The 115,343-nt window shown below is 68.8% G+C and carries 79 protein-coding genes (2 of these 79 cut by a window edge); 56 read left to right on the top strand and 23 right to left on the bottom strand.

Annotation, left to right across the window (positions count from 1 at the left end; all coding sequences use genetic code 11):
• Positions 1–314: the 5' portion of a TetR/AcrR family transcriptional regulator gene (locus O3I_RS21885; protein WP_237748107.1), read on the bottom strand. Its footprint begins 307 nt before the window's first position; 314 of the gene's 621 nt are visible here — the first part of the coding sequence; it begins with the start codon at positions 312–314; the stop codon falls past the left edge of the window.
• A gap of 82 nt (positions 315–396) precedes the next feature.
• Between O3I_RS21885 and O3I_RS21880 the strand changes: the two genes are divergently transcribed.
• The 4 genes from O3I_RS21880 (at position 397) to O3I_RS21865 (ending at position 4,944) form a co-directional block, all read left to right on the top strand.
• Positions 397–1,359 (top strand): zinc-binding dehydrogenase, encoded by a 963-nt coding sequence (locus tag O3I_RS21880; protein WP_041562766.1) that lies wholly within the window; start codon positions 397–399, stop codon positions 1,357–1,359.
• Positions 1,360–1,453: 94 nt separating this feature from the next.
• Complete coding sequence (locus O3I_RS21875; RefSeq protein WP_014985158.1) at positions 1,454–2,239, top strand: alpha/beta fold hydrolase; 786 nt, start codon at positions 1,454–1,456, stop codon at positions 2,237–2,239.
• A 150-nt stretch (positions 2,240–2,389) separates the two neighbouring features.
• Positions 2,390–3,190, top strand: a complete 801-nt coding sequence (locus O3I_RS21870; protein WP_014985157.1) for an AfsR/SARP family transcriptional regulator — start codon at positions 2,390–2,392, stop codon at positions 3,188–3,190.
• A 35-nt stretch (positions 3,191–3,225) separates the two neighbouring features.
• A complete protein-coding gene (locus tag O3I_RS21865; RefSeq protein WP_014985156.1) occupies positions 3,226–4,944 on the top strand; it encodes a hypothetical protein in 1,719 nt (572 codons plus the stop codon).
• On the opposite strand, the gene O3I_RS21860 is transcribed toward O3I_RS21865, so the two are convergent.
• A complete protein-coding gene (locus tag O3I_RS21860; RefSeq protein ID WP_148282697.1) occupies positions 4,873–5,670 on the bottom strand; it encodes an AfsR/SARP family transcriptional regulator in 798 nt (265 codons plus the stop codon). The genes O3I_RS21865 and O3I_RS21860 overlap by 72 nt on opposite strands.
• A 143-nt stretch (positions 5,671–5,813) precedes the next feature.
• Between O3I_RS21860 and O3I_RS21855 the strand changes: the two genes are divergently transcribed.
• The 10 genes from O3I_RS21855 to O3I_RS21810 all read left to right on the top strand — a co-directional run bounded on the left by O3I_RS21855 (position 5,814) and on the right by O3I_RS21810 (position 17,022).
• Positions 5,814–6,017 (top strand): hypothetical protein, encoded by a 204-nt coding sequence (locus O3I_RS21855; protein ID WP_148282696.1) that lies wholly within the window; start codon positions 5,814–5,816, stop codon positions 6,015–6,017.
• A gap of 65 nt (positions 6,018–6,082) precedes the next feature.
• Complete coding sequence (locus tag O3I_RS21850) at positions 6,083–8,500, top strand: hypothetical protein (protein WP_148282695.1); 2,418 nt, start codon at positions 6,083–6,085, stop codon at positions 8,498–8,500.
• Positions 8,500–9,750 carry a hypothetical protein gene (locus tag O3I_RS21845; RefSeq protein WP_014985152.1) on the top strand — a complete coding sequence of 417 codons (1,251 nt, stop codon included), beginning with the start codon at positions 8,500–8,502 and terminating at the stop codon, positions 9,748–9,750. Before O3I_RS21850 ends, O3I_RS21845 begins: the two co-directional genes overlap by 1 nt.
• A 22-nt stretch (positions 9,751–9,772) precedes the next feature.
• The gene (locus O3I_RS21840) at positions 9,773–10,312 is read left to right on the top strand and encodes a hypothetical protein (protein WP_014985151.1); all 540 of its coding nucleotides are present in this window, start codon (positions 9,773–9,775) and stop codon (positions 10,310–10,312) included.
• A 13-nt stretch (positions 10,313–10,325) separates the two neighbouring features.
• On the top strand, positions 10,326–11,660 hold the full coding sequence (locus O3I_RS21835; RefSeq protein ID WP_014985150.1) for a hypothetical protein: 1,335 nt from the start codon (positions 10,326–10,328) through the stop codon (positions 11,658–11,660).
• A 53-nt stretch (positions 11,661–11,713) separates the two neighbouring features.
• Positions 11,714–13,825 carry a pentapeptide repeat-containing protein gene (locus O3I_RS21830; RefSeq protein WP_014985149.1) on the top strand — a complete coding sequence of 704 codons (2,112 nt, stop codon included), beginning with the start codon at positions 11,714–11,716 and terminating at the stop codon, positions 13,823–13,825.
• 18 nt (positions 13,826–13,843) lie between these two features.
• Positions 13,844–15,565 carry a glucosaminidase domain-containing protein gene (locus O3I_RS42820; RefSeq protein WP_014985148.1) on the top strand — a complete coding sequence of 574 codons (1,722 nt, stop codon included), beginning with the start codon at positions 13,844–13,846 and terminating at the stop codon, positions 15,563–15,565.
• 10 nt (positions 15,566–15,575) lie between these two features.
• Positions 15,576–16,046: an OsmC family protein gene (locus tag O3I_RS21820; protein ID WP_014985147.1), complete on the top strand. Its 471-nt coding sequence runs from the start codon at positions 15,576–15,578 to the stop codon at positions 16,044–16,046.
• Between the two features lie 192 nt (positions 16,047–16,238).
• Complete coding sequence (locus O3I_RS21815) at positions 16,239–16,754, top strand: YbaK/EbsC family protein (protein WP_014985146.1); 516 nt, start codon at positions 16,239–16,241, stop codon at positions 16,752–16,754.
• Between the two features lie 40 nt (positions 16,755–16,794).
• Positions 16,795–17,022, top strand: coding sequence for a hypothetical protein (locus O3I_RS21810; protein WP_014985145.1), 228 nt, complete (start codon positions 16,795–16,797; stop codon positions 17,020–17,022).
• 38 nt (positions 17,023–17,060) lie between these two features.
• Here the strand turns inward: O3I_RS21810 and O3I_RS21805 are convergent, their stop codons facing one another.
• On the bottom strand, positions 17,061–17,504 hold the full coding sequence (locus O3I_RS21805) for a universal stress protein (RefSeq protein WP_014985144.1): 444 nt from the start codon (positions 17,502–17,504) through the stop codon (positions 17,061–17,063).
• Positions 17,505–18,086 (bottom strand): response regulator transcription factor, encoded by a 582-nt coding sequence (locus tag O3I_RS21800; RefSeq protein ID WP_167829160.1) that lies wholly within the window; start codon positions 18,084–18,086, stop codon positions 17,505–17,507. It abuts the gene before it with no gap.
• 631 nt (positions 18,087–18,717) lie between these two features.
• On the opposite strand from O3I_RS21800, the gene O3I_RS21795 reads away from it, so the two are divergent.
• Complete coding sequence (locus tag O3I_RS21795) at positions 18,718–19,668, top strand: DMT family transporter (RefSeq protein WP_014985142.1); 951 nt, start codon at positions 18,718–18,720, stop codon at positions 19,666–19,668.
• A 58-nt stretch (positions 19,669–19,726) separates the two neighbouring features.
• Complete coding sequence (locus tag O3I_RS21790; protein WP_014985141.1) at positions 19,727–20,302, top strand: helix-turn-helix domain-containing protein; 576 nt, start codon at positions 19,727–19,729, stop codon at positions 20,300–20,302.
• A gap of 7 nt (positions 20,303–20,309) precedes the next feature.
• Here O3I_RS21790 and O3I_RS21785 read toward each other — a convergent pair whose 3' ends face one another.
• A complete protein-coding gene (locus O3I_RS21785) occupies positions 20,310–22,289 on the bottom strand; it encodes a fluorothreonine transaldolase (protein ID WP_202804860.1) in 1,980 nt (659 codons plus the stop codon).
• A gap of 65 nt (positions 22,290–22,354) precedes the next feature.
• Here O3I_RS21785 and mtnA point away from each other — a divergent pair, with 65 nt between their 5' ends.
• A complete protein-coding gene (mtnA, locus tag O3I_RS21780) occupies positions 22,355–23,359 on the top strand; it encodes an S-methyl-5-thioribose-1-phosphate isomerase (RefSeq protein ID WP_014985139.1) in 1,005 nt (334 codons plus the stop codon).
• Here the strand turns inward: mtnA and O3I_RS21775 are convergent.
• Both O3I_RS21775 and mtnP read right to left on the bottom strand, forming a co-directional pair.
• Positions 23,329–23,904: an adenine phosphoribosyltransferase gene (locus O3I_RS21775; RefSeq protein ID WP_014985138.1), complete on the bottom strand. Its 576-nt coding sequence runs from the start codon at positions 23,902–23,904 to the stop codon at positions 23,329–23,331. The two genes, mtnA and O3I_RS21775, sit on opposite strands and share 31 nt — an antisense overlap.
• A gap of 35 nt (positions 23,905–23,939) precedes the next feature.
• Positions 23,940–24,818, bottom strand: a complete 879-nt coding sequence (gene mtnP, locus O3I_RS21770) for an S-methyl-5'-thioadenosine phosphorylase (protein ID WP_014985137.1) — start codon at positions 24,816–24,818, stop codon at positions 23,940–23,942.
• A gap of 230 nt (positions 24,819–25,048) precedes the next feature.
• On the opposite strand from mtnP, the gene ahcY reads away from it, so the two are divergent.
• The 3 genes from ahcY to O3I_RS21755 all read left to right on the top strand — a co-directional run bounded on the left by ahcY (position 25,049) and on the right by O3I_RS21755 (position 28,995).
• Positions 25,049–26,503 carry an adenosylhomocysteinase gene (gene ahcY, locus O3I_RS21765; RefSeq protein WP_014985136.1) on the top strand — a complete coding sequence of 485 codons (1,455 nt, stop codon included), beginning with the start codon at positions 25,049–25,051 and terminating at the stop codon, positions 26,501–26,503.
• A 127-nt stretch (positions 26,504–26,630) separates the two neighbouring features.
• The gene (locus tag O3I_RS21760) at positions 26,631–27,494 is read left to right on the top strand and encodes an adenosyl-fluoride synthase (protein ID WP_014985135.1); all 864 of its coding nucleotides are present in this window, start codon (positions 26,631–26,633) and stop codon (positions 27,492–27,494) included.
• A 70-nt stretch (positions 27,495–27,564) separates the two neighbouring features.
• Entirely contained in the window at positions 27,565–28,995 is a 1,431-nt protein-coding gene (locus O3I_RS21755) for a cation:proton antiporter (RefSeq protein ID WP_014985134.1), read from the top strand.
• On the opposite strand, the gene O3I_RS21750 is transcribed toward O3I_RS21755, so the two are convergent.
• The 3 genes from O3I_RS21750 to O3I_RS21740 are packed head-to-tail and all read right to left on the bottom strand — an operon-like array spanning position 28,953 to position 31,336.
• Positions 28,953–29,960: a hypothetical protein gene (locus tag O3I_RS21750; RefSeq protein WP_081594067.1), complete on the bottom strand. Its 1,008-nt coding sequence runs from the start codon at positions 29,958–29,960 to the stop codon at positions 28,953–28,955. The two genes, O3I_RS21755 and O3I_RS21750, sit on opposite strands and share 43 nt — an antisense overlap.
• Positions 29,957–31,090, bottom strand: a complete 1,134-nt coding sequence (locus O3I_RS21745; RefSeq protein WP_014985132.1) for a LuxE bioluminescence protein — start codon at positions 31,088–31,090, stop codon at positions 29,957–29,959. The genes O3I_RS21750 and O3I_RS21745 overlap by 4 nt, the downstream gene beginning before the upstream one ends.
• A 24-nt stretch (positions 31,091–31,114) precedes the next feature.
• Complete coding sequence (locus O3I_RS21740; RefSeq protein WP_041562764.1) at positions 31,115–31,336, bottom strand: ferredoxin; 222 nt, start codon at positions 31,334–31,336, stop codon at positions 31,115–31,117.
• A 295-nt stretch (positions 31,337–31,631) separates the two neighbouring features.
• Between O3I_RS21740 and O3I_RS21735 the strand changes: the two genes are divergently transcribed.
• From O3I_RS21735 to O3I_RS43935, 8 genes are all read left to right on the top strand, one after another.
• Positions 31,632–32,930 (top strand): hypothetical protein, encoded by a 1,299-nt coding sequence (locus O3I_RS21735; protein WP_014985130.1) that lies wholly within the window; start codon positions 31,632–31,634, stop codon positions 32,928–32,930.
• Complete coding sequence (locus tag O3I_RS21730; RefSeq protein WP_014985129.1) at positions 32,918–34,363, top strand: acyl-CoA reductase; 1,446 nt, start codon at positions 32,918–32,920, stop codon at positions 34,361–34,363. Before O3I_RS21735 ends, O3I_RS21730 begins: the two co-directional genes overlap by 13 nt.
• Before the next feature lie 2 nt (positions 34,364–34,365).
• On the top strand, positions 34,366–35,481 hold the full coding sequence (locus O3I_RS21725) for an NAD/NADP-dependent octopine/nopaline dehydrogenase family protein (protein ID WP_014985128.1): 1,116 nt from the start codon (positions 34,366–34,368) through the stop codon (positions 35,479–35,481).
• Positions 35,478–36,668 carry a threonine synthase gene (locus tag O3I_RS21720; RefSeq protein ID WP_014985127.1) on the top strand — a complete coding sequence of 397 codons (1,191 nt, stop codon included), beginning with the start codon at positions 35,478–35,480 and terminating at the stop codon, positions 36,666–36,668. The genes O3I_RS21725 and O3I_RS21720 overlap by 4 nt, the downstream gene beginning before the upstream one ends.
• A gap of 15 nt (positions 36,669–36,683) precedes the next feature.
• Positions 36,684–37,769 carry an LLM class flavin-dependent oxidoreductase gene (locus O3I_RS21715; protein WP_014985126.1) on the top strand — a complete coding sequence of 362 codons (1,086 nt, stop codon included), beginning with the start codon at positions 36,684–36,686 and terminating at the stop codon, positions 37,767–37,769.
• Positions 37,766–39,493, top strand: a complete 1,728-nt coding sequence (locus O3I_RS21710; protein WP_014985125.1) for an NAD(P)/FAD-dependent oxidoreductase — start codon at positions 37,766–37,768, stop codon at positions 39,491–39,493. The genes O3I_RS21715 and O3I_RS21710 overlap by 4 nt, the downstream gene beginning before the upstream one ends.
• A gap of 128 nt (positions 39,494–39,621) precedes the next feature.
• Complete coding sequence (locus tag O3I_RS21705) at positions 39,622–40,461, top strand: glucose 1-dehydrogenase (RefSeq protein WP_014985124.1); 840 nt, start codon at positions 39,622–39,624, stop codon at positions 40,459–40,461.
• A gap of 79 nt (positions 40,462–40,540) precedes the next feature.
• The gene (locus tag O3I_RS43935; RefSeq protein ID WP_081594066.1) at positions 40,541–40,783 is read left to right on the top strand and encodes a CsbD family protein; all 243 of its coding nucleotides are present in this window, start codon (positions 40,541–40,543) and stop codon (positions 40,781–40,783) included.
• Positions 40,784–40,861: 78 nt separating this feature from the next.
• Here O3I_RS43935 and O3I_RS21695 read toward each other — a convergent pair whose 3' ends face one another.
• Complete coding sequence (locus tag O3I_RS21695; RefSeq protein WP_014985122.1) at positions 40,862–41,959, bottom strand: carboxylate-amine ligase; 1,098 nt, start codon at positions 41,957–41,959, stop codon at positions 40,862–40,864.
• 363 nt (positions 41,960–42,322) lie between these two features.
• On the opposite strand from O3I_RS21695, the gene O3I_RS21690 reads away from it, so the two are divergent.
• On the top strand, positions 42,323–43,639 hold the full coding sequence (locus O3I_RS21690; protein WP_202804859.1) for a M14 family zinc carboxypeptidase: 1,317 nt from the start codon (positions 42,323–42,325) through the stop codon (positions 43,637–43,639).
• Between the two features lie 111 nt (positions 43,640–43,750).
• Here the strand turns inward: O3I_RS21690 and O3I_RS21685 are convergent, their stop codons facing one another.
• Together O3I_RS21685 and O3I_RS21680 are read right to left on the bottom strand one after the other, a co-directional pair.
• Positions 43,751–44,557, bottom strand: a complete 807-nt coding sequence (locus O3I_RS21685; RefSeq protein ID WP_014985120.1) for an alpha/beta hydrolase family protein — start codon at positions 44,555–44,557, stop codon at positions 43,751–43,753.
• Between the two features lie 125 nt (positions 44,558–44,682).
• On the bottom strand, positions 44,683–45,537 hold the full coding sequence (locus O3I_RS21680) for a phytanoyl-CoA dioxygenase family protein (RefSeq protein WP_014985119.1): 855 nt from the start codon (positions 45,535–45,537) through the stop codon (positions 44,683–44,685).
• A 109-nt stretch (positions 45,538–45,646) separates the two neighbouring features.
• Between O3I_RS21680 and O3I_RS21675 the strand changes: the two genes are divergently transcribed.
• The 8 genes from O3I_RS21675 to O3I_RS21640 all read left to right on the top strand — a co-directional run bounded on the left by O3I_RS21675 (position 45,647) and on the right by O3I_RS21640 (position 51,865).
• Entirely contained in the window at positions 45,647–46,222 is a 576-nt protein-coding gene (locus O3I_RS21675; protein ID WP_041564131.1) for a TetR/AcrR family transcriptional regulator, read from the top strand.
• 33 nt (positions 46,223–46,255) lie between these two features.
• The gene (locus O3I_RS21670; protein WP_237748106.1) at positions 46,256–46,879 is read left to right on the top strand and encodes a nucleotidyltransferase domain-containing protein; all 624 of its coding nucleotides are present in this window, start codon (positions 46,256–46,258) and stop codon (positions 46,877–46,879) included.
• Positions 46,880–47,015: 136 nt separating this feature from the next.
• Positions 47,016–47,519 carry a hypothetical protein gene (locus O3I_RS21665; protein WP_014985116.1) on the top strand — a complete coding sequence of 168 codons (504 nt, stop codon included), beginning with the start codon at positions 47,016–47,018 and terminating at the stop codon, positions 47,517–47,519.
• A 24-nt stretch (positions 47,520–47,543) separates the two neighbouring features.
• Positions 47,544–48,374 carry a helix-turn-helix domain-containing protein gene (locus O3I_RS21660; RefSeq protein ID WP_014985115.1) on the top strand — a complete coding sequence of 277 codons (831 nt, stop codon included), beginning with the start codon at positions 47,544–47,546 and terminating at the stop codon, positions 48,372–48,374.
• A gap of 101 nt (positions 48,375–48,475) precedes the next feature.
• Entirely contained in the window at positions 48,476–49,057 is a 582-nt protein-coding gene (locus O3I_RS21655; RefSeq protein WP_014985114.1) for a putative immunity protein, read from the top strand.
• 139 nt (positions 49,058–49,196) lie between these two features.
• Positions 49,197–50,207 carry a GlxA family transcriptional regulator gene (locus O3I_RS21650; RefSeq protein ID WP_014985113.1) on the top strand — a complete coding sequence of 337 codons (1,011 nt, stop codon included), beginning with the start codon at positions 49,197–49,199 and terminating at the stop codon, positions 50,205–50,207.
• A 183-nt stretch (positions 50,208–50,390) separates the two neighbouring features.
• Positions 50,391–51,110, top strand: coding sequence for a DJ-1/PfpI family protein (locus tag O3I_RS21645; RefSeq protein ID WP_041564130.1), 720 nt, complete (start codon positions 50,391–50,393; stop codon positions 51,108–51,110).
• Between the two features lie 245 nt (positions 51,111–51,355).
• Positions 51,356–51,865: a hypothetical protein gene (locus O3I_RS21640; protein ID WP_148282693.1), complete on the top strand. Its 510-nt coding sequence runs from the start codon at positions 51,356–51,358 to the stop codon at positions 51,863–51,865.
• Positions 51,866–51,949: 84 nt separating this feature from the next.
• Here O3I_RS21640 and O3I_RS21635 read toward each other — a convergent pair whose 3' ends face one another.
• Positions 51,950–52,396, bottom strand: a complete 447-nt coding sequence (locus tag O3I_RS21635) for an ester cyclase (RefSeq protein WP_014985110.1) — start codon at positions 52,394–52,396, stop codon at positions 51,950–51,952.
• 165 nt (positions 52,397–52,561) lie between these two features.
• Between O3I_RS21635 and O3I_RS21630 the strand changes: the two genes are divergently transcribed.
• The 3 genes from O3I_RS21630 to O3I_RS21620 all read left to right on the top strand — a co-directional run bounded on the left by O3I_RS21630 (position 52,562) and on the right by O3I_RS21620 (position 56,397).
• Complete coding sequence (locus O3I_RS21630; RefSeq protein ID WP_014985109.1) at positions 52,562–55,174, top strand: AAA family ATPase; 2,613 nt, start codon at positions 52,562–52,564, stop codon at positions 55,172–55,174.
• A 97-nt stretch (positions 55,175–55,271) separates the two neighbouring features.
• Complete coding sequence (locus tag O3I_RS21625) at positions 55,272–56,009, top strand: GNAT family N-acetyltransferase (protein ID WP_014985108.1); 738 nt, start codon at positions 55,272–55,274, stop codon at positions 56,007–56,009.
• Between the two features lie 61 nt (positions 56,010–56,070).
• A complete protein-coding gene (locus O3I_RS21620; RefSeq protein ID WP_014985107.1) occupies positions 56,071–56,397 on the top strand; it encodes a hypothetical protein in 327 nt (108 codons plus the stop codon).
• On the opposite strand, the gene O3I_RS21615 is transcribed toward O3I_RS21620, so the two are convergent.
• Entirely contained in the window at positions 56,388–56,957 is a 570-nt protein-coding gene (locus O3I_RS21615; protein WP_014985106.1) for a hypothetical protein, read from the bottom strand. The genes O3I_RS21620 and O3I_RS21615 overlap by 10 nt on opposite strands.
• 165 nt (positions 56,958–57,122) lie before the next feature.
• Here O3I_RS21615 and O3I_RS21610 point away from each other — a divergent pair, with 165 nt between their 5' ends.
• The 9 genes from O3I_RS21610 to O3I_RS45580 all read left to right on the top strand — a co-directional run bounded on the left by O3I_RS21610 (position 57,123) and on the right by O3I_RS45580 (position 65,984).
• Complete coding sequence (locus O3I_RS21610) at positions 57,123–58,364, top strand: sensor histidine kinase (protein WP_014985105.1); 1,242 nt, start codon at positions 57,123–57,125, stop codon at positions 58,362–58,364.
• Entirely contained in the window at positions 58,354–59,034 is a 681-nt protein-coding gene (locus tag O3I_RS21605) for a response regulator (RefSeq protein ID WP_014985104.1), read from the top strand. The genes O3I_RS21610 and O3I_RS21605 overlap by 11 nt, the downstream gene beginning before the upstream one ends.
• Before the next feature lie 162 nt (positions 59,035–59,196).
• A complete protein-coding gene (panC, locus tag O3I_RS21600; RefSeq protein ID WP_202804858.1) occupies positions 59,197–60,063 on the top strand; it encodes a pantoate--beta-alanine ligase in 867 nt (288 codons plus the stop codon).
• Between the two features lie 59 nt (positions 60,064–60,122).
• The gene (locus O3I_RS21595) at positions 60,123–61,271 is read left to right on the top strand and encodes a serine hydrolase domain-containing protein (RefSeq protein ID WP_014985102.1); all 1,149 of its coding nucleotides are present in this window, start codon (positions 60,123–60,125) and stop codon (positions 61,269–61,271) included.
• A complete protein-coding gene (locus O3I_RS21590) occupies positions 61,262–62,215 on the top strand; it encodes an ABC transporter ATP-binding protein (protein WP_014985101.1) in 954 nt (317 codons plus the stop codon). Before O3I_RS21595 ends, O3I_RS21590 begins: the two co-directional genes overlap by 10 nt.
• Positions 62,212–62,964, top strand: coding sequence for an ABC transporter permease (locus O3I_RS21585; RefSeq protein ID WP_014985100.1), 753 nt, complete (start codon positions 62,212–62,214; stop codon positions 62,962–62,964). The genes O3I_RS21590 and O3I_RS21585 overlap by 4 nt, the downstream gene beginning before the upstream one ends.
• 34 nt (positions 62,965–62,998) lie before the next feature.
• Positions 62,999–64,324: an aminotransferase class III-fold pyridoxal phosphate-dependent enzyme gene (locus O3I_RS21580; RefSeq protein WP_014985099.1), complete on the top strand. Its 1,326-nt coding sequence runs from the start codon at positions 62,999–63,001 to the stop codon at positions 64,322–64,324.
• A gap of 2 nt (positions 64,325–64,326) precedes the next feature.
• The gene (locus tag O3I_RS21575) at positions 64,327–65,769 is read left to right on the top strand and encodes a class I adenylate-forming enzyme family protein (protein ID WP_014985098.1); all 1,443 of its coding nucleotides are present in this window, start codon (positions 64,327–64,329) and stop codon (positions 65,767–65,769) included.
• Positions 65,769–65,984 (top strand): acyl carrier protein, encoded by a 216-nt coding sequence (locus tag O3I_RS45580; protein ID WP_014985097.1) that lies wholly within the window; start codon positions 65,769–65,771, stop codon positions 65,982–65,984. The genes O3I_RS21575 and O3I_RS45580 overlap by 1 nt, the downstream gene beginning before the upstream one ends.
• 1 nt (position 65,985) lies before the next feature.
• Here O3I_RS45580 and O3I_RS21565 read toward each other — a convergent pair whose 3' ends face one another.
• Genes O3I_RS21565 through O3I_RS21535 form a run of 7 tightly spaced genes read right to left on the bottom strand, consistent with a single transcriptional unit; the run spans position 65,986 to position 73,882 of the window.
• Complete coding sequence (locus O3I_RS21565) at positions 65,986–66,789, bottom strand: SDR family NAD(P)-dependent oxidoreductase (RefSeq protein WP_014985096.1); 804 nt, start codon at positions 66,787–66,789, stop codon at positions 65,986–65,988.
• A 33-nt stretch (positions 66,790–66,822) separates the two neighbouring features.
• The gene (locus O3I_RS21560; RefSeq protein ID WP_014985095.1) at positions 66,823–68,214 is read right to left on the bottom strand and encodes an aldehyde dehydrogenase family protein; all 1,392 of its coding nucleotides are present in this window, start codon (positions 68,212–68,214) and stop codon (positions 66,823–66,825) included.
• The gene (gene aepY, locus O3I_RS21555) at positions 68,204–69,367 is read right to left on the bottom strand and encodes a phosphonopyruvate decarboxylase (protein WP_202804857.1); all 1,164 of its coding nucleotides are present in this window, start codon (positions 69,365–69,367) and stop codon (positions 68,204–68,206) included. The genes O3I_RS21560 and aepY overlap by 11 nt, the downstream gene beginning before the upstream one ends.
• Entirely contained in the window at positions 69,352–70,278 is a 927-nt protein-coding gene (locus O3I_RS21550; protein WP_014985093.1) for an isocitrate lyase/phosphoenolpyruvate mutase family protein, read from the bottom strand. The genes aepY and O3I_RS21550 overlap by 16 nt, the downstream gene beginning before the upstream one ends.
• Before the next feature lie 53 nt (positions 70,279–70,331).
• Positions 70,332–71,342, bottom strand: a complete 1,011-nt coding sequence (locus tag O3I_RS21545; protein WP_014985092.1) for an NAD(P)-dependent oxidoreductase — start codon at positions 71,340–71,342, stop codon at positions 70,332–70,334.
• Positions 71,343–71,373: 31 nt separating this feature from the next.
• Positions 71,374–72,696 (bottom strand): hypothetical protein, encoded by a 1,323-nt coding sequence (locus O3I_RS21540; protein WP_014985091.1) that lies wholly within the window; start codon positions 72,694–72,696, stop codon positions 71,374–71,376.
• A complete protein-coding gene (locus tag O3I_RS21535) occupies positions 72,686–73,882 on the bottom strand; it encodes a phosphonoacetaldehyde reductase (RefSeq protein WP_014985090.1) in 1,197 nt (398 codons plus the stop codon). Before O3I_RS21535 ends, O3I_RS21540 begins: the two co-directional genes overlap by 11 nt.
• 254 nt (positions 73,883–74,136) lie before the next feature.
• On the opposite strand from O3I_RS21535, the gene O3I_RS42815 reads away from it, so the two are divergent.
• The 5 genes from O3I_RS42815 to O3I_RS21510 are packed head-to-tail and all read left to right on the top strand — an operon-like array spanning position 74,137 to position 79,213.
• The gene (locus tag O3I_RS42815; RefSeq protein ID WP_167829159.1) at positions 74,137–74,895 is read left to right on the top strand and encodes a class I SAM-dependent methyltransferase; all 759 of its coding nucleotides are present in this window, start codon (positions 74,137–74,139) and stop codon (positions 74,893–74,895) included.
• A gap of 56 nt (positions 74,896–74,951) precedes the next feature.
• Positions 74,952–76,157 (top strand): M20 family metallopeptidase, encoded by a 1,206-nt coding sequence (locus O3I_RS21525; RefSeq protein ID WP_014985088.1) that lies wholly within the window; start codon positions 74,952–74,954, stop codon positions 76,155–76,157.
• On the top strand, positions 76,154–77,548 hold the full coding sequence (locus O3I_RS21520; RefSeq protein ID WP_014985087.1) for a condensation domain-containing protein: 1,395 nt from the start codon (positions 76,154–76,156) through the stop codon (positions 77,546–77,548). The genes O3I_RS21525 and O3I_RS21520 overlap by 4 nt, the downstream gene beginning before the upstream one ends.
• The gene (locus tag O3I_RS21515; protein WP_041562761.1) at positions 77,548–78,627 is read left to right on the top strand and encodes an SDR family oxidoreductase; all 1,080 of its coding nucleotides are present in this window, start codon (positions 77,548–77,550) and stop codon (positions 78,625–78,627) included. The genes O3I_RS21520 and O3I_RS21515 overlap by 1 nt, the downstream gene beginning before the upstream one ends.
• A 25-nt stretch (positions 78,628–78,652) precedes the next feature.
• The gene (locus O3I_RS21510) at positions 78,653–79,213 is read left to right on the top strand and encodes a VanZ family protein (protein WP_014985085.1); all 561 of its coding nucleotides are present in this window, start codon (positions 78,653–78,655) and stop codon (positions 79,211–79,213) included.
• On the opposite strand, the gene O3I_RS42810 is transcribed toward O3I_RS21510, so the two are convergent.
• Positions 79,155–82,532, bottom strand: coding sequence for an AfsR/SARP family transcriptional regulator (locus tag O3I_RS42810; RefSeq protein WP_081594062.1), 3,378 nt, complete (start codon positions 82,530–82,532; stop codon positions 79,155–79,157). The genes O3I_RS21510 and O3I_RS42810 overlap by 59 nt on opposite strands.
• A 372-nt stretch (positions 82,533–82,904) precedes the next feature.
• Between O3I_RS42810 and O3I_RS21500 the strand changes: the two genes are divergently transcribed.
• Together O3I_RS21500 and O3I_RS21495 are read left to right on the top strand one after the other, a co-directional pair.
• On the top strand, positions 82,905–98,147 hold the full coding sequence (locus tag O3I_RS21500) for a non-ribosomal peptide synthetase (protein WP_014985083.1): 15,243 nt from the start codon (positions 82,905–82,907) through the stop codon (positions 98,145–98,147).
• On the top strand, positions 98,147–115,343 hold the 5' portion of the coding sequence (locus tag O3I_RS21495) for a non-ribosomal peptide synthase/polyketide synthase (RefSeq protein ID WP_014985082.1). Its footprint extends 3,548 nt past the window's final position; only the first 17,197 of its 20,745 coding nucleotides appear in the window; its start codon is at positions 98,147–98,149; its stop codon lies beyond the right edge, outside the window. The genes O3I_RS21500 and O3I_RS21495 overlap by 1 nt, the downstream gene beginning before the upstream one ends.

Raw genomic sequence — 115,343 nt, 5'->3', positions numbered from 1 at the left:
TGGTCGCGCGCCAGCAATTCACACAACTTCTCGACGGCGACACGGAAACCGTGCCACGCGTCCGGGTCGGCCAGGCCCTCGTCCACGATGGCCCGGCACGCGTGCATGTGATCGGTGAACGCCTCGGTGACCAGTGACTCCTTGGTCGGGAAGTGCCGGTAGAGGGTGGCCGGGCCGACCTGCGCGCGCCGGGCGATCGCGCGCATCGGCACGTCCAGCCCATCGGCGACGAACACCGCGCGTGCCGCGTCGAGAATGCGCTCGCGGTTGTCCCGCGCGTCGGAACGGAGGGGCTGAGACAAACGAGTGGTCACCGCTCTCACTTTAGCTAAACGGACGGGGGCGTCCGTTACGTTCCGTAGGTTGGTCCAGTTTGAAAAGCGCATGGAGGCAGCAGTGAAAGCAGTGACGTTCCCGGCGTTCGGGGCGCCGGAGATCCTCGCAGTGGTCGATCTTCCCGATCCGGGTCCGGCCGCGGGCGAGGTGCTGATCGTGACCGAGGCGATCGGGGTCGGCGGTCTCGATGCGCTGATCCGCAGCGGTGCGTTGACCGCCTACGGAGCCACGCCCGGGCACGTGCTCGGCAGTGAGGTGGCGGGGACCGTCGCGGCGGTAGGGGACGGTGTCGACACCGCGTGGATCGGCCGGCGGGTCTGGGCGCACACCGGGTTGAGCGGGGGCTACGCCGAGCGTGCTGTGGCCCCGGCCGCGACAGTGGTGCCCATCCCGGCGGCGGTGTCGGCCGCCGCGGCGGTGACCCTCGGGAGTTCGGCCATGGTGGCCCATTTCGCTTTGCGCCATGCCCATTTCGCGCCGGGCGAGTCGGTGCTGGTGCGCGGCGCGGCCGGGGGCATCGGGGTGATGGTGGTCCAGCTCGCAGCCCGGCGTGGTGCGGGATCGGTCGCGGTGACGACCTCCTCGGCCGAGCGCGGCGACCGCCTGCGCAAGCTCGGCGCCACGCACGTGCTGGACCGGCACGGCCGCGGCGGGCCCGGCGCGCCGGCGGACTACGACGTGATCATCGATATCGTCGGCGGAGCGGAGGTGTCCGCGTTCCTCGGGCGGCTCGCCCCGAACGGTCGCATGGTGGTGGTCGGCGCGATGGGCGGCATGCCGCCGGCGGACTTCGCCGAGCCGATGATCGCGGCATTCCAGAAATCGCTGTCGTTCGCCACCTTCAGCGCGGATACGGTGCCTGCCACCGAGATCAGCTCGGCGATCGCCGAGCTGTTCGCCGCCGCGGCGCGCGGCGAACTGGAAGCGGTGGTGCACGAAGAACTTTCGCTGGCCGACGCGGTCCCGGCGCATCGGATGATCGACGCGGGCAAGGTGTTCGGCCGGCTCGTGCTCGTGCCCTGAGGTACCGCCGAAGCGGAGCGGCGATGCGCACCGATGAGTTCTGCCGCCCCGCCCCGTCGATACGGTGACAGACTTCGACGCGAAGGGCACACGGATGAGCACGGCGATATCGGCGGACGGCACGCAACTGGCCTACGACGTGGTGGGCGAGGGACCCGCACTGGTGTATGTCACCGGGGCGACCTGCTTCCGGAAATTCCGGCCCATCGTGGACGACGTCAAAGCGTTCGCGAAGGAATTCACCGTCTATACCTATGACCGTCGCGGCCGTGGCGGCAGTACCGACACCGCGCCCTACGATGTGCAGCGCGAAGTCGACGATATCGAGGCGATGATCGACGCGGCCGGCGGCAATGCCTTCCTCTACGGGCATTCGTCGGGCGCGGTGCTCACGCTCGAAGCCGCGCTGCGGTTACCGCACAAGGTCGATCGGGCGGTCATCTATGACGCGTCGTACGTGCACGACGCGGCGGAACGCGATTCCTACGCCGAGTTGGCCCGTAAGGTCGAGTCGCTGCTGCAAAGGGGCGAGAACTCGGGCGCGGTGAAGGAATTCCTGCGCGAGATCGGCATGCCGCGTCCGTTCGTCGCGCTGCTGCCGCTGTTTCCCGGCTGGTCCACCATGAAGGCCCTGGCACCCACCCTCAGGTACGACATCGCGCTGACCGCGGACGTGCCACCGCTGGACCGGCTCGGCGGCATCAAAGTACCGCTGCATATCGTCGCCGGTGCGAAAAGCCCGGCCGGATTGCACGATGTCGCACGGCAACTCGCCGACACCATTCCCACGTCCACGCTTCGCATTCTCGAGGGGCAGAACCATATGGTCAGCACGAAGGCGTTGCTGCCGATTCTGCGTGGATTCCTGCGCGCGCAGTGAACGCGGGTTCGGTCAGCGGACCCATTTCGCTGGATTCGCCCCGATTCGGGTAGCGATCTACTCAGGTGCGGCGCCCTGACCTGCGGTGTCATGGTGTCGAAAGATTGACGTTCGTCGAAAGACGTGACCATGTGGGTAGCGAATTCAGCGATGGCGGGAAGGGCGGCAGGCCCCCTCCCGGCGTACCCGCGGACCAGTATCACCGCGGCCACTTCCGCGGATTTGCCCGGGGCGGCCGCGCAGCTGTCGTTGTTCGGCGGATTCGAATTGCGGGTGGGCGGGGCGAAGGTGGTGTTGCCGGTGCACGCGCAGCGGGTGCTCGCTTATCTCGCCCTGCACCGGATGACCGCGGCCGAATGCGGGCGACGGGTGCTGGCCGAGCGATTGTGGGAGAACTCGTCGCCGGATCGGTCCTCGGCCAGCTTGCGCACGGCGCTGTGGCGCATCCGCCGGGCCGGACCCGCTTTGCTCGGCGGCGACGCGGAGCGCGTGCGGTTGACCGAGCAGGTCGAGGTCGACGTGGACCGGTTCCGGCGGCGCGCCGAGGTCCTGCTGGCCGGGTGCGCAGGCCCGGCGGCGAACGCGCACGCGCTGTGCACGGCAGCCGAACTCCTACCGGGCTGGGACGAGGACTGGCTGGTGCTGTTCCGCGAACAGCTGCGGTTACTGCGGTTGCACACGTTGGAGGCGGTGGCCCGCAAGGATTGCGCTCAGGGCCGCTATCCGCAGGCGATCGACCTGATCCTGCGGGTCGTCGCCGAGGAGCCGCTGCGCGAATCGGCGCAGGCCATCCTGATCGATGCCCACCTCGGCGAGGGCAACGCGGCCGAGGCGCGCAGGCAGTTCGACCTCTTCGCGGCGACGCTGTGGCGCGAACTCGCGCTGCGCCCGTCGGCCGAGCTCGGGCGGCGGGCCGGCGTCCGGGTGTGCACGGCGACTACGCGTCGTTGACGCCGGCGCGTACGGCACCGGGGCATGCTGCGCGGATGCCGGCCGATTTCCGCAACGCACCACCGCCGACACCGATCGGCCGGCTGCGCGCGGTGCCGATGCATATCGAGGAACTGCGCGCGGTCGTCACGCTCGACGCCGCGACCGGTGCCGGATCCGTCGAGGCGACCGTGGACTACGTCGTCGGCCCGCACGCGGGAGCACCGATCTTCGACCTCCGGCAGACGGTGCGCACCGCCCGGCTCGACGGAACTCGGCTCGATCCCGTCGAGTTGGCTGCCCACGATGTCGGACCCGGTGCGCACAGCTCGATCCGGGTCGTCGGCCGTACTCAGGCCGCCGGATCGTCACATCGGCTGAGCGTGACCTACCGGCTCGATACGCCGGACGCCGATCTCGGCGGGGCCTATCCGCCGGTGCTGCACTGGTCGAACGGGCGGGTGCGCTGGTCGTTCGGCATGTCCGATCTGTACGCGGGCCGGTACCTGGAGGCCTGGTTCCCGTCGAACCTGCCGTTCGATCAATTCCCGTGGACACTCGAATTACGGGTCACCGGAACGACGATCGCCCATTCGCTCATCACCAACGGCGCCGCGACCGTGGTCGGCGCCAACGCCTGGACGGTTCGTTTCCCGTCCTGGTTCACCACGATGTCGTCGCTGGTCGAGCTGCGACCGGCCGACTCGGTCGTGCTGCGCTCGACGATCGTGTCGCTGCCGGTGTCCGGGCGGACGGTGGTCGTGGAAACCTGGAAACTCGTTGGCGGTCAAGAGAATCTGCCCGCGCTGCACGCTCGGGTCGGCGCACTCCTGGCGGAGTACGAGACCGCCTTCGGTGCGTTCCTCGGCGATCGATTCGTGTGCCTGTTCCACGGCGCGGGCGGCGGCATGGAATACGCGGGCGGGGCGACCACCGCGGCCGGTGCGCTCGGCCACGAGGTCTTCCACTCGTGGTTCGCGCGCGGACTGAGCCCGGCGGCGCAGACCGACGGGTGGTGGGACGAGGCGTACACCAGCTTCCGGGACGACGGCGACACGCGCACCGAGGGTTTCGACTTCACCCGCGCGCCGGTGCGGCTGTGCGCGCGGCAGCCGTTCCAGCGCACCACGCCGACGGCGGCGTACGACGACGGCAGCCGATTCTTTCGCGGTGTGGCGCAATGGATCGGCGCGGCCCCGTTGCGCACGCTGATGGGGGAGCTGTACCGCGCGCGCCGCGGGACTCCGGTCAGCACAGCGGAATTGGTCGCACATCTGGTATCCGGTTCCGGTGCCACGGATCTCATCGACGCCTGCCACCGATTCGTCTACGGCTTCGCGGAGTCGACGCCGGACGCACGCCTGGTCTTCGGGCCGGCGCCGAGCTTGTGGAACCGGCACGAGGACGACCGGATGGCAGTCCACCTGAATCCGAAAGCCGGACGGGACAACTGGATTCACGCCCGGATAACCAACACGGCGGCAGCCGGGCCGTGCCGCTGCTTCGTCGTCACCTTCGCGTTGCGAGCCACCACCGGCACACCGCCCACCTTTCCCGTCGACTTCTTTCCCGCGCAGACGGCGACGGTGGATTTCGAACTCGCGCCGGGCCGTTGGCGCACCGTTTCGGCCAGGCTGCCCGCGGCGCTGCTGCCCGCGCGCGGCACCAGGGTGTCGGTGCTGGCTTCGGTGCACGCGCGCCGCTCACATCCGGCGTCGGGCACCCATGTGTGGGAGCACGCGGCGCTCGCCCAGCGCGACCTGACGATCGACTGAGCGGGACGCGGGCGCAGGTGGCGGCGGGGCTGCCATGCCGACCCGCCCGAACAACTCCGGTGACGGCCGGATGCTCAGTTCGGTCCACAGCAGATCCGCGAACAGGGCCAGCTGCCTGCGCGCCTCGACCACATTGCCCTCGCACAGATGTGCCTCGATGAGCGCGGTCTGCGCCGATTCGCGCAGCGGTTCCTCGGCGACCACGGCCAGCATCGCCTCGATCGCCTCGTGGTAGCGACCCCGCGCCGCGAGCTCGCGCGCGTCCGTTTCGAGGGCGTGCAACCGCATCTGCCGCAACTGTTCTCGCGCGAGCAGCAGCCAGGTCTCGTCCCAGCCCGGCAGCAGTTCGCTGGTACGGGCGAGCAGGGCGGCGCGGTCGCGTGGGCAGTCGGACTGCGCGCTCAGCATGCGCTCGGCGTTGCCCCGGAACTCGTGCACGTCGACCGTCACGTCGGCGCCGAGCCGCACCCGGCCGCCGGTGCCGTACACCAGCGCGGGATCGACCTGCCGGATCCGCCACAGGGCGGTGCGCAAACTCGCCCGGGACCGGTCCGCGGTGGCGTCGGGCCATAGGCGTTCCGCGAGCACGCCGCGCTCGCAGTCGGGTTGGGCGATCTGGTCCAGCGCCAGATAGGCCAGCACGCGTCGTGAATGCTGCGGCAGGGCAACGTGGTTCGCGTCTACACGCAGCGCGAAGCCGCCGAGCAGGCAAATGGCGACCGCCATCGGATCATCCCTCCGTCACCGGCCGGAACGCGGCCGCGTGCGCTCAGCGTGGCGACCTGGTGCTGCGCGCGCGTCAACGCCGCGTCAACGCCGCCCCCTCGGCATTGACGGGAGTTGGTATGGCCGCGCGCGACCGTGGTCCGGTGAGTGGACCCGAGAGCAGAACGATCGTGGTGCGGGCCTGGCGGGACCGGGGACGGCTGGTCATCCGCGTACTGGCCGGCTCCGCCGAGCCGGACTCCGCCCAGGAGTGGGTGTTCGCCGACATCGACGCGTCGCTGGCGCGGGTCGCGACCTTGCTCGCCGAACTGAGCGAAGATCGCGCGCCGGGGGAGACGAAGCGTTGACGTTCGCGCACACCGTGGCCGCGCACAGTGACGCGAAACGCCCGTCGTTTGCGGAGGTGACCACAATGCGCAGTGACTCATACACCGAGTCTCGCGGTGCTACCGAGGATTATGTCTCGCCCTTTTCCGGGCTCTCGCCCTTCGGTGAGGCGGTGGACGAGGCGGCCGAGCAGCCGACGGCCGCCCCGGACGAGTCGCCGTTCGAAAGTTACTCGTTCACCGAATCACCCTTCGGGGAGCACAGTTACTCGGCGGCGGACGAGCAGTCGCAACTCGCCACCGAGTTCCTGGAGGCACTGCACGACGAAGAATTCACCGAGGCGCTCGAGCAACTGCTCGACGAAGGAGCCGCGCGCGCTCTCTCCGATGCCCAGCAGTGGTCGCTGCCGCCGTCGGAGTCCGAGTGCCGGGAGTCGTTGCAGGAGTGGCTCGCACCGCTGATCGGCGAATGGGAACGCACCATCGACAGCTTCGCGAGCGGACTGGAGAACGCCGATCTGCACGGGCTGGCCGAACAGGAACTCGACGAACTGCTCGACTCGCTGGAAACGCCGGCCGCGCTCGGCTCGGAGGTGTTCGAGAACTTCCTCAGCAAGATCACCCGCAAGGTCAAGTCGGTCATCAAGCAGAAGATCCGGCAGGCGGTCGGGTTCGTCCGCAACCCGGTCAAGGGCGTGCTCAACGTCGCGAAGAGCGGGCTGAAGACGATCAAGAGCGGACTGCAGGCCGTCGGCAAGCACGTGCTCGGGCCGATCCTGCAGCGGCTGAAGAAGATCGGGCTCTCGCTGCTCAAGGGCGTCGTCGCGAAACTGCTCAACCCGCTGACCCGGATCCTGCCCGCCGAGATCCGGCCGCTGGTACCGATCGTGGCCAAGCGGCTCGGGATCGGCGAGGCCGCCGACGAGACCGCGGACGAAACCGACGAGGCCGCCGACGAACTCGGCACTGCGGCGCTGATGGCCGAGGATTTCGACCACCAGCTCTTCGCGATGTTCACGGCCGAGGAGCACGACGAGGCCGACGCGCAGGAGTACGACGAGGCCGATGCCGAAGAGCCTGAGGCGAATACGGTCGCCGAACTCGACGACGCCCGCGCCCGGCTCGCCGCCCAGCTGAGCGCCTACACGGGCGAGGACCCGCCGATCGCCGAGATCGAGCAGTTCGTCCCGGCGGTCCTCGCGATCCGGCCGCTGCTCAAACTGGGGCTGAAAGTGACCGGGGCGCGGGCGAAGCTGATCAATCTGATCGCCCAGCCGCTGGCGAAGCTGATCAAGGGAATGGTCGGTCCCGACGCCGCCCGCACCATCGGCAAGATCGCGGGACAGGACCCGTCGGTCCTGATCGCGCGGGCGGTGGTCGGGGTCGGTTTCACCGCGCTCGGCCTGGAAGCGACCGGCCAGGAGGAAGATACGATCCCCGGCGAGGCGCTCGCCTCGGCGGTCGAGGCGACGGTGACACGTGTGCTCGAGGAGTTACCCGAAGCAGCGTTCACCGATCCGCTCCAAGTCAGTGCGGCGGTGCAGCGCGCCTTCGCCGAGTCGGCCGCCGCGTACCTGCCCGATCGGCTGCTGCGCGCCGACCTGCCCGAGCGGGAAACCGCGGAGGAGGGCGGCTTCTGGGTGATGCTGCCGCGCTCGACCGGACCGCGCTACCGATTCCGCAAGTACACCAGGGTTTTCGCGGTGCCGATCCCGCGGCAGGTGGCGCGGGCGGTGCGCTGGAACGACGGCGGCACGCTGGAGTCCTATCTGCTCGACCGTGGTGTCGATCGGTGGCCGGTGCAGGCCGAGATCGACCTGTACGAGACCATGCCCGGCACCATGCTGGGGCATCTCACCCGAGACGAAACCCTGCCCGCGGCAGAGCAACCGGCCGCGGAGGAGTATCAGCCGCTCACCGCGGAGGCCGCGGGACTGCTGCTGCGCGAACCCGCGCTCGGTCGCCGTCGCCGGGTCGGGACCGCGCCCGGCGCCTATCGACCCGTGCCCGGCCAGCGGTACTTCCGGGTGCGCGTCGCGAAACTGCCTGCGCGCAAGGGTCGTCGGCCACGCAGGCTCACCACGGTGCGCTGGGATCCGGCCACGAAGCGGATGCGGATCGTGATCAAACTGTCCGAGCGGCGAGCCCGGGCGATGCAGGCCCGCCTGCAACGCGCCGCGCCTGCGGGACAGCGCGATCTGCCCGCCGTGCTGTCGGCGTTGCGCGAGATCTTCTTGCCGCGCTTGCAGTATCGGATCGCGCGGCGCCTGGTGCAAGCCAAGCTGCTGACCGAACCGGTCGCGGCGGCGAAACTGGCCGGCGATCTGACCGCCGCGACCAGTACCGGCATCGCCACTTACCTCGCGCAGCGGGGTGCGCAGTTCGCCGCCGCCGTCGCCGATCCGGCGGACGGCGTGACGCTCACGGTGACTTTCCCGGGTGTAACGGCGGATTCGGGGCAACTGCCCGTCGCCGAGGTTGTCGCCACGCCGGGAACGAAGTGATGGACGCCCGATTCGCCACCGAGACCGCCGCGCTCGCCGCCGAGGCGCGGCACTGGCGGCGCGCGTGCGCGGCACTGGGCGACCTCGAGGTCAGCGCGTCACCGGTGGCGTGGCGCGAACTGGAGTCCTACCTCGGGCTCAGCGTTCGCGCTAGCCTCACCGGCCAGGCGCGCAGGCTCACCGCGCAGGCGGACCGCACCCTGTTCACGATCAAAGGTGTGACGGCACCGGCCGACCTGAAAACCGCACGCGCGGAACTGCTCAGGTTGCGCCGCCGGTACAGCCGCGCGGAGGCGGTCGTCGACTTCTACTGCGACGCGGTGAACACCAGGACGAACCCGCGCACCGCGGCCGTGCTGCGCGGGCTGGATGCCTTGGCCGTGCACAGCATGGATCAGGTGCTGCGGCCGCTCGGCATCGACACACCGCCGGTGCTCACCTATCTCGACAAGGGCATGGGCGCGTCGATCCTGCGCTCGGGCGCCCGGCTCTGGGACGCCTCCCTGTCACCGGCGGCCGCGATCAAGATCACCCGGCACAATCTGTGGCAGCCGACCTCCCTGGTGCACGAGACCGGCCACCAGGTGGCGCATTTGACCAGTTGGACAAAGGAATTGGCGGCGGCCCTGCACGCGGCCCTGGCGCCGCACAGCGCGCTCGCGGCAACCGCTTGGCGCAGTTGGGCTTCCGAGGTGGCGGCCGACGTCTACGCCTTCAGCTTGCTCGGATACGCGCCGGTGCCGGCCTTGGCGACCGTCGTGGACGGTCCGTCCAGCCAGGTGTACCGGATGCCGTTCGGCGACCCGCATCCGGTCTCGGCGCTGCGGGTGCAGTTCAACGCGGCGTTGTGCCGGAGCTGGTTCGGCGCGGGGCCATGGGACGCGCTGGCCGCTCGCTGGCAGGCCAGACACCCACTCGCGCACGCCTCTTCGGAGGTCGGCGCGATCGTCGCGGCCAGCATGCCGCTGCTGCCCACGATCGCCGAGGTGTGCACGCGCAGGCCGATGCGAGCGTTCCACGGCGTGCCGCTCTCGGCGCTGGCCGACCCGCGACGGGTGTCGCCGGCCGAACTGAACCGACTGGCCGACCGCGCGGGTGCCTCGTTGTACACCTCGACCTACCTGCAGCGGGTCGAGCCGATGCGAATTCTGGCGCTGACCGTGCTGCGCGGTCTCGAATCGTCCACCGCGCCATCGGAAATGGAGACATGGCTGCGCCGGATGGGTGGCGGCGACCGCGTCGCCGCCTGAACGTAGGAGATAGGAGACCGACATGGACAACGAGCCAGGCAAGGCGGCGGTGGACATGGATCAGCTGATCCAGTTGTTCACCGGCGTGCTTCAGCAGTACCGGCAGCAGGAGAGCGCGGCGCCGAGCACGCTCGCGGAAGGCAACGACTTCACGCTGTCGATCTTCTCGGAGCTGCAGTACGGGTTGCAATCACGCAACCTCTCGGCGAAGGGACCGATCGACCAGCGATTGCCCGCCTTGGTCGACGTCGAGCACAAACTGCTCGAATTCCAGAAGGGCCTGCCGAGCTACGCGGACCGGATCGCCGTGATCCACCGCGGTGCCCGCGGCCCGGAAATCCTCTACGTCTACGACGAGATCCGCAGGGACGGCGGGAACGGCGACGGCTGCGGGTCGAATCCGACCTTCGCGATCACCTATCCCGCCGAGGCGGTCGCGGCGCAGATCCAGGACTGCAAGGGGAAGGTCCGGGCCGTCACCTTCGTGACGTACGGGCCGGTCAGCTCCGGGTCCGGGGGCGGCGTCTCGCTCACGCACTCCGATTCGCCGCAGGCACTTTAAGGAAGGCAGCGCCATGTTCCGACAGTTGGCTACCAAGCTCCCCAAGCTCACCGACCCGCTGACACCCGCCGACGCGGTCTTCACCTTCCACCCGGAGCAGTTGAGCCGGTGGCTGGACGAGATCTGGGCGCAGGGCGGAATCACCGTCTGGCCCAAGGTCTTCACCGAGACCAAGGTGCCGCTCGGTGACCCGGCCGCCGTCAAGTTGACGCAGCTGCCGGACAACTTGATCAAGGAGTCGTTCAAGTCCGGCGTGCACGGGCCCACCACGGGGACACCGCCGTTCCCGCCCCCGCTCGGCTACAACCCGACCAACGATCCGCAGGTGGTGCCGCTGTGGGACCACATGTTCTACGCGTACCTGGTCGAAAGCACCGGCGCCGTGGAGATTTTCGCGGAGGTGGTGCGGCGCTACGTGGTCGGCGAGACGCTGCCCGCACCCTCGGTCGAAACCATGGCCTGGGTACGCGCCACCGAAGAACTGTTCTTCCGCGACCCGCCGCTGTTCCGGGTGGGCGGGTTGACCAGCCAGCTGCGGCCGGATGCCCGGGTGAACCGGCGCAACGCGTACTGGCGCATGTTCGGACTCGATCTCCCGCATCCGGCGCCCGGTGCGGACAGCCAGGCATGGAAGCGAGACGCGGGCGCCGCGAGCAACATCCGCTTCATCGAGATGTGGAACGAACTGCTGCGGCAGGTCTGGCTCGGCATCGAGAACGAGCGCAACACCTCCGGCTCGAACCCGACCGACGCCAGTTACATCGGATACCTGTGCCAGACGCTGGCCGAGATGCTGCGGTTGCGCAGGCTCGGCGGGATGCTCTCGCGCGAAGAGTTCAGCTACGTCTGCCTGCTGAACTGGTTCCATCTCACGGTCGACTACGAGAGCGCCGTGGTCCGGGATCTCAGCGCCAACGCGGGCATCAGCGGCGGCAACCCGGCCGATCGGCTCGCGACGATCGGCAGGCGAGTCGGCGTGGCGCCCTCGCGTCAGGCGCGGGAACTGTTCGAACTCGCCACGCTGGTCTCCCCGCTGCTGTGGGCGATCGAGCTCGGGGTGTTCGACGAACAGTCGCAGGCCGAACTGCTGTATCGCTCCACCGGCGTGCCGGGGCCCGGCCCCGCCCAGACGATGAACCGCATCATCGATCTGTGGCAGTCGGCGACTGGTGAGCGGGTCAAGGATCTGGCGGTCACCATGCGCCGCAGCACGAATCAGGTCCGATCGGCACAGCCGACGAAACTGCTGCCCGCCGGCGTGCTGTCCGGCACCACCGCACCCTCGGCACCGGCGGCGCCGGCGGCGGCCGCGACGAACGGACATCGACGAGTTGCCCCACGGCTCTGAGCCGCTGGGACGTCGAGCCTTTCGCCATCGCGCGATACCGATTGGAGCCTGATATGAGTACCGTTGCCGAATCATCGATCTTCGCTTCGCCCGAGGCGACGCCCGATACCGGCGTGTGGCCCACGCGCGAAGACGTCTTCGCCGAAGACGTGGGTGCGCTGGAGCACGACGGCGAAACCGGCTGGCAGAACGAGGATTCCGACACCGAGTTCGACGAAGCCGGGGATACCGAGGCGGACTACGCCTACGGGACCGAGTGCGACCGCGAGGACGCCGGCCAGGAGGACGCTGTCTTCGAAGTAGACAGCGAGGCAGCGACTTTCGAGGCCGCAGACGATACGGAAGCGGACTACGGGAACGCCGGCTACGAAGGCGGGGTCTACGAAGAGGTCGACTACGAGAACGCCGACTTCGAGGATGCCGACTTCGAGAACATCCACTATGAGGAGGCCGACCACGAGGAAGCCGACTACGGGGAAGCCGATTACGAGGATGCGGATTACGAAGACGCGGATTACGAAGACGCCCAGCCAGTCGCGGTGACACCCGGCCGGTTGCTCGTGCACCGGCATCCCCAATTGCGTGCGCACGCGGGCACGCCACCGGATCTGCTGATCGAGTGGAACGGCATGGTCGAGCCCTCGGTGGTCGATGTGGTCGTCCACTTGCACGGCTACTCCGGTCACGGCGCGGCCATGCAGATCGTCAAGCACAAGAAGCCGATCAGCGGACTGGATTTCACCGATCCGGCCAAGCCGGGAGTCGCCGGACGGACCGTCCCGACGTTGCTGATCCTGCCCCGCGGTCACCATCAGCCGAAGGGCAATCCGGCACGCTACACGTTCCCGGCGCTCACGAAACCCGGTGCACTGCAAGCGCTGATCGATGACGCGCTGGCCCGTTTCGGCGCGGCGACCGGAACGAGCGTACGGCGCAATCGGCTGATTTTGACCGCACACTCCGGCGGTGGAGCGGCGCTGATGTCGGTCCTGGGGCACACCGATCCGGACGAGGTGCACACCTTCGACGCGCTGTACAACGATCCGAAAGCGTTGATCGACTGGGCGCGCAAGCGCATGGCGGCGGGTACCGGCGCGCTGCGGGTGCTGTACCGCCCCGGTGAGGGCACCGCGCGGGCCAGTGAGCGGGTCGGGGCGGCGGTCCGGGCGGCCGGTTCGCCGAACTTCCGGGTGGAGCGAACACGGGTGCCGCACAACGATATTCCGCGTCGATTCGGCTGGCAGCTGCTCGCCGACGCGTCCGCGAACCTGAGCGGCGGGGTCCTCAGCCGGGAGGCGGCCGACGAGAGCACCGAGGAGCTGTGGACGCCGCAGGAGGGCGACGGCGAATACTGGGGCGAGACCGGTTGGGAATCCGAGGATTTCGCGGGGGAGTCGATCGCGCAGGAGTGCGGGTGCCGGTGCAAGGACAGCGAATCGTTAGAGGAAGAAGCTCCGCCCGCCCGCGCTCGCCGGATGCTCGGCAAATGCAAGCCGGTACAGGACGATCTGAGGCCGGAGGCGCCCTGGAGCGAGATGCAGCAGCGATTCCGCAAGCGCTGCAGCCTGACCAGTCATCGCCTCGACGCCAAAGCGGCCATCGATTGTGCGTGCGCGTTCGGCGATCCGCGCGATGTGGCGCTGTTCTCGATGGCGCGTGTGATCGCCGCGGGGCCGCTCGCGGCCCGGCTGTTCGCGCACTTCCTCGGTGCCAGCGGTGCCGAGGTCACCATCGACGTGGCCGACATGATCAAGCGGTCGGCCGGCGTGCGGGAGAAGATCCGCAAGTCGATCGCGCGCGGTGGCGACATCGGCTTCACCCGGCTCGAGCAGAGCGAATATCGCGACAGCGACCTGCAATTCGCTTATGGCGCGATCGACTGCGTGCAGTGGCGGGTGCTGCCGTCCGCGCCCAAGGATTGGCGGAAGAAGCCCGCCACCCGGATCGAGATCTCGATGCTGGACTACTACGAATTCCATCCCGCCCGCCCCGGCGTCAGCCAGTGCGCGCACGCCGCGTGCGTCGAGCTCGTCGCGCGGGGGCAGGCGAAGAATTTCTGGACCAGCGGCAGCACCGTGGTCACCCTCGCGGACCTCGGGGTGCGTCCCGCGCCGCCCGCGCGGCCGCCGCGGGAGCGCCGCCCCCTCCACCAGAGCACCTACTGAGACGTAGGGAGGCAAGTGATGAGTGTCGTTGCCGAGTGGCCCGCCCACAGCGCAGCCGAAGAATCCGGTGCCGTCGAGCAGCACGAGTTCGACGAGAGCAGCGCTGGTGCCGAGGCGGCCTTCGAGGCCGAAAGTTTCCCGTCAGGGCTGGTGCTCACCGCCCGGCCCGGCCCATCGGCCGCCGGGCAAGAGCATTGGGATCCGAACAACACCGGCCTGCCGCTCTACGACACCGGGCCGCAGGTCCGCACGAAGAAGCTGGCGCCGAACTTCACCGTCGGTGAACTCGTCAGCAGCGGTGGACGTCCCGCAGACCGCGCCCGCATCTCGCCGGCACTGGTCCGCTGTCTGCAAGCGATCCGCGATCGAGTGGGAAAGCCGGTGAAGATCACCTCGGGCTACCGGTCCTGGGCGAGCAATGTCGCCGTCTACCGGGCGCGCGGGCAAAAGCCCACGCTCAGTAGGCATTGCAGCGGGCAGGCCGCCGACATCACCATCGCCGGTCTCACCGGACTACAGATCGCGGAACTGGCGATCGACGCCTGCGGCAACGATATCGCGCTCGGCGTCGGCGGTACGTTCGCGCATATCGACGTGCGCGGTCGACCCGACACCTGGACGTATCTGACCGGTTCGGCCAACGCGGCCGCACTCGCCCATGTGCGGCAGTATCGCCTGAACCGGTCGACGCCGAAGCCGGGACCAACGCCTACGCCCACGCCCACTCCGACCCGGACGCCCGATCGTGCGGCGGGCATCGTACGGCGCGGTTCGTTCACCAAGTGTGCGACGGGGGAGCAGCCCGGCGCCCGCGCCATGGCGAATCAGTGGAAGCGCTTGACCGGCCGCCAGGCGGGCACATTCAACTGCCGGGCAACCACTTTCGGCACCCCGTCGCTGCACGGGGAGGGGCGGTCGATCGACCTCTACGCGAACGCGGCGGACCCGGCGCACCGGGCGCAGGTCGACGCCTATCTCGCCTGGCTGCAGGCCAACGCGGTGGAATTGCAAGTGGCGTACATCATTTGGAATCGACGGCAGTGGGGCTGGCAGTACCGGGCGCAGGGTTGGCGGGCGTACGGCGGCAGCAACCCGCACACCGACCACATTCACGTCGACCTCAGCTGGGAGGGTGCGCGATCGCCGAGTCCGCTGTTCGCCGGACCTGTTCCCGGCTTGGGCGGCGGTAGCGCACCTGCGCCGACGCCGAAACCCGGGCCGCGACCGAGCGGCCGGGTGCCCGCGCACGTCGTCGATTTCGTGCGCAAGTACCGTCCGCACGCGCAGGCGAACGAAACCCGCAGCCGCATACCGTGGCTGGTCACCCTCGGTCAGGCGGCGCTCGAAACCGGTTGGGGCGCGAAGGCCTGCGGCAACAACTTCTTCGGCATCAAAGCGGGTGCGAAAGTGCCGGAGGCGCAACGTAAGTTGTGCACGACCACGGAAGTCCACAGCACACCGAACGTCCGTAGCTACCCCGAGATCATTTCGGTGACGCCGAGGCCCGACGGCCGGTACAACTACGTCGTGCGCGCGTGGTTCCGGGCCTATGCTTCCCCGGCCGAGTCGTTCGACGGCCACGCGCGGGTGCTGTTGCAGCCCCGGTACGCGAAAGCGTTCGCGCACACCGCCGATCCCTATGCGTTCGCCCGCGAAGTGGCGGCCGCAGGCTACGCCACCGAACCGAGCTATGCTGCGACACTGACAGGTGTGATGAAGTTGATCGAGACGGTGCCATAGGGGGTGGCGGATGACCAAGGCGCACGAGTACACACTGGACGTGGCCTGGACCGGTAACACCGGCACGGGCACCAGCGGGTACCGGGATTTCGAGCGATCGCATATCGTCAGCGCCGAGGGCAAACCGCCGATCCTCGGCACAGCGGATCCGGCGTTCCGCGGCGCGCCCGAACACTGGAATCCGGAAGAGCTGCTGGTGGCCTCGCTGTCGCAGTGCCACATGCTCTGGTACCTCGTGCTGTGCGCTCGCGCGGGGATCGTGGTCACCGAATACACCGATCACCCGTCGGGCACCATGGTCGAAGATCCCGAGGGCGGCGGCCGTTTCTCCGAAGTAGTACTGCGCCCCCGGATACAGATCGCCGATTCGCAGCACCGGGAGCGCGCGCTCGCGCTGCACGAGCGCGCCCATGATCTCTGCTTCATCGCCAACTCCGTCAACTTCGACGTGCGCTGCGAACCGCGGGTCACCGGCGCCTGAGCCTGCGGTAAAACCGAAGCGGCAGTAGATATTCGACGGTATGTACGGACTATCGCCGTGCCTGTGTCGTAAAGTATAGTAGTCGGTATCGTTCGTTTTACTAAACGCTCGTCTATCGCACCACACCTGCCGGGATGTGCTGTGCCTGGAGGTTGTGCTCGCGTCGGTCTTTGTCGACTCAGAAAGGTTCGCATGACCCAGAGTGATCCCTACCAGCGCCTCATCGAGTTCCTCGACGCAGGTTCCGCCGAATATCGATTGATCGATCATGAACCGGAGGGCCGTACCGATCTGGTCAGTCCGATGCGCGGCAACGACTTGCACGATGCGGCGAAATGCATGGTGGTGATGGTGAAGATCGGTAAGAAGACCAAGCGGTACGTCTTGGCGGTGGTGCCGGGTGACGCAAAGGTCGATCTCACCGCGGTGCGCGCGCTCTTCGACGGCACCTATGTTTCCTTTGCCACCCCCGAGATCGCCGAGAATCTTTCCGGTTCCGTGGCGGGCACGATCCTGCCCTTCTCGTTTCATCCCGATCTCGAACTCATCGTCGACCCCGGTGTACTCGACATCCCCGAGCTGTATTTCAACGCGGCCCGGCTCGATCGGTCGATGGCGTTGCGCACCGGCGACTACGTGCGCTTGGCCCAACCGCGCACCGAGAAGATCGCGCAGTACGAGGCGGCCATGGGCGAGGCGATGACGTAATCCGATTGCCGACAGAACATACATTCTCGGAGGTCTGCTGATGACTACCAAAGAATCCGATAGAAGCCACCTGGCGGGCTCGACGAATTTCGTCGACCGTGACGTCGAGCGTGTCAGCGCTGAATTGCACGCGATGCGCGCGGTCGGGGACGACACCGGCGCGCTACCGGCAGGCCACGGCTTCGCGGATGTCCGCCGTGTCGCGCTGGTCGGTACGAACCGGCTCCGAGATGTGTTGTTCCACAAGACCGGGCACGGCCGGGCGTAGCCCGGCCGTGCCCGGCACTGGGGTCGGAGAGCGCGCACTCAGGTCGAACTACGCTCGGAGACAAGGAGGATCGGGTATTCGTGCTGGCGCAGCAGCGCACGCGACACGGAACCACTGTAGTGATAACCGAGAAACGAATGCGGATGCGAGCCGATGACGATCATCCTGGCGTCTACCGAGTGCGCGACGGCGAGCAGGACTCGCTCCGGGGCTCCTCGTCGGGCATGGTAGGTCCACTCGATCGAACGATAGTCGTGGAGCACGGCCGCTGCGCGCGCCCGCACGGTCGCCTGTTTCGCGTCTGCCCGTCTTTCCCAATCATCGATATCGGGATCCACCGGATAGTCGCCTAGATCGACGGCGTGCACCACATGTAATTCGTCCGCGAGATCTCTGGCCAGACCGGCGGCCGCATCGAGAGCAGCGAAGGCGCTGGGTCTTTCGGCCAAGCCGACGACGATCGCGGTGGCTCGGTGCGACATTCATCGCTGCCTGGAGGCATCGGGCTCGAGTATCGCCTCGACCGAAAGCAGGTCCAGGGCGATTGCCTGTTTTATCGCTTCGACGCGTGAGGAGGCCGAGAGTTTGGCGTAGATATTCGTCAGATGCCGTTTGACGGTACCTTCGGCCAGATACAGCCGGTCGGCGATCTGCGAGTTCTTCAGGCCCGCGGCGACGAGAGTCAGCACCTCTCGTTCCCGGGTGGAGAGTATGGCTCCGTCCCCGCTGCCCAGGCCTTGCAGCATGCCTCGGGTGACCGACAAAACCACCTGCTCGGGGTTCTCGAAGATCTTGCGTACCGCGCTGATCAACTCCTCCCGGGTCGAGTTCTTCCACACGTATCCCCCCGCGCCCGCCGCGATCAGATCGCCGATGCCGCGCGGAGTGTCCCGGTCGCCCAGGATGATCACCGCGACCGCGCTGGGCGTGCTCAGCAGAACGCTGCGTATCCAACGTTCCGGTCGCCGCTCGTATTGGCTGATGCTGATGATCGCGATATCCGGCCGGTGCCGCTCGAGCGTCGCCTCGACATCGCGCTCACCGCATTGCCCGACGACTTCCATATCGTGTTCGTGGGAAAGGATCTCCACTATTCCGTGCCGATACAACACATGTTCATCGACGACTACCAGTCGTATTCCTGCCGGTGCAACCATCAAATCTGCCCCCGCTTTCGTGCTGTGTATCAAAACTAGGGAGGCTGGTGCGCACCCCTAGGCCGAACGTGCGCGCCTGTGCTGTGAACGCCGGCCCGGCACTCGGACATCCAGGGTTCGAGTGTGGACTGCGGGTCGGCGTGCGAATGGGATCGCTCGAGGGTTGCATGGGGGCCGACGTGCTGCCAGGCGGCCTCGGCTGACCGCCGAGCATTCATCTGGCAAACCACCGTGACTCCCATGATGATCTGGTCCGCCGACGAGCGATGATCGCAGCGGCCCGAGTGACCTGAACATTCCGCGCTGCATGTCCGATAGTCAGTGTGACCTATGCGACTGGACAGTCGCAAGGGTGCACGAGGTCGCAGCAGGCAGTACAACTTACCGCTGACACCGGAATTGGGGGCAGAGCGCCGGGCGTAACAAACTGTACGATTCAGCCTAATATGCTGTACGGCAGTCGAGGGTGGCAAACCTTTGGCGATCGAGGGAACGGTGTACCACGATGCGGGGTGGGGACGCGTCACAACCAGGGTCGATGGTGGCCCTGACGGATCTGTCCATCTTGCTGGTGGCGATCACCTGGGGTTCCAGCTACGTCGTTATGCAGACGGTAGGCAGCGCGGTGCCCGCGGCCGGCTTTCTCGCGCTGCGTTTCGCGGCGGCGATACCGGTCATCGCGCTGCTCGCATTACGCACGCTGCCTCAGCTCACCTCGTCCGAGGTGCGCAACGGCATCGCGTTCGGGTTCATGCTGTACGGCATTCTGATCTTGGAAACAATTGGCGTACTGCATACCTCGGCCGCCAACTCCGGCTTTCTGATCACCGTTTCCGTGGTGCTCGTGCCGGTCCTCGAGCGTGTGCTCAGTCGCCGGGCACAACCGCTTCCGGTCTATCTCGCGACGGTCACCGCGCTTGCCGGCTGCGGTCTGTTGCTGTTGTCGAAGGGTGGATTCCATCCGCAGAGCGGAGATTTGATCATTCTGGCCGCGGCGATGATCAGGGCCACGCAGATCACCCTGTTCGGCCGCAGTTCCGAAGGTCAGAATCAGTCGCTGGTGAATATCACCCTGATCGAGTTCGTCGTGGTGCTGCTGCTGGCGACGGCGACCTCGGTACTGACGGGTGCGCCGATGTGGCGCCTGGCCGGCGCGGTGAGCGGATCGAATTGGTTGCTGATCGTCTATCTCGGCGTGATCGGCACGTCGTTCGCGTTCTTCGCCCAGCTCCGTGGCGCCCGCCGGACGAGCTCCACCCGGGTCGGCTTGATTCTCTGTACAGAGCCGGTCTTTTCGACCCTTTTCGCGGTGCTGGTGGCCGGTGAGCAGCTCACCGTGGTGCAGTGGATAGGCGGCGCGCTGGTGGTCGGTTCCGCGATCGTCGGCCGCAGTCTCGAAGGGGCACGGAAAGTTCCCGCCCGCGTCGTCGCCGAACCGAGCCGTCATCCGTTGCGGACCGGGCCCGACACCACCGGATCCGGACCGTAATCACCCAGCCCGGTACGTTAGATTGAGCCCAGCGGCACATTCTAGCGAACGGTGGTCGATGTCCGATCTAGCAGACAGCACGAAGCTGGACAGTGCCGCCGCGGCCATCGGCGCACAGATCCGCAGGATGCGGGAGGCTCGGGGCATGTCGGCGGCGGAACTCGCCCGCCAATCCGGGATCAGTAAGGCAACGTTGTCCACTTTGGAATCGGGTGCGGGCAATCCGCGTATCGACACGTTGTCCGCCATCGCGGTCGCATTGCGGCTGCCGCTCGGCGATCTCATCGTCGCGACGGCACCGTCGAGGGCCACGCTCCGGCCCGGCACGTCCGAGCCGGACTACAGCAAACAGGAACTTTTGCAGCGCGTCGGCGCCGGCGTGTACGTCGAGGTGTGGCGGATTCGAATCCGTAAGGCGGGCAACCGGATCGACAGTCCGGCGCACACGGTCGGCACGGTGGAGCATCTGCACGTGGCCAAGGGCGGCCTGCGGGTCGGCGCCGTCGACACGCCCTGCGACGCTGCCGCAGGCGATTTCGTGGTGTTCGGCGCCGACGTGCCGCATTTCTACGAGGCGACGACCGACAATGTCGAGGCCGTGCTGGTCATGACCTATCCGGTGTCGGGCTGGTAAGGGCGGCTCAGATCCGCCGGCTCGCAACCTGGGCCATCAGGGCGGTGCATTCCTCGAGCGTATCGCTCCAGAACACCAGTCCGTGGCGCCGGATGTAGATGATGTGGCTGCGTGGCGCCGCTTTCGCGACGGCCTCCGCGAGCTGCACGCTCCCGTACTCCTTGGGCGGGATGACGAGCACATCCAGGTCCGCGATCTCGTCACCCGGGATGTAGTGGTTGTGCACGATGTAGCGGGCGTCCACCGATGTTCGCACCAGATAGTGCATGTAGCTCTCCGCCGACGGCGGTCCGGCGCCTTCGCAGCGGAGCGTCCAGTCCGCGAAGTCGACCAGTTCGACGAAATCGTGCGACGCCAGATCTTTGAGGTAAGAGCCGCTCGCCGAAACGAAGGTGTGACCGTTCGTCCGGACGCTGATGTTGCCTGCCGAATCGGTTTGGTGCTCGAATACCGCGGCGGCGGCACCGAGCGTGCGGACGGCTTCGACCGTCTCTGGGGCACAACGATTGTCGGCTTTCGTCAGGCTGATGTTGACCCAGCGCGGCCGAGCCGGGGTCGCAGGTGACGGCTTGCCGCGAGGTGCGCGGCGCGGACCTGCGCTCTTACCGCAGTATCGGATATTCTGCCTGCCGACAACGAATGTCGCGACATCACGCGCGACCGATTCCGGGTTCGCGTCCCGGAGCAGCAGGTGTTCGATCCAGCCGGCGATCCGTTCGAGATCGGCGCCGCTGTATCCCCGCCGCGTGATCTCCTGCACGCCGAGCCGCAATGTATCGATGTGCTCGAACGCGATCGAGCGGTTCACCGAGATGTTCGCGTCGAGCAGCTTCTTGGCCAGCATGGGGCCGGCGCCGAGCGGCCGGGTGTCGATGAAAAACATGTGGTTCTGGGTGAATCCGCGATCCGCGGCGAGCACGGGGATCCCGCGCTCGTTGAGCAAACCCGCCAGATGCCTGGCATTTTCGATCACCCGCGCCGCGTATTCGCGCCCGTCTTCATACATTTCGTGCAGGGCGATGAACAGCGCGAGGGTCGAAGCGGTGTGCTGGCTGCTCACCATGCCGTTCGAGAGTGTGTAGGTGATCCGCTCCATGAGGCTGCGGCTCTTTCCGAGGATGAGTCCCTTCTGCGGGCCGAAGAAGGTCTTGTGTGTGTTGGCCTGCAGGATGTCGGCGCCCTCGGCCAGCGGATCCTGGAACTGCCCGCCCGCGATCAACCCGAGGGTGTGCGAGGCGTCGAAGATCAGCGGGACGTCGCCGCATATCTGTTTGAGTTCCCGCAGCGGGAACGGGAAGAGGTAGTTCATGGCGTCGATGTACAGCAGCGACGGACGTTCACGCTCGAATATCTCCCGCGTCCGCTCGATGTCGATGGTGCACAGGTCGCGGAACGCGTAGGTGGTGCTCCGCCTGCCGAACGACCGGCACATGAGCTCGGTCAGGAAGTGGCCGCCGTCCTTCGTGGAAATACGCATGATCTTGTCGCCGGGCTGGGACAGTGCGGCGAAGGTCGTCTGCATCGCGTGCAAGCCGGAAAGGCAACGGAATTCGGTGTATTCGGCGCCGAAGAGCTCGCGGCACACCTGGGTCGCGGATTGCTCGATGGCGTTCACCCGGTTGAGCCCGCGATAGAGGAAGTTGTTGAGGCGCGACGGAGAGTCCAGCCGCATATCGAGATGTTCGAGCAGATAACGGTTCGCCAATTTGGTGGACAGCACGTTCTGTGCGAACGGGGACAGCACCGTTTCATTGGCGGTCAGATGCAACACCTGCTCGTTGTCCACCTCCTCGCGGGTCACCAGATCCCGAATTGCGGTAAGCGACAGAGGCGTATCGATGCTGAGCTCGGTCATTTCACTCCGATCGGCGGGAGACACTGCCCCTGCGTTTCGGCAGTTTCTCACGATAGACATTAATAATCCGCACTGCGGCAGCGCAATACGACGAACGTGTCTACTCTGTGCGTCGAAAGTATTCTGGGACATGGCCGTTCGGCTATGGCCGAGGTCGCGTTGTTGACGGAAAACGACCCCGGCCGGAAAGTGATCCTATGCGGACAATCGACTGGGTCGACGGAAAAGTAGTCATTCTCGATCAAACGTTGCTACCACATCGAGAAGTGGTCGTCACGGTGACCACGGCCGCGCAGCTCGCCGGCGAGATCGCCCGGCTCGCGGTGCGCGGCGCGATGGCGCTCGGTGTGGCGGGCGCGCTCGGTGTGGCGCTCGCGGCGCTGCGGGCCGTGGAACGGGGCGAATCGCTCGAGCGAGCACTCGACGCGGCTGCCGTGATCATGACCGAGGCGCGACCCACCGCGGTCAATCTCGCGTGGGGTGTGGAACAGGTGCTCGCGGTTCGGGACGGCGGTCCGAACGCGATCCTGGCCGCGGCGCTGGCCGTCCGAGACGCCGACATCACCGCCAATCGAACGATCGGCGCGCGCGGCACCGACCTGCTCGCCGGCGCCCGGCGGATTCTGACGCATTGCAACGCCGGTGCGCTGGCCGGCGTCGAATGCGGTACCGCGCTGTCGGTCATCGGCGCGCTGGATGTGGCGAACAAGCTGGAGTTGGTGTACGCCTGTGAAACCCGGCCGCTGTTGCAGGGCAGCCGGCTCACCGCGTGGGAACTCGGCCGGGCCGGGATCGCGCACACCGTCATCGTGGACGGTGCGGCTGCGGGGATGATCGTGCACGGCCGGGTCGACGCGGTGGTCGTCGGTGCGGATCGGATCGCGGCCAACGGTGACGTGGTCAACAAGGTCGGCACGCTGAGCCACGCGTTGGCCGCAGCGCGCGTGGGGATCCCGTTCGTCGTGGCCGCGCCGGAGGCGACGATCGATCTGACCTGTCCGAGCGGTGCCGAGGTGCCGATAGAAGAGCGTGCCGCGACGGAGGTGCTCGAATTGGGCGGTGCGCGAATCGCTCCCGCGGCGAGCACCGCCTGCAATCCGGCGTTCGATGTGACACCCGCTGATCTCGTCACCGCGATCGTCACCGAGGATCGGGTGATCACGCCGTCGGGTCAGTCGATCGGCAAGGTCAGCGTGCAGTAGCCCTGGTATCGCCCGAGCCGGGCGGGCCCGCCGAGCTCGGTGAGCGTGGCGACCACCGCGTAGCCCGTCACGGTAGCGTGCGCGAGTTCCACCAATTCCGCTGCGGCGGAAAGTGTTCCACCGGTTGCCAGGACGTCGTCGACGAGCAGGACGCGCGCGGACGGGGGCAGGACATCGCATTGCAACTCGAGCGCTGCCCGGCCGTACTCGAGGTCGTAGCTGACGTTGTACACCCGCCCCGGCAGCTTTCCCGATTTGCGGGCGAGCACCAGCGGGCTGCCCGATTCCTGCGCCACCGCGGTGCCGAACACGAAGCCGCGTGCTTCCACCGCCAAGACGATGTCGAAAGCGCCGGCGAAATGCCGGATCGCCGCTTTGGCGATCCGGGTGGTCATGGTGGGAGTCGCGATGACTGGGCAGAGGTCTTGGAAAAGCACACCGGGGGAGGGGAAATCGGGATAGGCCCGGATGAGGTCGGCGACATCGGCGGCGAGCCGGTCGTCGGTGCGGTCTGGGGCGGTCGAGTAGTCGACGGTGTCGGACATGACGAATCCTGCGGTCTCGAGAGTCGGGGAGGGTGTCAGCGCAGCAGTTTTCCGGCGATGAGCGCGAGCCGGTCCGCGGTGTCACCGGGTATGCCCGCGGGGTCCGACATGACGGCGTGCCGCATCGCATCGGCGCACTCGCAGTCGCGCGCCGTGCCGTCCGAGGACGCGGCGAACTTGCGGATGATGTCCTTGGCCGTTGCGATATTGGCCCGCATCACCGACGCGACCATATCCGCGGTGACGGACGGCCCGTCAGTGCGCCAGCAGTCGTAGTCGGTGACCAATGCCATTGTGGCGAAACAGATTCCGGCCTCTCTTGCGAGTTTGGCCTCGGTGGCCGCGGTCATGCCGATGATGTCTGTGCTCCAGGCCCGGTAGAGTTCGGATTCAGCCCTGGTGGAGAACTGCGGCCCCTCGATGCAGACGTAAGTGCCCGCCCGATGCACGGTCGCACCGGTCGACGCGGCGACGTCGGTCAACCCGGCGCGCAGCACCGGGCAGAAGGGGTCGCCCAGCGGTACGTGTGCGACGGCACCGGCTCCGAAGTAGGTGGACCGGCGGTGCCGAGTCAGGTCGATGATCTGGTCGGGCACCACCAGATGGCTCGGCTCGATCTCGTCGCGGAGACTGCCGACGGCGCTGATGCTGAGGATGCGCTGGACCCCGAGTTGCTTGAGCGCGTGGATATTCGCCGCGGCGGGCACCTCGGTCGGCAGGTAGCGGTGGCCGCGGCCGTGCCGGGCGAGGAAGGCGATGGGTCGCCCGTCGAGCAGGCCGACCCCGATCTTGTCGCTCGGGTCGCCGTAGGGTGTGGTGAGCGCGACTTCGCGGCGACCGGCGAGCGTTTCCAGGTCGTACAACCCGCTGCCGCCGATGATGCCGAGTTCGATTTCTGCCGCAGGTGCAACCATGGTATCCGTCCCGGAGTTCGCCGCATTTCGGCGCGACTTTACTGTCTGACAACGATCTTCAGGATATCGGCGGTCCGATCCGGCCCGCGATGTACCGATCGGCGCAAATTGCTACACATTACGGTGTGTCACCAATTGCTTGCCGTCGTATTTTCTGCTTACCCCGCTGATCTGCGTTGTATTGGGCGGTACGTCGCCCTATCGTCAGTACGGACAGTGGTCGAGCATTTATGGAGTTGGCCGTGACAACTGAATTCTCTTATCGGGTCGCCGATCTATCACTTGCCCATTTCGGGCGCCAGGAAATCGAACTCGCCGAGCACGAGATGCCGGGCCTCATGGCTCTGCGCGAACAGTATGCGAACAACAAACCGCTGACCGGTGCCCGTATTTCCGGTTCGTTGCACATGACCGTGCAGACCGCCGTGCTGATCGAAACCCTGACGGCGCTCGGCGCCCGGGTGCGCTGGGCGAGCTGCAATATTCTCTCGACGCAGGATCATGCCGCCGCCGCCACCGTCGTCGGGCCGTCCGGCACCGTCGAGGCCCCACAGGGGGTCCCGGTCTTCGCCTGGAAAGGCGAAACGCTCGACGAGTACTGGTGGGCCACCGGGCAGATGCTCGATTGGCCCGACGGCGCGGGTCCGAACATGCTGCTCGACGACGGTGGTGACGCCACGATGCTGGTGCATCGGGCGGTAGAGGCCGAAAAGTTGGGCGCCGTACCGGATCCCGGCGCCGAGCGGTCGGCCGACGACGAGGTGATCGACGCGTTGCTCCGGGCCTCGCTGGCTGCCCACCCGCGCAAGTGGACCGACTTGGCCGCGGGCATTCGCGGTGTCACCGAGGAGACCACGACAGGTGTCCACCGGCTTTATCAGATGGCCAACAGCGGTGCGCTGCTGTTCCCCGCGGTCAACGTCAACGATTCCGTCACCAAGTCGAAGTTCGACAACCGGTACGGCATCAGGCACTCGCTGATAGACGGCATCAATCGGGGGACGGACGTGCTGATCGGCGGAAAGGTCGCTGTCGTCTGCGGTTACGGGGACGTGGGCAAGGGTTGCGCAGAGGCGCTGCACGGGCAGGGCGCCCGCGTCGTGGTGGTGGAGATCGACCCGATCTGCGCCCTGCAGGCCGTGATGGACGGCTTCCAGGTGGCCACGCTCGACGATGTGGTCGGGTTCGCCGACATCTTCGTCACCGCCACCGGGAATGTGGACGTGATCACGGCCGGCCATCTCTCGGCCATGAAGCATCAGGCGATCGTCGGCAATATCGGCCACTTCGACAATGAGATAGATATGGCGGGCCTGGCTCGGATCGCGGGTGTCCGTAAGGAGAACATCAAGCCACAGGTCGACAAGTGGGTCTTCCCGGACGGTCATGCCGTGCTCGTCCTGTCGGAGGGCAGGCTGCTCAATCTCGGTAACGCCACCGGCCACCCGTCGTTCGTCATGAGCAACAGTTTCGCGAATCAGGTGCTCGCGCAGATCGAACTGTTCACCAAGTCGGCGCAATACCCGGTGGGCGTGTACACGCTGCCGAAGCGACTGGACGAAATGGTCGCGCGTTTGCATCTGCCCGCTCTAGGCGCCCGGCTCTCGACATTGACACCGCGGCAGTCGGACTATCTCGATATTCCGATCGAAGGCCCGTACAAATCGGAGCAGTACCGCTACTGACGCCCGCCCGGGCGGCTACCGGGCATCGAGATTTCCGCCCGTGGAGGTGGCGGAATTCACCGCACAGTAATTCAGAAGGAGCGGGTCAGTGACAACAACAAATGGTCGCCGTCCAATCATCGCTTTCATGAGCGACCTCGGCATCACCGACGACTCGGTGGCACAGTGCAAGGGGCTGATGCTCAGCGTATGCCCGGATGTCACGATCGTGGACATCTGCCACACCATGCAGCCGTGGGACGTGGAGGAGGGTGCACGGTACATCGTCGATCTGCCGCGGCTGTTCCCCGAGGGGACGGTGTTCGCGACCACGACATACCCGGCGACCGGCACCACTGCGCGGTCGGTCGCGTTGCGGATCGCGCATGCCTCCAAGGGCGGCGCCCGCGGGCAGTGGGCCGGCTCGGGTGCGGGTTTCGAACGAAAGGAAGGTTCCTACATCTACATCGCACCGAACAACGGCCTGCTCACCACGGTCATCAAGGAGCACGGGTATCTGGAAGCCTACGAGGTGTCTTCGCCCGAAGTCATTCCGGAGCAGCCGGAGCCGACCTTCTACAGCCGTGAGATGGTCGCGCTGCCGTCGGCGCATCTCGCCGCGGGCTTCCCGCTGGAGAAGGTCGGGCGGCGCCTCGCCGACGACGAGATCGTCCGATTCGAACGGAAGGATCCCGAACTGGTCGCCGACCACGACCTCGTCGGGTACGTGACCAACATCGATCATCCGTTCGGCAACGTGTGGACCAACATTCATCGCACCGATCTGGAGAAGCTCGGCGTCGGGTACGGCACCAAACTGCGGATCACCCTCGACGGCGTGCTGCCGTTCGAGTTGCCGCTGAGCCCGACTTTCGCCGATGCGGGGGAAATCGGGGCGGCGGTCGCGTATCTGTCGAGCCGCGGCTATCTGGCGTTGGCGCGCAACGCGGCGAGTCTGGCCTATCCCTACAACCTCAAGGCCGGTATCAGCGTGCAGGTCAAGGTGGGCTGATCCAGCACTGTCGGCGGCCGGCCGGGCGAGTTCCGGCAGGCCGCCGGCATCGGCCTGCAAGGAGGGTCAAATGTCGCTGTCCCGTGGCGATTTCGCCAGTCTGTTCATCGCACTGATCATCATCCTCGTCGCCGCCCATCTCGGTGCGCAGATCTGTGCGAAACTGCGCCAGCCGCCGGTGATCGGAGAGATCCTCGGTGGACTGTTCCTCGGGCCCACGGTGTTCGGGCAGGTGGCGCCGGGTGTGGCGAGCCAACTGTTCCCCGCCGACGGCGTCGTCCACGCCGGAATCCAGATGCTCAATGAGTTCGGACTGCTGCTGCTGATGTTCCTGGCCGGGCGAGAGGTCATGACCTATCGCAATCCGGGCAAGCAGCGCACCGTGGCGGCGCTGGCCGCGGCCGGGCTGGTGATTCCGATGGTGCTCGGGGTCGGGGTGGCCCTCGCGCTCGACCACGCCGACTACTCCGGCCCGCACGGGACCGACGCCACCTTCGCCCTCATCTTCGGAATCGCCTTCGCGGTCACCAGCATTCCGGTCATTTCGCGAATAATGCTCGACCTCGGGTTGCTCAACACCAGCTTCGCCCGGGTCGTCCTGGCGGTGGCGCTGCTCGAGGACGTCGTGCTGTATGTGGCGCTCGCCGTGACGTTCAGCCTGGTCCAGGGCGACCAGAAGACGTTCGGGCTCGGCTCACTGCTGCAGCTACACGGTACGGGTGCGATGGCGTATCAGGTGATCGTCAGCCTGGTCTTCATCACGGCGCTGCTGCTGGCCGGCAAGTGGTTGTTCAACCGGCTGGCCGCGAGCAAGGCGAATCTGATGGAGAAGGCGAACCCGATCGCGTTCCGGCTGGTATTCGCACTCGCGCTGGTCCTTTCGTGTGTATTCCTCGGGATCAACGCCATCTTCGGCGCACTGCTGGCCGGCATCGCTTCCTCCGATGTCATTGCGCCGCAAAGTAATCAAGACGGAGAGTCGACGCCGGGCGCAGGCGCATGGGATACGATCAAGGACTTCTCGCTGGCGTTCTTCATCCCGATCTACTTCGCCGGGGTGGGCATGCAACTCGATCTGGCACGCAATTTCGACCTCGTGTTCTTCGCCGCCTTCTTGCTGACGGCAACCGCGGTCAAGGGGCTCAGCATCTGGGCCGCCGCGCGCGCGGTGGGCGAATCGAACCGGCACGCCAAGAATTTCGCCGTCGCGCTGAACGCACGTGGTGGCCCGGGAATCGTGCTGGCCACCGTCACCTTGTCCGCGGGTCTCATCAACGAGGAATTCTTCACCAGCATCGTGGTGCTCTCCATTGTGACGTCCTCGCTGGCCGGCATGTGGCTGGACTACGCGTTCCCGCGAACGCCGCGTCCGCCGCTGCTCGCCACGGCGTCGAATCATGCTGCGGCGACGTCGGACAACGGCGCCGCGGCAACCCACGACGGTACCGGCGCGGCCGATCACGTGGTGGGGGCCGAAGAGGCACCCGGGCCCAAGTCGTAGTCGAACGGTGCGCAATGGGTGACTTCCACGGCGAAACCGTCCGGCTGCGACCGGTCGATCTGTCGCTCGCCCTTGTTCTGCGCGACGACGTGCGCGAAGGTCGGGGCGAGGACGGGATCGCCGGTCGCGGGCGCGGGCCGGAAGAAGCGAACCAGTTCGGCGAGCGCCGTGCGGGCACTCGCGGTGTTGAGTTCGTGCGTGGCATCGGACAGCACGACGATGTCGGCCGACGCGTGGTCGCGGAAGGCATCCGCCACGGCGCGCAGATCGACCCAGGAGTCGCGGCTGCCCTGGACCGCCAGAATCGGCACAGACCCGATCGATCGGATATCGACGCGGGTGGACTCGGTGGTGTGCCAGCCCAATTCGACCAACCGCTGCACGAACCGCCATTTCACCTCGTGGTCGAGGACGAGCGCGGTGCGGTCGGGATCGGTCTGCTCGCCGCGCAGCCACTGCCCGATGAAGTCCTGGTCGTTGGCCGCCGCGATGGTGGCCTGCATGTCGACCACAGCGGAGATGGCGCCGATCGCGACCGGACGCCGACCCGACCGCGCGGCCGTCGCGAATGCGATGCGCGAGGCGATACTCGCGGTGAACAGGGCGGCGGGCCCGCGGCGCGGGCCGGAGGTCGCGACCCAGTCGTGCACCAGCGCCAGATCCGCGGCGAGGGCATCGGGGGTCAATTCCCGGATAGTTCCGTCGCTTTCGCCCACATGATTGGTGGGGTCGTAGCGAATGACGTCGAACCCGTTGAGGAGAAAGTAGAGGGCGATGCCACGGCCGCGCCGCATCACCGTGCCGAACGGCGGCGCCACGATGACGCGGCCGACCGGATCGTGGTTGTCGGGCTGGTATTGGCGCAGGCCACGCAACATGCCGCGGGGCGTGGGCAGTTCGAACCGCTCCGACCGGACGGTCACCGGAGTGGTCGAACGGCGTTGTCCTACTGGTGCAGTCGTCATCGGATGACCTCGGCGTCGAGTCGTAGGGCGCAGCCGCGAGTTTCGGCCGTCGCGATGCGGCGCACCACGGTGAGCACCGCGGAGTCGTTGCCGCACGGGCAACTTCCCTCGCGCGACACCGAGCCCAGATCATCGGTCGCCACGAATCCCGGATAGCTGGTGGGGGAGGCGTCGCAGAACGCGAGCACGCCCACCTCGCCAGGCGGCAGCGGCCGCATTGTCGCCGGATCCCGCGCACTCGTATGCAGCCATGCGGGCACGTGTTTGGCCCGGAACCGGCATTCGAACAGCACGGTGTTCAGCTCGACCGCGTTGTAGCAGTCGCGGATCGGCGCGTCGCCGGCCAAACCGAAAGCGGCCGTGACGAATTCCTCGAAGTCCCGCCGGGACATCGCCGTCGCGTTCGCGCGCTTCCAGCCGCCCGCGGTGATGACGAGACCATTGCGCGCACCGAGGCCGGGATCGATGCCGCGTTCGCGCAGCGCTGTTGCGAGATCCCGCACCAGGACCGGTGGTCCGATCACCACCGGCCGCTCGACCGACTCGTCGAGCAACGCGTCGATCACCTCGTCGATCCGGAAAATGCCCGCGGTGACGAAGAATCGGGTGGGATGCAGCAGATCCACGATGCTCAGTACGTAGGAGAACCAGAGATCGCCGGCCTCGCCGGTGTCCGGCCCCAGTACGAACAGCTGCCGTTCGATGTCGGGATTCGGTAGCGCGAGCCGGCTGCCCTGATCGATGCTGCCGACAAAACGTTCCAGGGTGGTTCCGTCGCGATATATCCGGCTTTTCGTACCCCGGGTACCGCTGCTGGTGCAGACCTGCACCACCTTTTCGGGCGCACAGCTCGAAACGTCGTGACGCTTGAACACCGAGGCCGGTATCAGCGGCAACGATTCGATGAAACCGGGCAGGTCCAGCCGGGAAAGCGACCATTCGTTGGCTTCGGCATAGCGCCGGTAGGACGCGCAGTGCTGCCAATGGTGGCGGACCGCGGCGCGCATCAATTCGTCGCGGAGTTCATTGAGCTCGGCCCCGGCGAGCGTGAAAGCATCGTCGCGCTGATGGATCAGGTCATCGATCGCCCGAATGGAGTCTATGACGGTGACCTTGGCGTGCGTTGTCATGGTCTGTCCTCGGCCGGCGCCCGGTCAGTCGATGATGTTGATGCAGCGTGACGGGCATTCTGCCTCGGCGCGGCGCACCTGTTCCTCGTGTTCGCCGGGCACGAGCAGCGCCTTGTGCGCGCAGTCGGCGCCGACGTCCGCCTTCACGTACGCCACATATTCGTCGTCCGTCGCGAACACCGCCGCGGCATGTTCGCAGCACAGCTCCGCACCTTGGCAGAGCGCGCGTTCGATCCACACTCGCATTGTTCCCAGGGCTCCTCGTGCCAGAGTTTCTCGGCCAGTTCGTGCTCCCTGTCCACCAAACGGGAATTCCGCAGGCGCTGTCAATGCTCCGTTCGGCACACTTACCGCGATTCGATATTCGAAAACGCGCGCCGGGTAACGTCATTCGTACGACGGCGCGGTATTCGCCGAGTCATCGGTCACATACTCGATGTGACTTTCGGGTTATCGCGTCAGTGAAAATTCGGTGATAGTTTCGGCGCAGTGCTCCCCAGCAATTCCCGTACGCACCGCGTACCTCTGATTGGAGCCGATCGTGTCGATCGAGACCATACCGACGAGCACGTCGGCGCTGGATGACGTCACCGGACTGTTGTCCCGTTGTGCCGCAGACGATGCCGCGGACTCGGTGCGGGAGCTGATCCGGGCCGCGGGCGCCACGTTGATCTTCAGCAGGCATCACTGGCTGCGTTTCGACGGGACCTGGCACGGCCGAAAGGAATTCCGGGACGCGCTGACCGTGGTCGAGGCACGTCCGTACGGAACGTGGACCGAGGCCGACGCGGAACTCGTCCTCGGGCTGGCCGTGCTGCGACGCGCCGGAATCGGTCTCGAACAACTCGACGGTGAATTCTCGCTGCGTGCGGTGCGTGCGGTGCTGGCGCAACGGCTGGGCGGTTACCTGCTGTCGATCGGCCAGCCGAGGACACTGGATCACCTGCCCCTCCTGGAACTCGCCGATCGCACCCGGATGGTCAGGGAACACGTCGAACGGGACTACTTCAGGTATTCCGTGATCGACGGTGCGAAATGGCATCGCACAGAGGGTCTGCTCGCCCGCGCGCAGGTGAGTTGGACCGAACTGCCCGGCCAGGTGGTCGAGGGGCTGACCGAAATCGCACCCGGCCTGCCCGACACGCGCGTGGCCGCGCGCTGGCTGCCCGCGGCCACCAGGCAATGCCTCACCGCCCGTGGGCAATCCAAGGAGCTGGTCGAGGCGCTGATGCGGTGCGCGGTGCGCGATCGCGCCCTCGCGGTCGATCATGTGACGGTCACCTGCGTGCGCGGGGTGCTGCTCGACCGCCCCGGCGAGCTGGACGCGTCCGACCAGTTCTTCACGCATACGGTGATCGATGAGGGCCTGGCCCTGGCCCGCTTCGCCGAGCAACTGGGGCACGAGTCGGAGCAGCGCCTGCGTGCGACATTGCGGGCCCGGATGATCAAGCTGAAGCGCAAAGCGGTGGTGAACTATTTCGGCGACGGTTGCCTGCGCGGCGAATGGGTCGAGAAGGCCGCCGACAACATGATCTTTTTCAACGAGGACACCCACTACCGCGGTCATCAGACCGTCGGGTGCTCGACCGGCGGCCGTTCGGCGTTCGAAGTGAGTTACCACCGTGACCGCGCCGAACACACACTGCCGCCGATGATGGGTGACTTCCGGGTGGTCCGGCTGTCGCATGATCCCGAGCGCCGCTTCGCGGTGGACAACCTACGCCACGTGATTCGGTACGCCCAGTGGGTGCGGCTCGTCGTGCAGGAGACCTTCCGCGCGGGCGGTGTGCTGGAGCTGCTGCCGAGCGAACAGGCCGGGAGTGCCGGATGCACGAGGTAGCGTTGCCGATTCTCGTGAACGGCGAGACGGTGGCCGACAGCGGGGTCGAACCGCTCGTAGTCACCTACGAATCGGGTTGGCGGATCACGATTCCCCGGCCGACCGCCGAACTGGTCCGGGACGTGCTGAAGACGCAACGAGATGCGCTCGCCGAGCTGCACCTGGACGAGATCACGGTTTTCCTCGAGCGGGTCGGCCGGTTGTGGGGCGATCCCGGCTACCCCGGCCGCCGCGACGCCGTCGCGCTGGCGGCACGGATCACCGGCTACCACGAGACGATGATCGAGGACGACTACACGCGGATCGCGCGCGCCTGCGCTCGGGCCAAGCTCTATGACATCGTCGAGACAGACCTGGACAATCCGCTGCTGCTCGATGATTGGCTGCCCAAGCAGTCGATCTTCCTGCGGGCGTTGCCCAAAGGGCGCGTACTGCATTTGATGGTCGGCAATGTTCCGCTGGCCGGGTTGTTCACGGTGATTCGCGGGTTGCTCACGAAGAACGTGACCGTCGCGAAACTGCCGCGCCGCGATCTGGTCTCGACGCTCGCCTTCGCCCGCACCTTCGCCGACGTCGATCCCTGGCATCCGCTCACCCGCGCGCTCTCCGTACTCTATTGGCCCGGCGGTGATCCGGTGGAGCAGGATTTCATCGACGCTTCGGATGTGGTGTGCGCGTGGGGAAAACACTCCTCGATCGCGGCGATCAAGCCGCGGATCCCGGTCGGGACCGAGCTGGTGGAGTTCGGCCCGAAAGAGAGCATCATCTTGATCGGTGCCGACGACGGCGGCTGGGCGGACGTCGCGGTGCGCGCGGCGTACGACCTGAGCGTCTATGAGCAGGAGGCCTGCTTCAGTCCGCAGCGGATCTTTGTGGAAGGCGACGGCGACGTCTTCGCCGCCGGTCTCGTGCGCGGGCTCGAGCATGTGGCGCAACGGCTTCCGTGCGGTTTTCGGACCGTGGACGCACAGGCGCACATCACCCGGGCGCGACAGGAGGCCCGGTTCGACGGGTACCGGGTCCGGCAGAGCGCCGGGTCCGACTGGACGGTGGTGACTGTCCCGCCGGGGGAGACACCGGAACTGGAACACCCGCTGGGCCGGACCGCCTACGTCTATTCTGTCGCGCGGCTGGCGGACGCCGTGGCGGCGGTGCACCGAGACACGCAGACCGTCGCCGTGTATCCGTGGCACCGCGGCAAGCAGCTCGGGCGCGCACTCACCCTGGCCGGCGCCTCGCGCGTCACCGAGGTGGGCTTGATGAGCAGGCCCCGCCCCGGGTTCGTGCACGACGAGATGCGTCCGCTGCACTCGCTGGTGCGCTGGGTCTCGGTGGAACGCGGTCTGGACTACCGAGGCCGCTTCCGGGCCGCCGATCGAGCCGAGTTCGAGCAGCGGATATACGGTCTGCCGGTTCGTGATTCGAGCGAATAACGATGGGGGACAAGTCGATCAAGGCGGCGGTACTCGGCGCGGGCGATGCGGGCCGGGCGCTGGCGGCAGTGCTGGCGCGGGCCGGCTGCGAAGTCCGGCTCTGGAACCGGACCGCAGCGCATCTCGCGGATATCGAGGACGCGACACTGACCCTGCGCGACCCGGACGCGTGTACGGTCCGCCTGGCCGCGGTGTCGACCGATCTTGCGGCGGTGTGCTCGGGCGCGGATCTCGTCCTGGTCGCGATTTCCGCAGCCGCACATCGTGACCTGGTCACAGCGTCCTGGCCCGCGCTGCGGCAAGCCGCAGCGGTCGTGCTCGTGCCCGGGCACACCGGCGGCGTCCTGGAGGTCACCACCGCGTTGCGCGATCGGGTGGGCTGGTGTGAGAGCGCGCTCGGCCCGGCTCTCGCCGAGATGAACCTGCCGTTCGTCTGCCGCGGCGAAGGATCCTCGACCGTCCGAATCTTCCAGTACAAGAAGGATGTTCCGCTCGGGGCACGACAGCGGCGGCACGCGGACATCGCCCGCGACCTGCTCGCGCGGAGTTTTCCCGCCGTCCGCAGCGTGGGCTCGATCTGGGAGACGAGTCTGGCCAATGTCACGGCCGTGATCCAACCCGTTGTGGCACTGGCCAATCTGGCGCGGCTCGACCACGGCGACCGGCATCGTTTCTACGCCGAGGGCGTATCGGCTGCGGTCGCCCGGATCATCGAGGCCTCCGACCGGGAGCGGGTGCTGCTCGGGCGCGAGGTGGGCGTACGGTTGCCGACCGCGCTCGAATGGTTCGGGCACACCTACGAGTGCACCGCACCCAGTTTGGTCGACGCGCTGCGTGCCGCCCCCGGATATCGGTCCATCCTCGCCCCGCGCGGTACCGACCATCGATTCCTCGATGAGCATGTGCGGACCGGTGCGGTGCCGTTGGCCGCGCTTGCCGCGCTGGTCGGCACGCCGCACCGGCAGTTCGACGCCATCGTCACTATGGCCTCGGCCGCGACCGGCCGCGACCTGTACCGGAACGGTCGAACGCTGCATCGGATGGGCATCGGATCACGTATGGCCATCATGACTCTCACGGGTGCGTCGGCCTACGCGACCGAAGGTACGGCGAGATGATCGAGACATCGACCACGCCGCAGTTGCGCAAGCGGGTCGTATTGGAGTGTCGGGCTTGCGGATTCGGCGTCGCGGCCGCTTTCGTGCCGCGCTGCCCCCGCTGCGCGGGCGCCACGGATGTGTTCTACGACTTGACCCGGGCGCGGATCCGCGACGACGACAACCCGCTGGTGCGCTGGTTCGATCTGTTGCCGTTGAACGACTTTCAGCACGCTGTCTGGCTCGGTGAGGGCAACACTCCGCTGCTGTGGGCACGTGAACTCGGGCGCTGGGCGGGTTTGGACTTCCTGTATCTGAAAGTGGAGAGCGCCAACCCGAGCGGGACCGCCAAGGACCGCATGGCGGGGGTGGCGATGCCGTTCCTGGTGCAGCAGGGCGTGACCGAATTCGTCGTCTCGTCCACCGGCAACAGTTCGACCTCGATGGGCCGGTGCGCCGCGCGCATGCCGGAGGTGACGCTGCACATTTTCTGCGCGCGGGATTTCCTGGACCGGATCGATGTGCCCGACGCGCCCAATGTGCGGGTGTACTGCGTAGACGCCGACTATGTCGGTGCGGGTGCGGCGGCGGCACGGTTCGCCGCCGACCGCGGACTGCCGTTCGAGAGCGGTTTCTTCAACCCGGCGCGGCGCGAAGGCCTGAAGCTCGCCTACCTCGAGGCGTTCGACCAACTGGCGCCGCGCGCACCCGACGTGGTCGTCCAGGCGGTGAGCAGCGGGATGGGTATCTACGGTGCGTTCAAAGGCGCCACCGAATATGTGGCGCTCGGCAGGCTGGCGCGGGTGCCGAGCATCGTATGCGCCCAGCAATCGCGGTGCGCGCCGATGTACGAGGCCTTCCGAGACAACTCGGCGACGATCCGCCCCGAGCACATCAAACGGCGGCCGAGCGGTATCGCCAAGGCGATCCTGCGGGGAAACCCGGCGGACTCCTACCCATTCGTGCACCGGATCGTGCAGGCGACGGGCGGTGCCTTCGAGGCCGTGCCGGATCGGGAGATTCTCGCGGCCAGACGACTTGCCCGGGACCTGGAAGGGGTCGATGCGTGTCTCACCTCGTCGGTGGCCCTGGCCTGCGCGCTGAAGCTGGCGCGGGCCGGATGGCTGAGGCGCGACACCGTGACGCTCGTGAACGTCACCGGGAGGGAACGGCCGCCGGCCGCACCGGCCTATGTGGACTACGTCTAGGGAGGAGACCCGGAGATGAGATTCGACATCGTACTGAGCGTCGCGCAGCGGCCCGGTATCGGTCAGCGGGAGACATTCGCGGCCGCGACCCAGTCGGCGCAGTGGGCCGAGGAACTCGGCTATTCCGGAATCTGGCTGCTGGAACACCATTTCACCAACTACAGCCTGTGCACCAACGCCCTCAACATGGCGTCGTTCCTGCTGGGCGGAACCGAGCGGATCAGAGTCGGCTCTGCGATCACGATCGTTCCGCTGGAACATCCGATCAAGCTCGCCGAACGAGTCGCGATGCTCGATCATCTCAGCGGTGGTCGTTTCGATTTCGGCATCGGGCGCGGCACCTACGCCCGGGACTTCGAAGCCTTCGCGGTCGATATGACGGTGAATCACCTCGCCTTGGTCGAGACCATGGACCAGGTGGTGCGGGCGTGGGGCGAAGAGCCGTACGTGATCTCCTCGATGGACGGCACGCTGGACGCGGTGCCGGTGCAGCCGAAGCCGCTGACGCACCCGCATCCGCCGGTCTACGTCGCCTCTGGGTCGCCGGACACCGTCCGGTGGGCGGCCGCCCACGGATATCCACTGCTGATCCGAGAAGCCATGCCCGACAACGAGAAGCGGGCACTGATGTCGCGCTACCGCGAAACGGCCGGACCGCACGGACAGCTCGACGCGGCCGCGCGGCACGCGCTGACCTGCATTGCCGTACTGGACGATACGAACGACCGCGCCGCGGACACCGTACGCGAGCACGTGGGGTGGTGGGTCGCCGAGGGCGCGACCTCGAACGGGTTGCTCGCGCGCCGGCACCTGCTGCCGAATTACCGCACCTATTTCGACGCGGTGGACGCGGGCCGCAAGGCCGGGGGCCGGGACGCTTCCGGTGTGGTCGAGAAGATGATTCCGCTCAATCTGGTCGGTACGCCGCAGCGCTGCCGGGACCGCCTCACCGAGCTGTACGAGTCGACCGGGCTAACGCATTTCATACTCGCCTTCGACGCCAATCCGCCGGGAGAACCCACGTACCGGGCGATGCAACGCTGCATGGACGAGGTGCTGCGACCCGTCGCCGCCGCGTGCGAAGGGACGCTCGTACCGTGATCACCGACCGTTCGGACTATGACGTCGTTGTGCTGGGCGGTGGGCTGGCCGGGCTCAGTCTCGCGCGGCAAGTGCTCTTGCGCAGGCCGGACACCACCGTTCTCGTGGTGGAGCGGGTGCCGCATCCGGTGCGCGCGGCCGCGCACAAGGTGGGCGAATCCACCGTCGTGATCAGCGGCACCTACTTCGCGGAAACGCTACAGCTGCGAGAACACCTGGAGCAGAGCCAGATTCGTAAGACCGGCCTGCGGTTCCTGCCGTCCGTTTCGGTCCCGCCGCCGCCGCTGTCGCAGCGTGCGGAATCGGGGCCCAGCGGGTTCTTCTACGCGTCGGCGACCTTTCAGCTCGATCGCGGCGTCTTCGAGAACGCGCTGGGTGCCATCGTCGTCGCGGGCGGTGCGGAATTCCGGCACGGGTATCGAGTCGTCGACGTACGTCTGAAATCGGATGCGCCGCACGAGGTCGTGATCGCGCGGGCGGGCGCGGGACAGACGGTGCGGGCACGGTGGGTGATCGACGCCACCGGTCGGCGCGGCCTGCTCAAAAGCAAGCTGGGCCTGCGCAAGGACAGCCCGCACAACTGCGACGCCGTCTGGTTCCGGCTGAGCGAGATGATCTGGATGGATGAACTCGTCGAGGAAGAGGTCGGCACTTCTGCGGCTGCCAAATCGGCCTGGCGAGAAAGGGTTCCGGAGGGATTGCGCTGGCGGTCCACCAATCATCTGATGGGAAAGGGCTATTGGGTCTGGCTCATCCCCCTGGTGTCGGGGTCGATCAGTGTCGGTATCGTGTCCGACCCGCGATATGTGCCGTTCGAGGAAATCGGCACGTTCGAGGCCGCGCTCGACTGGCTGACCCGGCACGAACCCGAGGTCGCGCGCGCCGTCGCCAGGCACCGGGAGTCGCTGCAGGACTTCAAGCGGCTGCGGCACTTCGCGCACAGTTGTGCGCAGGTGTATTCCGGCGATCGGTGGGCGTTGACCGGCGAGGCGGGTGTCTTCAACGATCCGCTCTACTCGCCCGGCAGCGATTTCATCGCGATGTCCAATACCTTGGTGACCGATATGGTCGTCCGCGACCTCGACGGGGCGGCGACCGACGACCTCGCGGCGCGCTTGAACGACTTCTACCTCGAGGTGTACGACACTTTGCTGCCGGTCTGGACCGATCAGTACAGGCTGATGGGCAACCCGCAGGTGTGGTTCGCGAAACTGGTCTTCGACCGGTATCTGCACCATGCGTTCTTGGGCCTGCTGATCCGCAGCAACACCACCGACGCCTACGCGCCCGCGGTCGTCGGCGCCGAGCTGGCCGACTTCCGGCTGTTGAACGAGCGCATGCAGGCCTTCTTCCGGGAATGGGACGAACGGGAACCGGGACGCGATCACTGCCACTTCTTCGATCACACCGGCACGCCGGCCCTGAAATCGTCGTTCGGCACGTCTGGCGATCACGGTCCGCTCGGGTCGGCGGAGATACGTCGCCGGCTCGGCGCCAACCGGCGCGTGCTCGAGGCCATGATGCAGGTGATCATGGCTCGCGCGGCGACCCGCATCGGCTACCCGACGGCCGCGTGTGACATCGATCCGCGCACGTTCACGCTGCACGATCTGCCGTTGGCAGGCAGGCGCTCCGACGGGGGCCAGGACGCGGTGATCGAGTTCATATCCGAACTGTTGCAGGATAATTGGCTGCCCACGAGGCCAGTCGAGGTCGCCGGGTAGCCGAACCCGGCCACCGCTTCTCTCCTGCCTGCCGCGGCCGGGCGGTCCAAACGCGTCGGCCCGGTGTTTGCCGACCACGTATCGCGGTAGTCGGCGACTACATGGCGTGTGCGACGAGAGGAGTGGTCATGGGATTTCCTGAACAGCAGCAGCCGGTTCCCGGCGTGCAGGCGCGAATGGATCCGGTGCCGGACTGCGGGGAGGACAGCTACCGGGGGTCGGGCAAGCTGACCGGCAAGGCGGCTGTGATCACCGGCGCCGACAGCGGTATCGGGCGCGCGGTCGCGATCGCCTTCGCGCGCGAAGGCGCGGACGTGCTGCTTTCCTATTTGAGCGAGGACGAAGACGCCAAGGAAGTGGCCGAGCTGGTCGAGCAGGCCGGGCGCAAGGCGGTGCTGGTGCCCGGCGATCTCGCCGAGCCGGGGCAATGCCGGACCGTTATCGATCGGGCCGTGCAGGAGTTCGGGAAGATCGACGTCCTGGTGAGCAACGCGGCCTACCAGATGACGCACGAGACGCTGGAGGAGATCAGCGACGAGGAGTTCGATCACACCTTCCAGGTGAACGTCAGCGCGTACTTCCGCTTGGTCAAAGCCGCGCTGCCGCATATGCGGCCGGGTGCGTCGATCATCGGCAGTTCGTCGGTCAACTCCGATATGCCCTCACCGACTCTCGCACCCTATGCGGCGACGAAGGCGGCGATCGCGAACTTCTCCGCGAGCCTGGCCCAGCTGCTCGGTGAACGCGGGATCCGGGTGAACAGCGTTGCGCCGGGGCCGATCTGGACGCCGTTGATCCCGTCGACGATGCCGCCGAAGAAGGTGGCGAACTTCGGCGACGACGTGCCGCTCGGGCGCGCGGGCCAGCCCGCCGAACTCGCCCCGGCCTACGTTCTGCTCGCCTCCGACGACGGTAGCTACATCTCCGGCGCGCGGATCGCCGTGACCGGCGGCAGGCCGATCCTCTGACCGCGCGGTGGATTGAGTCGAGCGACTCCGGGTAAGCGCCGAAGGTCAGCCGCAGTCGCAGTGCGAAAGGTGAATAACTGTGTCAGAACATGGAAGTGGCCCCCGCGAGGGCGTCGAAGGTGTCGTCGAAGACGTGAAAGGCAAGGCCAAGGAGGCCGCCGGTGTCGTCACCGGTGACGAGAGCCTCAAAGGCGAGGGCAAGGCGCAGCAGGACAAAGCCGAATCCCAGCGCGAGGCAGCGCAGAAGGAAGCCGCCGCGGAGAAGGCCCGCGCGGAAGCCGATGTGAACGAGGCGCGCCAAGCCGGACATCAGCAGAGCTAGTCGTCGCAGAGCGGCGAGCACCGCCGGTGCCGCGTTGCCGGTCAGCGAATCGCGTTGACCGGCAACGCTGTTCGTGCGTCACGACCAGGTGGTCAGGCGGAACGTGTCGACGAGGTGGCGCAGGCCGGGCTGTGCGGCCCGGCGCTGCCGGGCGGCGCCGGTGCCGTGGCGTTCGACATTGCGCAACAGCCGCTTTGCCACGGCGGTGTCGTCGGTGGCGGTGAGCGCGTCGGCGATCCAGGCGACGAGGGAACGCAGCAGCGATACCGCGGGCACCCGGATCTCTTCGATCGGATCGACGGCGGGGCCGGCCAATCCGTAGCGCGCGGCGGCCCAAATCGCCGCGGCGCCAACCTGTTCGTCGATGCGCGGGCCTTCCACACCCTCGTCCAGCTTGTTCAGGGCCGTCTGCACCAAACCGCGGGTGAGCACCGCCTGCAAAATCGCGTCGTCCACCGTGGCGGCGGTGTCGGCGGCGCGCACCTCCACGGTGGGGTACACCTTCGACGGCCGGGCCAGCCAAAAGGACATGTGATCGTCGACGAGCGTGCCGCATTCGAGGAGGGTGGCGATCCGCGCGTCGTAGTCGTCGGCCGAACGCGCGTAGGGCGGCAGTCCGGCGCCGGGGAAGCGGGCCTGCTCGGCGATCCGCCAGGAGCCGTACCCGGAGTCGCGGCCGCGATGGAAGGGTGAATTCACCCCGACCGCAAGCAATGTCGGCAACCACGGCCGCAGATGATTCACGACGGCCACGGCGCGATCCGGATCGGCGACGCCGATGTGCACGTGCGCCCCGCACGCGGTGTAGTCGCGGAGCACACCCCGGTACCGGTCGTGGATGCGGGCATAGCGGGCCGAATCGGGCAGGGGAGTGTCGTCGGCGATCGACTGCGGCGCGGTGCCGACCGGCAGCACCGTCACGGCGCACGCGTCCCCCGCGGCGGCGAGCGTGGCTCTGGCGCTGCGCAATTCGCTCGCCAGCGCGGTCATGCTGGTGTGGATGCCGCTGATCGTCTCGATCTGCGTCAGCTGCAGTTCCGGCTTGAACCGGGCGCTGTCGGCCGCCTCGAGTTTGTCCGTCAGCCAGCCGCAGACCGTGTCGAATTCGGGTACCGGCCGGCCTTCCGCGTCGACCAGCAGAAATTCCTCTTCGAAACCTACCGTGAGTGCCTGCATTTCGATCGAACTCCTCGCCGATCCGGACGGGTGCACGCCGTCCGGCGAGACCACCTCCGGTGACCGCTGTTGGCCGTGCTTTACCCGGGCGGGCGCAAAAGATGCGCGAATCGGCGAAACCTGTTGTGCGACACCTTACGGAGTGCTGCGAGTATGCCGCCACCCGGCGCCGTTCCCCACTCGCCGACTGGGGTTTCTCCGCGCCGACGCACCGGCCTAATCTCCGCACAGAAGAACGACATGGCTCGCGGTGGCCGTGGTCGCCGCCCAAGACTAGGAAAGTCCATGAGCAGGTTTCGCAATATTCTTGCGTCTATCACCGTGGCGGCGGTCGGTGGATTCTCGACGCTATTCTTCTGTCCGGTGACGGCGAACGCCGCCGATGATTCCCCCTACTATTGGGATGTGCCGGTGCCGTCGCGCGCGCAGGTGGAGATCATCGAGAACGCCGGGATCGAAATGGTTCCCGCCGGACCGGGGAAGGTCACCATCGCGGTCGACGAGGCCGGTGCCCAGGCGCTGCGCGCGAAGGGGCTGACCCTCACCAAGAAGGCGCCGGTCTACAAATCGGACCCTTCGGAGCGGCGGACTCCTGACGCCACCTACTACGGCGGCTATCACACGGCGGCCGATCTGCTGCGTCATGCGACCGACACCGCCGCCAAATATCCCGGAATCGCGCAGGTGCACAACATCGGCAAATCGTGGCTGGCCGATCGGGGCCGGGGCGGGCACACGATGAACGTGATCTGCCTGACCGGCACGTCCGCGGGGACCGACGCGGAGAAGGCCGCCGCGAAAACCACGATGAAGCCCGTCGGGTGCGATCTGGCGCCCACCACGCGCAAGCCTCGTTTTCTGCTGACCGCGCAGATCCACGCCCGCGAACTGGCCACCGGTGAATTGGCGTGGAAATGGATCGACTATCTCGCCACCGGCTACGGCACCGATCCTGCGGTGACCTCGATCCTGGACAACACCGAGGTGTGGGTGGTTCCGGTGACCAACCCGGACGGCGTCGACGTCACCGCGAGCGGCGGTAATCGGCCCAAGATGCAACGTAAGAACGTCAACAACAGTGCGACCCCGCCGTCCTGCTCGGTTGTCGACGGTTCCGGTCAGGGCCCCGGGGTGGACCTGAACCGCAATTTCACCGTCCGCTGGGGCGGTGATTCCCGGAACCCTTGCGCGCAGACCTACCAGGGTCCGCGCGCCGGCTCCGAACCGGAAACTCAAGCGATCCAGAAGCTCTATGCGAGCCTGTTCACCAATCAGCGGCCCAGCGGCGGCGGCGACGTTCCGCAAACCGCGACCGGCATCGTGATCGATCTGCACGCCTACGGCAACTACGGAATCATCCCGAGCAATGCCACCAGCCGCAATGCCACTCAGCTGCGCGCGTTGACGAAGAAGATCGTGCCCAGCGGATTCGTCGTCGGCACGTCGGAGGAAACCGTTGGATACTCGACCACCGGAACGACCGACGACCAAGCCCACGGCGCATTGGGCCTGGCCGCCATCACCATCGAAATCGGCCCGAACAGTTCGGGGTCGTGCGGCGGTTTCATGCCGCGCTACTCCTGCGTGGAAAGTACCTTCTGGCCACAGATGAAGAAGGCGTTCAGTACCGCCGCCCAGCTGGCGAACGCGCCTTATAAACAGGGCGGGCAGACGTCCTGATCGGCTCGCAGTCCCACCGGTCTGGTCGAAAGCAGGCCAGGCCGGTGGGGTTTGCCCGGCGACGCTCCGGCTCGCTCGCGAGTCGCGTTGGGGGACAACAGGGTCGGTGGACTAGGGCTGAAGGGCTTGCACGAGCTGGTGGGCAAACCACCGGGTGAGGGCGGTGTCCACCGCGCGGGCTTGGGGGGATTGGGGGGCGGGCGCCAGGCCGGGTTCGTCGGCCAGCGGGTGGGCGAGGCCGGGGATGTGTCGGAGTTCGGCGCGGGGGCCGATCGCGGCGACGAGACTTGCGGCGTCGGCGCGGAAGGCGGGGTGGTCGAGTTCGCCGCTGACGACCAGCAGCGGCGCGCGGTCGGCCAGGCGCGTGGCTTCGGCGATGAAATCCATGCTGTCGACGGCTTTTTCGGATTCGGCGTCGTAGCGGTACGTGCCGGGGAACAGGTCGACCACGGAGCGCAGGTGGATGGCGCCGTTCACGATCGCGGCGGCGAAGACCGGGATGTCGGTCGTGGTCAGGACGTTCAACGCGACGGCTCCGCCGAGCGAACCGCCGAGCACGCCGATCGGGCCGTCGTCGACCGGCAACTGCTCGCGCAGAGCCGCGAGGGCGGCCGGGAACTCCGCGGTCGCCTGCTGCGCGAACGGGTAGAGGAACGACATCAGGGGGTCTTCGTTGAACAGGGCGACGATGGCGTCGGTGCTGCCGTCGACCATGCGCGCCCCGCACATCGGCATGCCGAGATGCACGCGCCAGGCGGGCAGGCCCGCCATCGGCAGTGCCGCCGCGAACGCGGCGTCGGTGCGGGGCGCGTCGAGCATGTGCCAGGTGACGATCATCGGCGCGCGGGCGGCGTCCCCGGACGGCGGCAGAGCGGTGAACGGCACGCCCGCGGCCGTGCCGGTGATCGGTGAGGTCATGCGCCTACGCTAGATCGCGCGCGGCGTCGCGGGAATCCGTTGCGCTATCGGCGAAATCGGCGTGTCGCTGCCGTACTTCGGCCGCGCGGTAGGTCGCTCACGTCGTGGGCATGCGCGCCCCGGGCTCAGACGGGTGGTGCGTCCGGCTCCAGCAGTCGCTTGGGGTGCATGCCGTCGACCTGGCCGATGAACGGCGGGTGGATGCTGTAGCCGAGCATGCGGCGGATGTCCTCGGAGACGGCGCGGACGGTGTCCCGAGTGGTCGAGAGGGTGAACGCCTCCTGCGGTCGTAGCCACGGTTCGCAGTATTGGGCGGTCAGGGCGAGGCGTGGCTGCGCCGAGCGGTTGGCGCCGCCGCCGTGCCAGAGGGTGCCGAGGAAGAACACGCACGAGCCCGCGCGCATCACCACCGGCTCACGTTCGGACTCCTCGGGCATGCGGTGCCCCCACCGGTGGCTGCCCGCGATGATGTCGGTGGCGCCGTTGTCGGCGGTGAAATCGTCGATCGCCCAGATCGTCGCGGCGCCGAGTGCGGCGCGCGGGCGCGGCAGCGGATAGAAACTGTCGTCGGTGTGCAACATCTGGGCCTGCTCACCCGGCAGGATGTTGATCACCTGGAGCATCGACAGCAGATAGTTCGGCAAGAACAAGCGATCCAGCAGCGCGAGTACCCGCGGATGGTCGGCGATGCGGTCGCAGGTGCGCGTCTTGTTGAGCACGCTGTAGATCCGCTGGGTGGTGTGGCCCTCGAACTTGTTGCGGCCGTGCTGATTCAGCAGCGGCGCGACCGCCGCGCGGATCTCGTCGAGTTCCTGCGGGCCCAGCAGGTCGGGCAGGATGACGTAGCCGTCGCGGTCGAGTGCGGCCAGATCGGCCGCGCAGATTTCCGCATCGATGCTCGCGCCGCTGCTCGGGGTGCGGCGGTATGTCCCGGCCAGGTCGCCGCCCAGGTCCGGCAGGGACGACACCTCGGCGCTCATGGCCGGGACTCGCGGACGGTCGGCACGACGCGCAGGATGGGTTCGCTTGGTTCCCGCATCGGAACTCCTCGAGATCAGAACATAACTGAGTTCGGTTATGATTCCGACTGTGGCACGTGCACCGATCGGTCGTCAACAACTTCTCGACGCCGCCCGCGACGAACTGGTCCGCGGCAACGGCGTGCTGGAGCTGGCCGCGCTCACCCGCCGCGCCGGGCTGAGCACCGGGGCGATGTATCACCATTTCGGCTCTAAAAGTGGTCTGCTGGCAGCGATTTACGAGACGTTCTACGAGGGCCTGCGGCACGCCATCGCCGACGCCCAGCTCCCCGCGGCCGACTGGTCGACCCGCGAGCACGAACGCACCCGCCGTTTCGTCGCCTACCATTTCGCCGATCCGCTGGCCGCCGTCCTGCTCGACCGCACTGCCCTGGACCCGCAGCTCACCGAGTTGGAAGCGGTCTACATCCAGACCATGAGCGCCAACGCCGCCGGCAACATCCGCAGCGGCCAGGCGCGCGGCGAGATCCCCGCCGAGATCGACCCGGAGAGCGCGGGCGCCTTCGTCATCGGGGGACTGCGCCACGGCATCGGCCAGCAACTCCGGCTGACCCCGCCGCCGGACCCGGAGACGGCCGCCGATCGCCTGTGGCGCTCAACGGCCGCCGTCCTCGGACTCGATTGACTCGCAATGCAACTCGGTACGGAAAGGAACGCCGTGGGTTCGCCTGACCCCTCGTGCTCGCGGGAGCTTTCGGCGGAAGAAGCCGACCGGCTTTGGGCGGCGTGGACGCCGGCCGAGGTCGCGGCGCGACTGTCGGGCGTCGCAGCCCCCTGGTATGTGGCGGCCGGGTGGGCGCTCGACTTGTTCACCGGCGGTACCGCGCGGGCGCACGGCGATCTCGAAATCGGGTTTCCGGCAGCGAGATTCGGCGAGATAGTGGCCGCGCTGCCCGGGTTCGAGTGGGATGTCGTCGGTGACGGCCGAGCCTGGCCGTACCCGGCGGAAGCGGAGAATCACTTTCAGACCTGGTTGCGCGAACCCGCATCCGGTCGCTATCGACTCGATGTCTTTCGGGAAGCGCAGGCCGGGGATCACTGGGTCTGTCGCCGTGACCCGTCCATCACAGTGCCGTACGCGGAATTGATTTTGCGCACCGACGACGGGATTCCCTACTCGATTCCCGAAGTCGCACTGCTGTTCAAAGCGAAAGCTCTGCGCGCAAAGGACGAGGCCGATTTCGATCGCGTGCTGCCCGCGATGGACACGGCGCGGCGCGCACGACTGTTCGATTGGCTTTCCCGGGTGCACCCGGGGCACGCCTGGTTGGCCCGGCTCTGAATATCCGCGGTGCCGAAACACCGCTGCCGCCGGGCAATGCACCGCGCGAAGCACCCGCTCCTGAAGACTTGTCGGCGTGTCGGCATCCGCCGCACGCCCAGTAATGGGTCCGTGCTGTGTGCGAAAGGCAAGAACGATGAAACGTGCAGCGACCGTCCTGGCCGGAATCGTCGTCCTCTGGGGCGCCGCGGCCTGTTCGGACGATTCGACATCGGTGCCCGCCACGAGCACCGTGAAGTCCACGACCACGACGTCGGCCGCGCCGAGTACTACGGCGCCCCTGCCCGCACCGGCCCCCAGCCGTGCGGAGCGCGGTCCGGACAACGCCGGCAATCCGAGCCCGGAATACTGTGCCAAGAACCAGGATTCGCGGTGCCCGCAAGGCAGCTACATCGGCCCGAACGCCATGCTCAACCCCAACGGTGACGGCACCTGGGTGCCGTGTGAAGGCACCATCTGCACCAATCCCAACCACGGCGCGGGCCCGGAGACCACGCCGCCACCGGTCGTGACCCCGCCTACCACCCCGCAGAACGAGACCCCGGTCGAAGGTGCGCCGTGCGAAGGTGACGGCCGCTGGGTTCATCTCACCGGCGGGAATGCCGAGCACTACGGGACCGAATGGCTGTGCCGGCACTGACCGCGACGCTCGTACGATGGCGGCATGTCTGGTGCGCCGTTTCGAATCGGCGGAGCCGCGGTCGAGGTTGCGGTCCCGGCGCGGCCGCAGGTCGCGGGGGTCAGCATGGCCGGGTTTCGCGGGCGAGCGGCGAGAACGGTGGAACTGCCGGTGGTGCCGTATCCGGCGGTGACGATATTCCTCGACTTCGGGGACGTCCGGTTGATCGATGGCGCCGGCGAGTGCGTGCGCGGTAGCAGTGTGATCGGCTTGGCCCCGGGTAACGTGCGCGGGGGCGGACGCGAGGTCGACCTGTTGCAGATCCGATTGTCTCCGATTGTCGCGCAGGCGATTTCGGGTGCCGCGGCGGAGTCGGCCGGGGCGGTGGTCGCTTTCGAGGAGCTGTGGGGACGGGATACCGCACGGCTCGGTGCGCGACTGCGCGCCGCCCGCTCGTGGGACGAGCGGTTCGCGATCGCCGAGTTCGCGATCGCCCGGCGCCAGCAGGAGGGGGCTGCGGTGGACCCGGAGGTCGCGTACGCCTGGCGGCGAATCGTGCGGAGCCACGGGCGGATTCGGGTCGATCCGCTGGCCGGGGAGCTCGGTTGGAGCCGAAAACGATTGTGGTCCCGATTTCGGTCGCAGGTCGGGTTGACGCCGAAGCGGGCGGCGCAGCTGGTTCGGTTCGACCATGCGGCGCACCGCCTCGCGGGCGGGGTCGGCGCGGCGCGGGTATCGGCCGAATGCGGTTACGTCGACCAGTCGCATCTGCATCGGGACGCCAAAGCCTTTGCGGGGCTCACACCTACGGCCCTGGCTGCCGCGCCGTGGTTGGCGGTCGACCCCGTCGCGTGGGCCGCGCCCGGGTACGCCTGAGCGCGCCAGCAGGCGAACCGGCGTTTGAGGGTTTCGGGCGCGCCTCGCCAGTAAAACGGCTGGAAGTGCCAACCGGCAGTTCAACGATACGGTGAAGTCTCATGGGTGCAGCCGAGGAGAACCTGACGATCGCACTGAGCATGGCCGAACTGCGCGAGGTCACGGCGTACGCCTTGACCTGTGCCGCGCCGGTGGTGCCGATCCACGAGCGTGCGTGTCCGGGCGATCCACGGGTGCGCGCCGTACTAGAGCAGGCCCACGAGTTCGCCGCCGGTGGCAAGCGGACGAAGGCGATTCGCGTGACCGCCATGGCGGCGCACCGCGCGGCGTGGGAAGCCGACGAGCGCGGGCGGCCGCTGGTCGCCGCCGCAGCGCATGCCGCCGGTGCCACGGGCTCGTCGGCCTACCTGCACCCCCTGGCCAAAGCCACCCAGGTCTGGCACATCCTCGGCGCAGCCGCCTACACCGCCTCGGCCCTCGAACTCGACGCGGGCGGTGATCGGGCGGTCGCCGCCGCTCACCTCGAGAAGGCACGAAAGCTGGCCAACTCCACCGTGATCGGTGTCCTGTCCCGATACCCGGCAGCGCCGGGAGGTCGTGGCAGGGCGGGCGAACTGCTGCGCCACCTCGATCGTGCGCTGCGACGCGGTGTGACTTCGGCTGCCGAGCCCAGTCGTAGCTGAGTCGTGTCGGGCCAACGGGGTCGGCCGACGATCCGTTGTCGCGGTCGGCGACCTGTCGCGGCCGGGGTCGGGGTCACGTGGCTGGATTTGCAATCTTTGTGTCGTTGACGCCATATCGGACCGGTTGCACGATGGGTGCATGCCTGCTTCCACCCGCCTCGTGCAACTGGCGGTCTTCGACCGGTTTCAGCTGCTCGACCTGGCCGGGCCTGCCGATGTCTTCAATGCGGCGGCGGTCCTGAGTGGTAAGCCGCTCTATGACGTCGAGGTGGTCGCGGCGCGGGCGGGCCGGGTGTCCGCGTCGAACGGGATCGAGGTGACGGCTCGGGCGATCGGCGACCTGGCCCGGCCGGTGGACACGTTGCTGGTGACCGGGGGAGTCGCGTTCGGTCCCGCACGCAAGGACCCGGAGCTGATCGAGGGGATCCGGCAGGTCGCGCGGCGGGCCCGGCGGATCGGTTCGGTGTGTTCCGGCACGTTCCTGCTGGCCGAAGCCGGGCTGCTGCGCGAGCGGACGGTGACCACGCACTGGGCGGGTAGTAGCCGCCTCACCGAGCGATACCCCGACATCGATGTCGAACCCGATCGGATCTACGTGCAGGACGGCCCGATCTGGACCTCGGCGGGCGTGACCGCGGGCATCGATCTCGCGATCGCGTTGCTCACCGCCGACCACGGACCGGACCTCGCCCGCGAGGTGTCGCGCTGGCTGGTGGTCTATCTGCACCGCCCGGGCGGACAGAGTCAGTTCAGCGCGCCCGTCGCGGCCGGGCCGCCGCGCCTGGAACCGCTTCGCGCCCTTCAGGTCTGGATCGAGGAGAACCTCACCGCGGATCTGTCGCTGGAGGCGCTGGCCCAGCAGGCCGGCATGAGCACCCGGAACTTCTCCCGCGTGTTCGCCGCCGACCTGGGCACCACCCCGGCGCGCTACGTGGAGAGCGTGCGGGTCGCCGCCGCGCGAAGGCTGCTGGAAACCACCGATTACCCGTTGGATCGTGTCGCCGTCGCGGTCGGACTACGCCGCCCCGAAACGCTGTATCGCACCTTCCAGCGACTCCTCGGGGTAGCGCCCGGGGAGTACCGGGACCGCTTCGCGCGCCCTCGTTCCGCCGCCGTCGAGCGCGCGGATCTCGAACTCTCGGACGTCTAGTGCCGCCTCCCGGCACCCGCACCATCGAAGACAAGGAAGATCACCATGGCCGACCATCCGCCGCAATCAGTCTCCGGCACCGCCGAAAACGACACCGCGACAATCACAAAGGCCGCAGCCGACACCGCGACACCTGCCCCGGCGCCCACCGACGTTGCAGTACCCGCCCGCGACGGCCGCGGGCTGCAGATCGCCATCGTCCTCTATCCCGGCATGACCGCGCTGGACGCGATCGGTCCGTACGAGGCGCTGCGCCTGGTGCCCGGCAGCGAGATCCGTTTGGTGAGCAACGAAGTCGGCCCCATCATCACCGACAGCGGCGTGCTGGCGTTGGGCGCCACCCACACCTTCGCCGAAACCCCTACTCCCGATGTGGTTCTCGTGCCGGGCTCCGCGACCGACACCCCGACCGCCATGGCGAACAAGGAGCTGACCGGCTGGTTGGCCGCGGTCCATCCGCACACCAAGTGGACGACCTCGGTCTGTTCGGGCGCGCTGATCCTGGCCGCGGCCGGGATCCTGCCCGGCCACCCCGCGACGACACACTGGTTCGCGCAGAAACCGATGGCTCTGCTGGGCGTCGAGTCCCGTCCCACGGAACGGATCGTGCGGTCGGGCAAGATCCTCACCGCCGCGGGCGTTTCCGCCGGAATCGACGCCGCACTGTGGTTGATCGGCGAGATCTACGGTACCGAGCGCGCCGAGATCATCCAGCTCTTGATCGAATACGACCCGCAACCGCCCTACGACGCGGGGCACCCGTCGAAGGCTTCGGCGAAGGTCATGGGCAAGGCCGTCGCCGAGATGACGCGCGACAGCGCGAATGTCCGCTCCACCGTTGCCATCGGCACCGTCGCGTGGCAACTGGCGCTCACCAAGATCCGCGGCAGGAAGCGGCACTGACTCGCGGCGCGAGGCGGCGACGGGCCGCCATTTCCGTGACACGCTAATCGCCGCCGCCGATCATGAATCACGCGATTATCACGACGGCTGCTCGGCCCGATAAGTCGCGTGGTCGGGATGTGCCTCCTTGTAATCGAGCACCATTGCGGCGGAACAACTTTGTGATATCCGTCAGCTATTGACGCGGCGTTGACATCTGGGTTTGGATGCTGAATTCTTGCCGGGTGACGGGTAAGGACGAATTGATGACGCTGCCGAAACTGGCCGACCATGACATCACGCAGCTACGCGAGGTCGCGGACCGAATCGCGACCTTGATCCAGCGGAACTCGGACGGCAGCGGCGGTCTGCCTCGTTTCGTCGAGGCGCTTCGACAGAGCGGGCCCATCGCGGAACTGCTCATCGAGTACTCGGTCCGCTGGTTCAACGACAGCAACGGCGAGTCCGTCCTGCTCAGCCCGGAGCTGTACTGGGTGCTCACCGAGACCGTGCCGCCGGAGGAACGGGGTACCGCCGGCGAAGGTCTGGGGCAGGCCGGTATGAACTGTCATCCCGTCACCCGCACCCGGCAGATGCTGCTGATCTGTGTGCTGGAAAAGCTGTCGACCAGGCCGTGGCGCCCGGAGACGCCCGAGGAGGCCGCGGCCATGGTCAAGCGGCGCTACAGCGATACCGCCCGCCCCGTCCTGCCGACCAGGGCGACCCAGCAGCCGGTCGGTGTCGAAGGCGTGATCACGACCGCGCAGTTCCCGTAGTCACCGCTCGGCGCGAACTCCGGCGCAGTACGTGCTGCGCCGCGGCGACGGCGGCTCGGGGTCGTGGTGGACATGACCGTCGCCTCAGATTCGGACGCCGAGCGTCGCCAGCAGCACGTGCATATCCGAATTGACCCAGTACTCGGCGATTTTCGCATCCTCGATGCGCAGGATGTCGATCCCCGTGAACCGGACCGCGGTGCCGGCGGGCGCGGTGGCGCCGGGGAAGCCGCCGCCGTAGGTGCCCACGGCCACCCAGCGGACGACGAGGTGGTCGCGGTCGGTGATCGGCCCGACCTCCACGCTGAACACGAGTTCGGTGAAGGCGAGGCGGACCTGGTCGATCCAGTCGACGAGCGCGTCGGGCCCGCGGACCGCGTCGCCCGCGCTGCCGTCCATCATCGCGGCGTGCAGCCGGAAGTCGGCGGCGATCAGATCGTCGGCGAAGGTGTAGACGCCGTTCCACAGGGTGAGCCAGCCGTCTAGCAGCTGCTGCGGTGTCGGCGCGGTGTCGAGGGTGCGCTGTTCCATGATCGTTCTCGCTTTCGATGTCGTTGTGTCCGGACGGTTCTCGGATTTCGACCGGCTGTCCGTGCCGGCTGATTGAAGTCTGCGGTCGCGGCGGCCTGCTTCGCGTCGGCGATACCTACCTATCCGCGAGGTGACAGCTGCCGCTGGGCAGGCCAAGATCGGCGTGTGAACTATGTGGTCGGTCGATCGGCGGAGACGGCGCAATTGCTCGCGCTGCTGCAACAGGCGCGGGAATCCCGGGGCGGCGCGATGGTGCTGCTCGGTGAGCCCGGTATCGGGAAGAGTCTGCTGCTCGATCAACTGGACCGTGCGTCGTCCGGGTTCCTGGTCATGCGGGCCACCGGCGCGGAGTTCGAGACCGAACTGCCGTATTCCGCGTTGCACCAGTTGTGCACCCCGGTCCTGGAGCATCTGGACGCGTTGCCCGCGCAGCATCGCAGCGCGTTGCGGATCGCGTTCGGTCTGGACACCGGCACCCCGGACCCGTTCCTGGCCGGGGCCGCCGCGCTGGGGCTGCTGCTCGAACACGACCGCCCGCTGCTGTGTCTCATCGATGACGCGCAGTGGCTCGACCACGCGTCGGCTCGCACGTTGGCGTTCATCGCGCGCCGAATCGGTGCGGAACGGGTGGCGCTGGTCTTCGCCGCGCGGGCGGAGGTGGCCGAGTTCGCGCAGCTGCCGCAGCTCGAGGTGCAGCAGCTGAGCGAAACCGAGGCGCGCTCGTTGCTGGCGCGCGAGTTCCATGCCTCGTTGGACGAGCGCGTGCGCGACCGCATCCTGGCCGAGGCCCGCGGTAATCCACTGGCCTTGCTGGAGCTGCCGCGCACCGCGGGCTCGGCCGGCATGGCGGGCGGTTTCGACCTGCCCGCGCCGCGGGCGGCGGAGCGCAGCTTCCGTGCCCGGCTCGCGGAACTGACCCCGCAGGTGCGCCTGCTGCTCACCGTCGCGGCGGCGGAACCGATCGGCGATCCCGGCCTGTTATGGCCTGCCGCAGCACTTCTGGGCGTCGCGGACGCGGCGGCCGAGGAGGTGCCGCTGGTGGAGTTCGGCACCCGGATCCGGTTCATACATCCGCTGGCGCGGTCCGCGGTCTACCAGGCGGCGTCGCCGGTCGACCGGCGACGGGCGCACGGCGCGCTCGCCGAGGTGAGCGACCCGGTCACCGATCCCGACCGGGTCGCCTGGCACCGGGCGCTCGCCAGCGCCGGTCCGGACGAGGCGGTGGCCCTGGCGTTGACCAGGTCGGCGGCCCGCGCGCAGGCACGCGGCGGGGTGGCCGCGGCGGCGGCGTTCCTGGAACGCGCGGCCACGCTGACCCTCGATCCCGGCTTGCGAACCGAGCGCGTGCTCGCCGCGGTCGAGGCGAAGCTCTCGGTCGGCGACTTCGCCGCCGCGGCGGAACTGCTGTCCACCCTGGCGCCGGATGACCCACGCGTGGATCTGCTGCGCGGCCGGATCTCGTTCGCCCGCTTTCGGGGTGGCGATCTGCCGACCGGTCATCTGCTGCGGGCCGCCGCGCGACTGGCCGAGCGCGAGCCGGCGCGCGCTCGGGCGTGCTACGTGGACGCGTTCGAGATGAGCATGCTGATCGGCGGGGCGGACGCCGTGGCCGAGGCCGCCCGGCGCGCGCCCAGCGCCCCGGAACCGCGCGGCACGGCCGACAGCATCTTGGACGGCATGGTCGCGTTGACCGTCGAGGGACATCAGGCTGCCGCGAAGCTGCTGCGCCCGCTGGTGGCGGACCGCGCCGACGAGGCGTGGCTGCGGTGGCCGACGCTCGGCTATCTGCTCGCGCTGGAGCTGTGGGACCTCGACGCGATACGGGAGATCGCGCAGCGCGTCATCGCGTCCGGGCGCGAGCTCGGCTCGTTTCACCTGCTGCCGATCGGACTGGCCATGCTCGCGCCGGTGGCCGCGATGGGCGGTGATTTCGGCGCCGTGACGGCACTCATCGCCGAGCAGGAGGCGATCGCGGAGGCGACCGGTGCGGCGCCGCTGGTGTACCCGCGCATCCATCTGGTCGCGCTGCGCGGCCGGCGGGCCGAGGCGGTGGAGCTGTTCGCCGGCGTCGGGCCGGAGATGACGCTCAGCGTGCAGTACGCCACCGCCGTCCTCAACAACGGTCTGGCCGACTATCCCGCCGCGTTGCGCGCCGCCGAACAAGCCGTCGCATCCGGTGATCTGGGCCTGTCGGGCCTGGCGTTGCCGGAATTGGTGGAGGCGGCGACGCGCTGCCGCCGACCGGATCTGGCGCAGCCCGCGCTGGTCGCGCTGGACGAGCGCGCCCGTGCGGGTGACCATCCGTGGGGGCACGGAATGGCCGCCTACGCAAGGGCTTTGGTGGAGGACGACGAGTCGGCCTACCTGGCGGCCATCGCGCTGCTGGACGCCGGCGGTCCGGCGATCGCGGGGGCCAGGGCACATCTGATCTACGGCGAATGGCTGCGCCGGGAGGGGCGTCGCCGCGAAGCCAGAACCGAACTGCGCCAGGCTCACGAAGCGTTGACGGCGCTCGGCACGGAGGCGTTCGCGGCGCGGGCGGCGGGCGAGCTGCGGGCCACGGGCGAGAGCGCACGCAGTCGATCCGCGCAGGTGTCCGACACGCTTACGGTGCAGGAGGCGCATATCGCGCGCCTGGTCGCGGGCGGTGCGACCTCGAAAGAGGTAGCGGCCCAGCTTTTCTTGAGTCCGCGCACCGTTGATGCCCACCTGCGCAACATCTTTCGCAAGCTCGGCATCTCGTCGCGCCGGCAACTGCGGGACGTGCCCGCCCTCTGACCGTGCCGTCCCGGAATCGTGGTGAGCGCAATCATGGCCGGTGGTCGTGCGCCTCGCTAACGTTCGGTGGTTGAACGTTGTCGTGGAGGAGTGTGCGGTGACCGCTGAGTCGGCCCTCGATGTCTTTGCCCCGGTGCATCCGCTGGACGATCCGGTGCGCACCTCGTTGCTCGGCGCGCATCGCCGGTTCGCGGGCTGGGCCGGCCGGATCGGCCGGTACGACCCGGAGGTCGCCAGGTTCTTCGGCCATCCGCCGGAACTGGATGAACAGGACTGGACCGATCTGGCCACCTTGCTCGGACCGGGCGGCGGCACCGCGCTGCGCGGCGAGGGGCACGTGCCACCCGCGGGCTGGACCGTGCTGGACCCTGTCGAAACGGTCCAGATGGACGGCACCGCATTACGCGTGGCGCACGACCCGGAGTTCGAGGTGCTCACCGCGGCCGCGGTTCCGGAGATGCTCGACCTGGTCGCCCGGACCGAGCCGGGACCGTTCGCGCCGCGGACCATCGAGATGGGCACGTACCTGGGCTTGCGAGTGGACGGCAGGCTGGTCGCCATGGCGGGCGAGCGCATGCACCCGCCGGGCTGGACCGAGATCAGCGCCGTGTGCACCGACGCCGAGTTCCGCGGCCGCGGCATCGCCTCGCGTTTGATCCGTGCGGTCGGCGCGGGAATCCGCGACCGCGGTGAGACACCGTTCCTGCACGCGGTCGCGCGCAACACCACGGCGATCAGCCTGTACGAAACGCTCAGGTTCACGTTGCGCAAGCGTTCGCGCCTGACGCTCGTGCAGGCGCCCGCGGCGGTGGGCGATACGCCGGTTTTCGCCTAGCCGAATCGCGCGTGCGACCGGGAATTCGTAATAGCGCGGCGGTATCGCCGATAGTCCTCCTATGAAACGAGTACTCGCATGTGTAGGTATCGCCGCCACCGCCCTGCTGGTCGCGGCCCCGCTGGCGTCCGCTGATCCCGACGCGGACGCACGGTTGGCCAACCGGCACGACTGGTCCGGTGAGTTCGCTTCACAGAACAACCTGATCCTGTCCTCGCGCATCCTGATCAGCCCGTACGGCACCACGCGTCCGCTGATGTGCAGCGGCGGCGACGGCCACTATTCGCTGTTCCCGTACGACTGCACGCAGAACGACGACAACGGCGTGCCGCATCCGGTGGATCGGGTGCTGCCGCTCGGCGGCGGGGGTATCTGGGTCTACCGCTGAGGCACCGGGGCGGCCTGCTTGGCGGGTCCGGCGGGTAACAACAGCCGGTGCAGCAGGTAGGCCGACCCCGCGATCAGCAGCGCCGCGTCGAGATAGTGGCAGGCCATCGCGCCCGGATAGCTCGGCCCGCCCCACGCGTTCGCGGTGAAGTTCGGGTCGAGACCGGCGAGTATCTGCACGCCGATCCGGTACGGGCTGTACACCAGGACGGCCAACGGCAGGACGGCGAGCAAGAGTCGGAGCAGGGCGGTCGGGTGGGCCGGGATCGACCGCACCGTGCGCGTCAGGCGTTGGGCCGCACCATGACTGACGGGCGCGAGCAGGGCGGCGGGCGACAGGCCGTGCCGGCGTACCAGGTAGGTGACCGTCGCGACGGCCAGCACGAACAATACGAGGTGCGGCCCCCACGCCGCCGTCCCCGCGACGTGGGCCTGCTGCTGCGGGGACCGATCCAGATAGAGCATGCCGCCGGAAATCAGACCCGCCGCGAACGAGATGGCGGCGAGGCCGAGCAGTGGGCGCGAGAGCCGTGGCTCCGCCCGGGTGTCGTCTCTGTTCATGTCCCCAACTCTGACCCGCTGACCAGGGCGATGTCGTCATCCCAGGGCCGCGAGACGGTCGCCGCCGCGAGGCCGACGCCGCGCCGCGTCTGCGACCTCCGGATGAGTCCGGCGCGCGACCCCGGAGCGATGTGCCTGCTCGAGCCGCCGGATACTGTCGGCGCTATGGCGATCACCACCACACCGCCGACCCCGATCGCCGGACCCGCACCGTGGCGTCATCGGCGCACCGTGGTCCCGCGCCGGGTCGGCCCCGGACCGGATTGGATCGATGCCGCGATCGCGGCTGTCTGCTTCCTAATCTTCACCGTGCCCGTGCTGGTCGGCGCGACCAGCGGGATCGGTTCGACGCCCGCCATCGCGGCATTCGGCGTCGCCGTGGTGCTCCCGCTCGTGGTGCGGCGGCGGTGGCCGGTCGCGGTCGTCGTCGCGGTGGCGGGCGTGCTGTGCCTGGCGACCGTGCTCGGCGTCCGCTTCACGCCGTGGGTGAGCAACACCGGTCCGGCCTTCGGCGTCGCCGTGCTCACCCTCGCCGACCGGCGCCCGCGCCGCGAGTCGCTGCTCGTCACCGGCGGCGCGCTCATCGCGCTCTATATCGTCGGCTGGCTCGGCGCGGACCTGCATCCCGACCAGGAACAGGATTTCGTGCAACTGCTGATCGCGGTGCCCGCCTGGCTGCTCGGCGATATGCTGCGCACCCGCCGGGCATATCGGAACAGCCTGGCGGAGCAGCAGATTCGGCAGGCGCGCGAAGAAGAACGCCGGATCCGGGCCGAGGAGCGGTTACGCGTCTCGCGCGAGGTGCACGATCTGATCTCGCACACGCTGAGCATGGTCGCCGTCCGTTCCGGAGTGGCCCGGCTGGTTCTGGACGAGCGGCCGGGGGAGGCGCGCGCGGCGCTCGGCGCGATCGAGACGGCCAGTCGCTCGGCGCTGAACGAGTTACGCCGCGTGCTGGCGCAGATTCGGGAGGGCGGTCCGGACCACGAGCCGGAGGATCCGGGTCTCGCCGAGATCGCGAACCTCGTCGAGGGATCGCGGCACGACGGGCTGGATGTGGCGTACCGAGTGGCCGGCACCGCGGTCGAGGTCCCGTCGCTGTTGCAGACCACCGCCTATCGGATCGTGCAGGAGGCGCTGACCAACGTCGTCAAGCACGCGCAGACGGACCGGGCGTGGGTCGAAATCCGGTATGCGCCGACCGAATTGTTCGTCTCGGTCACCGATGCCGGTCCGGTGGCGGCCCGCGCGGTCGAGACCGACGACAGCGGTTCCGGACTCGGATTGCTCGGGATGCGCGAGCGGGTTTCGCTGTTCGGCGGCCGGCTCGACGCCGGCCCGCGGACCGAGGGCGGCTTCGCCGTTCACGCGTCCTTTCCGCTGTCGCGGGACCATGATGAGCGTTGACCGCGAACCGCCGATCCGGGTGCTGATCGCCGACGACGAAGCCCTGGTCCGCGCCGGGTTCCGGGTACTGGTCGAATCCGCACCGGATCTCAGCGTGCTCGGCGAGGCGGGCAACGGCGGCGAGGCCGTCCGGCTCGCCCGGCAGTTGCGGCCCGATGTGGTGCTGATGGACATCCGGATGCCGATCATGGACGGCTTGGAAGCGATGCGGCACCTGGCCGCCGACGCGGACGGGCCGCGCGTCCTGATCGTCACCACTTTCGATCAGGACGAACACGTCTTCCAGGCACTGCGCAGCGGCGCGAGCGGGTTCCTCCTCAAGGACTCACCGCCGGAGCAACTGCTGCACGCGATCCGCGTGGTGGCCGCCGGGGACGCCCTGCTCACGCCGAGCATCACCCGCCGGATGATCAGCGCGTTCGCCCGCCGGCCCGCCGCACTGACCGCGCTGCCGGACGGGCCCGCCGCGCTGACCGGCCGCGAGCGCGAAGTGCTCGAACACGTCGCGGCGGGCCGCTCCAACGCCGAGATCGCGGCGACGCTGCACCTGAGTGTGGCCACGGTGAAAACCCATGTGGGCAGGCTGCTCGCCAAGCTGTCGGTGCGTGATCGCGCCCAACTCGTCGTGCTCGCTTATGAATCCGGCATCGTGACCCCCGGCAATCGCTGACCGCCGCATGCGCCGGTGCGGCGAAATGACCGGAATTCATCGGCTGAATTCTGAAAGCCGTTCGGAGTAAGCCGGATTCGAGAACTGGGGATCGCGACTCCTGTTAAGCTCGCCGTGGGCATCGAGTGCGGGAGTTTTCCGGCATCGGTGGCGGTGGCTACTGTGAGTTTCGCTGAGGGAATAGACGCGATGATCGTTGTCCGGAGTACGGCGGAATTGCACGAGGTTTTGGCCGAGCCGCGGGCGCGGGGCAAGAGTATCGGCTATGTGCCCACCATGGGCGCCCTGCACGAGGGACATCTGGCGCTGGTCCACGAAGCGCGGAAACGGGACGAGGTGGTGCTCGCCTCGATCTTCGTGAATCCCTTGCAATTCGCGCCGAACGAGGACTTCGACGCCTACCCCCGCGACGAAGAAAGGGACCTGGCGCTCTGCGAGAAAGCGGCGGCCGACATCGCGTGGTTGCCCACGGCGGCCGAGCTTTTCCCGCCCGGCTTCGGATTGCACGTCGCGATTCCCCATCTTTCCGCGGTATTGTGCGGTGCGGACCGGCCGGCCCACTTCGCCGGTGTCACCACCGAGATGTCGAAGATCCTGATCATGCTCGCGCCGACCGCGGTCTATCTGGGGGAGAAGGACTTCCAGCAGCTGGTGGTGCTGCGCGCGCTCGTGCGCGACCTAGGCCTGCCGGTCGAGGTGCGCGCGGTACCGACCGTTCGGGAGCCGGACGGTCTGGCCTTGTCCTCGCGCAACGCCTACCTCGGCGACACCGAAAGACCAACGGCGGCTGCCCTGTTCCGTATCCTGTCGGAAACGGCGACACGCCTGCGAGCCGAGTCCGGGAAGGTGGACGAGGCGCTGGCCGCGGGCCGCCGTGCACTGACCGAAGCCGGTATCCAGCGGATCGACTACTTCGAACTGATCGACCCCGAAACGCTGGACCCGGTGCGCACCGGCGTGCCGGCGGCCAGGCTGGTGGCCGCCGGGTGGGTGGGCCGCACCCGGCTGATCGACAACATAACGGTGTAGCACCGAGAGCCGGTGCCGCAGTAACAGATTCGAGGGGGGTCGGGGCGCGGGAGGCGACGATGGACATGATGGCGGAGCTGCTGGCGGCCGTGACGGCGGAGGTCGACGCCCGCCGATTGCCCGGCGCGGTCGTCGCGGTGACCGACAACGGAGCACTGATCGACGTGCGATCCGTCGGGCAGCTCGACCCGGCTGCCGGTCGGCCCATGCGTGACGACGCCATCTTCCGCATCTACTCCATGACGAAGGTCTTCACCGCGTTGGCCGCCTTGGCGATGGCCGCCGAGAACCGAATTCGGCTGACCGATCCGGTCGCGGCGTGGCTGCCGGGTTTCGCCGAGAGCCGCGTGGCCGCCGACGATGCGCTGCGGCCACCGAAACGGCCGCCGTCGCTACGAGATCTGCTGCGACAGACCGCGGGCATCGGCGGCGGATTCCACACCTCGGCGCATCTCGCGCCGTACTACGCGACGGCGCAGGTGCGGAAATACGAGCACACCGCCGCGCGGCACACCCTCGACGACGTGGTGGACAACCTGGCCCGCCAGCCACTCGCGGCCGACCCCGGCACGGTGTGGGAGTACGGCATGGCGATGGACGTGCTGGGCCGGGTGCTGGAGACCGCGGACGGCAGGCCGCTGGACGAGATCATCGAGCAGCGGGTGTGCCGTCCACTCGGCTTGCGCGACACCGGATTCAGCGTCACCACCGCCGACCTCGACCGGGTCGCCCAGCCGTTCGCCGACGTCCCCGCGACCCCGAAAGACCTTGTGACCCATCGGGAGCGGCCGCTGTGGCCGTCGGCCGGGTCCGGCGGCTACAGCTGCGCCGCGGATTTCGCCACGCTGCTGTGCGCGATCACGCCGGATCGCGAGGGCGTGCTGTCGATCCCGGCGCTCGGACCGTTCACCCGGGACCTCTTCGTCGACCAGATCGGACCGTTGGCCGGTACCGGCCCGGACTACATCCCGGGCAAGGGTTACGGCTTCTCTTACGGACTGCATGTGCCGAGCCGCGATCCGGCCTGGGCCGCGCTGGATCCGCGCGCGCACACCGTCGGCTGGCTGGGGCGCGCCGCGACCAGCTTCGTATACGACATTCCCACCGGCCTCGGCGCGGTGCTGATGACCCAGTGCTACGGGCGCGCGGTGCATTACCGGGATCAGGTCCGCGAGATCGTGGCACGCCAGGCCTCGTCATGGACGTGACCATCGACGAACCGGTCGTCCGGGTGCGCGGCCTGCGTAAGAAGTACGGTTCGTTGCAGGCCCTGGACGACGTCGGACTGACCGTCGGACGCGGCGAGATATTCGGGTTGCTCGGCCGCAACGGCGCTGGGAAATCCACTGCGCTGGACATCATCTGCGGACTGGTCAAACCGACCGCCGGGCGGGTGGAGGTCTTCGGCACCGATGTGCGCAGGCACGGACGGCGGGTCCGACGGCGGATCGGCTATGTCCCGCAGGACAATACGGTGTACCTGCCGATGACGGTGGGGCAGAACCTGCGCTTCTCCGCGATCGTGCGGGGGATGTCGCGCGCCGCCGCCGGGCGCCGGGCCGGGGAGGTGATGGAACGGCTGGGGCTCAGCCACATCGCCGATCGGGGCGGCGCACATCTCTCGGGCGGGGAGCGCCGCAGGCTGTCGATCGGGATGGGCATCGTGCACGCGCCACCGCTGATGGTGCTGGACGAGCCGAGCACTGGCGTCGACATCGATTCCCGGCAGGCCATCCACCGTCTGCTCCGGGAACTGCGCGGGGAGGGCTCGACGCTGCTGTACACGACGCACCACCTGGATGAAGCCGAAAGCCTCTGCGACCGCGTCGCGGTGCTCGACGCGGGCCGGGTCGTGGCCACCGCGGACGTGAAAAGCTTTGTGGCCGAATACGGTAGACCGTACTGCGAAATCGTCAGCGACCAGACCGAAGCCGTCACCACACTGTTGCGCGCGGCGTTGCCCGCGACCCGGATCACGGTGCACGGCGGACGGATTCGGGTGGGCGCGGAACAGCCCGAGCACGTCGCCACCGTGGTCCGGGTGCTCGGCGCGAGCGACCTGCCCGTCAAGGACGTGCGCGCGGTGCCGGTGTCGTTGGAGAACGCCTTCCTGCACACCCTCGAGCGCGCGCCCGGATCGGCAACCCGATGACGCTCACCTGGGCCTTCCTCCGGAAAGAAGCGGCGACCTGGCGGCACGACCCCACGCTGTTCGTCTTCCTGTTCGCGGCGCCGCTGCTGATGCAGGCCCTGCTGAGCGACGCCTTCGCGCGCCTGACCGACGGCGCCGGAGCCGACCAGACCGTGCCGGGCTTCACCATCATGTTCGGCTTCTACGTCATGATGTTCATGGGCACCGCGCACTATCGCGAACACGCCTCGGGCGCTTGGAGTTCGGTCCGCACCAGCGGACTGTCCCGCGCGACGATGGTGCTGCAGCTGGCCGTGCCGTACTTCCTGTTGTCCGCGGCGCAGATGGCACTGCTGGTCGGCGCCGGCCGGGTGCTGTTCGGCGCGACGGTGAACGGGTCGCTCGTCGCCCTCGCCGTCTTGATCTTGTCCATCGCGTGGACCGCGATCGCCCTCGGCCTGGTGCTCGTCTCGCTCACGCGCAACGTCTCGGCCATGCAGAACCTGTGCCAGCTCGTGGTGCTAGGTATGGGCGTGCTCGGAGGCGCGGTGGTCCCGGTGCGCTTGCTGCCCGGGTGGAATCAGCCGCTCGCGCCGCTGACCCCGCAGTACTGGGCGGTGGACGGGATGCGCGAAGTGCTGGCGCGGCACGGGGGATTGACGAGCATCGTGCCCCATCTGCTCGTGCTGGCCGGTTGGGCGTGCGTGTTGTCGATCGTCGCGACGCTGGCGTTCGACCCGAGTAGTCAGCGTCGCGTGGCCATTCGCTGAACGCGCGCCACAGGTAATCGGAGGTGTCAAGGATATGGCAGAGACAACGTCACCCAGGGGACGGGTAATTCAGTCGTGGTCGCGGCAGGGCGGGGAGTCGCCGCCGCGCATCGTCGGCGGCGACGGCTGCCGGTTCTTCGACGCCGCGGGACGGTCGTATCTCGACTTCGGCTCGCAGCTGGTGAATGCCAATCTGGGACACGGCCGTACGGAGGTGCAGGAGGCGGTGCAGAAGCAGGTGGCCACCATGGCCACGCTCGGGCGTCCCTGGGACGTGGAGATCGTCGAGGAGCTGGCGCATCGGCTCGCCGAGATCACGCCCGGCGATCTCAACTCGTTCTTCTTCGCCTGCAGCGGCACGGAAGCGAACGAGGCGGCGATTCGGCTGGCTCGGGCATATACCGGGCGCAGCAAGGTAATTGCGCGCTACCGGTCGTATCACGGCAGCACCGCGGGCGCGTTGACCCTGACCGGCGAGCCGCGCCGCTGGGCCGGCGAGCCCGGCATGCCCGGCGTGGTGCGCATGCTCGATCCCTACACCTACCGCTGCCCAGCCGGGCATCCCACACCGTGCCCGGTGTGCTCGGGCGCGCCCCATCTGCGGGAGTTGCTCCAGTACGAGGGCGCCGAGAACGTGGCGGCGGTGATCATCGAGCCGATCACCGGCATCAACGGCGTGATCATGCCGCCCGACGGTTATCTGCAGGGCATCCGGGAGGTGTGCACCGAGCACGGCATCATGCTGATCCTCGACGAGGTGATGACCGGATTCGGGCGCACCGGAACGTGGTTCGCGTGCGACCGGTGGGATGTGGTGCCGGACATGATCACCTGCGCGAAGGGCTTGACCGCCGGGTATATACCGCTGGCGGCCGTCGCGGTGAGCGACCGGCTGTCGGGCTGGCTACAGGACGCCACCTTCCCGTACGGGCTCACCCACAGCGCCCATCCCGTCGGCTGCGCGGCGGCGGTGGCCGTGCTGGGCGTGTACCAGAAGGAGCGGCTCATCGAGCGCTCGAATCGACTGGGGTCCTTGATCGAGGCGGAGCTGCGGGCGCTGGCCGATCGGCATCCCTCGATCGGGGACGTCCGGGGCACCGGCTGCTTCTGGGGGCTGGAGCTGGTGCGCGACCGGGTGACGAAAGAACCACTGGTGCCGTTCAATCCGGATGCGGCGGCCGCCGCGCCGATGACGCGGCTGACCGCCGAGGCCTTCCGGAAGGGCCTGTATCTGCTCACCCACTGGAACATCATCCTGGTGTGCCCGCCGCTGGTCATCGAGGAGTCGGAACTGCGGGAAGGGATGGCGCTGTTGGACGAAACGCTCTCGCTCGCCGACGAATACGTCACGGAGGGGTGAGCATGGGCGGCACCGTCGCGATCAACGAACTCGTCGAGCAGACGGCGGCGCAGCGGCCGGCCGAGTGCGCGGTGCGCGTGCGCGGGTTCTCCGCGGGCACCAGCGCCGAGATCAGCTGGCACGGGTTGGTGCAGAAGGTGCACGAGTACGCCGCGAAGTACCGGCACGACGGTCTGCGCGAGGGTGCGGTCGCGGCCGTCGCGTTGCCGTCGGGCATCGGTCACGTCGTCGCCACCCTCGCGCTCTGGGAGGTCGGCGCCACGGTCGTGCCGGTGGACCACCGCTGGTCGGCCGCGACGAAAGAGCGCATCGTAGAACGATATCCACGCGGGTGGGTGGTCGAAGGCGACGACCTCGGCCTGGTCTCCTACCACCGGCGCGCGGTCGCAGCGCCGCAGCTGCCGGCGGACGGGTTACCCCGATCGGTGTCGCTGTCCGGCGGAACCACCGGCGACCCGAAACTCGTCGTCCGCAACCGCCCGTGGGCGTACGACTCGTCGGAGCCGTTGAGCAGCAAAGAAAGTGCGCGCGGGCTGGGTTACGGACAAATCCAGCTGGTCGGCCTGCCGCTGTACCACGCCGGTTTCGGGGCGCTGTATCACGGACTCGCGCTGGGGCATCGCATCATCGTGCCCGGCAACGCCTCGCCGAAACTGTTCCTGGAATTGCTGAGTTCCGAAGGGGTGCAGGTGGTGCGGACCGTGCCCGCGCAAATGGGCACGCTGCTGGAAGCCAGTGGGCGGGTACGGCATCGGTTCTCCGCGCTGCGCCTCGTCGTGCACACCGCGGCCCGCTGCCCGGAATCGGTGAAACGGGGTTGGCTGGAGCTGGTCGAGCCGACCAGCGTGTACGAGGAATACGGCAGCGTGGAACGGATCGGTGTGCTCAGCATCCGCGGCGACGAATGGCTGGCCCATCCCGGGTCGGTCGGCCGCCCCCGGCACTGTTCGGTCCGCATCCTGGACGAACGACGCGAGCAGGTCGCCGCCGGCACGACCGGTGAACTGTTCATGACCGACGAGAACGCCACGCAGCCGACCTATCTCGGCGACGGACCGGGATTGGTCGAAGCGGACGGGTATTTCAGCGTCGGCGACCTCGCGTGGCAGGACGCCGACGGCTATGTGACGCTCGTCGGCCGACGTGACGACGCCATCGACGTCGGTGGCGTGCAGGTCTTTCCCCGCGATATCGAACGGGTCCTGGAACGTCATGGCGCGGTTCGCGACGTCCGGGTCCGCGCGCTGCCCGATCGCCGTCTCGGCGAGGTGGTGCATGCCGAAGTCGCCGTGCGCGGCGACGATTCGGGCGAGGTGCTCGCGCAGCTGTGGCGCAGCTGCCGCGCCGAGCTGAGCAGAGCGCAGATGCCCCGGGCGATCGAGATCGTAGCCGACGTCCGGCGCAGCGCCGCGGGCAAATTGCACAGGGCGGACCAGGAGTCGTAGTGGAGCAACAGGTTTGGGCCGTCGTCGGCCGGGTGTGCGGCACCGGTTACACCGAACCGGACGCGAACTTCTACGAACTCGGGGGCGATTCGCTGCTCGCGGGTGAGCTGATGACCGCGCTGCGCGCGGAATTCGAGACCGAGGTGCCGATGCACCTGCTGTTCGAGGCGCCCGACATGGGTACCTTCGTCCAGGAGACGCTGCAGGTGCTGTGAGTCAGCAGGGCGGGTCGTAGCGGCCGTCGACGGCGGTCCAGCCGCCGTCGACGTACAGCATCGTCCCGGTGACGAAGCTGGACGCGTCCGCGGCCAGAAAGGCGACGGCCCCGGCGATTTCGCTCGGCTCGGCCCAGCGTCCGAGCGCGCTCTTGGACGCGTACGCCGCCCGCCACTGCGGTTCCGCGAAGATCGAGTCGGTGAGCGGGGTGCGCACGACCCCGGGTGCGATGGCGTTCACCCGCACTCCGGCCGGGCCGAATTCCGCCGCGGCCCCGCGGATCAGCTGGACCAGCGCGGCCTTGGTCGCCGCGTACACGGCTTGCCCCGGTTCGACGGTGACCGCCCGGATCGAGGACATGCCGACGATCGAACCGCCGCCCCGGGCGACCATGCCCTTGCCGAACGCCCGGATCAGATGGAAGGCGGCCCGCAGATTCAGGTCGAGTACCGCGTCGAATTCGGCTGTCGCGTAATCGAACAGGCGCTTGCGCACATTGCGTCCGGTGGTGAAGACGAGCACGTCCAGGTCGGGCAGCTCGGCGGCGGCAGCGGCGACGGCGTCCGCGTCCCGCGCATCCAAGGCCAGGGCGACGGCGGGGGAGCCCGCGAGTTGCGCCGTCTCGTCGGCGCGGCTGCGATCGATATCGGCGCATACCACCTCGGCACCGAGTGCGGCCAGGGCGAGTGCCGATTCGCGTCCGATGCCGCTGCCGGCGCCGATGACCGCGGCGCGTTTGCCGTCGAGCCGGAAGAGCGCCTGGTAGTCGAGTGCGGCGGGGGTGACGTCCGGGTGCGTGGTCATCAATGCGTCCTGAATTTTCGAGGTCCGAATGGGTTACCGCGGGTAGGGCAGGGTGACCGTCTTGACGGTGCTCATCTCGCGGATCGAGTAGGCGATCCCTTCGCGGCCGAGTCCGCTGGATTTCACGCCGCCGAACGGGAGGTGCGGGGAGTCGAAGTGCGGTCCCGCGTTGAGGTTCACCGCGCCGACCCGCAGCGCCGCCGCGAGCGTGGTGAAGGCGGCGACGTCGCCGGTCACCACCCCGGCCTGCAGGCCGTACCTGGTCGAGTTGGCCACGCTGATCGCCTCGGCGGTATCGGCCACCCGGATCACGGGGGCGACCGGGCCGAAGGTCTCCTCGACCACCAGTTCGGCGTCGGCGGGCACGTGATCGAGCACCGCGGGCGTGATGAGCGAGCCACGGCGTTCGCCGCCGAGCAGCAGCTTCGCGTGCGCGGCAACGGCTTCGGCGATCCGCCTGGCCACCGTGTCCGCGGCGTCCATGCTGATGAGCGGGCCGACCTCGGTCGCGGGATCGAGCGGGTCGCCCGCTCGTTTCCGCTGCGCCGCCTCGACGACCCCCGCGACGAGATCGTCGGCCACCGCGCCCACGGCGATCACGCGTTTGATGCCGCGGCAGGACTGCCCGGCGGTGGCGAACGCGCCCTGGGCCGTCAGCTGCACCGCCAGGTCGAGATCGGCATCGGGCAACACGATCAGCGGATCGTTGCCACCCAGCTCCAGCAGGAGTTTCTTCCCCGCGGCGGCCACCGAGACCGCGCGGCCCGTGTGCGCCGATCCCGTGAAGGTGACCATGTCGATGTCGGGGTGCCCGGCGAGCGTGGGGCCGAGTTCGCCGGGCGCCCCGGTGGTGACGACGAGATGTTCCGGCGGCAGACCGGCTTCGAGCATGATCTCGGCGAAAGCCAGTGCGGTGAGCGGCGTTTTCTCCGAGGGCTTCAGCACCATCGCGCAGCCCGCCGCGACAGCGGGCGCGAGCTTCACGACCAGCTGGTTGAGCGGCCGGTTGAACGGCGTGATCGCCGCGACGAGCCCGATCGGCTCGAACATGGTGAGCGCCAGCCGATCATGTCCCGGCACCGGAATGCTTTCCCCGCGCAGCCGCTCGGCCTCGTCCGCGGCGACCGTGAGATTCGTTGCGGCCCGGTCGGTTTCCCGGCTGGTCTCGGCGAGGCAGACACCGGATTCGCGCGAGATCAGCGGTGCGAGGTCGCCGGCTCGTGCACGGATCAGGCGGGCCGCGGTCCGCAGGATGGTGGCCCGCTGATCCGGCCGCAGGGGTCGCCAGGCCGCGCGCAGGCCGCGGATGGCGGCGTCCAAATCGGAAACACTGTCGCGCGCAACGGTTCCGACGGTTTCGCCGGTCCACGGATTGCGCACCGGGAACTGCTCGGCGGCGGATCGGTGGGCGCCGTCACGAAACATGATCGTCTCCTGTCACGAAGGCCTTGAATCGGCGCGCCACGTCGGAGGGTCCGACGGCGGGGCGGCCCAGCCGCTCGACCGAACCGGGACGAATCCTGAGGTAGAGCAACGCCGGGCCCGGTTCGAGCTGTGCCGCCTTGACCGCATCGATGAAGTCGGCGAGGTCCGCGCAGTCGAACACGCGGGCGTAGCCGCAGGCCCGCGCGAGCGCGGGGAAGTCGACCTGTGCCGCGAGACTCTGCTGCCCGCCGGTGGAGTCGTGCACGCCGTTGTCCAGCAGGACATGGATCAGATTGGCGGTGCCGTGCGCACCGACCGTGGCAAACGTGCCCAGCCGCATCAGCGCCGCACCGTCCCCGTCGAGCACGACGACCGGCCGGCGGGTGTGCCGCGCGACGCCGAGCCCGACGGCGCTCGCGGACCCCATCGCACCGACCAGGTAGAAGTGCTGCGACCGGTCGGCGAGGGTGTAGAGCTCCCGGCTGGTCTTGCCGGTGGTGGACAGCACGGCAGCGGTCTCGGGCAGAGCGCCGAGGAGCGCCTCCAGCGCCGCCATGCGCGTGGGCGCGACCCGTTCGGCCCGCGACCGGGTCACCGTCGGCAGCACCGGGTTCGGCAGCGACGGCTCGGCGAGCGGCTCGGCGGCCACCACTCCGTCGCGCAGAATGAACGCGAAAGGCCGTTGTTCGTCGGCCATTTCGGCCCACCCGGCGGTCAGGCAGTCGTCGAGTCCGGCGGCGTCGGCGGGGAGCACCGCGTGGCCGACCTGCAGGAGATCCAGCAGACCCGGCGTAATCGCGCCCATCAATTCGTGCTGCGGTTCGTCCGGGCGGCCCGGTTCCCCGCGCCAACTGACGAGCAGTGGCACCGGTATTCGGCTCGGGTGGGTGAGCGAGGTCAGCGGGTTCACCATGTTGCCCAGCCCGGAGTTCTGCGCCATTACGCACGCCGTCGCTCCGGCCAGCCAGCACCCTGCCGCGACCGCCACGGCTTCGCCCTCGTGCGTCACCGGCAGGTATCCCGCGACCGAGCCGGACGCCGCGCGGTTGATCATCGGGGTCAGGTAGGAGCACGGCACGCCCACCACGTCGGTCACGCCGCGCGCGACGAATCCGCCGAGCAACTCGTCCGCGCCGATCACGAATCCACCCACTTCTTCGCCAGCTCGGTGTAATGCGCCTCGTCCGCCTCCAATTCCGGATATCCCATGAGGCCGAACACCTCCTGCAGCGAGGCGATATCCGGCTCGACCGCGGTGGGGCCGTCGCGCAGCAGCGAGCGGCACACCTGGCGCATCGCGGCCACCGAGGCGCGCATCGACTGATTGGCCCAGATCACCGCGGCGATACCGAGTTCGGCGAACGTCTCGCGGGGCACGGTGTGGTACGTGGTCGGTGCGATCACGAGCGGCAGCCGGGCCGCCCACTCGGTGGTGAACTCGGCGATCTCGTCGATGGTGCGCCGGCGGGAGTGGATGAAGATGGCGTCGGCGCCCGCCTGCCGGTACGCCTCGGCGCGGCGCAGCGCCTCGGCCGTACCCGCGCCGGCGATGAGGGCCTCGGTGCGGGCGACGAGCACGAATCCGGGACCGACCTCGTCGCGGCAGGCCGCGATCTTGGCGCACATGTCGCCAATCGGCGCCAGCGGGTGCCGGTCGCCGAAATAGGAGTTCATCTTCGGAAAGACCTTGTCCTCCATACACATTCCTGCCGCGCCGACCCGCTCGGCGCGGGCGGCGAAGCGGCGGGCGGTATTGAAATTGCCGTATCCGGTGTCGGCGTCGACGAGCACCGGGATCGCGCCCGCGTCGACGACCCGGGCCACCAGATCGAGCATTTCGCCCCAGGACACCTCGTCGCTGTCCCGCGCGCCGAGGGCGGTGGACATGCACAGACCGGACGCCCAGATCCCGGCGAAGCCGGCTTCGGCGGCGATGCGGGCGCTGAGTCCGTCGTGGGCGCCCATGAGGAACGACGGTTCGGGTCCGGCGAGCAGCTCGCGCAACCGCACACCGGCGCAACGCCGGGCCGGCGCGGCGACCGTTCGAAGGGGGAGGTTCTCCATCACGCGCAATGCCTCTCGCACTCGGTATCGAAAATCGTTGGGGCGGCCACGGATCACGTCACCCGGCCCGCGACGGGCGGCGGACCGCCGGCCAGGACCTGGGCGACACCCTCGGCGATCCGGCGCCGGCAGCTGCGCTCGGATTCCACCGAGAGAAACGCGCGGTGGGCCGAAACCACCACATCCGGCCTGGGCAACAGCTTGCGCGCGGCCGGATCGTCGTTCGGGTCCTCGGGTGTGAACACGTCCGAGGCGAAGCCGCCGAGCCGGCCCCCGTCGAGCGCTTCGAGGATCGCCGCCGGGTCGACCAGGCGGCCCCTGGCCGCATTGACCAGCAGCGTGCCCGGCTGGGCCGCGGCCAGGGCGTCTGCGTCGATCAGCTGATCGGTCTCCTCCGTCAACGCCGCGTGCAGGACGACAGCGTCTGCGGCAGTGAGCAATTCGGCCAGTGAAGCGACGGCGGTGACGCCGTGACCTGCCATCAGATCGGCGGCGACGTAGGGGTCATACGCGATGACCGTTTTGTAGAACGCCTGTAGTTTCCGGGCGGTCGCCCGCCCGATCCGGCCGAATCCGATGATCCCCGCGGTGCACAGCGACACCCGCCGCGGCACCCCGCCCGCGTGGATATTCCACTGCTGTGACTTGACGAGACGATCCTGAGTGCAGACCTTGCGTTCCAACGCCAGCAGCAGGGCGAGGGTGTGCGTGCTGACTTCGTCCACGCAATAGTCGGGCACGTTGAACGAGACGATCCCGGTCCCGGCCAGCAGCGGGGCGTTGAGATTGTCGATGCCGACACCGCTGCGCGCGATCACCCGGCAGCGCGGCCCGACCGCGTCCAGCAACTCGGGTGTGACCTGGCAGCGGTAGATCACCAGGGCATCCGCCCCACGCACATGGTCGTGGAACTCGGGACCGGAGAGTACGTAGCGACGGTCGAAAAGCCCTAGACGTAGGTCGATTTCGCGGCCGAACGCGGTGCGTTCGATATCCGCGCGGGCGAGGTCGGGTTGTCCTCGTTCGTTCAGGGCCCAGGCCGGATCGGTGTAGACGACGCGCACTCTTGCCTCCCGTGCTGACGCGGCGCGGTGTTCAGGAGTCGTAGCCCCAACCGCGGTTGTCTCGGTGGCCGCGCTGCACCGTGGCGCTCGCGGCATAGGTATTGGTCAGCTCGAACAGGTCGAGGTAGCCGAGGTGTCGCCCCGAGCCCAGCTTGATCAGTGCGCCCTGGCCGGACCAGCGATGCGCGACGAACGGCGCGACCCACGCCGACCCGTCCACTGCCAACTCCGCCTCTGCTTGCTGCCCGTCGGCCCGAATCCAGTGCAGCGTCGGCGTTCCGGCGGTCACGAGATAGTGCGTTTCGGCGGGTTCGAACAGTTGCTCGCCCGCCGCGCCGTCGACCCGCAGATACAGCCCGGTGAGATCGGGCAGATGCGGGGCCGCGGCCAGCGAGGTGACCGTGTATCCGCGGAAATCCCTTGCCTCCTTGCGGCATTCGGCGACGTCCTTGAAGGTCTTACCGACCGCGTCGTGCCGGGCGACGGGCCGGATCAGCAGCCGGTAGTCGAAGCCGAGCGTCGTGCCCAGCTCGCGCAACACCTCGACGGCGCCGTCATCTATCGCCGCGACCAGCGCGTCGGGCGTCAGACCCAAGGTGACACCGGCGGATTCGACCGTGTGGCCCCGGCGGGCGAGCAGCAGCCGGGCCACCTGCTGTGGGTCCACGCCGCCGTCGAGCCAGGCGAGCAGCTCCCGCGCGGCCGGATCGGACCAGTCGTTGACCTCTTCCAGGAGCCCGGCCAGCGGGGATCGGCCGGTATAGGACACGATTCGGGCCGGTTCGGTACCCGCGAGCGAGTAGGTGTGCGGACAGTAGGACGGCTCGACGTAGGAATCGCCGACGATCCAGCGGTCGGTGTCGGTGTTGGCGACGATCACCTGCCAGGTCGACTCGTCGAGTTCGGTGCCCCAGCGGCCGTGGATATCGCCCGGGCCGAGGTTGATCGTGATCGCCGGTTCCAGGTGCCCATTGTTCAAGGCGGGCAATCGATTCGCGGGACACAGGATATCGAGCACAACCGGGGCGACCGCGCCCGGCGGCGCCGCCATTGTGTAGTAGTTGTAGAAATGAATGCCGTCGCGCTGAATGGGACGCCGGGTGTCGCGGAGTTCACGCGCGGTGCGGACCAGGACGGTGAGATCGCGTCGCCCGCTCGCGACGAGATGTTCGGGGGTGATCTGGAGCGTGCGGGTCATGATAGCGACGAGATCGTCCGGCCATTCGCAATCACCGGAAACAGCCAGCAATTTCGCTAGTTCCGCAGGATCGATACCGAGCGTGCCCGCTATCTGCCCGGTGGTCACTTTCCGAATGTTGAGCCAGTGCACGACCTTGTAGTTGTCAACGAGCATGATCTCTCTCCGCACTCCCGGCCAGTAGCTGGGTCAGGGTCGCCACGTCCACCCGGCGCGGGTTGTTGCCCGCGCGGTCGTAGGCGAGGGCTTCGGTGGCGATCCGGGCCGCCTCGTGGTGTAGCTCCGGAGGCGGCGGCAGCGCGGGCGAGCGCACCAGCGCGGCCACCTTCCCAGCGAGTTCGTCGACGCTGCCGGCGCCCGCGGCGCGCACCACCCGCGTGATGGCGTCGCGCACCCGCTGGGCGCCGCGCGGGTCGGTGCAGTCGGCGCCGACCTGCGCGTTGTACCGCAGCACCGACGCCAGCGTGAGGCCGCACGCGTGCCCGTGGCTCAGCCCGTGCCGCAGCGTCAGCGGGTACGACATCGCATGGCACACAGTGGTTCCCGCGATGGCGATGGCGCGACCGGCGAGATGTCCGGCGAGCAGCGCCGCGCCGCGATGGGCCGCGCTCAGGTCGGTGTGGCGCTGCTCGAGCACCTCAGCGAGCTGGGCCCAGGCGGCCGCGCCCAGCCACTCGGATCGTTCGTCGGCGCGGATCGACCACGCGCCCTCCAGACCCTGCGCGAGGGTGTCGAGCAGGCAGCTGACGAGATCGGCCGCGGGCAGTCCGATCAGCAGCTCCGGGTCGAGCACCGCGGTCACCGGCTGTAACGCGGTGCCGCGCAGGGACAGTTTGCGGCCGCGGTCGCGGTGCCAGATGGTGGCGAACGGCGTGGCCTCCGCGCCGGTTCCGGGTGTCGTCGGCAACGCGACGACGGGTGGCGCGCCCACGTCGTCGGCCGTCCCCGCGCAGGCCAGGACCACCGCGTGCGGCGTGCGGTCGGCGCTGGTCGACAGTGCCGCAGCGGCTTTGCCCGCGTCCATGACGCTGCCGCCGCCGACCGTGACGACCACTTCGGCGCGATGCGCGCGGATTTCGTCCGTCAGCCGGGCGACGGATTCGGGTGTGGGGAGCCCCGCGTGCACGACGGTGCGCAGCGCGAAACCTTGGAATGCGGCGAGTAGTGGTTCGGCCCAGACCCGGTGGTGCAAGCCGTTGCCCGCCACCAAGAGCACGCGCGGCGCGCCGGTGCCTGCTGCCGCGCGCACCACGGCCGGGGCGACCTCGGCGGCGCGTTCACCCACGAGGGTGCGAGGCGAGTCCAGCAGCACGGTGCTGACCCGGAATTCGGCGGCGTGCATCGACCACCTGCCTCCAGCAAACGAAGAGATCCCAGTGACGGGAAATCCCCATCATCCCCCCGGTGTACGGACGAAGTCCTCAGGTTGAATAACACGGTACCCTAGGCTCGGTTAATATCAGAGCTCGTTTGTTTCACCAGTCGTGCATGAACTTCCCAGCGGTGCACGAACTTCCGGAGGCCGGTGCCATGGGGTCGCATGAACATATTCGGCGCCGATCCGCGACGGGCGCGGGCTACCGCGAACAAGTTGCCTTGAATCAGTCCAGGTTCGCCGAAATTGCCCAGTCGTATGCCGGCGGACAGGCGCGCCGGCTGGACGGCGAACTGCTGGCCGAGATGATCCGTCCGCTGGGTGTCGAGCATGTACTCGACGTGGCCACCGGCACCGCCGCGGCGGCGGCCGTGGTCGCGAAATCGGGCGTGCGCAAACGCGTTGTCGGCCTGGACTCGTCCGCGGCGATGCTCCGGCAGGCACGGGCCTCCGGCGTGGATTCGGTGCAACTCGTCGTCGGCCTGGTCGAGGAGTTGCCGTTCGCCGACGGCTCCTTCGATCTCGTCCTGTGCACGCGCGCGCTGCATCACATCGACCGGCCCGAACTCGCGGTGGCCGAGATGGCGCGCGTGGTGCGGCCCGGTGGCCATATCGTGGTCGCGGACAACGTGACCGGATATACGGGCGCACTGCACGAGGAGGTCGAGGCGATCCAGCGCGTGCGGGATCCGGGACATGCCTCGACCCTCGCCGAACACGAACTCGTCGGCCTGCTGCGCGCCAACTCGCTCGACGTCGTGGAATGCCACCGCACCACCAGCTATCGGCCGCTGGCGCAATGGCTGGCCGACGGCGGGACGGGGGCGGTGGACGCCGCCGAGATCCGGCGGCGCCTGGCCGCCCTCGGGCCGCTCGCGGCACCCGGGTTCGGCACGAGCTTCGTCGTCGAGGACGGCGTGGTCGTCGGTCTGCGGCAGGCGATGTCGTGGCTGCGGGCTGATCGGAGCAATGCGTTGTAGCACGGGGACACCCGGCAACGTCCTAGCATGAAAAACACTCACACCTGGGGGTCCCCGTGGACATCGCCGCACTGGATGCCGCAATCGACGAGCCGGAACTCATCGAATTCACCCGCGACCTGGTTCGCACCCACTCGTTGACCGAGGCGGGCCGTGGGGAGCGCGCAGTCGCGGACTTCCTGCTCACCAAGATCAGGGAATGGGGTTGGCAGCCCGAGTTCTTCGACGCGGACGGCCGCCCCAATATCGCGGTCACACTGTCCGGCGGCGGCGGTCCCGGGCCGACCTTGGCCTTCGAGGGACATATGGATGTGGTCACCGAGGGCGATCCGGGCCAGTGGACCGTCGATCCCTACGGCGGCGAGATCCGCGACGGCAAGCTCTACGGTCGCGGCTCGGCCGATATGAAGTCCGGAGTCGCCGCGATGCTGTACGGGACAAGGGCATTGCAGCTGACCGGGCCGTTTCCCGGCCGGATCCGCCTGCTCCTGCTCGCCGACGAGGAAGGGATGATGTCGGGGGCGAAAGCCGCTGTGGCCCAAGGGTTCGTCCGGGATGTCGACGGCGTCGTGTGCTGTGAGCCGGAGGGCGACGAGGTGTGCCCGGTGTCGAAAGGCGCGATCCGGCTCCGGGTGGATTTCACCGGGGTGATGAGCCACGGCGCGATGCCGTGGCAGGGCCGGAACACGTTGCCCGCCATGGCCCGTGCGGTGCTCGGCCTGGAAGCGCTGGAGCACCGGCTGGTGCAGGAGGCGGGGTCGCGACCGCCGCTCGGCGCACCGTCGATCACGCCCACCGTGGTGCGCGCCGGGACCGCCGATCAGCTCAACACGATTTCCGGCGTGAGCTCGATGTTCCTCGATGTGCGCACGATACCGGGCGTGGATCACGAGACGCTGCTGAAGAACATCGGCGAGTGCGTCGACAACGCGGCGCGCGGCTGCGGCATCGGTTCGGCCGTCACGGTGATCGACGATCGCCCCTGGATCTCGACGGACCCGGACGCACCGCTGGTCACGGCGCTGGTCCGCGCGCACGAGATCGTGAACGGGGTCCGTCCGGAACTCGGCGCGGTGCCCGGCACCACCGACGGCACCATTCTGACCTGTCGCGCGAACATCCCGAGCGTGGTGTACGGCCCGGGCGGCAAGTGGATCGCGCACATGGCCGACGAATACGTCGAGGTGCGCGACCTCAAGCGCTACGCCCTGACGTATGCGGTTGCGGCACAAGACTTCCTGCGCGGCGGCGCGGTATCGTGAGCGCCCCGGCGGCAGGCGGAACCAGGCTGCCCCTGACTCCGGGGCAACATCTGCTGGACTTCCTGGAATCCATCCGGCCCGGCGGGGCGGCGGACGCCTTCAACATCTCGTTCCGGCTCACCGTCGACGGACCCCTCGACCGGCAGCGGCTGTTCGATGCCGTCACGCGGACGGTCGAGCGGCACGAGGCGCTGCGCACCGCGCTGGTCCGCGGTCGCGGGATGGCCGAGCAGGTCATCGGTTCCGGCGCCGCACCGGAGAGCACGGTGCTCGGCCTGCCGGCGAACGCGACCGAACTCGAAGCGCTGCTGGTGGCACACAACAACGCGCCCTTCGATCTCGCGCGGCCGCCGCTGCTGCGCACGCTGCTCCTCGAAGATGCGGCGCAGGACCGGCGGCTGCTCCAGGTGACGGTGCACCACAGCGTGGCCGATGCCTGGTCGCTGGAGGTGCTGAAACGCGATATCGGGCAGTTCTACTGCGCCGCCGGTGGTCTCGCGCCGGAGCCCGCGCCGCCGACGGTGCGCTACCGGCAGTTGGTGCTCGACGAGTTGGCCGCACTCGAGTCGCCCGAAGCGGCCGCGGCCCGCGACTTCTGGCCGGAATACCTTGGCGCGCTAGAGGTCTTGCAGATCAACGCGAAAGACGCGGAGGCACCATCGGATCGTCCGGCGATCACCAGCCGCGGTGACCGCGCCGCGACCGCCGCGGAGAGCGCGGCGATCCGGGCCTTGGCCGCTGGCCTGCGCGCGACGCCGTTCATGGTGCTGGCCGCCGCCTATGGATTCGTGCTGGGCCACCTGTGCGGGCGTAGCGAGTATCTGATGCCGACCTTCAGTCACGGCCGCCGGGACCCCCGGTTCCACGAGTCGGTGGCCATGCTGTTCAACCCGTTCGTGCTCAAGTTCTGCTGGTCGCCGGAGCTGACGTTCGCCGGACTCGTTGCTTCGTTCAAGCGGAACAGCTTGGCCGCCTATCGTTTCCAGTGGTACCCGTTCATCGAGGTGCTCGAGCTCTGCCCGGACCTGTCCGTCTCGCTGATCGACCCGAGCAGTGCGCTGTTCCCGGTGCAGATGCTGAACGTCCCGAAAACGCCCACCGGCACCGCGCTGTTCGGCCCCGACTGCGTGGCGGCCGAATACGCCGTGCACCGGACGGCGGTGGGCAATGTGCTGCCGATCGACGGCCTGCTCACCATCAAGGGTGCCGACGCGGCGCTGTCCATGACTTTCAATGCGGCCCAGCGGTTGTGGAACGACCGCTTGGCGGCCGCGATGTGCGCGTCCGTCCTCGGCGTGTGTCTCGGGGCCGCACAGGATTCCGGTATCACGTTGCGGCAGTTGGCCCGCACCGTCGACCGGCACTTCGGTAGCAACGGGTGGAGCGTCTGATGGAACTGTCCAGGGTGGCCGTCGTCGACGGCGCGAACGGATACGTCGCGAGCAACACGATCTGTGCGATGCTCGACCGCGGCATCCGGGTCAAGGCGCTGGCGCGCGGCGCGCGGACCCGGGTCTTCGAGGCGCTCGCGGCAGCGACCCTGAACGAGGGCGGCGCGCCACCGCCCGGCCTCGCGAATGTCGAGACCTACGACTGCGAATTGGCCGAGGAATATCTGGGGATCGATGATTTCACCGCCGCGGTGATCTTCTCGGAACCGTGCGATTTCTGGCATTTCGCCGCGGCGGTCGATCTGTCACCCAATCGGCCCGCATTGCTCGAGGAGGTGAATGTCCGCGGCACCGAGCGCGCATTGCGCCTGTTCGTCGCGCACAGCAGGCCGGGTTCGCGCTTCTTTCTGATCAGTACCGCCTATGTCGGTGGTATCTCGGACACACCGACCGCGGAGAATTGGCAGCCCGTCACCGACGCCGGTCGATTCCGGACGGTCTACGAGGCCACCAAGTGTGCCGGAGAGCTGGTTTTCCGGGACTACGCGCGCGAGCACGGCGTCGCGGGCGCGGTGCTGCGGCTCGGGCAGGTGGTCGGCTCATCGAAGACCGCGCACACCACCTCGGATTTCGGCATCTACAACTTCATGTCGAACATGAAGCGGGTGGCGCGCCGTTTTCCGGGCGGCACCGCCGCCGTGCAGGTGGCGGCTGGGGCGACGCTCAATCTCGTGCCCATCGATACCTGTGTCGAATGGCTGCTGGGCCTGGCCGAGGTCGACGACCTGCCGCAGATCGTCAACCTGACCGATCGGGTAGGCGTGCCTGCGGACGAAACGGTGCGCATCATCGGCGCCGGACTGGGGATGAGCCTGCGACCGGTGCGCCCGGAGGAGTGGGGCGACGCCGGGCTGAGCGTGCTGGACCGGGCCGTGGCCGCGCGGATGGCCTACACCGGGAAGTACCTGATGGAACGGATCGAATTCGACCGGCGCAACCTGGAGTCGGCGCTCGGCGTGCCGGAGTCGGTGTGCGACCTCGGACTGGTCGAGCGACTCGTCGCCTGGTATTTGAAGTAGTGTCGGCGCGGCAGTACGGAGTGGTGTGAACGGGACGTGGGAGGCGTGGGGCGAGGTCGTGCTCGCCGCGTCCGCCGTGCTGCCGGTGGCCGGTGTGCTGGCCTGGTGGCTGGCCCGGTGGCGGGGCCGGCGCGCGGCGGTGTGCGAGGTCGGGCTGGTGGTCGGCACCGCACCGTGGCTGTGGATGATCTTGACGCCGAAAGGAACTGGTCGTTCGGTAAATTTGGTGCCCCTCCGCGACCTCGCCGACCAGTTGACCGACGACCGGGTGGTCGAGCAGTTCGGCGGGAACCTGCTGGTGTGCGCCGCGCTGGGCCTTCTGCTCCCGGTGCGCTGGGCGTGGTTCGGCCGCTGGTATCGCATCCTATTGGCGGGCGCGGCGATGTCGCTCGCGGTCGAGGTGCTGCAGTTCGCGCTCGCCATCGGCCGCCACTCCTCGGTGGACGACGTGCTGCTGAACGCCGCCGGAGCGGGCCTGGCGGGCCTGCTCTCCCGGCGGTGGTGGGCCTCGCGCCTGCCCGATACCGTTACAGCGCTTTCGGATCGGCCATCATCGCCATCGCGGCCGCTCGCTGCGCCGCGGTGACCTCGCCCCGGATCAGATTCGCGGCTCGGCGGAATTCGGCCGAGCGCGCGTCCGCCGCGCGCGTCGCGCGCGCGGCGGAGAACGTCGAGTCGATGCCCGCGACATGCTCGGCGATCCGCCGGGTTTCCGGGATGCCGAGGCCGACCGCGATCGCGAGCGCGTCCTTCCAGTGCTGGCGGGCCACGGAGAAATGCGCCGAGCAGTAGTTCACGGTCGCGATCGCGTCGTAGGCGAGCACCTCCTCGTAAGGCGAGCCGGACGCGCACGCGATGTGCAGCGCCCGCTCGTAGTGCGCCAGCGCTTCCCGGCGATGACCACGACGACGATGGACGTCGCCGATCCCCAGATGCGTACAGCACTTGAGGATCAGGTCGTTGTTGCGTTCGGCGCGCGCCAGTGCCGCACGGAAGCTGTCCAGCGCGGGCTCGTACTTCTCCAGGTGGGCGTAGACGGTGCCGATCCGGATCGAAAGATAATTGTGGAACAGGGTTTTCGAGGAGATCGCGGCGAGCGACTTCCCGGCGTCGCCCAAGTAGGTCAGCGCGTCCTCGTAGCGGCCCACGCGTACCGCGGTGTCGCTGAGTCGCATCTGCGCACAGGAACGCAGATAGGGATCACCGGTGTCCGCGGCGATGGCGACGGCCTGGTGCAGGTAGTCGAACGCGTCGTCGACGTAACCCATTCGCTCGTGCACCTGGCCGAGGCCTTGCAGCGCATAGCCTTCCAGGTACCGGTCACCGATCAGCCGCGACAGCGACAGGCACTGGTGGTAGCCCATCAGCGCGTCCCGGTAGCGCGCCATCCGGAAGTAGACCAGGCCGCTGTGGTGCATGGCCCGCGCGGCGTTCGAGTAGTCGCGCATGCCGTGCGCGAGCCGCACCGCGTCGTCGAGCACCACCAGCGCCTGCTGACAGTGCCGCATCCGCCACAGCGTGTAGCCGAGGTTCACCAGCAGGCGGCATTCCTCGGCCTGCTCGCCGTTGTTCCTGGCCACCTCGACCGCGTCGAAGTGCATCGTGATGGCGTCGTCGGAGCAGCGCAGCCCGGTGACGTAAGGCCACCACAGGATTTCGGAGAACAGCCGGGTGTAGTCCGACCAGCGGGCCCTGGTCGCCTCCCGCGCGACGGCCAACAGGTTGAGCCGTTCGGTGTGCAGCCAGGACACGCACTCGTGATGGCTGTCCAGCCCGGGCATCGGGGTGGCCGGTTTCGGCAGATCCGCGATGCGGCTGGTGCGGTCCGGCAGGATCTTGCGGCCGACCGTCCAGGCGGCGTACCGGTAGTAGTCGAACAGCCGGGTCAGCGCGGCGCTGCCCTCGCCGGTGCCGGGTTCCTCCAGCGTCGCGGCGTAGTCCCGCACCAGGTTGTGGAATCGATAGCGTTCGGAGACAACCTGTTCCAGCAGGTGGACGTCGACCAGCGCCTCGAGTATCTGCTCCGCGGCGCAGCTGTCGATCTCGGCGAGCGCGGCGGTGGCGTAGGTGTCGAAGTCGCGACCGGGGTGCAGGCCGAGCAGCCGGAACACCCGCTGTTGCGCGGGCGGCAGGTCCTGAAAGCTGGCGGTGAGCGCGGCGGCCACACTGCGTGACCCCGCGGACAGGTGTTCGAGGCGGTGGCTCGGATGTCGGAGCCGTTCGGCGAGCCGGTCGACCGGCCAGACCGGCCGGGCGCGCAGCCGCCCGGCCGCGATCCGAATGGCCAGCGGCAGATAGCCGCACAGCCGTACGGTCTCCTCGACCGCGTCGGGCTCGGCCGCGATCCGCTCGTCGTCGACGATGGTGGCGAACAGCGCCGTGGCGTCCTGCGGCGAGAGCACGTCCAGCGAAAGGGTTTGCGATACCTCCAGTTCCACGAGCCTACGCCTGCTCGTGATCAGCACCAGGCAGCTCGGGGTGCCGGGCAGCAGCGGCCGAACCTGATCGGCGTCGGCGACGTTGTCGAAGACCAGCAGCGCCGACCGGGACGCGATCTCGGTGCGCCACAGGGCGGCTCGCGCGTCGAGATCCGGCGGGATGGATTCGCTCGGCACGCCCACCGCGCGCAGCAGCCGGTCCAGCGCCACCATCGGCTCGACCGGCGCGCTCTGCGCGGCATGGCCGTGCAGGTCGATGTAGAGCTGGGCGTCGGGGTAGCGGCTGCCGAGCTGGTGGGCCGCGTGGATCGCCAGGGTCGTCTTGCCGACGCCGGCCATACCGTCGATCGCCTCGATCAACACCGTCGGGCGGCCCGCCTTGGGCGGCAGATCGGCGAGCAGCCGGTCCATCTCGTCGGTGCGGCCGGTGAAGTCCGCGATATCGCCGGGCAGCTGGTTGCGGCTCGGCAGCGTCTCGGGGCGCAGCTCGAGCACGGCGCCGATCTCGCCCGCCCCGAGCGGACCGTCGCCCGGAGCGGCCGGGCCGGGGTGCGGCACCTCCTGGTCGGGGCCGCCGGGGTCGGTGGTCGCGGCGGGCGGCGGTTCGATCTCGTCGCGCAGGATGCGCCGATGCAGTTCGCGCAATTCCCGGCCCGGCTCGATGCCGATCTCGTCGGCGAGCCTGCGCTGCGCGTCCTGGAAGACCAGCAGCGCCTCCGCCTGGCGGCCGCAGTGGTAGAGGCCGAGCATGAGCAGCGTGCGGAAGCGTTCCTGCAGCGGGTGGGCCGTGACCAGCGGGGCGAGTTCGGAGACCGCCTCGGCGTGGTGGCCGAGGGCGATCTTGATACCGGCCCGATGCTCGAGCGCGCTCAGATAGCGCTCCTGCAACCGGCGGCGTTCGCCCTCGATGATCGGCCCGGCCAAGCCGCTGAACGGCTCACCGCGCCACAGCGCGAGCGCGGCCTCGGTGTGCGCGGCCGCGGCGGCCAGGTCGCTGTCGCGTCTACAGCGCTCGGCGGTCGCCAGGAGCCGGTCGAACGCGACGTGATCCGACAGCGTGGGGTCGCCGTGCAGGACGTACCCCGTCTCGGACCACACCAGCGCGGGCTCGGCGACCTTGCGGCGCGGCGCCAGGGCGCGGCGCAGCCTGCTGACGTAGGTCTGGACACCGTTGCGCGCGTCACCGGGCGGGTGTTCACCCCACACCCCGTCGATGATCGCGTTCACCGTTACCGGCCGGTTCATCTCCAGCATCAGCGCCACGAGCACTGCCTGTTGTTTCGCTGGGCCCAACTCGATTTCACAGTCATCCCGCCATGCCGTGAACGAGCCGAGCACCCCATATCTGATCTGTGTTTGAGCCATGGACAAGCCCTCCTGAACCATGTGCTGCCAGCGCAGAGCATAGGCGGCGCGGGCCGCGCCGAGCGCGGGAACGCGGGGATAGTTACCACTTTGACCAGTCATTTACGCACTAGTACAGCGCCAGTTACGCAGGCCGGGACATCCTGATCGAGTGTGCTGCACCAGGATTCGGGGGCAACGACGTGCGAGGGGGCCGGTCGGCCTGCGGCCTCGCAATCACGCATCCAGTTATGGTCGAGCGTCCACTAGGTGGATCGGCCAGGCAGTGCACCAGCTGAGCCGCCGTACCGGCGTGCCCCGACGGGCTCCGGACGAGGTTGCCGCCCACGGGGATTCGGGGTGGACGGCGCGCGCACGTGCTACGACGTGTCCCGGCTGTGTGATCGGACGTACCCGAAACGCTCACCATCGCAGACTTTCGGCCAGCAGACGATCAGTTCCGCCCGGCACAGGTGATGAGCGAGGGAGTTCGCTATGCAATCCGGTAACAAATCGCTGCTGCGCAGTTTGACTTCGATTCAGAAAGAACTGTGGATAGCGCACGAACTTTCCGATATTCCCAATAATTGCATCGTCTACATCGATATCCATACGGATCTGGAACTCGGATATTTCGCCGACGCCCTGCAGCAGGTTTTCGCGGAGTCGCCGTCGCTGACGGTCAACATCGTCCGTGGACCGAACGGGCCGATGCAGGTGGAACGGGATATCCGGGATTGGCTGCCGACCTACGTCGACTTCACCGCGGAACCGGACCCCACCGCCGCGGCGCTGGACTACCTGGCCCGGGAACGTGAACTCGGGTTCGATCTGGAGCTGGACTCGCTGCTGCGGGTCGCGCTGCTCGAGGTCGGCGCCGATCACTACCTGCTCTCGATGTGCTTCCACCACATCATCATGGACGGTGTCGGCGTGGCCACCTGGGCGCAGCGGGTGCTCGACGTGTACTGCGCCATGGTGGCCGGAACACCGATAGCACCAGCCGATTTCGTGCACATCGATGCTCTCATCGAGCATGATCTCGCCTACCGCCGCCGTCAGCAGGCGATCGATCGTGCATACTGGCGCAAGCAGATTCCCGCGGGGATCGAGCCGCTGCGGCTGCCGGGCAACGCGGCGCCGGGCACGCCACCGGGCCGCATCGGCAGTACCCACAGCTTCTCCGGCGCGGAACTGGGCGGGCTGCTGAGCGCCGCACGCGCGGCCGACGTGAAGCTGCCGTATCTGCTGCTGTCCGTGGCGGCGGCCGCGATCCAGCGCTACGCGTTGCGCGACGAATTCTGTTTGCAGATACCGGTGTCGAATCAGGTCGGGATCGCGCACAAGACGCCGTGCCAGCTGTCGGACACGGTACCGCTGCTGGTCGATTCGAACCGCAATCTGTCGCTGGCGGAGCTGGCCCATCGGATCTACGCGACCATTGCCGGCGCCCGCGATCATCTGCGGTACGGACTCTCCGATATCCGCCGGGACCTGAGAATGCCGAAGACGAAAGGCAATCCGTTCGGTCCGGTCGTCAACGTCATGTCGTTTTTCGGGGCGCTGGAAATGTCGGGCGGCACCGCCGATCTCCAGCTCTATTCCGCCGGTAACAGCGGCGATCTGTCCATCGTCTTCTATTACGAGCGGCGTTCGGACCGGGGCGGCTATCTGCGGATCGAGGGTGACGCGCAACGGTATACCGACGCCGACCTGCACACCTATCTCGACTCCATCGCGGGTTTCCTGCGCCAGGCGATCGCCGATCCCGGCGTATCCATCGGCGCGGTGGACATTCTCGGTCCCGACCGCCGCCTGGTGCTGCAGGCGTGGAACGACACGGCGGTGCCGGTGGACCCGGAGGCGACGTTGGTGGGACTGTTCGAAGAGCAGGTGCGCCGCGCGCCCGACGCGGTCGCGGTGGTGTCCGGCCCGGCCGAACTCTCCTACCGGGACCTCGACCTGTGGTCGGATCGGGTGGCGCGCACGCTGATTTCCCGCGGCGTGCGGCCGGACAGCGTGGTGGCCGTCGCGTTGCCGCGATCGGTGGAATTGATCGTCGCGATCCTGGCGGTGGTGAAGGCGGGCGGCGCCTATCTGCCCGTCGATCCGGGCTATCCGGCCGAGCGGCTGGCATTCGTGCTCCACGATGCCGCGCCGGTGGCCGTGGTCACCGATGAGGCCACCGCGAACACGTTGCCGCGCAACCCGGTTCCGGTCATCATGGTCGGGGAGGTCGCGGGGGAACGGTCGGGCGTGGTGCGTCCGGTGCCGTTGCGACCGGGCAATCTGGCCTACCTCATCTACACGTCCGGGTCCACCGGGCGGCCGAAGGGCGTCGGGGTCACCCATCGCAACGTGGCCTCGCTGTTCCTGAGCACCGCTCCGTGGTGCGGCTTCGGTCCGGAAGACGTATGGGCATGGTGCCATTCGCAGGCCTTCGACTTCTCGGTGTGGGAGATCTGGGGTGCGCTGCTGCACGGCGGCCGGGGCGTCGTGGTGCCGTGGGACGTGGTGCGCACCCCGGCACAGCTGTGGGATCTGGTGGTGGACCAGAACGTGACGGTGCTCAACCAGACGCCGTCCGCCTTCTACGCGCTGGCCGAAGCGCGCGCCGCCGGCGACCGCGTCGAATCGTCCTTGCGCATGGTGATTTTCGGCGGCGAAGCATTGCAGCCCGGCTACCTGCGGCCGTGGTACGCGGCGGGCCACGGGCCCGGCCCGGCACTGGTGAACATGTACGGGATCACCGAAACCACCGTGCACGTCACGCGACTCGAACTGTCGGCGGCGCAGCGCGCCCGCGGCGGCAGCCCGATCGGGTCGGCGCTGGGGAATATGCGGGTGTACGTGCTGGATTCGTGGTTGCTGCCGGTACCCGTGGGTGTCGCCGGTGAATTGTATGTAGCGGGCGCGCAATTGGCGCGCGGCTACCAGGGACGAGCCGGGCTGACCGCGGCCCGTTTCGTGGCCGATCCGTTCGATCCGGCGGGCGGCGGGCGCCTGTATCGCACGGGCGACGTGGTCCGCTGGACCACGGGCGGCGTCCTGGAATACCTGGGCCGGGCCGACGATCAGGTCAAGATCCGCGGCTTCCGGATCGAACCGGCCGAGGTGGAAGCCGTACTGGCACAGCACCCCTCGGTGGCCCAGGCGGTGGTGGTGGCCGGCGACACCGAAGGCGGCAAGCAGCTGATCGGATACGTGGTGGCCGAGCGCAACGGTCGCCCGAACGGGCACCGCCTGGACGGGGCACAGGTGCGCCGATTCGCCGCCGAGCGGCTGCCCGAGTTCCTGGTGCCCGCCGCGGTGCTGGTGCTCGACGCGGTGCCGTTGACGCCCAACGGAAAACTCGACCGTGCCGCGTTGCCTGCCCCGGAGTGGGTGTCCTCGGCGGGATATCGAGCCCCGGGCAACGAGACCGAACGGGTCCTGGCGGGTCTGTTCGCCGAGGTGCTCGGTGTGGACCGGGTCGGCGTGGACGACAGCTTCTTCGAATTGGGCGGCCACTCGCTGTCCGCCACCCGCCTGATCAGTCGAATCCGCGCGACGCTGGGCGTCGAGGTGCCGATCCGGACGGTCTTCGACGCGGCGACCGTGGCGCAGCTGGTGACTCGGCTCGACGACAGCGCCCAGGTGCGTCCCACCCTCACGACTCGTCCACGGCCGGGCATGCTGCCGCTGTCGTACGCCCAGCGGCGGCTGTGGTTCATCCAACGGCTGGAAGGACCCTCGGCCACCTACAACGTGCCGCTGGCGGCGCGGGTGCGGGGCGCATTCGATCCGGCGGCGTTCACCGCGGCCCTCGGCGACGTGGTGGCCAGACACGAAAGCCTGCGCACGGTCTTCGCCGAGACCGACGGTGTGCCCGCACAGCAGGTGCTCGACCCGGGCAGCGTGCGGATACCCGTGCTCGTCACCGACGTGGATCCGGCCGAAGCGGCGGGCGCGGTGGCCGAGGCCGCGGGCTACCGTTTCGACCTGTCGACGGAGATCCCGCTGCGGGCCCACGTGTTCCGCTGCGGCACCGACGAGTGGGCGCTGCTCGTGCTGATCCATCACATCGTCGGCGACGGCTGGTCGGTGACGACGCTGCTGCGGGATGTGTCCCAGGCGTACACGGCTCGGCGTGCGCAGCGCCAGCCGCTGTGGGCGCCGTTGCCGGTGCAGTACGCAGATTACACGCTGTGGCAGCGCGAGATGCTGGGCTCTGCCGCCGACCCGGGCAGCGTGCTCGCGCGGCAATTCGACTACTGGCGAACCGAACTCGACGAACTGCCCGAGCAGCTGCCGCTGCCACTGGATCGGCCGCGGCCGCGCGTGGCGGGCTATCGCGGCGACCGCGTCCTGTTCGAGATCGACGCCGCTACCCGGGCCGCGGTCGAGCACCTCGCGGGTAGCGCGGGCGCTACGGTGTCGATGGTCTTGCAGGCGGCGCTGGCGGTGTTGCTGAACAAACTCGGTGCGGGCGAGGATATTCCGATCGGCTCGCCGATCGCGGGCCGGACCGACGAGGCGCTGGCCGAGCTGGTCGGCTGCTTCGTCAACACCTGGGTGCTGCGCGCGACCGTCGCGCCCGCGGCGGCTTTCACCGAGATCCTGGCCGGAGTCCGGGCAAAAGCGCTGGCCGCCTACGAGAACCAGGACGCGCCGTTCGAACTGCTGGTCGAGCTGCTCAATCCGGCGCGTTCGGCGGCCCATCATCCGCTGTTCCAGGTGCTGCTGACGTTGCAGAACAACGCCTTTCCGGCGCTCGCCCTGCCCGGCGCCGACGTGACGCCTTTCCTGCCGCCCACCACCACGTCGCGCTTCGATCTGACCTTCGACATCGCCGACGCCCCGGATCACGGTGCCGCGCCTGAGCCGGTCGGCTGGCACGGTTACATCGAATACGCCACCGAGTTGTTCGATCGAGACACCGTCACGGCGATGGCCGCGCGCTGGGTGCGGATCCTGCGCCAGGTGGTGGCGGATCCGGACCGTCCGGTGGGGTCGATCGACGTCCTCGACGGCGCGGAGCGGAATCTGGTGGTGCGGCAGTGGAACCAGCACGCCGTGCCGTCGGTTCGGCGCGGTACCACGCTCGAGCGGTTCGAGGCGCAGGCGGCCGCGACCCCGGCCGCGACCGCGGTCGTCGGCGCGGACGCAGAGATCTCGTACCAGGAACTCGATGATCGGGCGAATCGGCTCGCGCACGTCCTGACCGCGCAGGGGGTGGGTCCGGAAACGATTGTGGCGGTGGCTTTGCCGCGCGCACCGCAGCTGATCGTGGCGTTGCTGGCGGTGTGGAAAGCGGGTGGCGGGTACCTGCCGATCGATCCGGCGTATCCCTCGGACCGGCTGGCGTTCATCCTCGCCGATGCCGCACCCGTGGTGCTCGTCACCGACCGTGCCACCGCCCCTACGCTGCCGGACACCGCGGTCGCCCGTCTGCACCTCGATGAGCTCGAGTACCTCGGCACAACCGGAGCGCCACGCGGCGGTGCCGCGCGTACGGGCAATCTGGCGTACTTGATCTACACGTCCGGCTCGACCGGTGTGCCCAAAGGTGTTGCGGTCACACACGACAACGTGCACAGCCTTGCGGGACAGGCGTGGGCGGCGGGACCGGGCGAGCGCGTCCTGGTGCACTCCTCGACCGCGTTCGACGCCTCGACCTACGAGATCTGGCCCGCGCTGATCGCGGGCGGCGCCGTGGTGCTCGCCGGTGCGCCGCGGTCGGACGCGGCCGAGATCATCGGACTGGTCGCGTCGCGGGCGGTGACCAAGATGTTCTGCACTCCGGCGTTGCTGGCGGTGCTGCTCGAACACGCGGAAACGATGCCGGGCCGGCCGCTGCGCGGCTTGAACCAGGTGATCGTCGGTGGCGCCGAACTCGACGCGGCACTGGTGCACCGGGCGCGGACCGCCAGTGCCGGCGCACGGGTGAGCAACGGCTACGGGCCGACCGAGACCACGGTGTTCGCCACGGTGTTCCACGCCGACGGCGTGAGCGCGCACGCGCCTGCGGTGCCGATCGGGTCACCGCTGGCCGATGTCCGTGCGTTCGTGCTGGATTCGTGGCTGCGGCCGGTGCCGATCGGCGTCGCGGGGGAGCTGTACGTGGCCGGGGCCCAAGTGTCGCGCGGATATCGCGGGCGGCCGGGGTTCACCGCCACACGGTTCGTGGCCGATCCCTTCGATACGGCAGGCGGACGGTTGTACCGCACCGGTGATGTGGTGCGCTGGAACCGGTCCGGGCAGCTGGAGTTCGTCGGGCGGGTCGACGATCAGGTGAAGATCCGCGGCTTCCGGGTGGAGCCGGGAGAAGTGGAAATCGTGCTGGCACAGCATCCTTCGGTGTCCCGCGCCGTGGTCGTGGCCCGGAACACCGCCGGCGGCGAGCAGTTGGTGGGCTACGTCGTCGCCCAGCACACTGGCAGGGCGGCGGGCACGAACGGTCACGCCGAGCTGACCGGCGCGGACGTGCGCGCGTTCGCCGCCGAGCGGCTGCCCGAATTCATGGTGCCCGCAGCGGTTCTCGTCCTCGACGCGGTGCCGTTGACACCGAACGGCAAACTGGATCGGGGCGCGCTGCCCGCGCCCGAGTTGCGTTCCGGCGCACGGTATCGCGCACCGAGCACCATCCAGGAACACATGCTGGTCGAGCTGTATCGCGAGATCCTCGGCCGCGACCGGGTCGGCGTGGACGACAGTTTCTTCGAACTGGGTGGTCATTCGCTGCTGGCCACCCGGCTGGCCAGCCGGATCCGGGTGGTGCTCGGTGTCGAGGTGCCGATCCGGACGGTGTTCGATGCGCCGAGCGTGGCGCAGCTGGTGACCAGGCTCGACGCCGACGCGAAGGTGCGTCCCGCGCTGCTGAGTCAGGCTCGGCCCGAGGTGATTCCGCTGTCCTACGCGCAGCAGCGGCTGTGGTTCATCCACCGCCTGGAAGGTCCCTCGGCCACCTACAACATGGTGCTGGCGGTCCGGCTGCACGGACTGGACATCACGGCCTTCGGTGCCGCCGTGCGTGATGTGGTGGCCAGGCACGAGAGCTTGCGCACGATCTTCGTCGCCGCCGACGGCGTGCCCGCCCAGCGGGTACTCGCGACGGACGACATCGAGGTGCCGGTGCTGGTGACCGACGTGGCCGCCGCCGAGGTGGCCGCGGCCGTGACCGAGGCCGCCCGCTACGGGTTCGACCTGTCCGCGGAGATCCCCGTGCGTACCAGTGTTTTCCGGTACGCCCCGGACGCGTGCGTCGCGGTGATGCTGGTCCATCACATCGCCGGGGACGGCTGGTCGCTGACGCCGCTGCTGCGGGATCTGTCCGCCGCGTACGACTCCCGCCTGGCCGGCCGCGCCCCGCGCTGGACCGCGCTGCCGGTGCAGTACGTGGACTACACGCTGTGGCAGCGGGACCTGCTCGGCGCGCCGGACGATCCGGACAGTGTGCTCGCGCGCCAATTCGAGTACTGGCGAAACGAACTCGACGATCTGCCCGAGCAGCTGCGGCTGCCCGCCGACCGGCCGCGGCCGCGGGTGGCGAGCTACCGCGGCGACGTGGTCCCCTTCGAGGTCGACGCGTCACTGCGCGCGGAGGTGGAACAGTTCGCGGCTCGCGAAGGCGCGACCGTGTCGATGGTGTGGCAAGCGGCGCTGGTCGTGTTGCTGTCCAAACTCGGTGCGGGGGAGGATATTCCGATCGGCGCGCCGATCGCCGGGCGGACCGACGAGGCGTTGGCGGATCTGGTCGGCTTCTTCGTGAACACCTGGGTGCTGCGCGCCACGGTCACGGCCGCGGCGTCGTTCGCCGAGGTGCTGGGGCAGGTCCGGGCGAAAGCGCTGGCCGCGTACGAGAATCAGGATATTCCGTTCGAACTGCTGGTGGAGTTGCTCAACCCGGTGCGTTCGGCGGCGCACCATCCGCTGTTCCAGGTGACGCTGGCCTTCCAGAACAACACGCTGCCCGCCCTGGAGCTGTCGGGGGTGCGGCTCGAACCGTACGACGCGTCCACCGCCACCTCGCGCTTCGACCTGTTCTTCAATGTCTCGGAGGCACCGGCCGGTGCGCCGTGGCGCGGCTTCGTCGAGTACGCGACCGAACTGTTCGATCGGTCCACGGTCGCGGCCATGGCGCACCGGCTGGTGCGGGTACTGCGGCAGGCGGTGTCGAGCCCGGCCGAACCGGTGGGCACAATCGATCTGCTCGACGGTGCGGAACGTGAACTGGTGCTGGCCCGCTGGAACGACACCGCGTGCGCGCTGCCGGAAACCACCGTGGCCGGGCTGTTCGAAAAGCAGGCCGCCCGCACCCCCGACGCGGTGGCCGTCGTCGGCGCGGCGACCGAACTCACCTACCGTGACCTCGACGGCCAGGCCGATCGGCTCGCGCGGCGCCTGCGCGCCCACGGCGTCGGCCCCGACCGCGTCGTCGCGGTGGCCCTGCCCCGGTCGCCGGAGCTGGTCGTCGCGTTGCTCGCGGTGCTGAAGGCGGGTGGCGGATATCTGCCGGTCGATCCGGTGTACGCGACGGATCGTTTGGCGTTCGTGCTGGACGACGCGGCGCCGGTGCTCGTGCTCACCGATGCCGCCACCGAGAACGTGTTGCCGCACAACGCGATACCGCGCCTGGAGGTCGACACGGCGGAGCTGCCGGATCTCGGCGACGTCGGCGGTACGGCTCGGCCGCAGAACCTGGCGTATGTGATCTATACGTCCGGTTCGACCGGCGTGCCCAAAGGTGTCGGCGTGACGCATCGCAACGTGGTCAACCTGGTGGCCCAGGCCTGGTCGGCGAGTTCCGGCGATCGGGTGCTGGTGCACTCCTCGGTCGCGTTCGACGCGTCCACCTACGAGATCTGGCCCGCGCTGTGCGGCGGCGCGGCGCTGGTGATCGCCGCGGCGGAGCGCTCGGATCCGGGGGAGATCACCCGCCTGATCGCGAGCCGGTCGGTGACGAAGCTGTTCGCGACACCGCCGCTGCTCTCGGCGCTGGTCGAGCACGCGGTGTCGTTGCCGGGCACGCCCCTGCGCAGCCTGACCCAGGTGAACACCGGAGCCGACACGTTGCCCAGCGGATTGGTCGACGCGTTGCAAACGGTGTGCGGCGATGTCCGGGTCGACAACCTCTACGGTCCGACCGAGGCGACGGTGGACGTCACCGCTTATCGCGTGCCCGCCGGCCTGCGGGACGCGGTGGTCCCGATCGGGGCGCCGGTGGCGAACAGCCGTGTGTACGTGCTGGATTCGTGGCTCACGCCGGTCCCGGTGGGCGTGGCCGGTGAATTGTATGTGTCCGGCGCGCAATTGGCGCGCGGCTACCGCGGGCGGGCGGGGTTGACTGCCGCGCGGTTCGTGGCCGATCCGTTCGATCCGGCGGGCGGACGGCTGTATCGGACCGGCGACATGGTCCGCTGGACGGATTCGGGCGTGCTGGAGTTCGTCGGCCGGGCCGACGATCAGGTCAAGATCCGCGGGTTCCGGGTGGAACCGGCCGAGGTGGAATCCGTACTGGCGCAACACCCGTCGGTGGCGCAGGCGGTGGTGGTGGCCCGCGACACCGGCAACGAGGGCGGCAAGCAGCTGGTGGGTTACGTCGTCGCCGACCGTTCGGGGCCGATCGTGGGCGAGGACGAGTTGGTGGGGCAGTGGCGCCGGGTCTACGACGACCTGTACGCCGGGATGAGCGAGCCCGGCACCCGAATCGGCGCACAGGCCGGGTTCGGCAACGACTTCGGTGGGTGGAACAGCAGTTACACCGGTGCGGCGATTCCGTTGGCGCAGATGCGGGAGTGGCGGGCGGCGACGGTGGATCGGATTCGGGGGTTGGGTCCGCGTCGGGTGCTGGAGATCGGTGTGGGTTCGGGTTTGCTGATGTCGCAGTTGGCCCGGGAATGCGTCGAGTACCACGCGACGGACTTCTCCGCCGAGACCATCGCCTCGCTGCGCCACCAGCTCGCGGAGTTGTCCGAGGACTGGGTCGAGCACGTCGAGTTGAGCGTCCGGGCCGCCGACGACGGGTCCGGATTGCCGGCGGGCCATTTCGATACCGTGATCGTGAACTCGGTGATCCAGTACTTCCCCGGGGAGCGGTACCTGCGCCGGGTGCTCGAGCACGCGCTGCGCGTGCTGGCGCCCGGCGGCGCGGTGTTCGTCGGTGACATCCGAAATCTGGCCCTGCTCAAGGAGTTCACCACCGCGGCGCAGATCCGGCGCAACGGCGGCGCGGATCCGGCGGCGGTCGAGGACCGCGTGCGCCGCGATATCGCCGCCGAACAGGAGTTGCTGCTCGCACCGGAGTATTTCGAGGCTTTGCGCGAGACGCTCGGGATCGGCGCGGTGGATATCGCGCTGAAGCGGGGATATTCGGTGAACGAGCTGACCCGGTACCGGTACGACGTGGTGCTGTACAAGGCGCCGGTGGCACCCGTCGCCGTTGCCGAGCTGCCGAAAGCTGTTTTCCGCGACGAAGAATGGCTCCGGACGCTGCTGCGGGAGCGTTGTGCCGGCGTCCGGGTCACCGGTATCCCGCACGCCGGGCTGGTCGGGGAGGTCGCGGCCGCACATCGGATTCGCAACGGTGTGCCGGTCGACCCGGACCGCGAAACCGGTGCGCTCGCCGCGGGTTTCGAAGGCGTGGTCGGTGACTACACGGCGCGCTCGGCAGCCGGTCTGCTGCCCGAGGACCTGCACCGGCTCGGTACGGAATTCGGCTATCGGACCGCGGTCACCTGGTCGGCGGAGCCGGGCCGGATGACGGCCGTGTTCGTCGACGCCGTGACGGCGCCGGACGGACCGCTCGCCGACGTGTACACCCAGACGGTGCAGGGTGATCCGGCCGGATACGCGAACAGCCCGCACGCGGGCCTGCTGGCCGCCGAGGTACGCCGGTGGGCCACCGACCGTCTGCCCGAGTTCATGGTGCCCGCGACCGTGCTGGTGCTCGATTCGGTGCCGTTGACCGCCACCGGCAAACTCGACCGGGCCGCCCTGCCCGACCCCGAGTTCGCCCCCGTCCGCGCCTACCGGGCACCGCGTGACGAGCGCGAGCGGGTGCTGGCCGAATTGTTCGCCGAGATTCTCGGCCTGGACCGCGTCGGTATCGATGACAGCTTCTTCGCGCTGGGCGGGCACTCGTTGCTCGCCACCCGGTTGGCCAGCCGCATCCGGGTGGTGCTCGGGGTGGAGGTGCCGATCCGGACGGTGTTCGACGCACCGACAGTGGCGCAGTTGGTGACTCGGCTCGACGCAGGGGCGATGCTGCGGCCGGCCCTGGTCGCGCGGCCGCGCCCGGACGTGGTGCCGTTGTCGTTCGCGCAGCGGCGCCTGTGGTTCATCCACCGGCTCGAAGGACCCTCGGCCACCTACAACATGGCCTACGCGGTGCGGCTGCACGGGGCCGACGCCGCGGTGCTGACCACGGCCATCGGTGACGTGGTGCGCAGGCACGAAAGCCTGCGCACGATCTTCGCCGACGCCGACGGCGTGCCGTCGCAACGGGTACTCGACGCGGACCGGCTCGAGGTTCCGGTACACCGCCGCACCGTCGACCCGGCCGAGGTCGACGCCGCGGTGACGGACGCCGTGCGCTACGGCTTCGATCTGTCGACCGAGATCCCGCTGCGCGCAGACGTTTTCGAGTGCGGCGCGGACGAGTATGTGGTGGTACTGCTGATCCATCACATCGCCGGTGACGGCTGGTCGATGACGCCGCTGCTGCGGGACCTGTCGACGGCGTACACGGCGCGCATCGGCGGCCGGGCGCCGGATCAGCCGCCGCTGCCGGTGCAGTACGTGGACTACACGCTGTGGCAGCGCGAGTTGCTGGGCGAGGCCACCGATCCGGACAGTGTGCTCGCACGGCAATTCGAGTACTGGCGTCGTGAACTCGACGGCCTGCCCGACCAGCTCCAGCTGCCGGCCGACCGCCCACGGCCGCGGGTGGCGAGCTACCGCGGCGATATGGTGTTCTTCGAGATCGATCCCGAAATACGCACGGCAGTCGAGCGATTGGCGGCGACCGAAGGCGCGACGGTCTCGATGGTGCTGCAGGCGGCGCTGGCCGTGCTGCTGAGCAGACTCGGTGCGGGCGAGGATATTCCGATCGGGTCACCGATCGCCGGGCGCACCGACGAGGCCTTGGCCGATCTGGTGGGCTTCTTCGTGAACTCCTGGGTGCTGCGCGCGAAGGTCCCGGTGGCCCTGTCGTTCCGGGAGGTCCTGGCCCAGGTGCGGACGAAGGCGCTGGCCGCCTACGAGAACCAGGACGTCCCGTTCGAACTGCTGGTCGAGCTGCTCAATCCGGCGCGCTCGGCGGCGCATCACCCGTTGTTCCAGGTGTCGCTGGCTTTCCAGAACAACTCGCTGCCGACCCTCGAGCTGCCCGGCGTGCGGTTCGAGCCGCATGTCGCGACCACGGCGACCGCCCGATTCGACCTGTTCTTCAACATCACCGACGCACCGGCCGGCCAGGCCTGGAGCGGGCTGGTCGAATACGCGACCGAACTGTTCGACGGGTCGACGGTCGAGACCATGGTGCGCCGGTTCGAGCAGGTGCTACGCCGGATCGTGGTGGCACCGGCCGCCGCCGTCGGGTCGATCGATGTACTCGGCGCGGACGAACGAGAGTCGATGCTGCACAGGTGGAACGCGGCCACGGCGGCGGTGCCGGAGACGACCCTGATCGAGGTGTTCGAGGCACAGGTGGCGCGGACGCCGAAGGAGCTCGCGGTGGTGTGTGCCGACACCGAACTCACCTATCACGAACTCGACCTGCGCGCGGGGCGGTTGGCGCGGATGCTGACGGCCTACGGGGTCGGCGCGGAGCGGCTGGCGGCGGTGGCATTGCCGCGCTCGCCGGATTTGCTCGTGGCGTTGCTGGCGGTGTTGAAGGCCGGGGGCGGGTACTTGCCGATCGATCCGGCGTACCCGTCGGATCGCGTCGAATTCGTGCTCACCGACGCGGCTCCCGTTGTCCTGGTGACGGATTCGGCGACCGCGAAGCTGCTGCCGTCGACCGCGGCACCGCAGGTGCACCTGGACGCGCCCGACGCGGTAGCGGCCATGGCCGGGCGTGACGGCTCCGCCCAGGTTCCGAGCAGCGCGCCCGCGCCGCAGAACCTGGCGTACGTGATCTACACGTCCGGCTCGACCGGCCGGCCGAAAGGCGTGGCGATCACCCATCGCAACGTCGTCAACCTGGTTGCGCAGGCATGGTCGGTGTCGTCGGAGGACCGGGTGCTGGTGCACTCCTCGATCGCCTTCGACGCGACCACCTACGAGATCTGGCCTGCGCTGTGCGGCGGCGCGGCGGTCGTGCTGACCTGCGAGCAGCGCGCGGATCTGGCGGAAATCACTCGGCTGGTGCAACGGCAATCGGTGACCAAGATGTTCGCCACACCACCGCTGCTCGCGGCACTGTCCGACCATGTGGCGTCGCTGCCCGGCAGTCCGTTGCAATCGTTGCGCCGGGTGATCGTCGGCGGCGCCGAACTGACCGCCGACGTCGTGCGCAAGCTGCCCGAACGCGGTGCGCGGGCGCAGATCATGAACGGCTACGGGCCCACCGAGACCACGGCGTGCGTGACCACCTACGACGCCGGGACCGAACTCGACGGGCCGGTGCCGATCGGGGTGCCGGTGCCGAATACCCGGGTGTACGTGCTGGATTCGTGGCTGATGCCCGTGCCGGTGGGCGTGGCCGGTGAGCTGTACGTGGCGGGCGCCCAAGTGGGACGGGGTTATCGGGGCCGGCCCGGACTGACCGCGGCCCGGTTCGTGGCCGACCCGTTCGACGCCGCCGGCGGCCGGTTGTATCGCACCGGTGACGTGGTGCGCTGGAACCGCTCGGGGCAGCTGGAATTCGCGGGCCGGGTCGACGACCAGGTGAAGATCCGCGGCTTCCGGGTGGAGCCGGGCGAAGTGGAAACCGTGCTGGCCCAGCATCCTTCGGTGTCCAGCGCCGTCGTCGTCGCGCGCGAGACGGAGACGGGCGGCAAGCATCTGATCGGCTACGTGGTGCCCGATCGCTCGGGCCCCGCCGGTGGTGAGGACGAACTGGTGGGCCAGTGGCGCCGCGTGTACGACGACCTGTATTCCGGTGCGAGCAAGGCCGGCAACGGTTCCCGCAACGGGCACGGCGGTGCGGCCGCGCCGCCGGCGGCGGGCGAGACGCCGTTCGGTGGCGACTTCGGTGGTTGGAACAGCAGTTACACCGGTGCGCCGATTCCGTTGGCACAGATGCGGGAATGGCGGTCCGCCACGGTCGAGCGCATTCGCGGCTTGGGCCCGGGGCGGCTGCTCGAAATCGGTGTCGGGTCGGGTCTGCTGCTCTCGGAACTCGCCCCGGACTGCGTCGAATACCGGGCGACGGACCTGTCGGCGGCGACCGTCGACACGCTGCGGCAGCAGCTCGCGCGGCTGGACGCGGACTGGACGGATCGGGTCGTCCTGAGTGCCCAAGCCGCCGATGACGTGACGGGGTTGCCGCAGCACCACTTCGACACAGTGGTGTTGAACTCCGTCGTCCAGTACTTCCCGAGCGAAGCGTATCTGCGCCGGGTGCTCGACCGCGTCCGCGGCCTGTTGGCCCCGGGTGGTGCGGTGTTCGTGGGCGACGTGCGCAATCTGGCGCTACTGCCCGAGTTCACGACCGCCGTGCAGGTCACCCGCCACGGCGGCGAGGACCCGGCGGCGGTCGCCGACCGCGTCCGGCGCGATATCGCGGGGGAACAGGAACTGCTCCTGGCGCCGGAGTACTTCCTCGCGGCCGGATTCGACGCGGTCGACATCCAGCTCAAGCGTGGACGATCGGTCAACGAGCTGACCCGGTTCCGCTACGACGTGGTCCTGCACACGAGCCCGGCCACGCCGATCTCGGTGCTCGACCTGCCGAAGGTCGAGTTCGACGACGGTGACCGGCTGCGCGAGCTGTTGCGGTCGCGGCACCCGGAAGGGCTTCGGGTCACCGGGATTCCACACGCCGGACTGCTCGGTCAGATCGCCGCGACGCGGCGTATCGCGGAGGGTATGGCGGTGTCGAGCGGCCCGCAAAGCGACCCGCGCACAGCCGGTTTCGAGGGGATGCTCGCGTCTTCGGACCCGGCCGAGGTCGGCTTGCTGCCCGAGGACCTGCATGTGCTGGCCGGACAGTTCGGTTACGCCGCCGCCGTCACCTGGTCGGCGCGACCGGATCGGATGGACGCGGTGTTCGTCGATGCGGCAGGCGCGCAAGGACGTTCGCTCGACGGGGTCTACCTGCCGGCGGGCGCTGTCGAGGACCGTGGACACTACGCCAACAACCCGCAGGACAGCCTGCTGCCCGCCGGTGTGCGGGCGTTCGCGGCCGAACGGCTGCCGGATTTCATGGTGCCGACGGCGGTGCTGGTGCTGGACGCGGTGCCGCTGACCGCGAACGGCAAGCTCGATCGTGCCGCCCTGCCGGATCCGGACTTCTTGTCCGCCAAGGCTTATCGGGCGCCGCGCAACGATCTCGAGCAGACCCTGACGGGCCTGTTCAGCGAAATACTCGGGGTCGGACGGGTGGGCATCGACGACAGCTTCTTCGCGCTGGGCGGCCACTCGCTGCTGGCCACCCGGCTGGCGAGCCGGATCCGGGCGGTGCTCGGTGTCGAGGTGCCGATCCGGGTGATGTTCGAGGCCGCGACCGTCGCCGAACTCGCCGACCGGTGGCCCCGGCTCGCGCCCTCGCGACGACCGGCGCTGCGCAGGATGAACCGAGAGGTGGGTCTGTGATGATTCCGTTGTCGTACGCGCAGCGGCGGTTGTGGTTCATCCATCGGCTGGACGGCCCGTCCGCCACCTACAACATGCCGCTGACGGTCCGGTTGACCGGTCCGTTCGATGCGCGGGCCTTCGCGGCCGCGGTCGGTGACGTGGTCGGCAGGCACGAGAGCCTGCGCACGATCTTCGTCGAGGTGGACGGCGTGCCCGGGCAGCGGGTGCTCGACGTGGACCGGGTCGAGGTGCCGGTGACGGTCACCGAGGTGGCCGCCGCCGAACTCGAGGCCGCCGTGACGGCGGCGGTGCGGTGCGAGTTCGATCTGGCGTCGGAAGTCCCGGTCCGGGCCGACGTGTTCCGCTATGCGGCTGACGCCTGCGTGGTGGTGTTGCTGATCCACCACATCGCCGGTGACGGCTGGTCCATGACACCGCTGCTGCGCGACCTGTCCGAGGCGTACGCGGCGCGGCGGCAGGGCACGGCGCCGGAATGGGAGCCGCTGCCGGTGCAGTACGTGGATTACACGCTGTGGCAACAGGAATTGCTCGGGTCGGCGACCGATCCGGACAGCGTGCTGTCCCAGCAGTTCGCCTACTGGCGGCAGGAACTGGACGGGGTGCCCGAACAACTGCCGCTGCCGACGGACCGGCCGCGGCCGCGGGTGGCGAGCCATCGCGGTGAGGTGCTGGTTTACGGGATCGACGCCGAGTTGCGCGCCGAGGTGGAGCGCTTCGCCACGGCGGCGGGGGCCACGGTCTCGATGGTGTGGCAGTCGGCCCTGGCGGTGCTGCTGGCCAAACTCGGTGCGGGCGAGGATATTCCGATCGGCGCGCCGATCGCGGGTCGCACCGACGACGCGCTGACCGAGCTGGTCGGGTTCTTCGTCAACACCTGGGTGCTGCGCGCTCAGGTATCGCCGACGGACACCTTCGCCGACCTCGTCGGTCAGGTGAAGGCGAAAGCGCTGGCCGCCTACGAGAATCAGGATCTGCCGTTCGAATTGCTGGTCGAGCTGCTCAATCCGGCACGTTCGGCCGCGCACCATCCGCTGTTCCAGGTCCTGCTGAGCGTCCAGAACAACACTGCCCCGACCTTTTCCCTGTCCGGGGTCGGCTTCGAGCCCTATGCGCTGGCGACGACGACCTCGCGCTTCGATCTGACGTTCAACGTCGCCGACGCCGCCGGTGGCTGGGACATGCACGTCGAATACGCCACCGACCTGTTCGATCGGGCCACCATCGAGGCGCTGACGGCGCGGTTCGTCCGGCTCGTCCGGGCGGCCGTGTCCGCGCCGGATCGTCAGGTGGGGTCGATCGACCTGCTCGACACCGGCGAACGCGCGCTGGTGTTGCGCCGCTGGAACGACACCGCGCGCGAGCTGCCCGGCACCACGGTCATCGGACTGTTCGAAGCGCAGGTGGCGCGCACGCCGGACGCGGTCGCGGTGATCTGCGGTGCGCACCGGCTGACCTATCGGGATCTCGGCGCTCGCGCGGATCAGCTGGCGCGCGTGCTGATCTCGCGGGGTGTCGGTCCGGACACCGTCGTGGCGGTGGCGCTGCCGCGTTCGGTGGATCTGCTGGTCGCGTTGGTTGCGGTGTTGCGCGCCGGGGGCGGTTACTTGCCGATCGACCCCGGATATCCGTCGGAGCGGCTGGCTTTCGTGCTCGCCGACGCCACGCCGGTCGTCGTGGTGACCGATCCGAGCACGGCACATGTGCTCCCGCCCGCGGACGTACCGTACCTGTCTGTCGACACCGCGGACACGGGACTTGCGAGTCCGGTCGACGGGCCCTCGGCCGAAGACCTGGCATACGTGATCTACACCTCCGGTTCAACCGGTGTGCCCAAAGGTGTTGGTATCACACATCGCAACGTGGTGAACCTGGTTGCCCAGGCGTGGTCGGCGGGGCCTTCGGATCGGGTGCTGGTGCATTCGTCGATCGCCTTCGACGCGTCCACCTACGAGATCTGGCCCGCCCTGTGCGGCGGAGCGACCCTGGTGGTCGCGACCGAGCAGCGGTCGGATCCGGCGGAGATCTCGCGCCTGGTCGCGCTGCACTCGGTGACGCGAATGTTCGCGACACCGGTGCTGCTCGCCGCGTTGGTCGAATACGCCGCACCGCTGCCGGATCGGCCGCTGGCCGCCCTGGCACAGGTGCACACCGGTGCCGACACGGTGTCTTCGGCACTGGTCGAGGGGCTGCGGGCGGTGTGCGACGGGGTGCGGGTAGCCAACCTCTACGGCCCGACCGAGGCGACGGTGAACGTGACGTCTTATGTGACACCGGATCTCGTCGCGGGCGCTACCGTGCCCATCGGCGGGCCGGTGGCCAATACCCGGGTATACGTGCTGGATTCGCGGCTGTTGCCGGTGCCCGTGGGTGTCGCCGGCGAATTGTATGCGGCCGGTGCGCAGTTGGCCCGCGGCTATCGCGGGCGGCCGGGATTGACGGCGGGCCGTTTCGTGGCAGACCCGTTCGACCCGGCGGGTGGGCGGCTGTACCGCACCGGTGATGTCGTGCGTTGGACCGCCGCGGGCGTGCTGGAGTTCGTGGGCCGGGCCGACGATCAGGTGAAGATCCGCGGGTTCCGGGTCGAGCCCGGCGAGGTGGAAGCCGCTCTGGCACAGCATCCTTCGGTCGCACAGGCCGTGGTCGTCGCGGTGGACACCGAATCCCGGGGCAAGCAGCTGATCGGGTACGTGGTCGCCGAGCGCGCGGCCGCGGCGGAACTCGACGGTGCCGAGGTGCGTCGTTTCGCGGGTACCCGCCTGCCGGACTTCCTGGTGCCCGCGGCGGTGCTGGTGGTGGACTCGGTGCCGCGGACCGCCAATGGCAAGCTCGATCGGGCCGCGTTGCCGGTCCCGGAGCTGAGGTCCGCGGCGGAGTACCGAGCGCCCGGCACGGCGCAGGAACGATTGCTCGCCGCATTGTTCGCCGAGGTGCTCGGCGTCGAGCGGGTCGGCGCGGACGACAGCTTCTTCGAACTGGGCGGGCACTCGCTGCTGGCGACGCGGCTGGCCAGCCGGATCCGGACGGCGATGGGGGTCGAGGTCGCGATCCGCGCGATCTTCGAGGCGCCGACCGTGGCGCAGTTGGTGACCCGGCTCGAGACCGGTGCCCGGCCCCGGCCGGCGTTGGCGCCGCGACCGCGCCCGGACGTGCTGCCGCTCTCGTACGCGCAGCGGCGGCTGTGGTTCGTGCACCGCTTGGAAGGACCGTCGGCCACCTTCAACATCCCGTTGGCGGTGCGGTTGCGCGGGGTGGACGTGGCGGCGCTGGGCGGCGCGCTGCGCGATGTGGTGGCCCGGCACGAGAGCCTGCGCACGGTGTTCACCGAGCGCGACGGCATACCCGCGCAACAGATCATGGCCGCGGAATCCGCCGACGTGCCGGTCGTCGTCACCGACACGGACCCGGGCGAGGTGGCGGTCGCGGTGCGCGCGGCGGTGCGCTACGGTTTCGACCTGTCCACGCAGATCCCGGTCCGCGCCACCGTGTTCCGGTGCGCCGACGACGAATGCGTGGTCGTGGTGCTGCTGCATCACATCGCGGGGGACGGCTGGTCGATGACGCCGCTGCTGCGGGATCTGGCGTCGGCGTACGCGGCCCGCCTCGCGGGACGGGCGCCGGACTGGTCGCCGCTGCCGGTGCAGTACGCGGATTACACGCTGTGGCAACGCGAACTGCTCGGCGCGCAGACCGATCCGGACAGCGTGCTGTCTCAGCAGTACGAGTACTGGCGGCGCGAACTCGACGGACTGCCCGAACAATTGCGACTGCCGACGGACCGGCCACGACCACGGGTCGCCGGCTATCGCGGCGACGTGGTGGCGTTCGGCATCGATCCCGCGACGCGCGCCGCGGTGGAACGCTCGGCGGCGGATGCGGGCGCGACCGTCTCGATGGTGTTGCAGGCGGCCTTGGCGGTGTTGCTGTTCGAACTCGGTGCGGGCGAGGACATTCCGATCGGCTCGCCGATCGCCGGGCGCACCGATGAGGCACTGGCCGATCTGGTGGGCTTCTTCGTGAACACCTGGGTGCTGCGGACGGCCGTCACGCCCGCCGCGTCGTTCGCGGAGATCGTCGCTCAGGTCCGGGCGAAAGCCCTTGCCGCCTACGAGAATCAGGACATTCCGTTCGAATTGCTGGTGGAACTGCTGAATCCGGTGCGCTCGGCCGCGCATCATCCGCTGTTCCAGGTGTCGCTGGCCTTCCAGAACAACACCTTGCCGACGTTCGACCTGCACGGCACCGAGTTCGCGCCCTACGACGTGTCGCTGGGCGTCGCGCGCTTCGATCTGTTCTTCAACATCGCCGACGCACCCGCCGGTCAGCAGTGGAGCGGCCTGGTGGAATACGCGACCGAACTCTTCGACCGGGCCACGGTCGAGACGATGGTGGCGCGGCTGCTGCGCGTGCTGCGGCAGGTGACCGCCGTCCCGGACCGGCCCGTCGGCCGCCTCGACGTGCTCGAACCCGGCGAACGGGATGCGATGGTGCGCCGGTGGAACGGTGGCAGCGCCGACGTCCCGGAGACCACGGTGGCCGGACTGTTCGAGGCACAGGCCGCCCGCACGCCGGAGGCGATCGCGGTCGTCTGCGCGGAGGTCGAGCTGTCCTACCGTGAACTCGATGCGCGCGCCGACCGGCTCGCACAGCTCCTCGTCGCGCAGGGCGTCCGCCCGGATGCCGTGGTCGCCGTGGCCCTGCCGCGGACGGCGGAGCTGATCGTGGCGCTGCTCGGCGTGCTGAAAGCGGGCGGCGGATACTTGCCGATCGATCCGGCGTACCCCGCGGATCGGCTCCGGTTCGTGCTTACCGACGCCGCGCCCGTCGTCGTGCTGACCGACTCCGCGACCGCGCCGCTGTTGCCCGACTCGGCGACGCCACAACTGTGCCTGGACAGTGAGTGGCCTGCGGGCACGGACGTCGAGCGGTTGCCGCACCCGCAGAACCTGGCGTACGTGATCTACACCTCCGGTTCCACCGGCGTGCCGAAAGGCGTTGGCGTCACGCAGCGCAACGTGGTGCACCTGGTGGCGCAGGCGTGGTCGATCGAGGTCGGCGAGCGGGTGCTGGTGCACTCCTCGATCGCGTTCGACGCGTCCACCTATGAGATCTGGCCCGCGCTGTGCGGTGGCGCGACTCTCGTGCTGGCCGGTGCCGAGCGCTCGGATCCGGCGGAGCTGGCCCGGCTCATCGAGACCGGCTCGGTGACGAAGATGTTCGCGACGCCGCCACTGCTTGCCGCACTGCTGGAACACGGGGAGTCGTTGCCCGCCACCCCGTTGCGGTCGCTGCGCCGGATCATCGCCGGCGGCGCCGAGCTGACCGCGGGTGTAGTCCGCAAGGCGACTGCACACGCTGCCGGTTTGCAGATCATGAACGGCTACGGACCCACCGAGACCACGGCGTGCGTGACCGACCACGACGCCGAACCGGACGCGATCGGCGCGATCCCGATCGGTCGACCGGTGCCCAATACGCGGGTGTACGTGCTCGATTCGTGGCTGAACCCGGTGCCGCTGGGCGTGCCCGGTGAATTGTATGTGGCCGGTGCGCAATTGGCGCGCGGCTACCAGGGCCGAGCGGGGCTGACGGCGGCGCGGTTCGTCGCCGACCCGTTCGATCCGGCCGGCGGGCGGCTGTACCGCACCGGCGACGTCGTGCGCTGGACCGCCGCGGGCGTGCTGGAGTTCGTGGGCCGGGCCGACGATCAGGTGAAGATCCGCGGGTTCCGGGTCGAGCCCGGCGAGGTGGAAGCCGCTCTGGCACAGCATCCTTCGGTGACGCAGGCGGTGGTACTCGCCCGCGCGACCGAGACCGGAGGCAACCAGCTGGTGGGCTACGTGGTCGCTACCGGTGCCGAACACGAGCTGGACGGCGCCGAGGTGCGCGGCTTCGTCGCCGCGCGACTGCCGGAGTTCATGGTGCCCGCGGTGGTGACGGTGCTGGACGCCCTGCCCCTGACCGCGAACGGCAAACTCGATCGCGCCGCGCTGCCGGACCCCGAGTTCGTCTCCTCGGCCCGCTATCAAGCGCCGCGGACCGCACCGGAACAAGTGCTGGCGACCGTGTTCGCGGAGGTGCTCGGGGTCGAGAAGGTCGGAGTCGACGACAGTTTCTTCGAGTTGGGCGGCGACAGCATCCGGTCCATCCAGGTCGTCTCGCGGGCGCGGGAACGCGGGGTGCGGATCAGCCCGCGCGAGGTGTTCGAGTATCGGACGGCGGCGGGCCTGGCGGCGGTCGCGGTCGAGCGCGGCGTCGACGGCACGGTGCTGACGGAGTTGCCCGGCGGTGGTGTGGGGTGGCTGCCGTTGCTGCCTGTCGCGCGTTTCGTCCGGGAACTGGGTTCGGGTTTCGAGAGTTTCACGCAGTCGCTGTTGCTCGAGCTGCCGCTGGGGATCGATCGCGCGGGTTTGCTGGCGACCTTGACCGCGGTGCTGGATCGCCATGATGTGTTGCGGGCGCGGCTGGTCGACGACGAGCGCGGCGCGGGGCTCGAAGTGCCACCGGTCGGCGCGGTGGACGTGGGCAGCCTCCTGCACCGCGTGGACGTCGCGGACCGGGACGCCGACGAGTGCGCCGCGGTGCGCGCCGCGCAGGTCGAAGCCGCGGTCGCCCGGCTCGCTCCGGCGGCCGGGGTACTGGTGCAGTTCGTCTGGTTCGACGCCGGGCCCGCGCGGCCGGGTCGGCTGTCGATCGTCGCGCACCATCTGGTGATCGACGGGGTGTCCTGGCGAATCCTGTTGCCGGACTTGGCCGCCGCCTGGGCGCAGGTGGAAACCGGTGCGGTGCCGGTGCTGCCGATGGCAGGCACGTCGGTGCGCCGCTGGGCGCACGGACTGGCCGAACAGGCGACCGGCTCCCGGTGGACCGGCCAGTTGCCGTGGTGGCGAGCGGTACTCGAACGTCCCGATCCGGTGCTGGGCGCGCGGCCGTTGGACCCGGCCGTGGACGTGATGGCGACCGTCGAGCAGGTGCGGGTCGAGCTGCCGGTGCGGGTGACCGAGGCACTGCTGACCGCGTTGCCCGCGGCGTTCCACAGCGGCGCCGAGGACGGTCTGGTCGCGGCATTGACCGTGGCCGTGCACCATTGGCGGCACAGTCGCGGCCGGTGCGCGGAGCACGCCGGGGATGCCTGCGACGATTCGGTGCTGCTGCGGCTGGAAGGCCATGGCCGCGAAGAAGACACCGTGCCGGGTGCCGAACTGTCCAGTACCGTCGGCTGGTTCACGAGCGTGTTCCCGGTTCGGGTGCGCGCCGGGGTGGCCGAGTGGGATCAACTCTGCGCGGGCGGCCCGGTCGCGAGCGCGGTGGTGAAAGCGGTGAAGGAGCAGCTGCGCGCGGTCCCGGACAAGGGCATCGGATTCGGACTGCTGCGCTATCTCGATCCGGCGAGTGCCGAAGTGCTGCGGCAGTATTCGACCGGGCAGATCGGGTTCAACTATTTGGGTCGGTTGGCCTCCGGTGATCTGCTGCCGGACCGTCGGCAAGGTGCGGGCTGGACGCCGTCACAGGACAGTGCGGCAGCCACCGCGGCCCCGCATCCGGCGATGCCCGCGCTCGCGGCGCTGGATGTCACCACCTTGGTCGTAGACACCCCCGAAGGTCCTGTCCTGCAAGCGGTGTTCGCGGCTCCCACTGGCGTGCTGCGGCGGGACGAGACCGCGGAACTGGCCGAGCTGTGGCGGCGCGCGGCCGTCGGTGTCGCGCGGTGTGCCACCGGACCGGACGCGGGCGGGCTGACGCCGTCCGATCTGCCGCTGGTGGCGCTGGACCAAGCCGAGATCGAGGTCTTGGAGGCGGAGTACCCGCACCTGGTGGATGTGTGGCCGACGACGCCGATGCAGTCGGGGTTGCTGTTCCATCGGGCGCTGGCCGAATCGGGGTTCGACGCCTATCACATGCAGGTGGTGTTCGAACTGGCCGGACAGGTGGATCCGGACAGGATGCGGGCGGCCGGTCGCGCGCTGCTGGATCGTCATCCGAACCTGCGGGCGGGATACGTCGAAGGCGTACGACGCGAGCCGGTACAGGTCGTCGTGGACGCGGTCGAATTGCCCTGGCACGCCGTCGATCTGCGGGCGCTCGACGAAAGTGCGCGCGCTGCCGCCTTGCAGCGGCTGCTGCTCGCGGACCGGAACACGCATTTCGACATGGCGCGGCCACCGCTGCTGCGATTGACGCTCGTGCAGTTGACCGACGCGCGCGCCGAGCTGTTGTTCAGCACCCACCACGTGCTGCTGGACGGCTGGTCGCTGCCCTTGCTGATCCGAGACCTGTTGCACCTCTACGGCAGCGACGGTGCAGTCGATGCACTGCCGCAAGCACCGGACTACCGGCACTTCCTGACCTGGCTGGCGCAGCGCGACGGGCACGCGGACGCCCGGGCCTGGGCCGACGAGCTGGACGGGTTCGCGGAACCGACCCTGCTCGCCGGGCCGGGCGGCGACGTGGGCGCGGCAGAGGTCGAGCAGATCGCGGTGCCGCTGGACGCGGACACCGCGGCCGCGCTGCCGCGGCGCGCTAAGGAACTCGCCGTCACCGTGAACACCGTCGTGCAGACTGTGTGGGGCGTCCTGCTCGCCAAGACCACCGGCCGCAACGATGTGGTCGCCGGCGCCACGGTATCGGGTCGCCCGCCGGAGATCCCGGACGTGGACTCGATGGTCGGGCTGTTCATCGACACCGTTCCGGTCCGGGTGCGGTTCGATCCGCGCGACAGCCTCGCGGACCTGCTGGCCGACGTGCAGGCGCGCCAGGTCGCCCTGCTGGACCGCCAGCATGTCGGTTTGGCCGAGATCCATCGGGCCGTCGGTCTGAATGTCTTGTTCGACAGCCTGATCGGGTTCGAGTCCTATCCGGTCGACTACACCGGCATCGGCGCGGCGGCCGACCGCAGCGGTCTCGCCATCACCGGGCTGCGGGCCGACGCGCCGACCCACTATCCGCTGACCCTCGTCGCGGGCGCGGCCCCCGCACTGCAACTGCGCCTGGAGTACCGCCCGGACTTGTTCCGCGGGCCCGTTATCGAGGCGATGGCCGAGCAGCTGGCGCGCATAGTGCGGCAGGTGATCTCGGATGCGAATGTCCCCGTGGGTTCGATCGATCTGCTCGGTGCCGACGAACGCGAACTGGTGCTGCGCCGCTGGAACGACACCGCGCTCGAGGTGTCCGGCGGCACCCTGACCGAGCTGTTCGAGGCGCAGGCCACGCGCACACCGGACGCCGTCGCGGTGATCTGCGGCGAGGTGGAGGTGTCCTACCGGGAACTGGCCGCGCGGGCCGATCGCCTGGCCGCGCTGCTGGTCGCGCGTGGCGTCGGAGCCGATGACGTGGTGGCGGTGGCGCTTCCGCGGTCCGTGGACCTGATCGTCACACTGCTGGGCGTTCTGCGGGCCGGCGGCGGCTACCTGCCCATCGATCCGGCGTATCCGTCGGAGCGTTCCGCGTTCGTGCTCACCGATGCGGATCCGGTTGTCCTGGTAACGGATTCGGTGACCGGTGCAGAGCTGCCCGAGACCTCGACGCCGCGGCTGCAACTCGACGCACCCGCGGCGACCGGTCGCGGGACGGGACGAACCGGGCCGGCGCGGGCGGTGACGCCGCAGCATCTCGCGTACGTGATCTATACGTCGGGATCGACCGGTGTCCCGAAAGGCGTTGCCATCACCCATGGCAACGTGGCGCACCTGGTCGCCCAGGCGTGGTTCGCGGGGCCGGGGGAGCGGGTGCTGGTGCATTCGTCGATCGCGTTCGACGCGTCCACCTATGAGATCTGGCCCGCGCTGTGCGGGGGAGCGACGTTGGTGCTCGCCACCGGAGAGCGGTCGGACCCGGCGGAGATCACGCAGGTGGTGCGGGACCGGTCGGTGACCAAGATGTTCGCCACGCCACCCCTGCTGTCCGCCTTGGCCGACTTCGCGAAGTCGCTGCCCGGCAACCCGTTGCGCAGCCTGATCCAGGTGAACACCGGTGCCGACACGGTGACCTCGGGGTTGGTGCACACTCTGCGCGCCGGCTGCGCGGGCCTGCGCGTCGACAACCTCTACGGCCCGACCGAGGCGACGGTGGACGTGACCTCGTTCGTCGTGCCCGCCCGGATCGACGGTGCGGCCGTGCCGATCGGTGCGCCGGTCGCCAATACCCGGGTATACGTGCTCGATCCGTGGTTGACGCCGGTTCCGATCGGTACGGCCGGCGAGTTGTATGTGTCCGGCGCCCAATTGGCCCGCGGCTACCGGGGCCGAGCGGGGTTGACCGCGCAACGGTTCGTGGCGGATCCGTTCGGCCCGGCGGGCGGGCGGTTGTATCGCACCGGTGATGTGGTGCGCTGGAACGACGCCGGGCAGTTGGAGTTCGCGGGCCGGATCGATGATCAGGTCAAGATCCGGGGCTTCCGCGTCGAGCCGGGCGAGGTGGAAACCGTACTCGCGCAACACCCGTCCGTCGCCCAGGCGGTCATACAGGCCCGCGCCGGAGATCGGGGCGGCAAGCAGCTGATCGGATACGTGGTCGCGGACCGAACCGGCCCGAGCGCAGGCGAACTCGACGTCGGCGAGGTCCGCCGCTTCGCCGCCGAGCGTTTGCCGGACTACATGGTGCCGACGGCGGTGCTGGTGCTCGAGTCGATGCCGCTGACCGCGAGCGGAAAGGTGGATCGCCGGGCGCTGCCGGAGCCGGAGCTGAGTTCCTCGGTGGCGTACCGGGCGCCGCGTACCCGTCAGGAAAGGCTGCTGGCCGAGGTGTTCGCCGAGGTGCTCGGACTAGATCGGGTCGGGGTCGACGACAGCTTCTTCGAGCTGGGCGGCGACAGTATCCGATCGATTCAAGTCGTCTCGCGGGCACGGGAATTGGGTGTGGAGATCAGTCCGCGCGAGGTGTTCGAGCAGCGGACGGCCGCGGCGCTGGCCACGGTGGCGCTCACGCGCGACGTGGCTGCCCCCGTGCTGGCGGAGTTGCCCGGTGGCGGTGTCGGGTGGCTGCCGCTGCTGCCGGTGGCGCGTTTCGTCCGCGAATTGGGCGCCGGGTTCGACAGTTTCACGCAGTCGCTGTTGCTCGAGCTGCCGGTGGGGATCGATCGGGCGGGTTTGGTCGCGACCTTGACCGCGGTGCTGGATCGCCATGATGTGTTGCGGGCGCGGCTGGTCGACGACGAGCGCGGCGCGGGGCTCGAAGTCGCGCCGCCCGGCGCGGTGGACGTGGACCGCGTGCTGCACCGCGTCGAAACGGCGGCCTTCGCGGCGCATCCGGCGGACCGGGCCGAAGTGATCGTCGCGCAGGTGGCGGCGGCGGTCGGCCGGATGATGCCCGCGGCGGGTGTGATGGTGCAGTTCGTCTGGTTCGACCACGGTCCGCACCATCCCGGTCTGCTCTCCTTCGTCGCGCACCACCTGGTGGTCGACGGGGTGTCGTGGCGAATCCTGCTGCCCGACTTGGCTTCCGCGTGGCAAGAGGTGGCTGCCGGGGTCGTCGCTCCGGTACTGCCGGGCGTCGGCACCTCGATGCGGCGGTGGGCGCACGGTCTCGCCGACGAGGCGAACCGTCCGGAGCGCGTGGCGGAAATGTCCTGGTGGCGTGCGGTACTCGACGGCCCCGACCCGGCACTGGGCAGCCGAGCGCTGGACCCGCTGATCGACGTGATGTCCACCGTCGAGCACGTTGAGGTGCGAATGCCGGTGCAGGTCACCGAGACCCTGTTGACCGCGTTGCCTGCGGTGTTCCACGGTGGCGTGGAAGACGGATTGCTGGCGGCCTTGGCCGCGGCGGTGACCCGCTGGCGGGCCGGCCGGGGCGCAGGCGCGGACTCGGTGCTGATCCGGCTGGAAGGGCACGGGCGCCAAGAAGACACCGTCGCGGGTGCCGATCTGTCGCGTACCGTCGGCTGGTTCACGAGCATGTTCCCGGTACGGTTGCGCGCCGACGCCGAGGCGTGGGACCAGCTCTGCGCAGGGGGCCCGGCGGCGGGCGCCTTGTTCAAGTCCGTGAAGGAACAGCTGCGCGCGATCCCGGGCAAGGGCCTCGGGTACGGCCTGCTGCGCTACCTCAATCCCGAGACCGAGGCTGTGCTGCAGGCGTTTTCGGCCGGTCAGCTCGGGTTCAACTACCTCGGGCGGTTCACGTCGGCCGATCTGCTACCCGCGCGATTGCGCGGCGCGGGCTGGACACCCGCGGTCGACGGCGAGCAACTGATCACGCCACTGGACCCGGCGATGTCGGAGCGACCCGCGATCGCCGTACTGGACGTGAACGCCATGGTGATCGACACCGCCGCGGGACCGGTGCTGCAGGCGGTGTTCGCCGCGCCCGCAGGCGTACTGCCGGAGCACGAGATCCGCGAACTGTCCGAGTTGTGGCGGGACGCGGCCACCGGCCTGGCCCGGCACGCCGGTCTCGGCGTCGGTGGCCTGACACCGTCGGATCTGCCGCTGGTGACGTTGACACAGACCGAGATCGAAGCGTTGGAGGCGAGATACCCGCGCTTGGTCGACGTCTGGCCGTTGACCTCGATGCAGTCGGGGCTGCTGTTCCATCAGGTGCTGGCGGGCGCGGGCTTCGACGCCTATCACATGCAAGTCGTCTTCGGGCTGGCCGGAGCGGTCGATTCGGAACGGATGCGGGCAGCCGGACAGGGCCTGCTCGATCGCTACCCGAACCTGCGGGTGGGTTTCGTGACGGACGGCCAGGGCGATTCGGTCCAAGCGGTGCTCGATGCGGTCGAACTGCCTTGGCGGGTAGTTGATTTGCGCAGCACCCCGGCGTCCGCGCGTCGTGCGGCGCTGGACCGGTTGCTCGACGAAGACCGGCGCACCCACTTCGAGGTGACGCAGCCGCCGCTGCTGCGGCTGACGCTGGTGCCGATGACCGACGACCGTTGCGAGCTGATTCTGACCGCCCATCACGTGCTGCTGGACGGCTGGTCGTTGCCGCTGCTGCTGCGAGACCTGCTGCACCTCTACGGTTCCCGCGGCGACCAGACGGCGTTGCCACAGCCGCCCGCCTACCGAGAGTTCCTGAAGTGGTGGCACCGCAGGGACTCCCGTGCCGCCCGGCAAGCCTGGGCGCAGGAACTCGACGGGGTCACCGAACCAACCCTGCTCGCAGGCAACGACGGTGGTGCGGCCGACGGGGTGGCGCACGTTGCCGTGCCGCTGTCCGCGGCGACGGCGGCCGGGTTGAACCGGCGCGCCGGCGCACTCGGCGTCACCTTGAACACCGTCGTGCAGGCGGGCTGGGGGATGTTGCTCGCCGCGACGACCGGACGCCGCGATGTGCTCACCGGCGCGACCGTCTCGGGTCGTCCGCCCGCGATTCCCGGCGTGGACGCGATGGTCGGTCTGTTCATCAACACCGTTCCCGTGCGGGTGCGGTTCGGTACGCGCGATACGATCGCCGACCTGCTGACGGACCTGCAGGCCCGGCAGGTGGCACTGCTCGACCAGCACCACATCGGGTTGACCGAGATCCATCAGGTCACCGGCCTGAACGTCTTGTTCGACACGCTGATCGGTTTCGAGTCCTATCCGGTCGACCAGAGCGGCATCGGCGCGGCGGCGGGCACGAGCGGCATCACCATCGCGGACCTGCACCCGTATTCGCCCTCGCACTATCCGCTGACGTTCATCGCCAACGGCGGCCCGGTGCTCGACCTGCATCTCGAATACCGGACCGACGTCTTCGGCCGAGCCGAGGTCGAGGCGCTGGCCGCGCGGTTGGTGCGGATCTTCGAACAGGTCGTGCGCGATCCAGAGGTGCCGGTGGTGGCCATCGACCTGTTGGGCGCCGAGGAACGGGAATCGGTGCTGCGCCGCTGGAACAGTGCGGTCGCCGCGATACCGGAGCGCACGATCACGGAGCAGTTCCGGGCCCGGGCGGCCGCGAACCCGGACGCGGTCGCGGTCGTCTGTGCGGATGCCGAGCTGAGCTATCGAGATCTCGATCTGTGGTCGGAAAACCTTGCTCGCGTTCTGGTTTCGAAGGGGGTGTGTCCCGACTCCGTCGTGGCGGTGGCGTTGCCGCGGTCGGCCGAACTGCTCGTGGCGCTGCTGGCGGTGCTGAAAGCCGGTGGCGCATACCTGCCGATCGATCCGGCCTACCCCTCGGATCGGCTGGCTTTCATTCTCGCCGACGCCGAGCCGACGGTGCTCGTCACCGATCACGCGACCGCGGCGGCGCTGCCCCACGGTGCAACTCCCCGCCTCTACCTCGACACGCTGGATACCGGACAGCATCTCGACGGCGGCGACCTGCCTACCAGGGTGCGTCCGGAGCACCTGGCCTATGTGATCTACACGTCCGGCTCGACCGGTGTGCCCAAAGGCGTTGCCATCACCCATCGCAACGTGGTGTCCTTCGCCGCCCAACCCGTGTGGCAGGGCGGTGCGCACGAGGCCGTCCTGCTGCATTCCTCGGTCGCTTTCGACGCGTCGACATACGAGATCTGGGTGCCGTTGCTCGGCGGCGGGCGGGTTGTCGTCGCGCCGCCGGAGCGCACCGATATCGCGGCGCTGGGCCGGATGATGCTGGCGCACCGGGTGAGCGCGGCCTTCATCACCACGCGGTTGTTCGAGCTGTTCATCGAGCACTGCCCCGAAGCGCTCGGTGCGCTCCGGCAGGTGTGGGCGGGCGGCGAAGAACTGCCGGCGCAGGTGCTCGCCCGCGCTCTGCGCGCATGCCCCGAGACCAGGGTCGTGAACGGATATGGGCCGACGGAGACGACGACCTTCGCGACCTGTCGCGGTTTCGAGAGCGCCGACGGCAGCGTGGCCGCCGTGGTACCGATCGGTGCCGCACTGGCCAATATGCGTGCCTTCGTACTGGATCCGTGGTTGCGGCCGGTGCCGGTCGGAGTTACGGGAGAGCTGTACGTGGCGGGCGAGCAACTGGGCCGCGGCTACCACGGCAGACCCGGCGCGACCGCCGCACAGTTCGTCGCGGATCCGTTCGATCCAGCGGGCGGGCGGCTGTACCGCACCGGAGACGTGGTGCGCTGGGACAGCACCGGGGAACTGGCGTACGTCGGCCGGGTCGACGATCAGGTGAAGATCCGTGGTTTCCGGATCGAGCCGGGCGAGGTGGAAACCGCGCTGGCGCAGCATCCTTCAGTGGCGCGCGCGGTAGTGCTCGCGCGGGACACCGGAATCGGCGGTAAGCAGCTGATCGGGTACGCGGTCCCCGCCGACCCGGCGGATCGGCTCGACGGCGCCCAGCTCCGCGAATTCATTGCGGGCCGCCTGCCCGAGTACATGGTGCCCGCGGCGGTGCTGGTGCTCGACCGGGTGCCGTTGACCGCGAACGGCAAACTGGACCGAGCCGCCCTGCCGGTCCCAGAACTGTTGTCCGCCTTGCCGTATCGGGCTCCGGGCACCGAGCGCGAACGCGTGCTGAGCGAACTGTTCGGCGAAGTGCTCGGGCGCGACCGGATCGGCCTGGACGACAACTTCTTCGAGTTGGGCGGCCACTCGCTGCTCGCCACCCGCCTGATCAGCCGGATCCGGGTGGAGCTCGGTGTGGAGGTGCCGATCCGGGCGGTCTTCGACGCGCCGACCGTGGCGCGACTGGCGGACCGGCTCGACCCGGCGGCCCGGGTCCGGCCCGCGTTGACGGCGGGCCCGCGACCGGACGTGGTGCCGCTGTCGTTCGCGCAGCGGCGGCTGTGGTTCATCCATCGCCTGGAAGGCCCGTCCGCCACCTACAACATTCCGCTGGCCGTCCGGTTGCGTGGCGTGGACGTCGCCGCGCTGACCGCCGCGATCGGTGACGTCGTGGCCAGGCACGAGACGCTGCGCACGGTCTTCGTCGAGACCGACGGGGTGCCCGGTCAGCGGGTGCTGGCCGCGGCTGGTGTCGAGGTGCCGGTGCAGCTCACGGAGGTGTCGCCGGACGAGGTGGACGCGGCGGTGACCGCGGCGGTGCGATTCGGGTTCGACCTGTCGACGCAGATCCCCATCCGGGTCACGGTATTGCGTTCGGGGCCGGGCGAATACGTGCTGGTGCTGCTGATCCATCACATCGCCGGTGACGGCTGGTCGATGACGCCACTGCTGCGCGACCTGGCGACCGCCTACACGGCCAGGGTGGACGGCCGGGTGCCCGGCTGGGATCCGCTTCCGGTGCAGTACGTGGATTACACACTGTGGCAGCAGGAACTGCTCGGTGCGCCGGCCGATCCGGACAGCGCGCTGGCGCGGCAGTTCGACTACTGGCGGGCCGAACTCGACGGTCTGCCCGAACAGTTGCGACTGCCCACCGACCGGCCGCGGCCCCGGGTCGCGAGCTACCGCGGCGATATGGTCGTCTTCGGGATCGACGCCGAGACCCGGTCGGGTGTGCAGCGCCTTGCCGTGCGCGAAGGGGCGACGGTGTCCATGGTGTTGCAGTCGGCGCTGGCCGTGCTGCTGTTCGAACTCGGTGCGGGCGAGGATATTCCGATCGGCGCGCCGATCGCGGGCCGGACCGACGCGGCCCTGACCGACCTGATCGGATTCTTCGTCAACACCTGGGTGCTGCGCGCCCGGGTCACGCCGGCCGCGTCGTTCACCGACCTCGTCGGTGCGATCAGGGCGAAAGCGCTTGCCGCGTACGAGAATCAGGACGCGCCGTTCGAACTGCTGGTGGAAATGCTCAACCCGGTGCGCTCGGCGGCGCAGCATCCGCTGTTCCAGGTGTCGCTGGCATTCCAGAACAACGCGCTGCCCACGCTGGAGTTCGCGGGGGTCGAGTTCGAGCCGTACCACGCATCCACGGCGACAGCGCGGTTCGATCTGTTCTTCAACATCGCCGACGCGCCGGCGGGGCAGCCGTGGGGCGCGTTCATCGAGTACGCCACCGACCTGTTCGACCACACCACGGTCGAGGCCATCGCGACGCGATTCGTCCGGGTTCTGCGGCAGGTGGTGGCGAACCCGGGTGCGCCGGTCGGCTCGATCGACGTGCTCGGCGACGAGGAGCGCGACCTGGTCGTGCACGCGTGGAACGACACCGCGGTCGCGCTCGAGCCGGACCTGACCCTGGTCGACCTGTTCCGGCGCCGGGTCGAGGCGACCCCGGAGGCCGTCGCCGTCGTTTGCGCGGGCACCGAGCTTTCGTACCGCGAACTCGACGTGCGCGCGAATCAGCTTGCGCGCGTGCTGGCTTCGCGCGGTGTGGGGCCGGACAGCGTCGTCGCGGTGGCCTTGCCGCGCTCTGCGGACCTGATCGTCG

The organism is Nocardia brasiliensis ATCC 700358, from assembly GCF_000250675.2.
GTDB classification, from domain to species: Bacteria; Actinomycetota; Actinomycetes; order Mycobacteriales; family Mycobacteriaceae; genus Nocardia; species Nocardia brasiliensis_B.
The sequence above is the reverse complement of the archived record's forward strand: the minus strand, read 5'-3'. Positions and strand labels throughout refer to the sequence as shown.

What these genes read in the sequence shown, in the direction of transcription:
- O3I_RS21750 (WP_081594067.1), bottom strand. Translation starts at nt 29,960, where the DNA reads ATGACGACTGCACCAGTAGGACAACGCCGTTCGACCACTCCGGTGACC.
- O3I_RS21845 (WP_014985152.1), top strand. Translation starts at nt 8,500, where the DNA reads ATGGACGCCCGATTCGCCACCGAGACCGCCGCGCTCGCCGCCGAGGCG.
- O3I_RS21850 (WP_148282695.1), top strand. Translation starts at nt 6,083, where the DNA reads ATGCGCAGTGACTCATACACCGAGTCTCGCGGTGCTACCGAGGATTAT.
- O3I_RS21650 (WP_014985113.1), top strand. Translation starts at nt 49,197, where the DNA reads ATGCCTGCTTCCACCCGCCTCGTGCAACTGGCGGTCTTCGACCGGTTT.
- mtnA (WP_014985139.1), top strand. Translation starts at nt 22,355, where the DNA reads ATGCGGACAATCGACTGGGTCGACGGAAAAGTAGTCATTCTCGATCAA.
- O3I_RS21755 (WP_014985134.1), top strand. Translation starts at nt 27,565, where the DNA reads ATGTCGCTGTCCCGTGGCGATTTCGCCAGTCTGTTCATCGCACTGATC.
- O3I_RS21800 (WP_167829160.1), bottom strand. Translation starts at nt 18,086, where the DNA reads ATGGAAGTCGTCGGGCAATGCGGTGAGCGCGATGTCGAGGCGACGCTC.
- O3I_RS21585 (WP_014985100.1), top strand. Translation starts at nt 62,212, where the DNA reads ATGACGCTCACCTGGGCCTTCCTCCGGAAAGAAGCGGCGACCTGGCGG.
- O3I_RS21565 (WP_014985096.1), bottom strand. Translation starts at nt 66,789, where the DNA reads ATGACCACGCACCCGGACGTCACCCCCGCCGCACTCGACTACCAGGCG.
- O3I_RS21620 (WP_014985107.1), top strand. Translation starts at nt 56,071, where the DNA reads ATGAAACGAGTACTCGCATGTGTAGGTATCGCCGCCACCGCCCTGCTG.
- O3I_RS21590 (WP_014985101.1), top strand. Translation starts at nt 61,262, where the DNA reads ATGGACGTGACCATCGACGAACCGGTCGTCCGGGTGCGCGGCCTGCGT.
- O3I_RS21695 (WP_014985122.1), bottom strand. Translation starts at nt 41,959, where the DNA reads ATGCAGGCACTCACGGTAGGTTTCGAAGAGGAATTTCTGCTGGTCGAC.
- O3I_RS21830 (WP_014985149.1), top strand. Translation starts at nt 11,714, where the DNA reads ATGAGTACCGTTGCCGAATCATCGATCTTCGCTTCGCCCGAGGCGACG.
- O3I_RS21635 (WP_014985110.1), bottom strand. Translation starts at nt 52,396, where the DNA reads ATGGAACAGCGCACCCTCGACACCGCGCCGACACCGCAGCAGCTGCTA.
- mtnP (WP_014985137.1), bottom strand. Translation starts at nt 24,818, where the DNA reads ATGGTTGCACCTGCGGCAGAAATCGAACTCGGCATCATCGGCGGCAGC.
- O3I_RS21865 (WP_014985156.1), top strand. Translation starts at nt 3,226, where the DNA reads ATGCCGGCCGATTTCCGCAACGCACCACCGCCGACACCGATCGGCCGG.
- O3I_RS21580 (WP_014985099.1), top strand. Translation starts at nt 62,999, where the DNA reads ATGGCAGAGACAACGTCACCCAGGGGACGGGTAATTCAGTCGTGGTCG.
- O3I_RS21835 (WP_014985150.1), top strand. Translation starts at nt 10,326, where the DNA reads ATGTTCCGACAGTTGGCTACCAAGCTCCCCAAGCTCACCGACCCGCTG.
- O3I_RS21660 (WP_014985115.1), top strand. Translation starts at nt 47,544, where the DNA reads ATGTCTGGTGCGCCGTTTCGAATCGGCGGAGCCGCGGTCGAGGTTGCG.
- O3I_RS21685 (WP_014985120.1), bottom strand. Translation starts at nt 44,557, where the DNA reads ATGACCTCACCGATCACCGGCACGGCCGCGGGCGTGCCGTTCACCGCT.
- O3I_RS21540 (WP_014985091.1), bottom strand. Translation starts at nt 72,696, where the DNA reads ATGCTCGTTGACAACTACAAGGTCGTGCACTGGCTCAACATTCGGAAA.
- O3I_RS42820 (WP_014985148.1), top strand. Translation starts at nt 13,844, where the DNA reads ATGAGTGTCGTTGCCGAGTGGCCCGCCCACAGCGCAGCCGAAGAATCC.
- O3I_RS21640 (WP_148282693.1), top strand. Translation starts at nt 51,356, where the DNA reads ATGACGCTGCCGAAACTGGCCGACCATGACATCACGCAGCTACGCGAG.
- O3I_RS21680 (WP_014985119.1), bottom strand. Translation starts at nt 45,537, where the DNA reads ATGAGCGCCGAGGTGTCGTCCCTGCCGGACCTGGGCGGCGACCTGGCC.
- O3I_RS21605 (WP_014985104.1), top strand. Translation starts at nt 58,354, where the DNA reads ATGAGCGTTGACCGCGAACCGCCGATCCGGGTGCTGATCGCCGACGAC.
- O3I_RS21500 (WP_014985083.1), top strand. Translation starts at nt 82,905, where the DNA reads ATGCAATCCGGTAACAAATCGCTGCTGCGCAGTTTGACTTCGATTCAG.
- O3I_RS21575 (WP_014985098.1), top strand. Translation starts at nt 64,327, where the DNA reads ATGGGCGGCACCGTCGCGATCAACGAACTCGTCGAGCAGACGGCGGCG.
- O3I_RS21560 (WP_014985095.1), bottom strand. Translation starts at nt 68,214, where the DNA reads ATGTTTCGTGACGGCGCCCACCGATCCGCCGCCGAGCAGTTCCCGGTG.
- O3I_RS21815 (WP_014985146.1), top strand. Translation starts at nt 16,239, where the DNA reads ATGACCCAGAGTGATCCCTACCAGCGCCTCATCGAGTTCCTCGACGCA.
- O3I_RS21720 (WP_014985127.1), top strand. Translation starts at nt 35,478, where the DNA reads ATGATCGAGACATCGACCACGCCGCAGTTGCGCAAGCGGGTCGTATTG.
- O3I_RS21725 (WP_014985128.1), top strand. Translation starts at nt 34,366, where the DNA reads ATGGGGGACAAGTCGATCAAGGCGGCGGTACTCGGCGCGGGCGATGCG.
- O3I_RS21550 (WP_014985093.1), bottom strand. Translation starts at nt 70,278, where the DNA reads ATGGAGAACCTCCCCCTTCGAACGGTCGCCGCGCCGGCCCGGCGTTGC.
- O3I_RS21860 (WP_148282697.1), bottom strand. Translation starts at nt 5,670, where the DNA reads ATGGCGGTCGCCATTTGCCTGCTCGGCGGCTTCGCGCTGCGTGTAGAC.
- O3I_RS21655 (WP_014985114.1), top strand. Translation starts at nt 48,476, where the DNA reads ATGGGTGCAGCCGAGGAGAACCTGACGATCGCACTGAGCATGGCCGAA.
- O3I_RS21790 (WP_014985141.1), top strand. Translation starts at nt 19,727, where the DNA reads ATGTCCGATCTAGCAGACAGCACGAAGCTGGACAGTGCCGCCGCGGCC.
- O3I_RS21820 (WP_014985147.1), top strand. Translation starts at nt 15,576, where the DNA reads ATGACCAAGGCGCACGAGTACACACTGGACGTGGCCTGGACCGGTAAC.
- O3I_RS21795 (WP_014985142.1), top strand. Translation starts at nt 18,718, where the DNA reads ATGGTGGCCCTGACGGATCTGTCCATCTTGCTGGTGGCGATCACCTGG.
- O3I_RS21610 (WP_014985105.1), top strand. Translation starts at nt 57,123, where the DNA reads ATGGCGATCACCACCACACCGCCGACCCCGATCGCCGGACCCGCACCG.
- O3I_RS21740 (WP_041562764.1), bottom strand. Translation starts at nt 31,336, where the DNA reads ATGCGAGTGTGGATCGAACGCGCGCTCTGCCAAGGTGCGGAGCTGTGC.
- O3I_RS21595 (WP_014985102.1), top strand. Translation starts at nt 60,123, where the DNA reads ATGGACATGATGGCGGAGCTGCTGGCGGCCGTGACGGCGGAGGTCGAC.
- O3I_RS21515 (WP_041562761.1), top strand. Translation starts at nt 77,548, where the DNA reads ATGGAACTGTCCAGGGTGGCCGTCGTCGACGGCGCGAACGGATACGTC.
- O3I_RS21615 (WP_014985106.1), bottom strand. Translation starts at nt 56,957, where the DNA reads ATGAACAGAGACGACACCCGGGCGGAGCCACGGCTCTCGCGCCCACTG.
- O3I_RS21760 (WP_014985135.1), top strand. Translation starts at nt 26,631, where the DNA reads ATGAGCGACCTCGGCATCACCGACGACTCGGTGGCACAGTGCAAGGGG.
- O3I_RS21535 (WP_014985090.1), bottom strand. Translation starts at nt 73,882, where the DNA reads ATGCACGCCGCCGAATTCCGGGTCAGCACCGTGCTGCTGGACTCGCCT.
- O3I_RS42810 (WP_081594062.1), bottom strand. Translation starts at nt 82,532, where the DNA reads ATGACTGGTCAAAGTGGTAACTATCCCCGCGTTCCCGCGCTCGGCGCG.
- O3I_RS21840 (WP_014985151.1), top strand. Translation starts at nt 9,773, where the DNA reads ATGGACAACGAGCCAGGCAAGGCGGCGGTGGACATGGATCAGCTGATC.
- O3I_RS21665 (WP_014985116.1), top strand. Translation starts at nt 47,016, where the DNA reads ATGAAACGTGCAGCGACCGTCCTGGCCGGAATCGTCGTCCTCTGGGGC.
- ahcY (WP_014985136.1), top strand. Translation starts at nt 25,049, where the DNA reads ATGGAGTTGGCCGTGACAACTGAATTCTCTTATCGGGTCGCCGATCTA.
- O3I_RS21775 (WP_014985138.1), bottom strand. Translation starts at nt 23,904, where the DNA reads ATGTCCGACACCGTCGACTACTCGACCGCCCCAGACCGCACCGACGAC.
- O3I_RS21715 (WP_014985126.1), top strand. Translation starts at nt 36,684, where the DNA reads ATGAGATTCGACATCGTACTGAGCGTCGCGCAGCGGCCCGGTATCGGT.
- O3I_RS21745 (WP_014985132.1), bottom strand. Translation starts at nt 31,090, where the DNA reads ATGACAACGCACGCCAAGGTCACCGTCATAGACTCCATTCGGGCGATC.
- O3I_RS21810 (WP_014985145.1), top strand. Translation starts at nt 16,795, where the DNA reads ATGACTACCAAAGAATCCGATAGAAGCCACCTGGCGGGCTCGACGAAT.
- O3I_RS21705 (WP_014985124.1), top strand. Translation starts at nt 39,622, where the DNA reads ATGGGATTTCCTGAACAGCAGCAGCCGGTTCCCGGCGTGCAGGCGCGA.
- O3I_RS21730 (WP_014985129.1), top strand. Translation starts at nt 32,918, where the DNA reads ATGCACGAGGTAGCGTTGCCGATTCTCGTGAACGGCGAGACGGTGGCC.
- O3I_RS21875 (WP_014985158.1), top strand. Translation starts at nt 1,454, where the DNA reads ATGAGCACGGCGATATCGGCGGACGGCACGCAACTGGCCTACGACGTG.
- O3I_RS21805 (WP_014985144.1), bottom strand. Translation starts at nt 17,504, where the DNA reads ATGTCGCACCGAGCCACCGCGATCGTCGTCGGCTTGGCCGAAAGACCC.
- O3I_RS21785 (WP_202804860.1), bottom strand. Translation starts at nt 22,289, where the DNA reads ATGTCCCAGAATACTTTCGACGCACAGAGTAGACACGTTCGTCGTATT.
- O3I_RS21870 (WP_014985157.1), top strand. Translation starts at nt 2,390, where the DNA reads ATGGCGGGAAGGGCGGCAGGCCCCCTCCCGGCGTACCCGCGGACCAGT.